At 71.3% G+C, this 115,343-nt stretch carries 91 protein-coding genes, 1 tRNA gene and 4 pseudogenes (1 of these 96 cut by a window edge); 66 read left to right on the top strand and 30 right to left on the bottom strand.

The features are described from left to right. From AMK21_RS15845 to AMK21_RS15820, 6 genes are all read left to right on the top strand, one after another. Positions 1 to 46, top strand: partial view of a Ku protein gene (locus AMK21_RS15845; protein WP_073878371.1) — the end only. It extends 1,040 nt beyond the left edge of the window; 46 of the gene's 1,086 nt are visible here — the last part of the coding sequence; the start codon falls outside the window, past its left edge; the stop codon is at positions 44 to 46. A gap of 65 nt (positions 47 to 111) precedes the next feature. Beyond that, positions 112 to 1,923: a serine/threonine-protein kinase gene (locus AMK21_RS15840; RefSeq protein WP_234421951.1), complete on the top strand. Its 1,812-nt coding sequence runs from the start codon at positions 112 to 114 to the stop codon at positions 1,921 to 1,923. 315 nt (positions 1,924 to 2,238) lie between these two features. After that, entirely contained in the window at positions 2,239 to 4,866 is a 2,628-nt protein-coding gene (locus tag AMK21_RS15835) for a GmrSD restriction endonuclease domain-containing protein (protein WP_073878367.1), read from the top strand. A gap of 75 nt (positions 4,867 to 4,941) precedes the next feature. After that, a complete protein-coding gene (locus AMK21_RS15830) occupies positions 4,942 to 6,156 on the top strand; it encodes a serine/threonine-protein kinase (RefSeq protein WP_073878365.1) in 1,215 nt (404 codons plus the stop codon). 147 nt (positions 6,157 to 6,303) lie between these two features. Further along, positions 6,304 to 9,333, top strand: a complete 3,030-nt coding sequence (locus tag AMK21_RS15825) for an SNF2-related protein (RefSeq protein WP_073878363.1) — start codon at positions 6,304 to 6,306, stop codon at positions 9,331 to 9,333. Position 9,334: 1 nt separating this feature from the next. Continuing rightward, positions 9,335 to 14,905: a hypothetical protein gene (locus tag AMK21_RS15820; RefSeq protein WP_073878361.1), complete on the top strand. Its 5,571-nt coding sequence runs from the start codon at positions 9,335 to 9,337 to the stop codon at positions 14,903 to 14,905. Positions 14,906 to 14,957: 52 nt separating this feature from the next. Here the strand turns inward: AMK21_RS15820 and AMK21_RS15815 are convergent, their stop codons facing one another. Both AMK21_RS15815 and AMK21_RS15810 read right to left on the bottom strand, forming a co-directional pair. Then, complete coding sequence (locus tag AMK21_RS15815) at positions 14,958 to 15,143, bottom strand: DUF397 domain-containing protein (RefSeq protein WP_073878359.1); 186 nt, start codon at positions 15,141 to 15,143, stop codon at positions 14,958 to 14,960. Beyond that, the gene (locus AMK21_RS15810) at positions 15,140 to 16,003 is read right to left on the bottom strand and encodes a helix-turn-helix domain-containing protein (RefSeq protein ID WP_073878357.1); all 864 of its coding nucleotides are present in this window, start codon (positions 16,001 to 16,003) and stop codon (positions 15,140 to 15,142) included. Before AMK21_RS15810 ends, AMK21_RS15815 begins: the two co-directional genes overlap by 4 nt. Before the next feature lie 174 nt (positions 16,004 to 16,177). On the opposite strand from AMK21_RS15810, the gene AMK21_RS15805 reads away from it, so the two are divergent. From AMK21_RS15805 to AMK21_RS15780, 6 genes are all read left to right on the top strand, one after another. Beyond that, positions 16,178 to 16,642 carry an ATP-binding protein gene (locus AMK21_RS15805; RefSeq protein ID WP_073878355.1) on the top strand — a complete coding sequence of 155 codons (465 nt, stop codon included), beginning with the start codon at positions 16,178 to 16,180 and terminating at the stop codon, positions 16,640 to 16,642. Between the two features lie 123 nt (positions 16,643 to 16,765). Next, positions 16,766 to 18,061, top strand: a complete 1,296-nt coding sequence (locus AMK21_RS15800) for a DUF262 domain-containing protein (RefSeq protein WP_073878353.1) — start codon at positions 16,766 to 16,768, stop codon at positions 18,059 to 18,061. Continuing rightward, on the top strand, positions 18,058 to 19,254 hold the full coding sequence (locus AMK21_RS15795) for an AAA family ATPase (protein WP_073878351.1): 1,197 nt from the start codon (positions 18,058 to 18,060) through the stop codon (positions 19,252 to 19,254). Before AMK21_RS15800 ends, AMK21_RS15795 begins: the two co-directional genes overlap by 4 nt. A 56-nt stretch (positions 19,255 to 19,310) precedes the next feature. After that, positions 19,311 to 20,252: a hypothetical protein gene (locus AMK21_RS15790; protein WP_073878349.1), complete on the top strand. Its 942-nt coding sequence runs from the start codon at positions 19,311 to 19,313 to the stop codon at positions 20,250 to 20,252. Between the two features lie 100 nt (positions 20,253 to 20,352). Further along, the gene (locus AMK21_RS15785) at positions 20,353 to 27,165 is read left to right on the top strand and encodes a DEAD/DEAH box helicase (RefSeq protein ID WP_073878347.1); all 6,813 of its coding nucleotides are present in this window, start codon (positions 20,353 to 20,355) and stop codon (positions 27,163 to 27,165) included. After that, complete coding sequence (locus AMK21_RS15780; protein WP_073878345.1) at positions 27,162 to 29,456, top strand: UvrD-helicase domain-containing protein; 2,295 nt, start codon at positions 27,162 to 27,164, stop codon at positions 29,454 to 29,456. The genes AMK21_RS15785 and AMK21_RS15780 overlap by 4 nt, the downstream gene beginning before the upstream one ends. Positions 29,457 to 29,630: 174 nt before the next feature. Here AMK21_RS15780 and AMK21_RS15775 read toward each other — a convergent pair. Beyond that, positions 29,631 to 29,702: transfer RNA gene (locus AMK21_RS15775), tRNA-Arg, on the bottom strand. Positions 29,703 to 29,875: 173 nt separating this feature from the next. On the opposite strand from AMK21_RS15775, the gene AMK21_RS15770 reads away from it, so the two are divergent. The 26 genes from AMK21_RS15770 (at position 29,876) to AMK21_RS15645 (ending at position 56,821) form a co-directional block, all read left to right on the top strand. Then, positions 29,876 to 30,289: a response regulator gene (locus AMK21_RS15770; RefSeq protein ID WP_073878343.1), complete on the top strand. Its 414-nt coding sequence runs from the start codon at positions 29,876 to 29,878 to the stop codon at positions 30,287 to 30,289. A 55-nt stretch (positions 30,290 to 30,344) separates the two neighbouring features. Then, the gene (gene nrtL, locus AMK21_RS15765; protein ID WP_073878341.1) at positions 30,345 to 31,412 is read left to right on the top strand and encodes an ArgS-related anticodon-binding protein NrtL; all 1,068 of its coding nucleotides are present in this window, start codon (positions 30,345 to 30,347) and stop codon (positions 31,410 to 31,412) included. A gap of 29 nt (positions 31,413 to 31,441) precedes the next feature. After that, entirely contained in the window at positions 31,442 to 32,833 is a 1,392-nt protein-coding gene (gene lysA, locus AMK21_RS15760; protein WP_073878339.1) for a diaminopimelate decarboxylase, read from the top strand. Positions 32,834 to 32,929: 96 nt separating this feature from the next. Further along, on the top strand, positions 32,930 to 34,231 hold the full coding sequence (locus AMK21_RS15755; RefSeq protein WP_199863223.1) for a homoserine dehydrogenase: 1,302 nt from the start codon (positions 32,930 to 32,932) through the stop codon (positions 34,229 to 34,231). Between the two features lie 7 nt (positions 34,232 to 34,238). Beyond that, the gene (gene thrC, locus AMK21_RS15750) at positions 34,239 to 35,309 is read left to right on the top strand and encodes a threonine synthase (RefSeq protein WP_073878337.1); all 1,071 of its coding nucleotides are present in this window, start codon (positions 34,239 to 34,241) and stop codon (positions 35,307 to 35,309) included. 348 nt (positions 35,310 to 35,657) lie between these two features. Beyond that, positions 35,658 to 36,575, top strand: coding sequence for a homoserine kinase (gene thrB, locus AMK21_RS15745; RefSeq protein WP_073878335.1), 918 nt, complete (start codon positions 35,658 to 35,660; stop codon positions 36,573 to 36,575). A 389-nt stretch (positions 36,576 to 36,964) separates the two neighbouring features. Next, complete coding sequence (rho, locus tag AMK21_RS15740) at positions 36,965 to 39,004, top strand: transcription termination factor Rho (RefSeq protein WP_073878333.1); 2,040 nt, start codon at positions 36,965 to 36,967, stop codon at positions 39,002 to 39,004. 330 nt (positions 39,005 to 39,334) lie between these two features. Then, a complete protein-coding gene (locus tag AMK21_RS15735; protein ID WP_073878331.1) occupies positions 39,335 to 40,438 on the top strand; it encodes an LCP family protein in 1,104 nt (367 codons plus the stop codon). A 148-nt stretch (positions 40,439 to 40,586) separates the two neighbouring features. Next, positions 40,587 to 40,811 (top strand): 50S ribosomal protein L31, encoded by a 225-nt coding sequence (gene rpmE, locus AMK21_RS15730; RefSeq protein ID WP_015611364.1) that lies wholly within the window; start codon positions 40,587 to 40,589, stop codon positions 40,809 to 40,811. Positions 40,812 to 40,961: 150 nt separating this feature from the next. Beyond that, positions 40,962 to 42,038, top strand: coding sequence for a peptide chain release factor 1 (gene prfA, locus AMK21_RS15725; protein ID WP_073878329.1), 1,077 nt, complete (start codon positions 40,962 to 40,964; stop codon positions 42,036 to 42,038). A 46-nt stretch (positions 42,039 to 42,084) separates the two neighbouring features. Then, positions 42,085 to 42,930, top strand: coding sequence for a peptide chain release factor N(5)-glutamine methyltransferase (prmC, locus tag AMK21_RS15720; RefSeq protein WP_073878327.1), 846 nt, complete (start codon positions 42,085 to 42,087; stop codon positions 42,928 to 42,930). 52 nt (positions 42,931 to 42,982) lie between these two features. Then, entirely contained in the window at positions 42,983 to 43,630 is a 648-nt protein-coding gene (locus tag AMK21_RS15715; protein ID WP_073878325.1) for an L-threonylcarbamoyladenylate synthase, read from the top strand. Beyond that, the gene (locus tag AMK21_RS15710) at positions 43,627 to 44,268 is read left to right on the top strand and encodes a protein-tyrosine-phosphatase (RefSeq protein ID WP_073878323.1); all 642 of its coding nucleotides are present in this window, start codon (positions 43,627 to 43,629) and stop codon (positions 44,266 to 44,268) included. The genes AMK21_RS15715 and AMK21_RS15710 overlap by 4 nt, the downstream gene beginning before the upstream one ends. A gap of 219 nt (positions 44,269 to 44,487) precedes the next feature. Then, positions 44,488 to 45,780, top strand: a complete 1,293-nt coding sequence (gene glyA, locus AMK21_RS15705; RefSeq protein WP_073878322.1) for a serine hydroxymethyltransferase — start codon at positions 44,488 to 44,490, stop codon at positions 45,778 to 45,780. A gap of 132 nt (positions 45,781 to 45,912) precedes the next feature. Next, positions 45,913 to 47,310, top strand: a complete 1,398-nt coding sequence (locus AMK21_RS15700; protein ID WP_199863222.1) for an MraY family glycosyltransferase — start codon at positions 45,913 to 45,915, stop codon at positions 47,308 to 47,310. A gap of 413 nt (positions 47,311 to 47,723) precedes the next feature. Further along, on the top strand, positions 47,724 to 48,110 hold the full coding sequence (locus AMK21_RS15695; RefSeq protein WP_073878318.1) for a hypothetical protein: 387 nt from the start codon (positions 47,724 to 47,726) through the stop codon (positions 48,108 to 48,110). Between the two features lie 379 nt (positions 48,111 to 48,489). Next, on the top strand, positions 48,490 to 48,930 hold the full coding sequence (locus tag AMK21_RS15690; RefSeq protein ID WP_073878316.1) for a hypothetical protein: 441 nt from the start codon (positions 48,490 to 48,492) through the stop codon (positions 48,928 to 48,930). Positions 48,931 to 49,130: 200 nt separating this feature from the next. Next, positions 49,131 to 49,964: a F0F1 ATP synthase subunit A gene (gene atpB, locus AMK21_RS15685; protein ID WP_073878314.1), complete on the top strand. Its 834-nt coding sequence runs from the start codon at positions 49,131 to 49,133 to the stop codon at positions 49,962 to 49,964. A gap of 87 nt (positions 49,965 to 50,051) precedes the next feature. Beyond that, positions 50,052 to 50,282, top strand: a complete 231-nt coding sequence (gene atpE, locus AMK21_RS15680) for an ATP synthase F0 subunit C (protein WP_015611375.1) — start codon at positions 50,052 to 50,054, stop codon at positions 50,280 to 50,282. A gap of 41 nt (positions 50,283 to 50,323) precedes the next feature. Beyond that, complete coding sequence (locus AMK21_RS15675) at positions 50,324 to 50,860, top strand: F0F1 ATP synthase subunit B (protein ID WP_015611376.1); 537 nt, start codon at positions 50,324 to 50,326, stop codon at positions 50,858 to 50,860. Further along, the gene (locus AMK21_RS15670) at positions 50,857 to 51,672 is read left to right on the top strand and encodes a F0F1 ATP synthase subunit delta (RefSeq protein WP_073878312.1); all 816 of its coding nucleotides are present in this window, start codon (positions 50,857 to 50,859) and stop codon (positions 51,670 to 51,672) included. Before AMK21_RS15675 ends, AMK21_RS15670 begins: the two co-directional genes overlap by 4 nt. 131 nt (positions 51,673 to 51,803) lie before the next feature. Further along, entirely contained in the window at positions 51,804 to 53,375 is a 1,572-nt protein-coding gene (atpA, locus tag AMK21_RS15665; protein ID WP_073878310.1) for a F0F1 ATP synthase subunit alpha, read from the top strand. Positions 53,376 to 53,378: 3 nt separating this feature from the next. Further along, a complete protein-coding gene (locus AMK21_RS15660; RefSeq protein ID WP_073878308.1) occupies positions 53,379 to 54,296 on the top strand; it encodes a F0F1 ATP synthase subunit gamma in 918 nt (305 codons plus the stop codon). Next, positions 54,297 to 55,748: a F0F1 ATP synthase subunit beta gene (gene atpD / locus AMK21_RS15655; protein WP_073878307.1), complete on the top strand. Its 1,452-nt coding sequence runs from the start codon at positions 54,297 to 54,299 to the stop codon at positions 55,746 to 55,748. Positions 55,749 to 55,857: 109 nt separating this feature from the next. Then, complete coding sequence (locus AMK21_RS15650) at positions 55,858 to 56,232, top strand: F0F1 ATP synthase subunit epsilon (RefSeq protein ID WP_015611381.1); 375 nt, start codon at positions 55,858 to 55,860, stop codon at positions 56,230 to 56,232. A gap of 142 nt (positions 56,233 to 56,374) precedes the next feature. Beyond that, on the top strand, positions 56,375 to 56,821 hold the full coding sequence (locus tag AMK21_RS15645; protein ID WP_073879153.1) for a DUF2550 domain-containing protein: 447 nt from the start codon (positions 56,375 to 56,377) through the stop codon (positions 56,819 to 56,821). A gap of 162 nt (positions 56,822 to 56,983) precedes the next feature. Here the strand turns inward: AMK21_RS15645 and AMK21_RS15640 are convergent, their stop codons facing one another. The 3 genes from AMK21_RS15640 to AMK21_RS15630 form a co-directional block, all read right to left on the bottom strand. Further along, complete coding sequence (locus tag AMK21_RS15640) at positions 56,984 to 58,858, bottom strand: glycoside hydrolase family 18 chitinase (protein WP_073878305.1); 1,875 nt, start codon at positions 58,856 to 58,858, stop codon at positions 56,984 to 56,986. Positions 58,859 to 59,047: 189 nt separating this feature from the next. Continuing rightward, positions 59,048 to 59,698 carry a response regulator gene (locus AMK21_RS15635; RefSeq protein ID WP_073878303.1) on the bottom strand — a complete coding sequence of 217 codons (651 nt, stop codon included), beginning with the start codon at positions 59,696 to 59,698 and terminating at the stop codon, positions 59,048 to 59,050. Continuing rightward, positions 59,695 to 60,894 carry a sensor histidine kinase gene (locus tag AMK21_RS15630; RefSeq protein WP_073878301.1) on the bottom strand — a complete coding sequence of 400 codons (1,200 nt, stop codon included), beginning with the start codon at positions 60,892 to 60,894 and terminating at the stop codon, positions 59,695 to 59,697. The genes AMK21_RS15635 and AMK21_RS15630 overlap by 4 nt, the downstream gene beginning before the upstream one ends. A 151-nt stretch (positions 60,895 to 61,045) precedes the next feature. Between AMK21_RS15630 and AMK21_RS15625 the strand changes: the two genes are divergently transcribed. Then, positions 61,046 to 61,621 (top strand): hypothetical protein, encoded by a 576-nt coding sequence (locus tag AMK21_RS15625; protein WP_073878299.1) that lies wholly within the window; start codon positions 61,046 to 61,048, stop codon positions 61,619 to 61,621. Here the strand turns inward: AMK21_RS15625 and AMK21_RS15620 are convergent. Further along, positions 61,618 to 62,190 carry a cob(I)yrinic acid a,c-diamide adenosyltransferase gene (locus AMK21_RS15620; protein ID WP_073878297.1) on the bottom strand — a complete coding sequence of 191 codons (573 nt, stop codon included), beginning with the start codon at positions 62,188 to 62,190 and terminating at the stop codon, positions 61,618 to 61,620. The genes AMK21_RS15625 and AMK21_RS15620 overlap by 4 nt on opposite strands. A 207-nt stretch (positions 62,191 to 62,397) precedes the next feature. On the opposite strand from AMK21_RS15620, the gene AMK21_RS15615 reads away from it, so the two are divergent. The 3 genes from AMK21_RS15615 (at position 62,398) to AMK21_RS15605 (ending at position 66,553) form a co-directional block, all read left to right on the top strand. Further along, positions 62,398 to 63,246 carry a 3-hydroxyacyl-CoA dehydrogenase family protein gene (locus AMK21_RS15615; protein ID WP_073878295.1) on the top strand — a complete coding sequence of 283 codons (849 nt, stop codon included), beginning with the start codon at positions 62,398 to 62,400 and terminating at the stop codon, positions 63,244 to 63,246. A gap of 215 nt (positions 63,247 to 63,461) precedes the next feature. After that, positions 63,462 to 63,785, top strand: coding sequence for an STAS domain-containing protein (locus AMK21_RS15610; RefSeq protein ID WP_018492200.1), 324 nt, complete (start codon positions 63,462 to 63,464; stop codon positions 63,783 to 63,785). Between the two features lie 221 nt (positions 63,786 to 64,006). Beyond that, positions 64,007 to 66,553 carry an AAA family ATPase gene (locus tag AMK21_RS15605; protein ID WP_073878293.1) on the top strand — a complete coding sequence of 849 codons (2,547 nt, stop codon included), beginning with the start codon at positions 64,007 to 64,009 and terminating at the stop codon, positions 66,551 to 66,553. Between the two features lie 54 nt (positions 66,554 to 66,607). Here AMK21_RS15605 and nucS read toward each other — a convergent pair whose 3' ends face one another. Next, entirely contained in the window at positions 66,608 to 67,279 is a 672-nt protein-coding gene (gene nucS, locus AMK21_RS15600) for an endonuclease NucS (protein ID WP_073879152.1), read from the bottom strand. Between the two features lie 272 nt (positions 67,280 to 67,551). On the opposite strand from nucS, the gene AMK21_RS15595 reads away from it, so the two are divergent. Further along, on the top strand, positions 67,552 to 67,944 hold the full coding sequence (locus tag AMK21_RS15595; protein WP_073878291.1) for an SCO5389 family protein: 393 nt from the start codon (positions 67,552 to 67,554) through the stop codon (positions 67,942 to 67,944). A gap of 135 nt (positions 67,945 to 68,079) precedes the next feature. Here the strand turns inward: AMK21_RS15595 and AMK21_RS15590 are convergent, their stop codons facing one another. After that, positions 68,080 to 69,114, bottom strand: a complete 1,035-nt coding sequence (locus tag AMK21_RS15590) for an LLM class flavin-dependent oxidoreductase (protein WP_073878289.1) — start codon at positions 69,112 to 69,114, stop codon at positions 68,080 to 68,082. A gap of 213 nt (positions 69,115 to 69,327) precedes the next feature. Between AMK21_RS15590 and AMK21_RS15585 the strand changes: the two genes are divergently transcribed. Next, positions 69,328 to 69,657 (top strand): ATP/GTP-binding protein, encoded by a 330-nt coding sequence (locus AMK21_RS15585; RefSeq protein ID WP_073878287.1) that lies wholly within the window; start codon positions 69,328 to 69,330, stop codon positions 69,655 to 69,657. Between the two features lie 15 nt (positions 69,658 to 69,672). Here AMK21_RS15585 and AMK21_RS15580 read toward each other — a convergent pair whose 3' ends face one another. The 7 genes from AMK21_RS15580 to mce form a co-directional block, all read right to left on the bottom strand. Continuing rightward, positions 69,673 to 70,524: an ABC transporter permease gene (locus AMK21_RS15580; protein ID WP_073878285.1), complete on the bottom strand. Its 852-nt coding sequence runs from the start codon at positions 70,522 to 70,524 to the stop codon at positions 69,673 to 69,675. Next, on the bottom strand, positions 70,521 to 71,696 hold the full coding sequence (locus AMK21_RS15575; RefSeq protein ID WP_073878283.1) for an ABC transporter ATP-binding protein: 1,176 nt from the start codon (positions 71,694 to 71,696) through the stop codon (positions 70,521 to 70,523). Before AMK21_RS15575 ends, AMK21_RS15580 begins: the two co-directional genes overlap by 4 nt. Positions 71,697 to 71,858: 162 nt before the next feature. Then, positions 71,859 to 72,638, bottom strand: a complete 780-nt coding sequence (locus AMK21_RS15570) for an ABC transporter permease subunit (RefSeq protein WP_073879150.1) — start codon at positions 72,636 to 72,638, stop codon at positions 71,859 to 71,861. A 5-nt stretch (positions 72,639 to 72,643) separates the two neighbouring features. Further along, positions 72,644 to 73,654, bottom strand: a complete 1,011-nt coding sequence (locus tag AMK21_RS15565; protein ID WP_073878281.1) for an ABC transporter ATP-binding protein — start codon at positions 73,652 to 73,654, stop codon at positions 72,644 to 72,646. Positions 73,655 to 73,736: 82 nt separating this feature from the next. Further along, positions 73,737 to 74,675, bottom strand: a complete 939-nt coding sequence (locus AMK21_RS15560; RefSeq protein WP_073878279.1) for a cellulose-binding protein — start codon at positions 74,673 to 74,675, stop codon at positions 73,737 to 73,739. A 288-nt stretch (positions 74,676 to 74,963) separates the two neighbouring features. Then, positions 74,964 to 78,857 carry a polarized growth protein Scy gene (gene scy, locus AMK21_RS15555; protein ID WP_073878277.1) on the bottom strand — a complete coding sequence of 1,298 codons (3,894 nt, stop codon included), beginning with the start codon at positions 78,855 to 78,857 and terminating at the stop codon, positions 74,964 to 74,966. 242 nt (positions 78,858 to 79,099) lie between these two features. Continuing rightward, positions 79,100 to 79,528 carry a methylmalonyl-CoA epimerase gene (mce, locus tag AMK21_RS15550; protein ID WP_019762239.1) on the bottom strand — a complete coding sequence of 143 codons (429 nt, stop codon included), beginning with the start codon at positions 79,526 to 79,528 and terminating at the stop codon, positions 79,100 to 79,102. Between the two features lie 145 nt (positions 79,529 to 79,673). Between mce and AMK21_RS15545 the strand changes: the two genes are divergently transcribed. Beyond that, a complete protein-coding gene (locus AMK21_RS15545) occupies positions 79,674 to 80,879 on the top strand; it encodes an acetyl-CoA C-acetyltransferase (protein WP_073878275.1) in 1,206 nt (401 codons plus the stop codon). Positions 80,880 to 80,926: 47 nt separating this feature from the next. Further along, positions 80,927 to 81,895, top strand: coding sequence for a methylmalonyl Co-A mutase-associated GTPase MeaB (meaB, locus tag AMK21_RS15540; protein ID WP_199863206.1), 969 nt, complete (start codon positions 80,927 to 80,929; stop codon positions 81,893 to 81,895). 80 nt (positions 81,896 to 81,975) lie between these two features. On the opposite strand, the gene AMK21_RS15535 is transcribed toward meaB, so the two are convergent. After that, entirely contained in the window at positions 81,976 to 82,680 is a 705-nt protein-coding gene (locus AMK21_RS15535) for a PepSY domain-containing protein (RefSeq protein ID WP_073878273.1), read from the bottom strand. A gap of 44 nt (positions 82,681 to 82,724) precedes the next feature. On the opposite strand from AMK21_RS15535, the pseudogene AMK21_RS15530 reads away from it, so the two are divergent. From AMK21_RS15530 to AMK21_RS15520, 3 genes and pseudogenes are all read left to right on the top strand, one after another. Continuing rightward, positions 82,725 to 83,018: pseudogene (locus tag AMK21_RS15530) on the top strand (helix-turn-helix domain-containing protein); the annotation flags it as partial. Between the two features lie 197 nt (positions 83,019 to 83,215). Continuing rightward, positions 83,216 to 83,878 carry a response regulator transcription factor gene (locus tag AMK21_RS15525; RefSeq protein WP_073878269.1) on the top strand — a complete coding sequence of 221 codons (663 nt, stop codon included), beginning with the start codon at positions 83,216 to 83,218 and terminating at the stop codon, positions 83,876 to 83,878. Next, positions 83,875 to 85,323 carry a sensor histidine kinase gene (locus tag AMK21_RS15520; RefSeq protein WP_073878267.1) on the top strand — a complete coding sequence of 483 codons (1,449 nt, stop codon included), beginning with the start codon at positions 83,875 to 83,877 and terminating at the stop codon, positions 85,321 to 85,323. The genes AMK21_RS15525 and AMK21_RS15520 overlap by 4 nt, the downstream gene beginning before the upstream one ends. A 45-nt stretch (positions 85,324 to 85,368) precedes the next feature. Here AMK21_RS15520 and AMK21_RS15515 read toward each other — a convergent pair whose 3' ends face one another. The 4 genes from AMK21_RS15515 to AMK21_RS15500 form a co-directional block, all read right to left on the bottom strand. Beyond that, on the bottom strand, positions 85,369 to 85,845 hold the full coding sequence (locus tag AMK21_RS15515; protein WP_073878265.1) for a MarR family winged helix-turn-helix transcriptional regulator: 477 nt from the start codon (positions 85,843 to 85,845) through the stop codon (positions 85,369 to 85,371). A 170-nt stretch (positions 85,846 to 86,015) separates the two neighbouring features. Continuing rightward, positions 86,016 to 86,768: an AIM24 family protein gene (locus AMK21_RS15510; protein WP_073878263.1), complete on the bottom strand. Its 753-nt coding sequence runs from the start codon at positions 86,766 to 86,768 to the stop codon at positions 86,016 to 86,018. Next, positions 86,765 to 87,415, bottom strand: a complete 651-nt coding sequence (locus tag AMK21_RS15505; protein ID WP_073878261.1) for an AIM24 family protein — start codon at positions 87,413 to 87,415, stop codon at positions 86,765 to 86,767. Before AMK21_RS15505 ends, AMK21_RS15510 begins: the two co-directional genes overlap by 4 nt. Continuing rightward, on the bottom strand, positions 87,415 to 88,047 hold the full coding sequence (locus AMK21_RS15500; protein WP_073878259.1) for an AIM24 family protein: 633 nt from the start codon (positions 88,045 to 88,047) through the stop codon (positions 87,415 to 87,417). Before AMK21_RS15500 ends, AMK21_RS15505 begins: the two co-directional genes overlap by 1 nt. Positions 88,048 to 88,282: 235 nt before the next feature. Between AMK21_RS15500 and AMK21_RS15495 the strand changes: the two genes are divergently transcribed. The 4 genes from AMK21_RS15495 to AMK21_RS15480 all read left to right on the top strand — a co-directional run bounded on the left by AMK21_RS15495 (position 88,283) and on the right by AMK21_RS15480 (position 92,903). Further along, complete coding sequence (locus AMK21_RS15495) at positions 88,283 to 88,633, top strand: DUF3817 domain-containing protein (protein ID WP_073878256.1); 351 nt, start codon at positions 88,283 to 88,285, stop codon at positions 88,631 to 88,633. Then, positions 88,630 to 88,923 (top strand): MTH1187 family thiamine-binding protein, encoded by a 294-nt coding sequence (locus AMK21_RS15490; RefSeq protein ID WP_018492224.1) that lies wholly within the window; start codon positions 88,630 to 88,632, stop codon positions 88,921 to 88,923. Before AMK21_RS15495 ends, AMK21_RS15490 begins: the two co-directional genes overlap by 4 nt. A gap of 173 nt (positions 88,924 to 89,096) precedes the next feature. After that, a complete protein-coding gene (locus tag AMK21_RS15485; protein ID WP_199863205.1) occupies positions 89,097 to 90,944 on the top strand; it encodes a glycosyltransferase family 2 protein in 1,848 nt (615 codons plus the stop codon). A 3-nt stretch (positions 90,945 to 90,947) separates the two neighbouring features. Beyond that, a complete protein-coding gene (locus tag AMK21_RS15480; protein WP_073878252.1) occupies positions 90,948 to 92,903 on the top strand; it encodes a galactose oxidase-like domain-containing protein in 1,956 nt (651 codons plus the stop codon). 63 nt (positions 92,904 to 92,966) lie between these two features. Here AMK21_RS15480 and AMK21_RS15475 read toward each other — a convergent pair whose 3' ends face one another. Together AMK21_RS15475 and AMK21_RS36070 are read right to left on the bottom strand one after the other, a co-directional pair. Then, positions 92,967 to 94,055: a glycoside hydrolase family 6 protein gene (locus AMK21_RS15475; RefSeq protein ID WP_079181171.1), complete on the bottom strand. Its 1,089-nt coding sequence runs from the start codon at positions 94,053 to 94,055 to the stop codon at positions 92,967 to 92,969. 195 nt (positions 94,056 to 94,250) lie between these two features. Continuing rightward, positions 94,251 to 94,527 (bottom strand): annotated as a pseudogene (locus AMK21_RS36070) (ArsR/SmtB family transcription factor); the annotation flags it as partial. Positions 94,528 to 94,529: 2 nt separating this feature from the next. On the opposite strand from AMK21_RS36070, the pseudogene AMK21_RS15465 reads away from it, so the two are divergent. The 5 genes and pseudogenes from AMK21_RS15465 to AMK21_RS34325 all read left to right on the top strand — a co-directional run. After that, positions 94,530 to 94,805: pseudogene (locus AMK21_RS15465) on the top strand (MFS transporter); the annotation flags it as partial. A gap of 10 nt (positions 94,806 to 94,815) precedes the next feature. Then, on the top strand, positions 94,816 to 95,325 hold the full coding sequence (locus tag AMK21_RS15460) for a MarR family winged helix-turn-helix transcriptional regulator (protein ID WP_073878248.1): 510 nt from the start codon (positions 94,816 to 94,818) through the stop codon (positions 95,323 to 95,325). A 56-nt stretch (positions 95,326 to 95,381) separates the two neighbouring features. After that, on the top strand, positions 95,382 to 95,708 hold the full coding sequence (locus AMK21_RS15455) for a DUF3817 domain-containing protein (protein WP_073878246.1): 327 nt from the start codon (positions 95,382 to 95,384) through the stop codon (positions 95,706 to 95,708). Between the two features lie 86 nt (positions 95,709 to 95,794). After that, complete coding sequence (locus AMK21_RS15450; RefSeq protein WP_073878244.1) at positions 95,795 to 97,495, top strand: acyl-CoA mutase large subunit family protein; 1,701 nt, start codon at positions 95,795 to 95,797, stop codon at positions 97,493 to 97,495. Next, positions 97,495 to 97,602: pseudogene (locus AMK21_RS34325) on the top strand (NAD-dependent dehydratase); the annotation flags it as partial. The gene AMK21_RS15450 and the pseudogene AMK21_RS34325, both read left to right, overlap by 1 nt. Before the next feature lie 2 nt (positions 97,603 to 97,604). Here AMK21_RS34325 and AMK21_RS15445 read toward each other — a convergent pair. Further along, the gene (locus tag AMK21_RS15445) at positions 97,605 to 98,252 is read right to left on the bottom strand and encodes a TetR/AcrR family transcriptional regulator (RefSeq protein ID WP_073878241.1); all 648 of its coding nucleotides are present in this window, start codon (positions 98,250 to 98,252) and stop codon (positions 97,605 to 97,607) included. Positions 98,253 to 98,664: 412 nt separating this feature from the next. On the opposite strand from AMK21_RS15445, the gene AMK21_RS15440 reads away from it, so the two are divergent. The 7 genes from AMK21_RS15440 (at position 98,665) to AMK21_RS15405 (ending at position 105,720) form a co-directional block, all read left to right on the top strand. Then, positions 98,665 to 99,633 carry a tetratricopeptide repeat protein gene (locus AMK21_RS15440; RefSeq protein WP_073878239.1) on the top strand — a complete coding sequence of 323 codons (969 nt, stop codon included), beginning with the start codon at positions 98,665 to 98,667 and terminating at the stop codon, positions 99,631 to 99,633. Between the two features lie 649 nt (positions 99,634 to 100,282). Further along, the gene (locus tag AMK21_RS15430) at positions 100,283 to 100,924 is read left to right on the top strand and encodes a DUF6230 family protein (protein ID WP_073878236.1); all 642 of its coding nucleotides are present in this window, start codon (positions 100,283 to 100,285) and stop codon (positions 100,922 to 100,924) included. Between the two features lie 96 nt (positions 100,925 to 101,020). Next, entirely contained in the window at positions 101,021 to 101,590 is a 570-nt protein-coding gene (locus AMK21_RS15425; RefSeq protein ID WP_073878234.1) for a DUF6114 domain-containing protein, read from the top strand. Continuing rightward, entirely contained in the window at positions 101,580 to 102,935 is a 1,356-nt protein-coding gene (locus AMK21_RS15420; RefSeq protein WP_073878232.1) for a hypothetical protein, read from the top strand. The genes AMK21_RS15425 and AMK21_RS15420 overlap by 11 nt, the downstream gene beginning before the upstream one ends. Positions 102,936 to 103,142: 207 nt before the next feature. Further along, positions 103,143 to 104,294 (top strand): right-handed parallel beta-helix repeat-containing protein, encoded by a 1,152-nt coding sequence (locus tag AMK21_RS15415; RefSeq protein ID WP_073878229.1) that lies wholly within the window; start codon positions 103,143 to 103,145, stop codon positions 104,292 to 104,294. Between the two features lie 44 nt (positions 104,295 to 104,338). Beyond that, positions 104,339 to 104,863 (top strand): SigE family RNA polymerase sigma factor, encoded by a 525-nt coding sequence (locus AMK21_RS15410; RefSeq protein ID WP_073878227.1) that lies wholly within the window; start codon positions 104,339 to 104,341, stop codon positions 104,861 to 104,863. Next, positions 104,860 to 105,720 carry a hypothetical protein gene (locus tag AMK21_RS15405; RefSeq protein WP_073878225.1) on the top strand — a complete coding sequence of 287 codons (861 nt, stop codon included), beginning with the start codon at positions 104,860 to 104,862 and terminating at the stop codon, positions 105,718 to 105,720. Before AMK21_RS15410 ends, AMK21_RS15405 begins: the two co-directional genes overlap by 4 nt. Positions 105,721 to 105,865: 145 nt before the next feature. Here the strand turns inward: AMK21_RS15405 and pyk are convergent, their stop codons facing one another. From pyk to pta, 3 genes are all read right to left on the bottom strand, one after another. After that, positions 105,866 to 107,293, bottom strand: coding sequence for a pyruvate kinase (pyk, locus tag AMK21_RS15400; protein ID WP_073878223.1), 1,428 nt, complete (start codon positions 107,291 to 107,293; stop codon positions 105,866 to 105,868). A 74-nt stretch (positions 107,294 to 107,367) separates the two neighbouring features. Continuing rightward, a complete protein-coding gene (locus AMK21_RS15395) occupies positions 107,368 to 108,609 on the bottom strand; it encodes an acetate kinase (protein WP_199863221.1) in 1,242 nt (413 codons plus the stop codon). A gap of 41 nt (positions 108,610 to 108,650) precedes the next feature. After that, positions 108,651 to 110,732, bottom strand: coding sequence for a phosphate acetyltransferase (gene pta, locus AMK21_RS15390; RefSeq protein ID WP_073878219.1), 2,082 nt, complete (start codon positions 110,730 to 110,732; stop codon positions 108,651 to 108,653). A 318-nt stretch (positions 110,733 to 111,050) separates the two neighbouring features. Between pta and AMK21_RS15385 the strand changes: the two genes are divergently transcribed. Then, on the top strand, positions 111,051 to 112,076 hold the full coding sequence (locus AMK21_RS15385; RefSeq protein ID WP_073878216.1) for an ATP-dependent 6-phosphofructokinase: 1,026 nt from the start codon (positions 111,051 to 111,053) through the stop codon (positions 112,074 to 112,076). A gap of 13 nt (positions 112,077 to 112,089) precedes the next feature. Here the strand turns inward: AMK21_RS15385 and AMK21_RS15380 are convergent, their stop codons facing one another. From AMK21_RS15380 to AMK21_RS15370, 3 genes are all read right to left on the bottom strand, one after another. Further along, entirely contained in the window at positions 112,090 to 112,713 is a 624-nt protein-coding gene (locus AMK21_RS15380; RefSeq protein WP_073879144.1) for a helix-turn-helix domain-containing protein, read from the bottom strand. Positions 112,714 to 112,977: 264 nt separating this feature from the next. Continuing rightward, complete coding sequence (locus AMK21_RS15375; protein WP_073878214.1) at positions 112,978 to 113,652, bottom strand: response regulator; 675 nt, start codon at positions 113,650 to 113,652, stop codon at positions 112,978 to 112,980. Next, positions 113,649 to 115,322, bottom strand: coding sequence for a sensor histidine kinase (locus AMK21_RS15370; RefSeq protein WP_073878211.1), 1,674 nt, complete (start codon positions 115,320 to 115,322; stop codon positions 113,649 to 113,651). Before AMK21_RS15370 ends, AMK21_RS15375 begins: the two co-directional genes overlap by 4 nt. Between the last annotated feature and the right edge of the window lie 21 nt (positions 115,323 to 115,343).

The following is a 115,343-nucleotide window of genomic DNA, read 5'->3' as shown; positions in this document are numbered from 1 at the left end:
CACGAAGAAGAAGACGGCCGCTCCCCGCAAACGCGCCTCCGCCTGACCGGCCCCGCATCGATCCCCGGCCCCGGCTCCCCCTTGTCGTACGGCACCCGTACGCTACGGCGCATGAGCGCTAAGGCCCCCTCGGGACGGGTGATCGACGGCCGCTTCACCCTGGTGGAGCGGCTCGGCAGCGGCGGCATGGGCATGGTGTGGCGGGCCCACGACGAGGCGCTCCATCGTGACGTCGCCCTCAAGGAGGTCCGGCCCCCGGACCCGGCACTGGCGGAGTACGACCCCGAGGGCGCCCGCACCCTGCGCGCCCGGGTCCTGCGCGAGGCCCGCGCCCTGGCCCGCCTGGACCACCCCAACGTGGTCACCGTCCACCACATCGTCGACCCGGGCGAGGACGGCTACCCCTGGATCGTGATGGAGCTGGTGGCCGGCTCCTCCCTCCACGACCGGCTGGCCGAAGGGCCCATGGACCCCGCCGAGGCCGCCGAGCTGGGGCGCGGCATCCTCTCCGCCCTGAACGCCGCCCACGCCTCCGGCATCCAGCACCGCGACGTCAAGCCGGCCAACGTGCTGCTGCGCACCGACGGCCGCCCGGTCCTCACGGACTTCGGCATCGCCGCGATCCGCGAGTCGACGAGCCTCACGATGACGGGTGCCCTGATCGGCTCGCCCGACTTCATAGCCCCCGAGCGCATCCGGGGCACCGAGGGCGACCCGTCCTCGGACCTCTGGTCGCTCGGCATGATGCTGTACGTCGCCGTCGAGGGCCACCACCCGCTGCGCAAGGCCACCACGCTCGCCACCCTGGCCGCCGTACTCGACGAGGAGGTGCCCCCGCCGGTACGGGCCGGGGCGCTGACCCCCGTACTGACGGCGCTCCTGACCCGGGACATCCCGGCCCGCCCGGATGCCGGAGCCCTGGACCGGATGCTGGCGGAGGCGGCGCGGCCCCAGCCGGCCCCCGACCCCAGGAGCGCCTACGGACCGGCCCCGGCCACCGCGTCGCCCACCCAGCCGGCCCACCCTCCGGCCTTCCCCACCCCCACCCCCGTCGGCCAGCCGCGCCCCCCGTACGCGAACAGCCCCTTCGCGCACACCCCGTACGCGAACAATCCGTACGCCGGCCCGGCAACCTTCCCGGCGACCACCCCTGCTACCGCCCCGACAGCCTCTCCGACGGTCCTGGGCGACGACGAGGAGCGCGGACACCGCGTCCGGCGCCGCACCCGGGTGATCGGCACGGCCTCCGCGGTCGTCTCGGCGGCGGTGCTGGCGGGCGTCTTCTACGTGATCGACCCGTCGTTCTTCCGCGGCGGAGGCGGCGACGACGGCTCGAAGGGGAGCAACCGCCCCGACACCACGGCGAGCGCCCCGGCGAACGGACGGAGCGCCGCCCCGCCCACCGCCGCCGGCCGACCGGTCGCGGACGACGACGGGTCCGGGGCGGACGACGACGGACCGGATGCCCCCACCGACCTGCTCACCCCGCAAGGGGCACGGCAGGCCATCGCCGCGCTGAAGCCGCTGATGGGCGGCACGAAGGTCACCGACTTCACCCTCTACGGTGAGCACGCCTCCGCCCAGGCGCCGCTGAAGTTCAACTCCCGCCTCTACGACCGGTTCAGCTACCGGGACGGGCAGGCGAAGAAGGACGACATGGGCGGCACCCTCATGTCCGGGGACAAGGCGGTCGACCTGGACTCCGTCGACTGGGACGCCCTGCCCGCCCTGCTGCGGACGGCCAGGACGAGCCTCGACATCCCGGAGCCGGAGAGCAGTTACGTGATCGTGGACCCGTCGTCGCCTTTCCACGACGACCGCCCGGTGCTGCGCGTCTACGTCTCCGACAAGTACGGCGGCGCCTACCTCACCGCCCACCTGGACGGTCGGGTCATCGAGAAGAGCCCGCGCGAGAAGGGCTGACGGGGGAGCGCGCCTGGGACGCGCCCGTCGATCCGCCCGCCGATCGCCGGGCCCACCTGCCGCGCGGACGCGGACTCGGGGAAACCGGGCCCGCGTCTCCCGCCCCGTGTCCCGCAGGACCCGTGGGCGCAGGCGGGAGTCGAAGGGACTGAGGGGCGAACGCGGTCTGTGACCACGTCGGCACGGAGGTCCGGCCCTGGTCGGCTGATTCCGCGCCGTGGTGGGCGGTACCGGTCCTGTCGTCGTCGATTCCGTCGGTCGCGGCATCCGGCACAATGACGGGTTGGCGAAGCGAGATACGGGGAGGAAGCCCGCGTGCACGCGCAGGAGACGACGTTCAGCAAGCTGGTCCACGGCGAGACACAGTTCCAGGTTCCGCTCTATCAACGCACCTACACCTGGCAGCGCGACGAACTGCGTCAGTTATGGGACGACGTGCTGGAACTCGTCGAGGACAAACGGGCGGGCAACGAGCCGGCGGCGCATTTCCTCGGGTCGGTCGTGCTCGCGCCGGAACGGGTCGCGGCCGGCGGGATGCAACGCTGGCTCGTCGTGGACGGTCAACAGCGGCTCACCACGCTGATGCTCGCCTTCACCGCGCTGCGGGACCGGCACCGGGCCCGGGGCCGGGAGAAGAAGGCCGCCCGCATCCACGACCTGATCCTGGTCAACAGCTACCAGGACGGGACCGACCACTACCGCCTGCTGCCGACGCAGGCCGACCGTGAGGCGTTCGTCGCCTGCGTGGACTCCCTGCCCACGGCCGGTGGCCCGGGCAACATCGGCGGCGCCTACCGGTTCTTCCTCGCCGTCCTGACCGAGGGCGAAGAGGGCGCCGGGGAGGAGGGCGCCGGCGACGAATGGGTCCGCGCGGTGGAGTCCGTCCTCCGGGACCTCCTCTCCATCGTGTCGATCACCGCCGCCGAAGGCGACAACGTCTACCGGATCTTCGAGTCCATCAACAACACCGGCGTCGGTCTCAGCCAGAGCGACCTGCTCCGCAACTACCTCTTCATGTGTCTGCCCAAGCGCGGCGAGACCGTCTACCGCAACCTGTGGCTTCCGATGCAGGAACTGCTGGGCCCGGCCAGACTGGAGCTTCTCGTCTGGCTCGACCTGGTCGTCGGCGGCGACACCCGTGCCAAACAGAGCGAGATCTACCGGGACCAGAAGAAGCGCCTCGAACCGCTGAGTTCGAACGAGGCGGCGCTGGAGGCGGAGGTCCTCCGGCTGCGGGTACGCGCGGGCCGCCTCATGCGGATCGTCGAGCCGTGGCGGGAGAGCGACCCGGATCTGCGCGACGTCCTGGAACGCCTCGCCCGCTGGAGCGGTCAGACGCACTACCCGCTGGCACTCCTCCTGCTCGACCGACTGGACGAGGGTCGCTGCGCGCCCGGGGAAGTGGCCACCGCGCTCTCCTACGCCGAGAGCTATCTGGTGCGGCGCCTGTTCGCCGGCAACTCCACCACGGGCAACAACCGCACCTTCATGGAACTGCCCAAGGAGGTCGAGCGGGAGCTGGAGCACGGGCGCCCGCTCGCCGACGCCGTACGGCACGCCCTGTCCATCAAGACGGGAACCCGGGTCTGGCCCTCCGACGCGACGACGCGGGAGTCGATCCGCGGCCGTCCCTTCTACAAGTCGGGCCGGTCGAACCAGCGGTTCGAGGTCCTGCGACGGTTCGAGGAGAGCTACGGCGCCCGCGAGCCGGTCGACTTCACCAAGGCGAAGCTCACCGTCGAGCACGTGCTGCCGCAGCAGCCCGCCCAGCAGTGGTTCGACCTCCTCGCCGAGGAGGCCGGGGAGAGCGGGAGCCCGGAGGAGCTGCACGCCCAACTGGTGCACACGCTCGGTAATCTGACCCTCTCCGGTGACAACGCCAGGCTCTCCAACCACCCCTTCCGCCGCAAGCAGCAGATCCTGGACTCCAGCGCGCTGCGGATGAACCAGAGCATCGCGGGCGTGGAGCGCTGGGGCAGGGCCGAGATCCTCGCCCGCGCCGACGAACTGGCCGATCGGGCGCTGCAGTTGTGGCCGGGCCCCCTCGACGGCGTGGTCCACGCCGATGCCGAGTGGGCCGGCTGGGGCGAGCTGCGCCAGGCGTTGCTGAGCATGCCGGCGGGCACCTGGACGACCTACGGCGACCTCGCCGCCCTTGTCGGTACCTCCGCCGTCGCGGTCGGCAACCACATCGGCACCAGGCCCGCCCTGCACGGCGCCCACCGGGTGCTGACGGCGGACGGAAAGGTCTCGTCCGGCTTCCGCTGGCCGGAGGGTCACACGGGTGCTTCCGGTCCGCGCGAGGTGCTGGAGCGCGAAGGCGTGCCGTTCGACGGACGGGGCCGCGCCCGCCGGTCCCACCGGCTGACGGCGTCCGACCTGGCCACACTGGCCGGCAAGGACGACTTCGAGAGCGAGGCACCCGCTCGGGACCCCGAGCGACCGGCGAGCGACGGGGAGCCCGCGGCCACCCGCTTCGAGAAGCTGCTGCACGACAACCAGACGCCGGAAACGGTCGCGGGAGTCCTCGCCTGCCTGCGGTTCTGGACGGGACGCGGCGGCACGCTCGACTACGGGAGGAGGAGCGAGACCAGCTGCTTCCCCACGCTGTCCCTGGGCGGCTCCCGGGCGCGTTCGCTGTGGCCCCTCGCCCTGTACCCGGTGACGGGCACCGCCGAAGTGGTCTTCCAGCACCTCAAGCGTCGACCGCCCTTCGACGACGAGCAGTTGAGGCGCGAGCTGATGGCCCGTCTGAACGCCGTGGAGGGCATCGACCTCGCGGCGGCCAAGCTGGACCTGCGTCCCGCGTTCCCGCTGGACGTGTTCGCCGAACACGGGGAGGAGCTTGGCGGCGTCCTGGAGTGGTTCGCGCACACGGTCGAGTCGCCCCAGGCCCGCCCGGGCGCAGAGAAGGCCGCACGGGGCGACGGAGGAGCTGCATAGACTGCTGCCCGGTCCCGCTGGGTCCACCGCGTCCAACCGCGGGGCGGCGGGCCGTGAGGGGGGAGGCGTGGCACCGTGGAACCGCTGAGGGACGACGACCCGAAGGAGATCGGAGGGTTCACCCTCGTGTGCCGGATCGGCTCCGGCGGCATGGGCCAGGTGTTCCTGGGCGAGTCCGCGGCCGGCCACCAGGCCGCGGTCAAGGTCATCAAGTCCTCCGTGCTCGACGAGGACACCCGGGCCCGCTTCCTGTCCGAGGTGGAGAGCCTGCGCACGGTCTACGGCCCCTTCGTCGCGGCCTTCGTCGGTGCCGACGCCGACGCCGACCGGCCGTGGCTCGCGGTCGAGTACGTCCCCGGACCCGACCTGCGGACCCTGGTCACCGGCCAGGGCCCCCTGCCCCTCGCCGAGACCGCCAGCCTCGGGGCCCTGCTCGCCGAGGGCCTCGGCACGGTCCACGAGGCGGGGCTGCTCCACCGCGACCTCAAGCCGCAGAACATCCTGCTCGCCCCCTACGGGCCCAAGGTGATCGACTTCGGTCTCGCCGTTCTGGCGGAACGCCGTACCGCCCTGACCGCCACCGGGTACGTCGTCGGCAGCGTCCTGTGCATGCCTCCGGAGCAGGCCCGGGGCGAGCAGCGGCTGGACCGCTCCGCCGACGTGTACGCGCTGGGCGCGGTGCTGCTCTTCACCGTGACCGGGCACTACCCGTACGAGGGACCGACCTGGCAGGCCGTCGCCCTGAAGATCGAGGACCCGGCGACCCCTCCCGACCTTGCGGGCGCCCCGCCCGAACTCGCACCGCTGATCACGGACATGCTGGCGTCGGACCCGGGCGCCCGCCCCTCCCTGACCGAGGTGATCGAGCGGCTGGTGCGCGTCATCCGCGAACAGGGCCTGACCGCCCTCCAGGCCAAGCGCCGCCTCACCGACCTGACGCCCGAGATCATCGTGCCGCAACTCCCCGCACCGGCCCCCGTACCCCTGGCGGAAGCCGGCGCCTACACGCCGGCGGCCGTCGACCAGGCGGCGGTCGAGGACGACGAACGAGCAGGTGCGCCCGCTTCCGCCGGAGCCGGGCAGCGGGCGGCGGACGGAGAGGACGACGCGTACGGGGGCCTCGACGAGGACGCCCCGGGGGCCGACGCCGCCGACCGCCCGGGGTCCACGCCCGCGCGGCCGGACACCCCTCGGCGCCCCCGCGGCCGGGTGACCGCGATCCGGCCCGCCGCACCCCTGAGGATCGCCGAGGGGATGCGCGCCGAGTACGCCCGCGAGGCACGTTTCTGAGCAGCCGCCGCCCCCTCCTCCGGCAGGCGCGGTGCACGGTCCGGGAGGTCGCGGTCCTCCCGCCCGATCCCGTACGACCCCCTCCTCCCCCGTGACAGACTTGCGGCGGCGAGAGCGTACGACGCGAGGCAGACGAAGGGACCGCGAGTGACCGACCAGGGGGCGACGCAGGAGGGGACCCGGTTCCCGCCGGGCGCGCAGATCCTCGTACGGGACGAGGAGTGGCTGGTCCGCAACACCATCACCACCGACCACGACGGGGAGCGGATCGAGGCCGTCGGCGTCTCCGAGTTCGTCCGGGACGAGGAAGCCGTCTTCTTCAGCGGCATCGACGCGGTGGAACTCCTGGACCCGGAGAAGACCCGCCTCGTGCCCGACACCTCCTCGTACTTCCGGCGCAGCCGCCTGTTCCTCGAAGCCGCCCTGCGCAAGACGCCGCTGCCCCAGTCGGAACGGGGCCTGGCGCTCGCCGACCGCTTCCTGCTGGACCCGCTCGTCTACCAGCAGCGTCCCGCGGAACTCGCCCTGTCGATGCGCAACCTCCGCCCCAGGGTCCTCATCGCCGACGTCGTCGGTCTCGGCAAGACCCTGGAGATCGGCCTCACCCTCGCGGAGCTCATCCGCCGGGGCAGGGGTGAACGCATCCTGGTCGTGACCCCGCAGAGCATCCTGGAGCAGTTCCAGCACGAGCTGTGGACCCGGTTCTCCATTCCCCTCGTACGGCTCGACTCCCTGGGCATCCAGCGTGTCCAGCGCGAACTGCCCGCCGGCCGGAACCCGTTCACGCACTACAAGCGCGTGATCATCTCCGTGGACACCCTCAAGAACATCGGCCGGTACCGGCACCACCTGGAGCGCATCCGCTGGGACGCCGTCGTGATCGACGAGTCCCACAACCTGATCAACCCGGGCAGCCAGCGCCGCGCCCTCGCCGAGATCCTCGCCCCGCGCACGGACGCCCTGCTGCTCGCCAGCGCCACTCCCCACAACGGCGACAAGCGGTCCTTCGCCGACCTGATCTCCCTGCTCGACCCGGCCGCCATCGCCGACCGCGACCACTACGACCCGGCCGAGGACCTCGGCCACCTCTACATCCGGCGCACCAAGATCAGCCCCGAGGTCCGGGACGAGATGGGCACCGAATGGCCGGACCGGGGCCCCACCGTCTCCCTCCACTGCGCCGCCACCGAGGCGGAGGAACGGGTCTTCGCCGAGCTGGCCGAGCACTGGATCCCCACCCCGCCGACTAGCACGGAGTTCGGTACGGCGGCCCAGGACCCCGTCTCGGTCGCCGTCGAGCCGGTCTTCGCCTACAACCTGCTCAAGACCTTCCTGTCCTCGCACATGGCCCTGGGCGAGACGGTCACCAACCGTGTCGCCTCACTCACGGACCGGGTCCGCAGGGCCGGGGAGAAGGGGCTGCGGCCCGACCCGGCCATCGCCACCGAGCAGACCGCGCTCGCCCGGCTCCAGAAGATCATCGCGGGCATGGGCGACGGCACCGCACCCGGCGACTCGGCCAAGCTCGACGCCCTCGTCGCCCAGCTCAAGGAGATCGGGGTCGGCCCCCGCTCCGCCACGCGGGCCGTGGTCTTCTCCGAACGCGTCCGCACGCTGACCTGGCTCGCCGACGTCGTCCCGGCCCGCCTGGGTCTCCCGGTGGGCGCCGACGGCACGTCGAAGGCGGTCGCCGTGATGCACGGCGGCCTCAGCGACGAGGAGCAGGCCAAGGTCCTGGAGTCGTTCGGCCTCGCCGACACCCCCGTCCGGCTGCTGTTCACCGGCGACGTCGCCTCCGAGGGCGTCAACCTGCACCGCCAGTGCCACCACCTCGTCCACTACGACATCCCGTGGTCCCTGATCCGCATCGAGCAGCGCAACGGCCGTATCGACCGGTACGGGCAGAAGCACGAGCCCCGGTTCCACGCGCTGATCCTCACCTCGGCCACCTCCGGCGCCAAGGACGACCGCACGGTCGCCGAGAAGCTGCTGCGCCGGGAGGAGGAGGCGCACAAGCTGGACGGCACGGCCGAGGCCGTGTCCGGGCTCTACCGGGCCGAGGAGGAGGAGCGCCGGCTCATCAAGGAGCTGGTGAGGGGCGGCACGGTCGAGGAGTTCCTGGACTCCGACCCCGCCGAGGACACCACACTGGCCGACCTGTTCGGCCAGGTGGACACCGTCACCGAGCACGAGCTGCCCGCCCGCGCCGAGCTGATCTCGCTCTTCGACGGCGACACGGCCGACTTCGTCGCCACCGCCCTCGACGAGGTGTACGAGGAGCGCGCCGGGGACCTGATCGGCCTGGCGTCGGGCACCGACGCCCAGGGCGGCGGCTACTTCTCCCTCTCCCCGGCCCTCGCGCCCGACCTGCTCCACCGCCTCAAGGCCCTGCCGCCCTCCTACCTCCGTGAGCAGCGCGTCGCCGACCGGATGCTGGTCACCTCCGACCGCGCCCTCGCGCAGCGCAAACTCGACGAGGCCAGGAACAGCAGCACCACCATGTGGCCCGACGTCTCCTTCCTCACCGACATCCACCCGGTGGTGGAGTGGCTGACGGACAAGGTCCTGGTCGAGTTCGGCCGGCAGGAGGCCCCGGTCATCACCACACCGCACGTCGACGGCCCGGTCTTCCTCGTCCAGGGCATCCACTCCAACGCCCTCGGCCGCCCGACCGTGGTCCGCTGGATGGCCGTGGCGGGCATCCGCCCCGACGGCACCGGGACGCCCGAGGTGCGCCCCATGGCCGACGCGCTGCGCGACGCGAAGGTCGGCCCGAGGCTCGCCCGCACCGGCGGCCCGCGGGACCCGGACCGGCTCCAGGCCCTCGTACCGGCCGCCGTCGCCGCCGCCCGGCGCCACCTGGACGCGGGCCGGGCCCAGTGGGAGGAGCGGATCAGCGGTCCCCTCGCCGCCTACCGCGCCCACGTCGCCCGCTGGCGCGCCGACTCCCTGCTGCCCGGCGTCACCGACCGGCGTGAGCGCCTCGTCGAGGAGACCGCCGACGAACTGGCCCGCCTGCTGGACCAGTTGCAGACCACCGGCCGCCCGCTGCTGCGGGTCCTCGCCGTCCTCGACCGCCCCGGCACCCCGGACGCCCCCGGAACCGGTCCGGCCACCGCGACCGGCTCCCCGGACCCGGCCCCCGCCCACCCGTCCGACGCGCAGGCGGAGAACTGACGTGACGTACGACTCCCTGGTCAACCACGGCGACTACCTCTCGCCGCACTACCTCGCCGAGGTCCTCCCCAAGGACCTCAAGGCGAAGGACGGCCTCCTCACCCGCTGGGCGGCCTTCGAGGAGACCGAACGCCGCCGCCACGCCGACGCGGTGGCCGAAGCCGCCCGCGAGGGCCTCGACCGCGACGCCGTGCCCCCGCGCGTCCGCACCCCCCGCGAGGGCCTGCGGGCCCTCCACGGCCCCTACTTCGCGGGCCGCGCCGCGCTCGCCCAGGACGCCGCCGCGCTCGCCGAACCCGAAGCGCCCGAACCCGAGGGCCGGCGCAAGCGGTACACCGAGAGTCACCTGGACACCCTGCGTGCCCTCGGCTACGCCGACGCCCACGAGCAGACCGTCACCGTCCACCGCGCCGACCGCGCCTACGACGTCCAGGTCCTCCACGCCGAACCCGGTCTGTACGCGGTCGCCTGCGGCTGGACCACCGAATCCGACGCGGCGCTCGACCCGGACGGGGCCGGCCGCCTGCTCCACCCGGTGGAGACGGAGACCTCGGCCCCCGACCTCCTGGACGCCAAGGCCCTCACCGACTTCCTCCTCACCTGTGACGCACCCCCGCGCCACGTGCTCCTGCTCGTCGGCGGGGTGGTCGTCCTCGCCGACCGCCTCGCCTGGCCCGAGGGCCGCTACCTCGCCGCCGACCTCGACGCCGCCCTGCACCGCCGCGACGACCGCCACGGCGGCGAACTCGACACCCTGGCCGCCCTGTTCGGCGCCGACTCGCTGCGCGTCCCCGCCGAGGGCGGCACCGCCCCGCTCGCCGCCTTCCTCGACCGCTCGGGCAAACACGCCGTCGGCGTCTCCACCGAACTCCGCGAGGGCCTGCGCCTGAGCGTGGAGTGGATCGCCAACGAGGTCCTGGACCGCCTGCGCGAACCCGGGAACGGCGTCGCCCCCGCCGACCTGGACGACCCGGCCCGGCTCGCCAAGGAACTCAGCCGCGAGTCGCTGCGCTACCTCTACCGCATCCTGTTCCTCCTGTACGCGGAGGCCAGCCCCGCCCTCGGTATCCTGCCCTCCGACTACCCGGAGTACGAGCAGGGGTACGGCCTCCAGCGCCTCGGCGACCTCGTCCTGCGCGACCTCGTCGGCGAGCGCTCCCGGCGCGGCTTCCACCTGTACGAGTCGCTCGACCTGCTCTTCGAGAAGGTCGAGAACGGCCACCGCCGCTACGGCACCGAGCCCGAGGACCTCGCGGCGGAGGCGGCGGCCCGCGAGGCGACGAAGGCCGAGAGCGAGGCGGCACAGTCGCTCGCCGCCGGCACGATCACCCAGGCCGAGTACACCGACCGGGTCCGCGAGGCCGACCGCACCCGCCGCGCCGCCGCCCGCTCCACCAGCGCGGGCCTGCGCTTCGAGGCGCTGCGCTCCGAACTGTTCACCAAGAAGGCCGTCCGCCTCATCTCGGACGACCAGATCGAGAACCCGGCGTACGAGGAGGGCGGGTCGGACGGCCGCCGCCCCTTCCTGGACACCCGGCTGCGCAACGAGACACTGCACAAGGTGCTGCGCCGCCTCATGCTCACCAAGGGCCGGGGCAGGGAGCGCGGCGGCTTCATCTCGTACGCCCAGCTCGGCATCAACCAACTCGGCGCGGTGTACGAGGGCCTGATGTCCTACACCGGCTTCATCGCCGAGGAGGAGCTGTACGAGGTCGCCAAGGGCGGCGACCCCTCCGGCGGCAGCTGGATGGTCCCCGCCTCCCGCGCCCAGGACTACGACGACGCCGTCTTCGTCAAGCGGACCGACGAGGAGACCGGCCGCCAGGAACGGGTGGCCCACCCCAGGGGCTCCTTCGTCTACCGGCTGGCCGGCCGCGACCGCCAGACCTCCGCCTCCTACTACACCCCGAAGTCCCTCACCGAGGTCACCGTCGAACTGGCCCTGAGGCACCGCCTGGACCAGGACGGCACCACCACCCCGGCCAGGGAGCTCCTGGAGTGGAAGATCTGCGAACCGGCCCTGGGCTCCGGCGCGTTCCTCAACGAGGCCATCGACCAGGTCGCCGCCGAGTACCTGCGCCGCCGCGAACGCGAGCTGGGCCGCAAGGTGGACCCCGAACTGCGGCAGATCGAGCTCCAGAAGACCAAGGCGTACGTCGCCCTGCACAACGCCTACGGCGTGGACCTCAACGCCACGGCCGTGGAGCTGGCCGAGGTCTCCCTCTGGCTCAACTCCATGCACCCCGGCATGCGGGCCCCCTGGTTCGGCCTCCACCTGCGTCGCGGCAACTCCCTCATCGGAGCGGGCCGCAAGGTCTACAAGGCCGACACCCTCACGGGCGGCGGCTGGCTGGCCAGGAAGAACACGCTCCCGCCGACGGACCTGCCGTTCCGGGAGGGCCCGCTGCCCGAGGGGGCAGTGCACCAGTTCCTGCTGCCCGCGATCGGTTGGGGCGCGGTCGCCGCCGAACCGGAGGCCAAGAAGCTCGCCGAGGAGGAGGCCAAGGCGCTCGGCCGGTGGCGCAAGGGCGTCCAGAAGGCCCCGAAGGGCCCGAAGCCGTTCCAGGAGCGCGGCGACGAGAGCGACGAGGCCCGGCGCAAGCGGTACGAGCGATGGCGCAAGGCGGCGGAGAAGACCGAGCTGGGCCGCCTCCAGGGCGTGGCCCGGCGCGCCGAGTTCCTGTGGTCACTGGTCGCGACCCGGCTGGAACTCTCCGAGCGGGCGGTCGCCCGCCGCGTCGACGTCTGGGGCGCGGACTGGCTGGACCAGCCCACGGAGGCAGAGGACAAGCAGAAGGTCCTGGACGACCTGACCCGCCACGGCACGCCGTACTGGCGGCTGAAGACGGTCATGGACGCGTGGTGCGCGCTGTGGTTCTGGCCGCTGGACCGGGTCGGCGAACTCGACGGCACCGAACCGGTGTACGACACGGGCGGTGCGCTCGTCGATGAGTCGTCGGTGCCGGGGCTGCTGGGCGGGACAGGGGAAGCCGCCGTGCCGGTGGAGCCAGTGGCTTCGGTCGAGCCTGCGTCCAGCTCCGCGCCAGGGGACCAGTTGTGGAGTACGGCCGGACTGTTCGACGACCCGGACGGGGAGCAGGACGAGCTGGGCGAGGCGCTGGCCTCTTCGGGCGGAGCCGTACGGAGAACCCCGGCGGCCAGGAGGCCGGTGCGAGCCCCCCGCCCGCCGGAGCGGCAGACCGTGCCGCTCCAGAGCTTCGGCGACTGGCTGGAGTTCCTGGAAGCCGTCCTCGGTACGTCCGACATGCCGGAGCAGTCGCTGCTCTCGGGCATCGAGAAGCTCAGCCCTGACGACGCGCTGGAGCTGCTGGGCGATGTGGAGGACCGCCTGGAGGGCTTCCTCGGGATGCGGTCGGCGGGGTTGCTGCCGTTCCGCTACCCGTGGCTGAACACGGTCGAGGACATCGCGGGCACGACGGAGAAGGACATAAGGGCGGAGGACGGCCACGGCTTCTTCCACTGGGAGCTGCACTTCGCGCACGTGTTCCGGGGGGCGGGGGGCGGGTTCGACCTCCAGGTGGGGAACCCGCCTTGGGTGAGGCCGGATTGGGACGAAGCTGCGGTGCTGGCGGAGGTCGAGCCGTGGTTCAAGCTGAGTGAGAAGCAGGCGGCTGGGGCTCGGAGGGAACGCAAGAGCGAGATTCTGGCGAACGCGGATCATCGCTGGGCCTACCTGCGAGACCTGACCGCGACTGCGGGGACGGCGGAGGTCCTCGGAAGCGCCGTGGTGTATCCGCTGATCTCGGGCACCCGGCCTGACCTGTACCGGGCGTTCATGTGCCGCACCTGGGCGCACCTGGCTGATGAGGGAACGGTGGGGCTTGTCCACCCCGACTCTCACTTCAGCGGCGACAAGGAAGGGCGCTTGCGGGAGGCCGCGTACATGCGGCTTCGCGTACACGGTGACTTCGTCAACGCGGGTAACCGGTTCTTCCCGCCGCCTGTCGGCCGGTCCAGCCACTTCGGTGTGCATGTCTACGGTCAGGCGGGCGAGATTGGCTTCGACCACCTGTCGTGGCTTTTCTCCGTAGACGCGCTGCGCCTGTCGGCGGACGACGATGGGAGGGCTCCCGATCCCGGGGTTCGCTACGGCGACAGCTGGGACGAACGCCCGCATCGCAAGCGGATCGTCCGCGTGGACGAGTTGATGCTCGCCGGGTGGCAAAAGCTCACCGGCGACCAGTCGCAGCCCGTACGCCAGGCTAGGCTGCTTTCGCCAGTAAGTACGGCGGAGGAACAGGCGATCAAGGCGCTGGCTGACTACCCGCTGCGCCTTGCTGCGCACGAGCCGCAAATCACGAGCGGTTACAACGAAAAGACAGCCAAGGACGACGATCTGATCGGGTACAACACGCCGGATGGCGCGAGCGTGGTCCGTCGGCCGGCCGACTGGTCCGAGGTAATTCTCAAGGGCCCGCAGATCGGCCTGGCCAACTCCATGTTCAAGCAGCCAAGCCAGGGGGGCGGCGAGGTCCTGGGACTCAACCCGATGACCCTCGCGGACGATGCCGTGCCCGAGTCCGAGTACGCGTACGTCGCGAAGCCCGAGGTGTACCAGGCCGCGCAGGACGTGTGGAGCGACGGCAGGACCCTGGAGCAGCTCAAGGCGTCCGAGCGTGAGGTGACGCGGGCGCGGAACGCGGCGGCTGGGCGTTTCAGGGTGGAGACGTCGGAGGTCACTGAGGAACAGGTGGAGGCGGAGCTGCTGCGTCGGCTGCGACGGCCGTATACGGAGTTCTACCGGGTGGCGTGGCGTCGCCAGATCGCGCCGGACACGGAACGGGCGCTGTACGCAGCACTTTTGCCCCCGGGTCCCGCTCATGTGGACCAGATCCAGAGCATGAGCCTCGCAGACCAAGCGCTTACGGCTCTTACGGGAGGCTTCTGGTCCGCTCTGCCCATCGACTACGTCCTCCGCACTACCAGACGGGGCGACCTCCGGGTGGCGGGTGCCAAGATCATGCCCGCGCCCTCTCCGGGCCATCCGCTGTCCTCGGCCCTGCTTCTCCGTACCCTCCGTCTCAATTGCCTCACCAACGCCTACGCGGACCTCTGGGAGGAGCTGTACGACACCACCTGGCCCGCCTACGAGCCGTGGGCCTGTGGCTGGCCCGAGCTGCAACCGCTGCACGCGGTGGGCCCGCTGTGGACCCGGAACACCCCTCTGCGCACCGAACGAGCGCGGCGAGCCGCACTAGTGGAGATCGACGCGCTCGTCGCCGTCTGGCTCGGCGTCAGCGCCGACGCACTCGTCGCCATGTACAAGGCCCGCTTCCCGATCATGCAGGACTTCGACTCCGTCACCTGGTTCGACGCGAACGAACGGAAGATCGCGGGCAACCGCTACACCTACGGCTTCGGCCAGACCAAAGAGCACTACGAACACTTCCTCGCCTACCAGAACAAGGAACGGCCTGAGCCCCCCGAGGGCTACACCGCCCCCTTCTACAAGGCCAACCGCGAGGAAGAGATGCGTGAGGCGCACGCTCACTTCTCCGCGCGCCTCCAGGCGGCCATCGACCAGGGGAAGTGGACGCCGCCCACCTCCTGAACGACCGTGCCCCCGCCCCGGACAACTCCGGTGCGGGGGCACGGCGTGAGGCTCAGCTCTGCGCGGCGTACGTGACGAAGTCGTCCCACGCGGAAGGGGAGAGGGCGAGCTCGGGGCTCCGCTGGTCCTTGGAGTCCCGGACGTGGATCGCCTGCGTACCCTGCGCCACCTCGACGCAGCTGTCCCCCTCAGAGCCGCTGTAACTGCTCTTGAACCAGGCCAGTTCGGACGTGCTCATAGCGCTCCTCGCATTCGCTTCAGCAGGCCCAGGGATTCCTCCGGGGACAAGGCCTGTGAGCGCAGTTTCGCATAGCGCTGCTGGAGCACGCTGATCTCCTTCAGGTCAGCGATCAGTCGACCGTTCTTCTGTCCCTCCGAGTAGCCGAACCAGCGGTGTTCGGGCGCCTCGGCCAGCTGCAAGGGCCCATCCAACCCCGCGTGGCTCACCCGCCGCGTAGGCATCACCTGCACCTCCACGTTCCAGTTCCGCTCCACCAACTCCACCAGGTGGTCCAGCAGTTCCCGCGTCACCTCCTCCCCGCCCGTGCACCGCTCCAGCACCGCCTGCTCTACGATGAAGCTGAACGCCGTCGGCGGCTTCCGTGTGACCGCCAGCAGCTGCTGGCGGGCCAGCCGCGCCGCGATCCGCTGTTCCAGCTCCTCCGGGTCCGGCATCGGCGGCACGTTCAGCGAGACGGCTCGCGCGTACGCCTCCGTCTGCAACAGGCCCGGCACCACCCGGCATTCGTACGTGTACAGGCTGATCGCCGCCGCCTCCAGCCGGGCCCACTGCCGGAACCAGCTCGCCAGGCCCGCCTTCCGCGACAGATGCGGTGCCGCCGCCCGCAGCGCGCCCGTGTTGCCGAGGTGCGGCTCCGCTCCCTCCACGAAGTCGGGGTCCGGCATCCGCCGGCCCTGTTCGACCGAGGCGACCGTGTGCTTCGAGAAGCCGACCAGCGTGCCGAACTCCTCCCGGCTCAGGCCCGCGTGTTCGCGTAAGGCCTGGACGACCGCGCCGAAGGTGCGCAGACTGTCCGACGCCTCGGGTTCCCCGCCGCCCGACGTTCCCGTACCGCAGTCCGTGCTCTCACCGGCCATCGCAGGACACCTCCCGTACCGCCCACCGCCGTACCGCCCACCGCCGTACCGCCTCCGATGCCCGTCATCGTCACGCACCGTGACACGTACTGTCCATCGAACAGCGCGTACGCTGATCCGGCGTACGCGCGGCGAATCTGGTGAACCCGCCTGTCACGGCGGAACCTTGGGCTCATGACAGCACCGTCCACGCCCACCGTGACCCACGCGGCGCCCGTTACCGTACGTGTGTTCACCCAGCGTTTCAGCTCCACCCCGCGCGGCGCCCGGCTCGCCCGGCGGCTCGCCCTGCACCAGCTGGACACCTGGGGTCTGCCGTACGGCGGCCCGGTGTCCGACACCGCGGCCCTTCTCGTCGCCGAACTCGCCGCCAACGCCGTCACGCACGGGCGGGTCCCCGGCCGGGACTTCGAGCTCGCCGTCAAGCTCCTCGGCGCGACCCTGCGCATCGAGGTCTCCGACACGCGTGGGGAGCGCCGCCCGCCCTCCCCGGGCCTGCCCCGGCCCACCCCCGGGCCCCTCGCCGAGGACGGCCGGGGCCTGCTCCTGGTCGAGGCGCTCGCGGACCGGTGGGACGTCCTCGACCGCCTGCCCGTCGGCAAGACCGTCGTGGCCGAGCTGGACCTGACCTCCGGATGATCGGGTCGGCCGCCGGACGCTTCGGGCAGGCGCCGGGCAGTCGCGCTGACAGTCCCCGGCCCCGTCGATAGGCTGGGCCGGGCACGGCAGGGCGGTGGCATGCTGAGGAGGGCTGCGAGCGGCATGACGGTGGACGAGGGCGGCGGGGATCACCGGGGTGCCGGGCGGAGCCGGTCGGCAGGCCGCACGGACTACGTCGTGGCCGAGGACGTCGACCAGCCGGACTCGCTCCTCCTGCCGCTCGGGCCACCCATCGAAATCGGGTCCGACGGCCGTCCGACCGGCGTCGAGCTGGAGCTCCCCGCCGACGAGGACGACGAGGAGCGGGGCGAGTACCGGGACGCTGACGGCATCTCCGCCCCGTTCCGGCCCGACAGCATCAAGATCCACACCGAGACCACCACCGTGGACCTGCTGCTGTCCCGGCTGCGGGAGGGCATGATCGACCTCGCGCCGGACTTCCAGCGCCGTTCCGGTATCTGGAGCGACCGCAGGCAGAGCCGCTTGATCGAGTCGCTGCTGCTGCGCATCCCGGTCTCCACCTTCCACATGGCCCAGGACGAGGACGACAAATGGGCTGTGGTGGACGGCGTCCAGAGGCTCACGGCCATCGCCCGGTTCATGGAGCCCGCGCTCACCGGGCTCGGGCCGCTCTCTCTGCGCGGTATGGACTACCTCTGGCAGCTGGACGGGAACACCTACCGGGATCTCGCCGGGCGGCTGAAGATCCGGCTGAGGGAGACGCAGCTCACCGTCCACATCATGCGGCAGGGAACCCCCGAGACGGTCCGGCACAACGTGTTCTCCCGGATCAACACCGGCGGGGTGCCGCTCTCGCCGCAGGAGCTCCGGCACGCTCTGGTCAGGGGGGCCGCCCGGGAGTTCCTCGCCGACCTGGCGGAGGACCCGGCGTTCGGGGAGGCCACCCGCTGGAGCGTCTCGGACGAGCGGATGGCCGACCGGGAAATGGTGCTGCGCTTTCTCGCCTTCCGCGAGTCCAACCCGGCGGCGCACACCGAGAGGGACTTCAACAAGTTCCTGACCGACGCCATGTACCGCCTCAACACGCTTTCAGACGAGCGGCGGGAGCAGTTGGTGCGGGAGTTCCGGACGGCTATGGAGTGCGCGGAGCAGTTGTTCGGTGAGCATGCCTTCCGTAAGTGGCGCGGGGGGAAGGGCAGTTCCTCCGTCATCAACAAAGCCCTGTTCGACGCGATCTCCGTGAATCTGGCGCTTCTCGACGATCACGAACGGGGCAGACTGGTAGCGTCGCGGGCGAAGGTGCACGCCCGGCTATTCGAGCTGATGGATGACTGGGACTTCCACCGGTCCATCTCGGGGAGCACGGGAGACCCGGCGAAGGTCCGCACCCGATTCGCCGAAGTAGCACGACTGTTCCGGGGGGTAGCCGCACAGTGATCGACCGTCTGACGCTGCACAACTACAAGGCGTTCCAGCACGCGGAGCTCTCCCTCGGTCCGCTCACCCTTCTCACCGGTCTCAACTCCTCCGGCAAGAGCAGCGTTCTGCAGGCCCTGGGACTCCTGCGCCAGTCCTACGAGTCCGGCGACCTGGTGCTCTCCGCGCTCACGGCCGAGGACCGCCAGGCCGGCCGACGCACCGACGTGGCCGGCCGGGGCTTCCTGCTCAACGGTGAGCTCGTCGGGCTCGGCACAGGCGAGGACGTCCTCCACGAGGACTTCGTCGAGGACACCGACAAGCCCTGGATGAGTCTCGCCGTGGACGAAGGGCCTTACCACTACGGGTGGACCGCCCTGGGCGATGCCGAGCAGAACCTCCTGCCCCTGCTGGAGGCGGACCTGCCCGACACGTCGGAAGGCGAGCGTGAACGCCCGGCGGGACCCGAGGCCGTGACGCCCGAGTTCCTCACCGCCCCCTTCCAGTACCTGCACGCCGACCGGATCTCCCCCGCCGAGCTCTACCCGCGCGACCACCAGGCGGCGATCGGCCGCGGCTTCCTCGGCGTACGCGGCGAGCACACCGTCAACTACCTCCGCCACCACCGCGAGGACCCGGTGCCCGAGGGGCCGCTGCGCCACCCGAAGGCCGCCTCCGACCTGCTGATCGACCAGACCGCCGCCTGGATGGGCGACCTCTGCCCCGGGGTGGACATCCAGGCCGCCGCCATCAAGGGCACCGACGCCGTGAGCCTGTCGTACGGCTTCCAGGGCACGCTCGGCGCCACCAGGCGCCGTCGCCCCGGCAACGTCGGCTTCGGCCTCACCTACGTCCTGCCCATCGTCGTCGCCTGCCTGAGCGCCCGCCACGGCTCCCTGATCCTCCTGGAGAACCCGGAGGCGCACCTGCACCCGCAGGGGCAGACGCAGATGGCCACACTGGCCGCGTCGGCCGCCGCGCAGGGCGCGCAGGTGATCATGGAGACGCACAGCGACCACGTCATCAACGGGGTGCGGCTCGCCGTCAAGCAGGGGCGGATCACCCCCGGGCAGGCGGTGTTCCACTACTTCCGGGGGGACGGCACGGGCGTGGACTTCGTCAGCCCGCGGGTGGACGAGGACGGCATGCTCGACCAGTGGCCCCCGGGCTTCTTCGACGAGCTGGAGAACACGCTCGACCAGCTCATCGGCTGACCCCCGCCAGGGAGGGCGGGGGCCAGGCGCACCGACATCGTCGCGGAGGGGGAGACGTGCCGCAGCTGTTCCTGAACGAGAGGTCCTGCGAGACGAAGGCCGACCCGGACCGGGTCAACCGTGCCATGACCGACATGGTCCGCGCGGTCCTGGCGGTGGCCAGGGAGGACCGGGCGGGGACCCTGCTCGTCTCCGCGGAACCGGTGACCGCGTTACAGCTCGCCCAGGGGCACGCGATCCAGAAGTGGATCGGGTCCCCGGGCACCAGGGACCTGTGGCAGCGGCTGGCCATCCTCCAGTCCAAGTGGCCCCACCGGGAGGCGTTCCCCGAGGGGGAGACCCACGCGGACGTCGAGTACCGGCACGACGGGGACGCCGTCGAAGGGCTCGGGGCCGCACACCTCACCGGGGGGCTCGGCATCTCGCTTCCGGTGGAGCCCCGCTGGGACACCGACCGGCTCACGCTCGTACGGGAGGAGCTGGTCGACGACGAGGACGGCGGCTCGGCGCTCACCGAGGCCGACGTGGTGCACGCCGCCCGGCGGGAGCACGTCGCCACCCACCTCCCGTGGATCCGGCGCGGGGCGAACACCGCCCGGCAGAAGGCCGTCGAGAGCCTGCGGTCCGGCACCGAGCTGTGGGCCCGCTGCCCGGAACTCTTCCCCCTCCTCCAGTTCACGCCCCTCGCCGAGCAGCACTTCGCCGAGCTGGCCGAGGTGTGGGTGCGGCCCGTGGGGGAACGGCTCGGGGAGCTCCAGGACGCGGTCAGCGACTGGGACCCCGTCCGGCAGCCCATCGCACCGCGGTGGCGGTCCTACGTCCGCACCGAGTTCGAGTCGCGCCGACGGCTGTGCTGGTTCCCCGACACCGACGGCGAGAACCGGCTCTTCGACTGGCACTGCGACTTCCTCCCGAAGCCGGGCCGGATGCACTTCCGGCTGGTCCACGAGGAGCGCACCCTGCGCATCGCGTACGCCGGGCGCAAGCTCGACGTGTGAGGCGGGACCGGGCCCGTACCGCCGCCCCGTTACCGTAGGCCGGAGGCCGGGCACCCCATCGGTCCGCCCGCCCCCCATCCACACCAAGGAGGAACCGCGCGTGCGTCCCACCCTCGCCGCCGACCAGGTACGGGCCAGCCTGAGCCAGTACCTCGCGACGACGTACGCGCTGGCCGACGAGTCCACCCGCCGCGCCCTGGAGGGGTTCCTCGGCGACGCCGAGGACGGCATCTTCCGCGGCCCCTACCTCCGCGTCCGTACCCCCTTCCGGAGCGCCGAGAACGACGACTGGCAGCGGCACCTGGACTGGTGGCCCCGGGACTTCACCCCGCACCGCCACCAGGAGCGGGCCTGGGAGCGGCTCTCCACCCTGCGCAGCCCCGCACAACCCACCCTCGTCACCACCGGCACCGGATCGGGCAAGACCGAGTCGTTCCTGATCCCCGTCCTCGACCACTGCCGCCGCGAACGCGAGGCCGGCCGGGAGGGCGTCAAGGCGATCCTGCTCTACCCCATGAACGCCCTCGCCACCGACCAGGCCCACCGCATCGGCGAACGACTCGGCGACCCGAAGGACACCCGGCTGCGCGAGGCGGGCGTGCGGGCCGGGCTCTACATCGGCGACCGGCCGTCCCAGGAGTTCAAGCAGGCCAATCCCGCGATCGCCGTCGACCGGGACGAGATCCGCCGCACCCGGCCCGACATCCTCATCACCAACTACAAGATGCTCGACCTGCTCCTCCAGCGGCCCGAGGACCAGCGGCTGTGGCAGGACTCCCCGCTCGCCTACGTCGTGCTCGACGAGTTCCACACCTACGACGGCGCGCAGGGCACCGACGTGGCCATGCTGCTGCGCCGCCTCGGCTCGGTCACCCGGCTCGCCGAACCCGGGCGGCCCCTGGGGCCCGTCTGCCCCGTCGCCACCTCGGCCACCCTCGGCGAGAGCGGCCCCGGCGACAGCGGCGTACGGGGCACCGGGCGGGGGGAGGCCGGGCGGCCCGGCATGCTGGAGGTCGCCGAACAGGTCTTCGGCGTACCGTTCACGGCCGACGCGGTCGTGGGCGAGGACCGGCGCTCGGCCAGGGACTTCACCGGCGAGAGCGACTTCACCCTGCCGTTCCCCTCGCCCGAGGAGGTCGACGCCCTCGGCGACCCCACCCGCGACCCGGCGGCCATGGACGACCTCGTCGCCGCCTTCACCGGCCTGGCCGGACCCACCCCCGAGGAACTCGGGGCCGTCCTGCGCCGCCACCGGCTCACCTCCGCCGTCCTGGAGATCCTCGACGGCACCCCCAGGACCCTCGCCGAGATCACCGAGATCCTGCCCCGCTACGCCTACCACTGGGGCGTCGCCGTGCAGCGGCGGCCGGGCCTCGCCGCCAGGGCGCTCGCCCGCTACCTCGCGCTCCTGTCGTACGCCCGCGACCCCGAACGCCCCGGACGGCCCCTGCTCTCCATCGAGATCCACCACTGGGTGCGCTCCGTCTCCCGGGTGCTGCGCGGCATCAGCGCGGCCCGCGCCGAGTTCCGCTGGGACGACGAACGGGTCACCTCCGGCGGTGCGCTGGCCCGCGCGGGCCGCACCTCGGGCGCCGGGCCGTCCCCGTACGACGGGGAGAAGCCCGCCGTACCGCGCGACGCCGCCGAGCAGGGGGCCGTCCCGGCCGACGACAGCGCACCGCCGCCCGCCGAGGTCTTCCTGCCCGCCGTCTTCTGCCGCGAGTGCGGACGCTCCGGCTGGGCCGCCTACTCACCCGAGGTCGACCCCGCCCACCTCGACCTGAACGCCACGAAGATCCGCCGGGCCTCCGTCGGCCGCGACAAGCGCCGGGTGCGCAACATGATCGCCGCGACCCCGCGCGAGGTGCACGAGGCCGCGTTCGGCGCCGGGGCGGACCGCAGGCGCGGCGGACCCGCCGTCATGGTCCTGGAAGGCACCGGGGGACGGCTGCGCCCCCTGTCGCCCGAGGCCGACTTCACCGCGCCCGCCGACGGCGAGGGAGCCCACCGGCCTGCGCCCCTGCACAACGCCGCCTTCGTCCACACCGACCTCGACGGCGACCGGGCGGCCGAACGCGACCAGTGCCCGGCCTGCCGGACCTTCAACTCCATCCGCTACCTCGGCACCGGCCTCGCCGCGCTCGCCGCCGCCGCCGTCACCCAGCTCTTCACCGGCGGCGAACTGGACAAGAACCTGGGAGAGGACAAGACGCTCCTCTTCAACGACTCCGTGCAGGACGCCGCCCACCGAGCCGGATACGTCGCCAGCCGCTCCTACACGTTCTCCCTGCGGGCGCTGCTCGCCAGCCGCATCAGCGAGGACGGACCGGTCGCCCTGAACGACCTCGCCGCCGACCTCATCGCGGACGTCGTCGACAGCAAGGCCGTCCAGGCCGCCGTCATCCCACCGGACCTCCACCTCGTCCGCGGCGTGGACACGCTGCTCTCCGGACGCAGCCGCGGCTCCCGGGCCACCTGGGAGCTGATCGCCCAGCGCCTGGCGTTCGCCACCGTCATGGAGTTCGGCCTCCGATCCCGGCAGGGCCGCACCCTGGAACTCACCCGCACCATCGCCGCCGACGTGCCCCTGGCGGACCCGGACGCCGTGGCGGAGCTCGTACGGGAGACCCTCCTCACCACCCCGGGAGACATCGCGCTGCCCGACGGCTCGGCACCCGGACCCGAGCGGTACACCGGCTTCGTCCGGGGCCTGCTGGAACGGATGCGCATCCGGGGCGCGGTCCGGCACGCCTGGCTGGACCCCTGGCTGGGCCAGGCCGGGGTGCGCCGATGGGCGATCTGGGGCGGGCGCGAGACCGGCATGCCGGCCTTCCCCCGAGGCGTCTCCGCCCCCGCCTTCCTGCTCGGCACCCCCAAGCAGGGCAGCGAGGACTTCGACGTCCTGACCGGCCGGCTCGGGTGGTACCAGGACTGGGCCGTACGTTCCCTGGGCCTGCGCCCCGAAGCGGCCGGCCTCTTCCTGACCCGGCTGCTGCCCGCGCTCGCCGACGCGGGCGTCGTCTCCGCACGGACCGCCCTCGACGGCACCACCCGCGTCTACGGACTCCAGCCCGGCCACATCCAGGTCCGGGCCCTCGCCGACGACACACTGCCCGACGCCACCGCGCACTGCCCCCGGTGCTTCTGGGAACAGACCATCCACCCCGACCTCGCCGACCATTGGCACGGGCAGCCCTGCCCCCGCTACCGGTGCGGCGGGACCCTCGGCACCGGACGCGACCTGGACAGCGGACTGCGGCAGCGGGACTTCTCCGACGACTTCTACCGCCGCATGTACCGCGAGGCCGGGGTCTTCACCATCAACACCGCCGAACACACCGGCACGCTCAGCCGCGCCAAGCGGGAAGCGGTGGAGAAGGCGTTCCGCGAGGGCACCCGCGTCCACTACGCCAACCCGCAGGTGCTGTCCTGCACCCCCACCCTCGAACTCGGCATCGACATCGGCGACCTGTCGGCCGTCGTCCTCGCGTCGCTGCCCAAGGGACCGGCCAACTACATCCAGCGCGTGGGCCGCGCCGGGCGCTCCACCGGCAACGCCTACCTGCTCACCATGGTCGACCGCGGCCCACGCGACCGCTACTACCTCGAAGACCCCCGGCTCATGATCGCCGGAGAGGTCCTGCCGCCCGGCTGCTACCTCTCCGCCGCCGAGATCCTGCGCCGCCAGTACCTGGCCCACCTCCTCGACCTCGCGGGCGCCGGACGGCTCGCCTCGCCCGACGGGACGCCCCTGCGGCCCCTTCCCGGACGCGCCACCGACCTCTTCGGGACCTCCGCCTGGCAGGCCGAGTTCGCCGAAGCGGCCCTCGCCGCCGGGCCCCGGCTCGTCCAGGGCTTCCTGGACCTCTTCCCGGCCTACGACGACAGCCGGGGCACCGGCGTCAGCCCGCAGGCCCGCGCCGCCCTCGTCACCTACGCCACCGACCCCGGTGAGGACGGACTCGGCGCCGCCCTCGACACGGCGTGCCGGCGCTGGGAGGACCGGCGCGCCGAACTCCAGCGCCGCACCGAGGCCATCGACCGGGCCCACGGACTGCTCGTCGCCGGCGACCCCGACCACGAGCGGCAGGGACGCGAACTGCGCGCCGAACGCCGGGACGTGGCACGCGTCTCCCGGGAGATCAGCCGCACCACCGCGCACGGCGCCCTGGTCGACCTCGGGCTGCTCCCGAACTACAGCCTGATCGACTCGACCACCGAGCTGGAGGCCACGCTCACCTGGACGGAGAAGGCCCCCGACGAGGCGCGTACCAACCACAGCAAGACCCTGCGCCACAGCCGCCCCGCCCGCCTCGCCCTCTCCGAGTTCGCCCCCGGCAACCACTACTACGTCCAGGGGTACAAGCACCGCGTCACCGGACTGGACATCGGCAGCCCCGGACGCCCCGCCTGGCTCTGGTGGCGCGTCTGCCCCGACTGCGGCCACGTCCGCACCCACCGCGCCGAACAGGACGCCGCTCCCTGCCCCCGCTGCCGGTCGGCCGCCATCGGGGACATCGGCTGCCTGCACAAGGTCCTCGTACCGCGCCGCGTCACCTCCCGCGACGAACGCGACGACGTCCGCGTCCGCGACGACACCGACGAGCGGGAGCGACGGCACTACACCGTCGTCCCGGCCGTCGACATCGACGCACACGACGTCGAAGAGGCCTGGAAGCACGAACACGCCACCTTCGGATGGGAGTTCACCCGCCAGGCGCGTATCCGCCACATCAACGTCGGAGCCACCCGGGTGGACGGCGGCACGGACGTGGACTTCGCCGGGAGGGAAGTGCGCCTCAACCCGTTCTGGGTCTGCGACGCGTGCGGCTTCGCCGACCCGGACGGCGGCCCCGCCGCCCACGACGGTAGCGACACCTCGGCGCACGCCAAGTACCACCGGCCCTGGTGCCCCCGGCGGCGAGCGGCGGCCGACGCCGCGCGGCGCGGCGAGCGGGTGCTGCTCGCCCACGAGCTGCGCACCGACGCGCTCCGCCTCCTCATCCCCGCCGTCACCGCCTACACCCAGGAGCGGCTCGCGTCCTTCAAGGCGCTGCTCTTGGCCGGGATCGCCCGCAGCTACGGAGGGGACCCCGACCACCTCGCGGTCGTCACCGACTCCATGCCCGAGGAAGGGGGCGAGATCCCGCTCCGCCGCCACTTCCTCGTCCTGTACGACACCCTGCCCGGCGGCACCGGGTACCTGCACCGCCTGGCCGGCCGGGACGGGCTGCGGGGCGTACTGGACCACGCACGCCAGGTGATCGAGAGCTGTGTGTGCGTGGGCCAGGGGCGGCCCGCCTGCCACCGGTGCCTGCTGCGGCACGTCACCGACGGCGAGTACGAGCTCGTGAGCCGCGAGCACGCCCTCGACATGCTCGGTGAGCTGTTCGGCCGCGGGGCGGACCGCTGGAGCACCGTGCCGGTGGCCACCACCCGCGACATCACCCTCGTGCACCAGGTGGAGAGCGAGCTGGAGGCCCTCTTCCGGCGCGGCCTGCTCGAATGGGCCGACCGCGTGGACGAGGTCAGCGTCCGCAGCGCGCTCACCGCCGACGGCACCCGGGACACCACCCTGCGCTTCACCGCACCCGACGGGACCGTCCGGGGCTGGCAGATGGAGACCCAGACGCCGCTCGGCTTCACCCGGCCCGACGTGGTCTTCCGCAGCACCGACGACGACCGCAGGGTCGCCGTCTACCTGGACGGCTACCGCTACCACGCGGGTCCGGGGCACCTCACCGCCGAGGCCGACGCGGTGAAGCGCACCCGGCTGCGCGCCGAGGGCTGGCAGGTCTTCCAGCTCTCCTGGGACGACGTACAGGCCTGGACGGGACGGACCGCTCCCGGGACCGACCCCGTGTGGAAGCCGTACCCGAACACAGCGCAGAAGACCGCCATGGACGTCCACCGGCGCATGCACGCGGGAGACACCCGCGACCTGACGCGCCTGGTGTGGGTCAACCCCGTCGAGACGCTCATCGGGTACCTCACCGATCCGGACCCGGACGCCTGGCGGCTGCGCGTCCAGAGCGCCCTCGCCGGCTTCGCGGCGGTCTCCTCCACCAGCAGGGCCCTGGCCGACGGCGCGGAGACCGGCCGCAGGATCCACGAAGCGCTGCACGGGCGGCGGCTGGCGGCGGGGAAGGGGGCCGTCCAGGTCATGGCGACCCGGGACGGCTCGGGGTGCCCGCTCACCATCGCGCTCGACCTGCGCCGGGGGCAGACCGGGGCGGCCTGGACCGCCCTGACCGTCCTCGACGACAGCCCCGCCACGGTCGACGCCGACGAGGCGGCCCACCGCAGACGCTGGCAGGCATGGCTCTACTGGAGCAACCTGCTCCCGTTCCTCGACGCGGGGGAGGGGGAGGGCATCCAGCTGACGACCGGCATGCTGCCCGGATTCGACCCGGCCGAGCTGGCGGTCACCGGCGGAGCCGGATGGCTCACCTCCCAGCGGCGCGCGCACGAGCCCGCGTCGGACGTGCCCGAGCCGACCCCGGACGCCCGCGAACCGTCGACGGGCCGGCAGGGGGTGCCGCCCCTCGCGCCCGTCCGTGACCCCGCATGGGACGAGGTCATCGAGCTGCTGGTCGAGGACCCCGGGCTGGACGCACTCGCCCACGCGCTCGCCGACGGGGGCGTGCCCGCACCCGAGGCGGGTCATGAGTTGGGAACGGCCGCCTGGCCCGCCGAACTCGCCTGGCCCGACCGGAAGGTGGGCGTCGTCCTCACCCACCGCCCGGACCCCGGGAGCGGACGGGACATCGACGCCGAACGGCGGGACGGGGCCTACCGCGACGCGGGCTGGCAGGTCCGTACCGCGACGGAATGGAACGCCGGCGAACTCGCCGCACTCGTGCGGGGCGACGCGGACGGGACCACGAACGACCACGGGGAGAACGAGCGATGACGGTCACCAGCACGCCCAGGACGGGCGTGACCCTGCGCCTGCTGGACAAAGCGGACAAGGAGATCGTCAAACTGGACCGCGCGGTCCTCGGGGCGTTCTACAGGTTCCAGCACGACTTCCGCCGCAACCCCCAGGCCGGCGGGTTCGACCTCAAGCAGCTGGAAGGCCACGACCGGCTCTGGTCGGCGCGCGTCAACCGGGAGTGGCGCGCACTGATGATCCGCCTCGGCGGTGACGACTGGCTCCTCGTCGCCGTCAAACACCGCGGGCACGTCCACAAGAACCTCGAACGCTTCAACTACGGCATCAACCACATCACCGGTGCCATCGAGTACGTCGATCTCCAGGTCGTCGAGGAGAGCGTGCTGCGCCGCGGCCCCACACCGCCCGCCGCTCCCGCACCGGCCTCCCCTCCCTCCGCCGCACCCGCGCCGCCGGAGCCGGCGGAGGAACCCCTCTTCGGCGCGTACACCGACCAGCAGCTCGTGGACCTCGGCGTCACCCAGCCCCTCCTCCCGATCGTCCGGAAACTCACGACGGACGACGAACTGCTCGGCCTCGCCGAGTACGCGCCCCGTCACACCGGGGAGGTCCTCCTCCGACTGCGGGACGGCGTTCCGTACGAAGAGGTCATGGAACAGGTGACCGCGCCGGTCGCCGTGGCCGAGCCGGAGCACAACCTCGACTCCGACGACTGGCAGGCGGCCGTCGACCGCTCCCAGACGGTGGTGATCACCGACGACGAATCCCTTCAGAGCATCCTGGAGGAAGGTGACTTCGGCCGCTGGAAGGTCTTCCTCCATCCCACCCAGGAGAAGCTGGTCCGCCGGCGGTACTCCGGCCCCGCCCGGGTCGGCGGCGGCCCGGGAACGGGCAAGACGATCGTCGCTCTCCACCGGGTGTGCCATCTGGTGCGGCAGCTCCCGCCGGGCCACACGACGCCCGTACTCCTCACCACCTTCAACCGGAACCTCGCCGCGGACCTGAGGGCCCGGCTGCTCTCCCTCGGTGGACCGGATGTCCTGGCCCGGGTCGACATCGCCCACGTCGACCAGCTCGCCACCCGCATCGTCAGCGAGGCCGACCCGGGCAACGCGAAGCGGCGGATCGACGACACGGCGGCCCTGCGCGAGTGGCGGGAACTCCTCGTGGAGACGGGGCAGGCGCGTTGGAGCGCCGAGTTCCTCAGCGACGAGTGGAACCAGGTCATCCTCGGCCAGGCCGTGTCCAACCGGAGCGACTACTTCACCGCACGCCGTGCGGGGCGGGGCCGCAGCGTCACCCGCTCCGAACGTGCCGGGATCTGGCAGCTGGCCGAACGCTTCGCCCAGCGGCTGGAGACCAAGGGCCTGGAGACCCACCGTCAGATCGCGGAGCGGGCCGCCCGCCTGGAGATGGCCCGCAGGACCCGCATCGACCGGCGGGCGCAGGCACGTGAGGAGCGGGGCGGTCTGGACAACCTCCACGCCGAGGCAGGCTCCGGCGCCTGGCTGCGCTACCGGTACCGCCACGTCGTGGTCGACGAGGCACAGGACCTCAGCGCCGCCCACTGGAAGATGCTGCGCGCCATGGTGCCGTCCGAACCCGACGACATCTTCCTCGTCGGCGACACCCACCAGCGGATCTACGACAACCAGGTCACCCTCGGCAGCCTCGGCGTGCACATCCGGGGCAGGTCCTCCCGGCTGACCCTCAGCTACCGCACGACCCGCGAGATCCTGCGCGACGCCATCCGGGTCCTGGGCGGCGCCGACTACGACGACCTGGACGGCGACGCCGACACGCTCGCCGGCTACCGCTCCGTCCTCCACGGTACGGAACCGTCGCTACGCGGAGCCCGGAGCTGGGACGAGGAGATGGACCTCGTCGTGGAGCAGTTGCGCGCCTGGCACGACGTGCCCCGGGAGTCCACGGCGATCTGCGTCCCCACCAACGACATGGTCACCCAGATCGCCGACCGCCTCGCACGCGCCGGCATCACCCCGTCCGAGATCACCCAGGACGGGCCGCGCGGCGACCAAGGCGTCCACATCGGCACCATGTACCGCTTCAAGGGACTGGAGTACCGCTGCCTGATCATCGCCGGAGCGTCGGAGGGGCTAGTGCCCCGGGCCTCCGTCGACGCGTGGGAACACACGGACCCGAGCCGCCACCAGCGGGAGCTGCACCGTGCCCGGTCGCTGCTCTTCGTCGCGGCGACCCGTGCCCGGGACGCACTCGCCATCACCTGGCACGGCGAACCCAGCCGGTTCCTCGTGCCGCTCCTCGGGCGGGACGCCGCCTCGGGCTGACTGCCCCGTGCGTCACCCAGATCAGGAACAGGAGCTGGACACCCAGGAAGACCCCCAGGAAGATCCTGCGCTTCCTGCGCGCGCTCGCCCGGCGGGCAGGCGTCCGCCGCCCGGGGACGTACGAAAGAGGGCCTGAGCAGCGCTTGCGCTGCTCAGGCCCTCTTTTCCGGAATGTGCCCCCGGCAGGATTCGAACCTGCGCACCCGGCTCCGGAGGCCGATGCTCTATCCCCTGAGCTACGGGGGCGTATCGCGGTGTTGCTCTGCGACGGGTGAAACACTACCAGCTCCCGACGGGTCTCCGTGAACAGGTATTCCGTCGCGTCAGCCCGTCCCCCGTCCGGGGCGGAAGTGGTCAAACGCCGGACGCGGTCACCGGGGGCGACCTACTCTCGAAGGGTGTCAGGGGCGTACGGTCGCGTGCTTGTTGTCGACGACAACAAGGTCATCCGGCAGCTGATCAGGGTCAATCTCGAGCTGGAGGGCTTCGAGGTCGTGACCGCGGCCGATGGTGTCGAGTGCCTGGACCTGGTCCACGGGATCCGTCCCGATGTGATCACCCTCGATGTCGTGATGCCCCGCCTCGGCGGCCTGGAGACCGCCTCCGGGCTGCGCTCGGACCCCCGCACCCGCCATGTGCCCATCGCCGTCATCAGCGCCTGCACGCCCTGCGAGGTGGACGCGGGCATGTCCGCCGGGGTCGACGCCTTCCTGGCGAAGCCGTTCGAGCCGAGCGAGCTCGTGCGGATGGTGCAGCGGCTGGCGACGGGGAAGGAGCGGCCGTCGGTCGACGGACGGAGCGGTGCCGGGCGGGCGGGGAGCACCACCGGCTGACCGCATGGCGAAACCGGGTCGCGGAGTGCCCCTCCTCCTCCCCTACGCTTGTCCCGTGACCCCCGCCGATCTCTCCCGGACCGTGCTGCACGCCGTGCACCGCGCGGTCGACGAGAATGCGCTGCACGCGCCCGTGCCCGCGTGCGTGCGGGTGGAGAGGACGCGGCCCGGAGGCAGCGGTGACTACGCCTGTGCGGTCGCGCTCCAGCTCGCCGGGGACGCCGGGCTGCCCGCCCTGGAGGTCGCGCGCATCCTGCGCGAGCGGGTCGCCGCCGAGCCCGGGATCGGGCGGGTCGAGATCACCGGGCCCGGGTTCCTGAGCTTCACCCTCGACGCCCCCGGCGACCGCGACCGGGCCGTGCTCGACGCCGTACGGGAGCAGGGGAGCGCGTACGGACACGGGGGCGCGCTCCGGGACGAGGTCCTCCAGTTCCACCACGCGCGCGAGGTGCGCGCCGCGGTCACCGCCGACACTGTGCGCCGGCTCGTCATCTCCCAGGGCGCCCGGGTCCGGATCAGCTGCGAGGAGGCGGGTGAGGCGGAGTGGAGCCTGCTCGGCGTCACCGTCGACGCGCACGGCACCCCGCCCGTCCCGCTCACCCCCGTACGCCCGGTGCCGGCCGGCGCAACCGCGGGGGAGCTGCTGGAGCGGCTAGGGGCGGACGCCACGCGCTGGGGGCTGCTGCGGCCGGCCTCGCACGACCGTGCCCCGCTCGGCGACGAGCTGCTCGTCCAGGGGGAGGCCAACCCGCTCTTCCGGGTCCGGTACGCCCACGCCAGGGCCCGCGCGCTCACCCGGGGCGCCGCCGCCCTCGGGTTCACGTCCGCTCCCGACGCGGCTGTGCACGAGGGTTCCGCCCGCCCCCTCCTCGATCTCCTCGCCGACCACCCCGGCGTCCTCCTCGCCGCAGCCCGTCACCGCGCGCCCGACCGGGTCGCCCGGCATGTGGAAGCCGTCGCCCACGCGTTCTTCGACTTCCACGACTCCTGTCCGCCGCTGCCCTCGGGCGACGAGAAACCCTCGGCCGCCCACCGCTCCCGGCTGGCCCTCGCCGAAGCCGCCGGGACGGTGCTGGCAGGCGGCCTGTCCCTGCTCGGTATCAGTGCGCCCGCACACCTCTGACGAATCCGAAGAATCCGAGAGACCTCACCATGAGCCGCTCCGCACACCCCGCCGGTCCCCGTCACGCCGACGTCCTGACCGAGGGGCACTACTCCGCCCCCGCCGCCGACCTCAACGTCCTGGACGAGAAGGTCTGGGCCCGTACCGTCACCCGCGACGCGGACGGCGCCCTCACCGTCGGCGGGATCGGTGTCGCCCGGCTCGCCGAGGAGTTCGGCACCCCCGCCTACTTCCTCGACGAGAGCGACTTCCGCGCCCGCTGCCGGGCCTGGTCCGACGCCTTCGGGCCGGACGCCGACGTCTTCTACGCCGGGAAGGCCTTCCTCTCCCGCGCCGTCGTGCGCTGGCTCCAGGAGGAGGGGCTGAACCTCGACGTCTGCTCCGGCGGGGAGCTGACCACCGCCCTCGACGCGGGTATGCCCGCCGAGCGCATCGCCTTCCACGGCAACAACAAGACCGTCGCCGAGATCGAGCGGGCCGTCGAGGCCGGTGTCGGGCGGATCGTGCTCGACTCCTTCCCGGAGATCGTCCGCGTCGCCCACATCGCCCGGAGCCACGGCGTCCGCCAGCGCGTCCAGATCCGGGTCACCGTCGGCGTCGAGGCGCACACCCACGAGTTCATCGCCACCGCGCACGAGGACCAGAAGTTCGGCATCGCGCTCGCCGACGGGCAGGCCGCCGAAGCCGTGCGCCGGGCGCTCGGGCTCGACAGCCTCGAACTCATCGGCATCCACTCGCACATCGGCTCGCAGATCTTCGACATGGCCGGCTTCGAGGTCTCCGCCCGGCGCGTGGTGCAGCTGCTCGCCGAGGTCCGCGACGAGCACGGCGTGGAGCTGCCCGAGATCGACCTCGGCGGCGGCCTCGGCATCGCGTACACCTCGGAGGACGACCCCCGCGAGCCGCACGAGATCGCCAAGGCTCTCAGCGGCATCGTCACCCGCGAGTGCGAGTCCGCGGGGCTGCGCACCCCCCGCATCTCCGTCGAGCCGGGGCGCGCCATCGTCGGCCCCACCGCGTTCACGCTGTACGAGGTCGGCACCATCAAGCCCCTCGAAGGGCTGCGGACGTATGTCAGCGTCGACGGCGGAATGTCGGACAATATTCGTACCGCGCTGTACGACGCCGAGTACAGCGTGGCGCTCGTCTCGCGCACCTCGGACGCCGAGCCGATGCTCGTCCGGGTCGTCGGCAAGCACTGCGAGAGTGGGGACATCGTGGTCAAGGACGCGTTCCTCCCCGCCGACCTCGCGCCCGGCGACCTGATCGCGGTCCCCGCCACCGGCGCGTACTGCCGCTCGATGGCGAGCAACTACAACCACGCCCTGCGCCCCCCGGTCGTCGCCGTCCGGGACGGAGAGGCACGCGTCATCGTCCGGCGGGAGACGGAGGAAGATCTCCTGCGTCTCGATGTCGGCTGATGAAATAGTCATCTCAGGATCCGGACGGGGGTCAGAAACGCCCGTCCGGTGAGTGAGACTGGTCCACACATGAGCATGTACGAGAAACGAGGTCGGATGATGCGTACGCGTCCGCTGAAGGTGGCGCTGCTGGGCTGCGGAGTGGTCGGCTCAGAGGTGGCGCGCATCATGACGACGCACGCCGACGACCTCGCGGCGCGCATCGGCGCGCCCGTGGAGCTCGTCGGCGTCGCCGTCCGCCGCCCCTCGAAGGTGCGTGAGGGCATCGACCCCGCACTGATCACCACCGACGCGACCGCGCTCGTGCAGCGCGGCGACATCGACGTGGTGATCGAGGTCATCGGGGGCATCGAGCCGGCCCGCACGCTCATCACCACCGCCTTCGAGAACGGCGCGAGCGTCGTCTCCGCCAACAAGGCACTGCTCGCCGAGGACGGCGCGGCCCTGCACGCCGCCGCCGAGAAGTACGGCCGCGATCTGTACTACGAGGCCGCCGTCGCGGGTGCCATCCCGCTGGTGCGGCCGCTGCGCGAGTCGCTCGCCGGTGACAAGGTCAACCGGGTGCTCGGCATCGTCAACGGCACGACCAACTTCATCCTCGACAAGATGGACACCAGCGGCGCCGGTTACTCCGAGGCGCTCGACGAGGCCACCGCCCTCGGGTACGCCGAGGCCGACCCGACCGCCGACGTCGAGGGCTTCGACGCCGCCGCCAAGGCCGCGATCCTCGCCGGCATCGCCTTCCACACCCGCGTGAGGATCGGCGACGTCCACCGCGAGGGCATCACCGAGGTCACCGCCGCCGACATCGCCTCCGCCCGCCGCATGGGCTGCACGGTCAAGCTCCTCGCCATCTGCGAGCGCGCCGCCGACGGGGCCTCCGTCACCGCCCGCGTCCACCCCGCGATGATCCCGCTCAGCCACCCGCTGGCCTCCGTCCGCGAGGCGTACAACGCGGTCTTCATCGAGGCGGACGCGGCCGGGCAGCTGATGTTCTACGGCCCCGGCGCCGGCGGCTCCCCGACGGCCTCCGCGGTCCTCGGCGACCTGGTCGCGGTCTGCCGCAACAAACTGGGCGAGGCCACCGGACCCGGTGAGTCCGCCTACACGCGCCTGCCGGTCAGCCCCATGGGCGAGGTCGTCACGCGCTACCACATCAGCCTCGACGTGGCCGACAAGCCGGGTGTACTCGCCCAGGTGGCAACGGTCTTCGCCGAGCAGGGCGTATCGATCGACACCGTCCGCCAGCAAGGACGTCCAGACGGAGGCGGCGAGGCATCCCTCGTCGTCGTCACCCACCGCGCGCCCGACGCCGCCCTCTCCGGGACCGTCGAAGCGCTGCGCAAGCTCGACACCGTGCGCGGTGTCGCCAGCATCATGCGTGTTGAAGGGGAGTAAAGGACCCATGACCAGCAAGGGCACCCACCAGTGGCGCGGCATCATCGAGGAGTACCGGGACCGGCTTCCGGTCACGGCCACGACGCCGGTCGTCACGCTTCGTGAGGGCGGTACGCCGCTCGTTCCGGCGCAGGTCCTCTCCGAGCGCACGGGCTGCGAGGTGCACCTCAAGGTCGAGGGCGCCAACCCCACCGGTTCGTTCAAGGACCGCGGCATGACCATGGCCATCACCCGGGCCAAGGAGGAGGGGGCGAAGGCCGTCATCTGCGCCTCCACCGGCAACACCTCGGCCTCCGCCGCGGCGTACGCGGTGCGCGCGGGCATGGTCTGCGCCGTCCTCGTACCGCAGGGCAAGATCGCGCTCGGCAAGATGGGCCAGGCGCTCGTGCACGGCGCCAAGATCCTCCAGGTCGACGGCAACTTCGACGACTGCCTCACCCTGGCCCGCTCGCTCTCGGACAACTACCCGGTGGCGCTGGTCAATTCGGTCAACCCGGTCCGTATCGAGGGCCAGAAGACCGCCGCGTTCGAGATCGTCGACGCGCTCGGCGACGCCCCCGACATCCACGTCCTGCCGGTCGGCAACGCGGGCAACATCACGGCGTACTGGAAGGGGTACACCGAGTACGCCCGTGACGGCGTCTCCACCCACACCCCGCGCATGTGGGGCTTCCAGGCCTCCGGCTCCGCGCCCATCGTGCGCGGCGAGGTCGTCAAGGACCCGTCCACCATCGCCACCGCGATCCGCATCGGCAACCCGGCCTCCTGGGACTACGCCCTGGCCGCCCGGGACGAATCGGGCGGTTTCATCGACGAGGTGACGGACCGGCAGATTCTGTCCGCCTACCGGCTGTTGGCCTCCCAGGAGGGCGTCTTCGTGGAGCCCGCGTCGGCCGCGTCGGTCGCCGGTCTGCTCAAGGCCGCCGAGGAGGGCAAGGTCGACCCCGGCCAGCGCATCGTCTGCACGGTCACCGGCAACGGCCTCAAGGACCCCGACTGGGCCGTCGCGGGCGCCCCGCAGCCGGTCACCGTACCGGTCGACGCGGCCACCGCGGCCCAGAAGCTCGGGCTCGTCTGACCCTCGGGGTCACCACGGGAAAACCCTTCGGGGGCAACACGGGACAACCCAGCTCAACCGCCCTCTTTTCGGGGCGGAGAGCGCATAGGAGGCGGGCGACACGCATCGTGCGCCTCCTGTGCGCCCTATGTCGCGACGGAACCTTCCTTCGATAAGCTGTACCCCATCCGCCCGGCATCCCCCGGACATCCGCCCGACGGGTGCCGCGGTGCGATCGCCGTCTTGACGGCGCTTACGGGCCGGGCCACCGGCCCCATCCCCACCCCCGCGAACACACACCGCAGGCCCCCACCGCCGCAGAGCCACCGCACCGCAATCCCCGCCGTCTTACAAGGAGTCGTCCAGCCGATGGCCGGTCCCGCGTTCCGAGCCGCCGCCGTCAGGGTGCGCGTCCCCGCAACCAGCGCCAATCTGGGCCCGGGTTTCGACGCCCTCGGCCTCTCGCTGGGGCTCTACGACGACGTCGTCGTCCGGGTCGCCGACTCCGGGCTCCACATCGACATCGCGGGTGAGGGCGGCGAGACGCTGCCCCGCGACGAGAGCCACCTGCTCGTCCGCTCCCTGCGCACCGCCTTCGACCTGCTCGGCGGCCAGCCCCGCGGCCTGGAGATCGTCTGCGCCAACCGCATCCCGCACGGCCGCGGCCTCGGCTCATCCTCCGCCGCCATCTGCGCCGGAATCGTCGCCGCCCGCGCCGTGACGACCGGCGGCGACGCCCGTCTCGACGACGAGGCCCTGCTGGAGCTCGCCACCGAGATCGAGGGGCACCCCGACAACGTCGCGGCCTGTCTGCTCGGCGGGTTCACCCTCGCGTGGATGGACGGCGGAGCGGCCCGGGCGATCCGGATGGACCCCGCGCCGTCCGTCGTTCCGGTGGTCTTCGTGCCCGGCCGGCCCGTGCTCACCGAGACGGCGCGCGGACTGCTCCCGCGCACCGTCCCGCACGTCGACGCCGCCCTCAACGCCGGTCGCGCGGCCCTGCTCGTCGAGGCGCTGACCAGGCGCCCCGAGCTGCTGCTCGCCGCCACCGAGGACCGGATCCACCAGGAGTACCGGGGTCCCGCGATGCCCGAGAGCGTCGAGCTGGTGCACCGCCTGCGCGCCGACGGCGTGCCCGCCGTCATCTCCGGCGCGGGCCCCACGGTGCTCGCGCTGGCGGAGGAGGGATCCGCCGACAAGGTCGCCCGGCTGGCGGGGGAGGGCTGGGCCGCGAACCGGCTGGCCCTCGACGCCGCGGGCGCCACCGTGCTGCCGCTGGCCGCGTGAGCGCATGTGATTACCGGTGGCCGAGAGGGGGAATGTTTGTTGGAGCCGGTAGTGTTAACCTCAAGTCTGCAACCGACGTCTTTGAGGCGCGTTGCTTCGTGTCCCCCTTCGGGACCGCCATTCTTCCGGGAGCCTCCCCAACTGCCTGAGCAGCCTGCCTGAGCAGTTTCGAGCACGCTCCGGAACCGGCACGACACCCCTCGCTCGTCCAGGAGTGGGCCGAGCAGGGGGATCTCGCGCCGGACCTCGCACGTTCATCTCTCCGCCGTACCCGGCGGACCACCGCCCCGGCAAGGTCCGCGATCCAGCAAGATCAACAGACCGCAGTCGGACAGCACAACCGGTCGCCGAGCCAGAAGGCCGACGTCCGCTCCAGGGAAGGACCCTTCGTGAGCGACACCACCGATCTGATGGGCGTCACTGCCGACAAGAACGTCGACAGCGCCGCGCCCGCCGAAGGTGCTGCCACTGGCACCACCGCACGGCGCCGCCGCTCCGGCACCGGCCTCGAGGGCATGGTCCTGGCCGAGCTGCAGCAGGTCGCGTCCGGCCTCGGCATCAGGGGTACTGCGCGGATGCGCAAGAGCCAGCTGATCGAGGTCATCAAGGAGGCGCAGGCGGGCGGCGGATCCGCCGCCCCCAAGGCCTCCTCCAAGGCCGCCGAGGCCCCCGCCGCCGAAGCGGCGGAGAGCAAGCCCAAGCGGCGTGCCACCTCCAAGGCGCGCACCGGGGACGAGGCCGCCGCCGCCGAGAAGGCGGCCCAGCAGCAGATCGACATCCCCGGCCAGCCGGCCAGCGAGGAGCAGCCCACGGGCGAGCGCCGTCGCCGCCGCGCCACCGCGCAGGCGGGCAGCCCCGAGACCAAGACCGAGGTCAAGGCGGAGCCCCAGGCCGAGCAGAAGACCGAGGACCGCGGCGAGCCCAAGGGCGACGCCAAGGCCGAGGCCGCCGCCGACACCGCCGAGGGCCGCCGTGGCGACCGTCAGGGCCGTGGTGACCGCGAGCGCGGTGACCGGGGCGAGCGCGGGGAGCGCCGCGAGCGCCAGCGCGACCGCCGGGGCAAGGGCGACGACCAGGGCCAGCAGGGCGGCGGCGGGCAGCGCCCGCAGCGCCAGGGCCAGGGTCAGAGCCAGGGCGGCCAGGGCCAGCAGAACCGTGACAACGGTCCGCAGGACGACTTCGACGACGAGGCGGGCGGCCGCCGCGGCCGTCGTGGCCGCTACCGCGACCGCCGCGGCCGTCGTGGCCGCGACGACTTCGCCAGCGATGTGCAGGTGGCCGACGACGACGTCCTGATCCCCGTCGCGGGCATCCTGGACATCCTCGACAACTACGCGTTCATCCGGACCTCCGGCTACCTGCCGGGTCCGAACGACGTGTACGTCTCGCTCGCCCAGGTCCGCAAGAACGGCCTGCGCAAGGGTGACCACGTCACCGGTGCGGTCCGCCAGCCCAAGGACGGCGAGCGGCGCGAGAAGTTCAACGCGCTGGTCCGCCTCGACTCGGTCAACGGCATGGCCCCCGAGTCCGGCCGCGGCCGTCCCGAGTTCCAGAAGCTGACCCCGCTGTACCCGCAGGACCGGCTCCGTCTGGAGACCGACTCCAACATCCTGACGACGCGGATCATCGACCTGGTGGCTCCGATCGGCAAGGGTCAGCGTGGCCTCATCGTGGCCCCGCCGAAGACCGGTAAGACCATGATCCTGCAGGCCATCGCCAACGCGATCACGGTCAACAGCCCCGAGTGCCACCTGATGGTCGTCCTGGTCGACGAGCGTCCGGAAGAGGTCACGGACATGCAGCGGTCGGTGAAGGGCGAGGTCATCTCCTCGACCTTCGACCGCCCCGCCGAGGACCACACCACCGTCGCCGAGCTGGCCATCGAGCGCGCCAAGCGTCTCGTGGAGCTGGGTCACGACGTGGTCGTCCTGCTCGACTCGATCACCCGTCTGGGCCGCGCGTACAACCTCGCGGCGCCCGCCTCCGGCCGCATCCTCTCCGGTGGTGTCGACTCGACCGCGCTGTACCCCCCGAAGCGCTTCTTCGGTGCCGCGCGCAACATCGAGGACGGCGGCTCGCTGACCATCCTGGCCACCGCGCTCGTCGAGACCGGCTCGCGCATGGACGAGGTGATCTTCGAGGAGTTCAAGGGCACCGGCAACATGGAGCTCAAGCTCGACCGGAAGCTCTCGGACAAGCGCATCTTCCCGGCGGTGGACGTCGACGCGTCCTCCACCCGTAAGGAAGAGATCCTGCTCGGCACCGACGAGCTGGCGGTCGTCTGGAAGCTGCGCCGGGTGCTGCACGCGCTCGACCAGCAGCAGGCGATCGAGCTCCTCCTGGACCGGATGAAGAAGACCCAGTCCAACGCGGAGTTCCTGCTCCAGATCCAGAAGACGACGCCGGGCAGCGGAAACGGCAACGACTGACGTCGCCACGGCAGTTGACGCCAAGGGCCCCCAGCACCACGGTGCCGGGGGTCCTTGGCGTTCCCGGCCCCGCCCCGAGACCTTTGCCACACGCCGGCCCTCCGGACGACGCCCCCGCCGGTGCCGGACCGGGGCAGGAAACCGCAGGTGAACGCCGGATCGCGAGCGGTCCGCCGGCTCGCGCGCCGCCCTCTGCCACCCATCGGGACCCACAGGGCCCTGTGCAACCCTTCTTGCTGCTTCGCCGTCTGATCAAGAGATGACAAACCCTCCCGGAACCGTCACGGCCGGGGGCGAGGAGCAGGTGGAGCGCCGTAACGAGGGAGACGCGTGAGCGAGCAGAAGAAGACCCCGGGGCGGATACGCGGCACCGGCAGCCGGCGGAGGAAGCCCACCCGCCGCCAGCGTGCGAAGGCCGTCACGGCCTGGACGGTGGCGGGCGTGGTGGTCGTCGGCGGGGCCGGGCTCGGATACGCGTACGTCACGCTCGACGGCAACCTCTCCAGCATCGACATCGACGCCGAGCTCGGCACCGACCGCCCCGACGACGTGGACGACGGCTCGCAGGACGTCCTGGTGCTGGGCTCCGACTCGCGCTCCGGCGACAACGGCAAGTACGGCGCCGACGAGGGCGCGGCCCGCTCCGACACGGCGATGGTCCTGCACGTCGACAAGGGCCACAAGTCGGCGAGCGTCGTCTCGATACCGCGCGACACCCTGATCGAACGCCCCTCCTGCGCGAGTGACACGACGGACGGGACGGTCCCCGCCGAGCACCGGGCCATGTTCAACACCGCCTACGAGGTCGGCGGACCGGCCTGCGCGGTGAAGACCGTCGAATCCATGTCGGGTATCCGCATGGACCACTACGTCGAGGTCGACTTCATCGGCTTCGAGAAGCTCATCGACGAGCTGGGCGGCGTCGAGATCACCACGAAGAGCGCGATCAACGACTCCAAGAGCCACCTCGACCTGGAGCCGGGCACCCACACCCTGGACGGGGAGGAGTCCCTCGGCCTCGTCCGTACCCGCAAGAGCGTCGGGGACGGCAGCGACCTCGGCCGTATCCAGCTCCAGCAGGCGTTCATCAAGGCGCTGATGGAGCAGGCGAAGAGCGTCGGGGTGCTCTCCAGCCCGACGAAGCTGTTCGGCCTCGCGGACGCCGCCACCAAGGCGCTCACCACCGACTCCGGCCTCGGCTCGGTCGAGAAGCTCACCGGGTTCGCGGGCGGCCTCAAGGGGCTCGGGGCGGACAACGTGCACATGGTGACCCTGCCGGTGGAGTACGACCCCGCCGACCCGAACCGGGTCCTCCCGCAGGAGGAGGCCGGACGGCAGGTGTGGGCGGCCCTCAAGAACGACCGGCCCATCCCCGCCTCCGCCACCGAGAAGTCCGCGGGGGACAAGGGAGACGCCGGAGACTTCGTCCGGTAGCCCGCTCGCACGGTCCCGGGGAATACCTGCGGCCCGCCCCCGGTTTTGGGAGATACGGCCGGTCCTGGCAGACTGGTACGTCGGCCCCGGTTCACGGCCGCGCAATCCGCGCGGACGACCCGGCGCCCTCCCGAAACTAGGAGACACCTTGAAGCGCGACATCCACCCCGAGTACGTCGAGACGCAGGTCAGCTGCACCTGCGGTGCGTCGTTCACCACCCGGAGCACCATCGACTCCGGCGCCATCCGCGCCGACGTCTGCTCCGAGTGCCACCCGTTCTACACGGGCAAGCAGAAGATCCTCGACACCGGCGGCCGCGTGGCCCGCTTCGAGGCCCGCTTCGGCAAGGCTGCCGGCTCCGCCAGCAAGTAGCGAGCCACTGCGCCGGTTCTCGGCGCCCTCTTCCCGGGGGCGTCGGAACCGGCGTTTTTCCGGTCGGGTGTGCGGGGGGAGCCTCCGGCGCCCCACCCGGCAGCACGCCCTCCAGCAGGCCCGTAGACGTAACCAACCAGGAGCCCCCGAATGTTCGAGGCGGTCGAGGAACTGATCGGTGAACACGCCGGTCTCGAAGAGCAGCTCGCCGACCCGTCGGTCCACGCCGACCAGGCCAACGCGCGCAAGCTGAACAAGCGCTACGCGGAGCTGACCCCGATCGTCTCCACGTACCGGGCCTGGAAGCAGACCGGCGAGGACATCGAGACCGCCCGCGAGTACGCGGCGGCCGACCCCGACTTCGCCGCCGAGGCCAAGAACCTGGAGAGGCAGCGCGAAGAGCTCACCGAGAAGCTCCGCCTCCTCCTCGTCCCGCGCGACCCCAGCGACGACAAGGACGTGCTCCTGGAGATCAAGGCGGGCGCCGGCGGCGACGAGTCCGCCCTGTTCGCCGGTGATCTGCTGCGCATGTACCTGCGGTACGCCGAGCGCGTCGGCTGGAAGACCGAGATCATCGACTCCACCGAGTCCGAGCTCGGCGGCTACAAGGACGTCCAGGTCGCCGTGAAGACCAAGGGCGGCAACGGCGCCACCGAGCCCGGCCAGGGCGTCTGGGCCCGGATGAAGTACGAGGGCGGCGTGCACCGTGTGCAGCGCGTCCCCTCCACCGAGTCCCAGGGCCGCATCCACACCTCCGCCGCGGGCGTGCTCGTCACCCCCGAGGCCGAGGAGGTCGACGTCGAGATCCACGCCAACGACCTGCGGATCGACGTCTACCGCTCCTCGGGCCCCGGCGGCCAGTCCGTCAACACGACCGACTCCGCCGTCCGCATCACGCACCTGCCGACCGGCGTCGTCGCCTCCTGCCAGAACGAGAAGAGCCAGCTCCAGAACAAGGAGCAGGCCATGCGCATCCTGCGCTCCCGGCTGCTGGCCGCCGCCCAGGAGGCCGCCGAACAGGAAGCCTCCGACGTGCGCCGCAGCCAGGTCCGTACGGTCGACCGCTCCGAGAAGATCCGGACGTACAACTTCCCGGAAAACCGCATCTCGGACCACCGCGTCGGCTTCAAGGCGTACAACTTGGACCAGGTGCTCGACGGAGAGCTCGACGCCGTCATCCAGGCGTGCGTCGACGCCGACTCCGCCGCCAAGCTCGCCAACGCGTAAGCGACCCGCCCGCCCCGCACACCCGTAACCCGTACGGAGAACCGCGATGAACCTGCTGCTCGCCGAGGTGGCCCAGGCCACCCAGCGGCTGGCCGACGCCGGTGTCCCCTCACCGCGATTCGACGCCGAGGAACTCGCGGCCTTCGTCCACGGGGTGAAGCGGGGCGCGCTGCACACGGTGCCCGACACCGACTTCGACGCCCGGTACTGGGAGACGATCGCCCGCCGCGAGGCCCGCGAACCCCTCCAGCACATCACCGGCCGCGCCTTCTTCCGCTACCTGGAGCTCCAGGTCGGCCCCGGTGTCTTCGTGCCCCGGCCCGAGACCGAGTCGGTCGTCGGCTGGGCGATAGACGCCGTGCGCGCGATGGACGTCGTCGAGCCCGTCGTCGTCGACCTGTGCACCGGATCGGGCGCCATCGCGCTCGCCATGGCCCAGGAGGTCCCGCGCTCGCGCGTACACGCCGTGGAGCTCTCCGAGGACGCCCTCAGATGGACCCGGAAGAACGCCGAGGGGTCCAGGGTCACCGTCCACAAGGGAGACGCCCTGAGCGCCCTTCCCGAGCTCGACGGCCAGGTCGACCTGGTGATCTCCAACCCGCCGTACATCCCGCTCACCGAATGGGAGTACGTCGCCCCCGAGGCCCGTGACCACGACCCGGAGATGGCCCTCTTCTCCGGCGAGGACGGCCTCGACACCATCCGCGGCATCGAGCGCACCGCCCACCGTCTGCTGCGCCCCGGCGGCCTCGTCGTCATCGAGCACGCCGACACCCAGGGCGGCCAGGTGCCGTGGATCTTCACCGAGGAGCGGGGCTGGGCCGACGCGGCCGACCACCCCGACCTGAACAAGCGGCCCCGGTTCGCCACCGCCCGTAAGGCCATGCCGTGACCGGCCCCCGGCGCCACACCCCGTACCCGTACACGCTCGAGGAGGCCGGCTGATGGCACGGCGATACGACTGCAACGACGCCACCGACCGGACCAGCGGGCTGCGCGAGGCCGCGTCCGCCGTCCGCCGCGGCGAACTGGTCGTGCTGCCCACCGACACCGTGTACGGGATCGGTGCGGACGCCTTCAGCTCCGAGGGCGTCGCCGACCTGCTGGACGCCAAGGGCCGCGGCCGCAACATGCCCACGCCCGTCCTCATCGGCTCCCCGAACACCCTGCACGGCCTGGTGACCGACTTCTCCGAGCAGGCATGGGAGCTGGTCGACGCGTTCTGGCCCGGCGCCCTCACCCTGGTCGCCAAGCACCAGCCCTCGCTCCAGTGGGACCTCGGCGACACCCGCGGCACCGTCGCCATCCGGATGCCGCTGCACCCCGTCGCCATCGAGCTGCTGACCGAGGTCGGCCCGATGGCCGTCTCCAGCGCCAACCTCACCGGACACCCCTCGCCCGAGGACTGCGACGCCGCCCAGGGCATGCTCGGCGACTCCGTCTCCGTCTACCTCGACGGCGGTCCGACGCCCGGCATCGTGCCGTCCTCGATCGTCGACGTCACCGGCGCCACTCCGGTCCTCCTGCGGGCCGGCGCGCTCTCCGTCGAGGAGCTGCGCAAGGTGGTCCCCGACCTCGAGGTGGCCAATTGACCGCGCCCGAGGGGCGTGGCATAGCGGGGCGGACCGACACCTTCCGCATCCTCCACGTCAGCACCGGCAACGTCTGCCGCTCACCGATCACCGAGCGGCTGACCCGCCATGCCCTGGTGGGCCGCCTCGGCGACCCGCTCAGCGGCGGCCTGATCGTGGAGAGCGCGGGCACCTGGGGCCATGAGGGTGCCCCCATGGAGGCCAACGCCGAGGTCGTCCTCGCCGACTTCGGCGCGGACGCCAGCGGCTTCGTCGGCCGCGAGCTCCTCGACGAGCACGTCATCCGTGCCGACCTGGTCCTCACCGCCACCCGCGACCACCGCGCCCAGGTCATCTCCATGGGCCACTCCGCGGGCCTGCGGACCTTCACGCTCAAGGAGTTCACCCGGCTGGTGCGGGCGATAGACCCCGCCACCCTGCCCGACCCGCTCGACGAGGGCGTCGTCGAGCGCGCCCGCGCCCTGGTCCGCGCCGCCGCAGCGCTGCGCGGCTGGCTGCTGGCCCCGACCGCCGAGGCGGACGAGGTCTACGACCCGTACGGCGCGCCCATCACCTTCTTCCGCTCCATCGGCGACGAGATCAACCAGGCGCTCGACCCGGTGGTCACGGCGCTCACGGGCGTACGCGCGCCGCACTGACGGACGTACGCGCCCGACACCGACCGGCGTACGCGCGCTGTACGGTGCGCCGACCTCCGTACGCGCTCCGTACCGAGCGCCGGTGCGACCGGTACGCCCGGTGCGCCGACCGGCGTACGGGGCGCCGCGACAGCGGGCACACCGCTCCGCCCCGGCCTACATTGGAGCTGACACCGGCCCCCTCGCCGGCACATCCTCCTCCAGGCCCGGAGCCGTCCCATGCCGGTCACCTCTCCCGCCGCTCCCGCTCCCGTACCCGCAGCCGCGCCGGCCGCGCCCGAGGCGCTGCCCCAGGACTTCGGCTCCCTGCTCCGCCAGGACCCGGAGATCGCCGGGGTCCTGCTCGCCGAGCGGAACCGGCAGGCCGCCACCCTCCAGCTGATCGCCGCCGAGAACTTCACCTCGCCCGCGGTCCTGGCCGCCCTCGGCTCCCCGCTCGCCAACAAGTACGCCGAGGGGTACCCGGGCGCCCGCCACCACGGCGGCTGCGAGCACGCCGACGCCGCCGAGCGCATCGCGGTGCGCCGGGCCACCGCCCTCTTCGGCGCCGACCACGCCAACGTCCAGCCGCACTCCGGCTCCTCCGCCGTGCTCGCCGCCTACGCCGCACTGCTGCGCCCGGGGGACACGGTGCTCGCGATGGGACTCCCGTACGGGGGACACCTCACCCACGGGGCGCCCGGCAACTTCTCCGGCCGCTGGTTCGACTTCGTCGGCTACGGGGTGGACCCCGCGAGCGGCCTCATCGACTACTCCCGGCTCCGCGCCCTGGCCCGCGCCCGCCGTCCCAAGGCGATCGTCTGTGGCTCGATCTCCTACCCCCGCCACCCGGACTACGAGCTGTTCCGGGAGATCGCCGACGAGGTGGGCGCGTACCTGATCGCCGACGCCGCCCACCCGATGGGGCTGATCGCCGGGGGAGCGGCGCCGAGCCCGGTCCCGTACGCCGACGTGGTCTGCGCCACCACGCACAAGGTGCTGCGCGGACCGCGCGGCGGCATGATCCTTTGCCGCGCGGAGCTGGCCGAGCGGATCGACCGAGCGGTGTTCCCGTTCACCCAGGGCGGCGCGCAGATGCACACGGTGGCGGCGAAGGCGGTCGCGTTCGGGGAGGCGGAGACCCCGGCGTACACGCTCTACGCCCATCAGGTGGTCGCTCACGCCCGGGTGCTGGCCGCCGGGCTGGAGGCCGAGGGGTTCGAGGTCACCACGGGCGGCACGGACACCCACATCATCGTCGCGGACCCGGCCCCACTGGGCGTCGACGGCCGCACCGCCCGCGAGCGGCTGTCGGCGGCCGGCATGGTGCTGGACACCTGTGCGCTGCCGTACGGGGAGGCCCGCGGCATCCGCCTGGGGACGGCCGCCGTGACCACGCAGGGCTTGGACGAGGGGGACATGGCGAGGATCGCGGCCCTGTTCGGTGCGGCGGTCCGGGAGCCGGGCGATGTGAGCCCGGTCGTGGCGGAGGTCCGCGAACTGGCCGCGCGCAATCCGCCGTACCCGGAGTAGTCGGCCGGACCGTTTCCGGAGTGGTGGACTCCGGCGTATCCGGGGCAGGCGAACCCTGTGCAACCATCACCCGTACCGTGGAGTCCTTGTTCCTGAGACTAGGGTGTGGGTTTTGGATGGCCGGCGAATTCTCTGGGGCAGCCCGTGCGTGATTACCTGCTGACGCTCTGTGTCACGGCTGCGGTGACCTATCTGCTGACCGGACCGGTGCGTAAGTTCGCCATCGCGGTCGGGGCGATGCCCGCGATCCGTGCGCGCGACGTCCACCGCGAGCCGACACCCCGGCTCGGTGGGATCGCCATGTTCGGCGGACTGTGCGCGGGGCTGATCGTCGCGGACCACCTCTTCAACCTGAAGGGCGTCTTCGAACTCTCCAACGAGCCACGGGCGTTGCTCTCCGGAGCCGCCCTGATCTGGCTGATCGGCGTCCTCGACGACAAGTTCGAGATCGACGCCCTGATCAAGCTCGGCGGCCAGATGATCGCCGCCGCCGTCATGGTCATCCAGGGCCTCACGATCCTGTGGCTGCCGATCCCCGGCATCGGCACGGTCGCCCTCACCCAGTGGCAGGGCACGCTCCTCACGGTGGCGCTGGTCGTCATCACGATCAACGCGGTCAACTTCGTCGACGGCCTGGACGGGCTCGCGGCGGGCATGGTGTGCATCGCCTCGACGGCGTTCTTCCTGTACGCCTACCGCCTCTGGATGGGGTACGGGATCGAGGCGGCGGCCCCCGCGACGCTGTTCGCGGCGATCCTGATGGGCATGTGCGTCGGCTTCCTGCCGCACAACATGCATCCGGCGCGGATCTTCATGGGCGACTCGGGCTCGATGCTGATCGGCCTGGTGCTGGCGGCGGGGGCGATCTCGATCACGGGCCAGGTCGACCCGGACAGCATGCGGATCTTCTTCCAGGGCAGCGAGCGCGGAGCCACCCACGCGATGCTCCCGGTCTTCATCCCGCTGGTGCTGCCGCTGACGATCATCGCGATCCCGGCCGCGGACCTGATCCTGGCCATCGTCCGGCGCACCTGGAACGGCCAGTCGCCGTTCGCCGCCGACCGCGGGCACCTGCACCACCGCCTGCTGGAGATCGGCCACTCGCACAGCCGGGCCGTGCTGATCATGTACTTCTGGTCGGCCCTGATCGCCTTCGGCGCCGTCGGCTACTCGGTGCACTCGGCCTCGATGTGGATCGTCTTCGTGATCATGACGGCGAGCGCGGTGGGCCTGGTCCTGCTGCTGATGCCGCGCTTCACCCCCCGCACCCCGCACTGGGCCAACCGCTTCGTGCCGCCGCGCTACCGTCGCCCCACCCCGGAGCAGGCCTCTTCCCCCTCGTCCTCCTACGGCGAGAAGCCGGAGCTCGTGGCCTCCGGGGCCCAACAGGGCCCGGCAGAAGCTCAGATGGGCGAGGAGGGCCCCGAACGGGCCCCTGTGGCAGTGGGGGTGTCCGGCGTCAACGGGGCGACCGCGATCGGCGCCCGTTCGCGTTTCTCCGAACGCCGGTCCATCGACTCGTCGCGCTGACTATTCGGGGCCCGTGGCGGGCTGGGGCCTTCGCTCCACGCATGACCGTCGCCTGGGAGGAAGCCGGCAGCGGCCGTCGGGCAGCCTCCGAGAAAGAGCTTCATTGGGTGGTCTCGCGATTGGCCGATTTCGTTACTGCAACTACTGACACCCTCGCGGTCACGTCCTTGACCAGCGCATATGTTGATCTCTTTTGCTCGAGTCCCTTGGTGGTGGCTCAGCGCAATTGAGGAATAAGACATTCCTCTGTCTGTGTCTGGAGTATCTGCCCAGAATCTTTTTGCGACGGCCCGACTGCGCCAACTAGCGTCCCTTCCTGTCGTGCCCGTGACCGGGGCATGGCTGTCAATGAGCAACCTATTGAGGGGGCAGTAGTGCGTAAATTCACGGGTATAGCGGCATCGGCTGTGATAGTGAGCGGTCTGCTCGGGGCGGGGGTCGCCCAGGCTGCGGAGTCGCCCGCTGCGCAGTCGATCGAGGCCAAGGCGACGAAGAAGTTCACTGTTGCCACCAGCCCGGTGGAAAAGAAGGAATCCCCCGAGAAGTTCAAGAAGGGGAAGACCGGCAAGGTCAAGTACACCATCACCAAGAAGACGTTCAACCACGCGATCGGCGTTCGTCTGATCACGTGCGGCAAGGACTGGAAGTCGCTGACGGGGTGGAAGGACTTCAAGAAGAAAGAGGGCGAGTACTACACCTTCGACAAGTCGGTGAAGAAGGGGACGTGCTTCCGGGTGCAGTCCGGGCGGAGCTCGGCCGGAGGGGCCTCCGGGATCGAGGGCAAGGTCAAGTACTCCTGATCTTCACCCAAGGCTGAACGTGGCGGGTTGATCGGCGGCTGCTTCGGCAGCCGCCGATCGTCGTGTCCGTGCAGAGTGAGTGCTGTGGCCGCTCACTCATGCCGGTGACGCTTCCCCGGTGGGAGAATCTGCGCACTAGCAGACAACTCGCCCACATTCGCGCTCAGGCGCGCGGACTAACTCTCACGTGTGACAGTTGGCACACTTTCCAGGTAAAGACCTCATCAAATAGTTTGTGATACCGTTCACGAGACCCGGTGGCGGAGCCGAAGGATCCTGGTGAGACGGTCCTCGTATCCGCAAAACCGCCTCGCGGACCGGGCCTAAGCTCGTCCATGACGACGCCCCATTCCTCCCTTAGACCAGTGGAGCTGCCGCCATGCAGTCCGACATGCGCGAAGTACTGCGCATCGCCACCCCCGTCGCCGCGGTGGGAGCCATCGCCACGCTTGTCGGCGGGCTCGTCGCCGGTGGCGAGGGGGCGATCGGTGCGGTGGTCGGCTGCCTGGTGGTCATTCTCTTCATGGCCCTCGGACAGCTGGCGTTGCAGTGGGTCGCCAAGTCGATGCCTCACCTTTTCCAGGGCATGGGGCTGCTGGTCTACTCGGTCCAGCTCGTCTTCCTGCTCGGCCTCATCATGGCGATCAGGAACACCACCCTCTTCGACCTCCAGGTCTTCGCTCTTTCGCTCGTCGCCTCGGTGATCACATGGATCATCACGCAGACCGTGCTGCACGCCAGGAGCAAGACCCTGTACGTCGATCCGGAGGCGGAGAGCCGGAACGCCCCGGGTGGAACCGAGGGGAAGCATGACCAGTAGGGCCGGGATAAAGCCCTGTTCGACATGCTGCTATCGTCCGGTCTCGGTTGCGGTACTGCGGGCGCGGACAACACGGCTGTCGCCTGATTCATCGCGAGGCTTCGGGCCCGGCCGCCGCCTCCCCACCGTAAGAACCAGTCCGGTGCCGACCTGCGGCTGCCAGCCGCTCCGATACAACGAGGTAGCCGTATCCATGCGCCATGCAGAAGGAGCTCCTGGTGACTGCTGACGCCCAGACGCTCGCCTTCGAGGTTGACTGCCACCTGTTCCAGGGCTCGTGCGGATTCCCAGCCCCGAGCGCGTGGTCGTTCATCTTCGACCCGATCTTCAGTGTCGGTCCGGTCGACTTCAATAAGCCGATGCTGCTGGCGATCATCGGAACGATCGTCATCGTGAGCCTGTTCTGGGCCGGCTTCTCCAAGCCCAAGGTCGTTCCCGGCAAGCTGCAGTCGGTCGCCGAGATCCTCTACGACTTCGTGCACCGAGGTATCGCCAAAGAGATCATCGGCAAGAAGGGCGAGCCCTTCGTCCCGCTGCTGGTGTCGCTGTTCTTCTTCATCTGGGTGATGAACCTCTGGGCGATCATCCCGCTCGCACAGTTCCCGGTGACCTCGCTCATCGCCTACCCGGTCGGACTGGCCCTGCTCGTCTGGGTCGTCTACATGTCGGTGACCTTCCGGAACAACGGCTTCGTCGGCGGTATCCGCAACCTGTGCGTGCCGAGCGGCCTGCCCAAGCCGATCTACGTGATCCTGACGCCGATCGAGTTCGTCTCGAACATCTTCGTGCGCCCCTTCACGCTGGCGGTCCGACTCTTCGCGAACATGTTCGCGGGTCACATCCTCATCCTGGTCTTCACGATCGCGACCTGGTACATGCTCGGCACCGTGCTCGGCACGGTGTACGCCACTGCCTCGTTCGCCGTGACGCTGGCCCTGACCGTCTTCGAGATGTTCATTCAGGCGCTCCAGGCTTACGTGTTCACCGTGCTGACCGCCACGTACTTGTCCCAGGCGCTCGAAGAAGCGCACTGAGGACATCCGGGCCACCACCCGGACACCCCCCAGACGTCCGGTGGATGCAATCTCCACCGGCCAATCAAGAGAAGGAATCACAGATCAATGTCTGAGACTCTCGCAGCCGTCACGGGCAACATCGGCACCATCGGCTACGGCCTCGCGGCGATCGGCCCCGGCGTCGGCATCGGCATCATCTTCGGTAACGGTGTGCAGGCCATCGCCCGCCAGCCCGAGGCGGCCGGCATCATCCGCCAGAACATGCTGCTCGGCTTCGCGGTCATCGAGGCCCTGGCTCTGATCGGCTTCGTCGCGCCCTTCATCTACCCGAAGTAGTCCAGGCGACCTGACGATACGTTTTCGACGAAAGGTCCACCATGTTGCATCTGGCAGCTGAGGAGCCGCAGTCACCGCTGTTTCCGGTCTGGCCCGAGATTGTCATCGGTCTGATCTGCTTCAGCATTGTCTTCTTCGTCTTCTACAAGAAGCTCCTCCCGGCCATCAACAAGGCCCTGGACGAGCGTCGCGAGGCGATCGAGGGTGGCATCGAGAAGGCCGAAGCGGCTCAGACCGAGGCGCAGAGCGTTCTTGAGCAGTACAAGGCTCAGCTCGCCGAGGCCCGCCACGAGGCCGCTCGTCTGCGCCAGGAGGCGCAGGAGCAGGGTGCCGTCATCATCCAGGAGATGAAGGCGGAAGGTCAGCGGCAGCGCGAAGAGATCATCGCCGCCGGCCACACCCAGATCGAGGCAGACCGCAAGGCTGCTGCCTCCGCGCTGCGCCAGGACGTGGGCAAGCTCGCCACCGACCTGGCCGGCAAGCTCGTCGGTGAGTCCCTCCAGGACCACGCCCGGCAGAGCGGCACCGTCGACCGTTTCCTCGACGAGCTCGAGGCGAAGGCCGAGGCTGCCCGATGAACGGCGCGAGCCGCGAGGCACTGGCCGCCGCACGCGAGCGGCTCGACGCGCTGACCGACAACACGTCGGTCGACGCGGCGGCCCTCGCCGAGGACCTGGCATCGGTCACCGCGCTGCTCCACCGCGAAGTATCCCTGCGCCGGGTCCTCACGGACCCGGCCCAGAGCGGCGAGAGCAAGGCCGAGCTGGCCGCGCGCCTGCTCAGCGGTCAGGTCAGCGGCGAAGCCGTCGACCTGGTCTCCGGGCTGGTCCGCTCCCGCTGGTCGCAGTCGCGTGACCTGGTGGACTCGGTCGAGGAGCTGGCGAACACCGCGGACCTCACCGCCGCCCAGCGCGCGGGCGGCCTCGACGACGTCGAGGACGAGCTGTTCCGGTTCGGCCGGATCGTCGGCTCCGACCAGGAGCTGCGTGCCGCACTCACCAGCCGTACGGCCACGGCCTCCGCCAAGGGCGAGCTGCTCCGCAGCCTGCTCGGCGGCAAGGCGCAGCCGGCCACCGAGCGGATCATCGTCCGTCTGGTGACCCAGCCGCGGGGACGTAGCCTGGAAGCGGGACTCGAATCCCTGTCCAAGCTCGCCGCGGACCGGCGTGACCGCATGGTCGCGATCGTCACCTCGGCGGTGCCGCTCAGCGACCGGCACAAGCAGCGCCTCGGCGCCGCCCTGGCGAAGCTGTACGGCCGCGAGATGCACCTGAACCTGGACGTGGACCCCGCGGTCCTCGGCGGGATCTCGGTGCGCGTCGGTGACGAGATCATCAACGGCACCGTCGCGGAGCGCCTCGAAGAGGCGACCCGTCGCATGGCCGGCTGACCCAAGCGCAAAAGAACAAGCAAGACCAGCGGCCCGGTTGGGCCGTGCAGAAATTGCAGAAGATTCCTGGGGGTCGGCCCCCAGACCCCCTTAAGAAACTTCGGGCCCAACAAGGAGAGCAGGGAACCCAGATGGCGGAGCTCACGATCCGGCCGGAGGAGATCCGGGACGCACTGGAGAACTTTGTCCAGTCGTACCAGCCGGACGCGGCCTCGCGCGAGGAGGTCGGAACGGTCAGCGTTGCCGGCGACGGCATCGCGAAGGTGGAGGGCCTGCCCTCCGCCATGGCGAACGAGCTGCTGAAGTTCGAGGACGGAACCCTCGGTCTCGCCCTCAACCTCGAGGAGCGCGAGATCGGTGCGATCGTTCTCGGCGAGTTCAGCGGAATCGAGGAGGGCCAGCCGGTGCAGCGCACCGGCGAGGTGCTCTCCGTCGGCGTCGGCGAGGGTTACCTCGGCCGCGTCGTCGACCCGCTCGGCAACCCGATCGACGGCCTCGGCGAGATCGAGACCGACAGCCGGCGCGCCCTCGAGCTGCAGGCCCCTGGCGTCATGGTCCGCAAGTCGGTGCACGAGCCGATGCAGACCGGCTACAAGGCCGTCGACGCCATGGTGCCGATCGGCCGCGGCCAGCGTCAGCTGATCATCGGCGACCGTCAGACGGGTAAGACCGCTCTGGCCGTCGACACGATCATCAACCAGCGCGACAACTGGCGCTCCGGCGACGTGAACAAGCAGGTGCGCTGCATCTACGTCGCCATCGGTCAGAAGGGCTCCACCATCGCCTCCGTGCGTGGTGCGCTCGAAGAGGCCGGCGCGCTGGAGTACACGACCATCGTCGCCGCCCCGGCGTCCGACCCGGCCGGCTTCAAGTACCTGGCGCCGTACACCGGTTCGGCCATCGGCCAGCACTGGATGTACCAGGGCAAGCACGTCCTGATCATCTTCGACGACCTCTCGAAGCAGGCCGACGCCTACCGCGCCGTGTCCCTGCTGCTGCGCCGCCCGCCGGGCCGTGAGGCCTACCCGGGTGACGTCTTCTACCTGCACTCGCGTCTGCTGGAGCGCTGCGCCAAGCTCTCCGACGAGATGGGTGCCGGTTCGATGACTGGCCTCCCGATCGTCGAGACCAAGGCGAACGACGTGTCGGCGTTCATCCCGACCAACGTCATCTCCATCACCGACGGCCAGTGCTTCCTGGAGTCCGACCTGTTCAACGCGGGTCAGCGGCCGGCGCTCAACGTCGGTATCTCGGTCTCCCGAGTCGGTGGCTCCGCCCAGCACAAGGCCATGAAGCAGGTCTCCGGCCGGCTCCGCGTGGACCTCGCCCAGTACCGCGAGCTGGAGGCGTTCGCCGCCTTCGGTTCCGACCTGGACGCGGCCTCGAAGGCCTCGCTGGAGCGCGGTAAGCGCATGGTGGAGCTGCTGAAGCAGCCGCAGTACGCCCCGTTCCCGATGGAGGAGCAGGTCGTCTCCGTCTGGGCCGGCACCACGGGCAAGATGGACGATGTCCCGGTCGAGGACATCCGTCGCTTCGAGGGTGAGCTGCTGGAGTACCTGCGCCGCGAGCGCAAGGACCTCCTGACCAGCATCGCCGAGGGCGGCAAGATGTCCGACGACACGCTGCAGTCGATCGCCGACGCGATCGCCGCCTTCAAGCAGCAGTTCGAGACCTCGGACGGCAAGCTCCTGGGCGAGGGCTGATCGATGGGCGCTCAGCTTCGCGTTTACAAGCGCCGCATCCAAGCCGTCACCGCGACCAAGAAGATCACCAAGGCGATGGAGATGATCGCCGCCTCGCGCATCGTCAAGGCGCAGCGCAAGGTGGCGGCGTCGATGCCGTACGCGACCGAGCTCACCCGTGCGGTGACCGCGGTGGCGACCGGCTCCAACGCCAAGCACCCGCTCACCACCGAAGCCGAAGCGCCGACCCGCGCCGCGGTCCTGCTCGTCACGAGCGACCGCGGTCTGGCCGGCGGCTACTCCTCCAACGCCATCAAGGCTGCGGAGCGGCTGCGGGAGCGCCTTGCCGGCGAGGGCAAGGAGGTCGACACGTACATCGTCGGCCGCAAGGGTGTCGCGTACTACGGCTTCCGCGAGCGCAAGGTCGAGGAATTCTGGACCGGCTTCACCGACAACCCGGCGTACTCCGATGCCAAGAGCATCGCCGCCCCGTTGATCGCGGCCATCCAGAAGGAGACGGCCGAGGGCGGCGTCGACGAGCTGCACATCGTCTTCACGGAATTCGTGTCGATGATGACGCAGAACGCGGTCGACGACCGGATGCTGCCGCTTTCGCTCGACGAGGTGGCGGAGGAGAGCACCCGCAAGGGCGAGATCCTCCCGCTGTTCGAGTTCGAGCCGTCGGCCGAGGACGTCCTCGACGCCCTTCTGCCGCGCTACGTCGAGAGCCGTATCTACAACGCACTGCTGCAGGCCGCCGCTTCCGAGCACGCTGCCCGCCGTCGCGCGATGAAGTCGGCCACCGACAACGCCGGGGACCTCATCAAGAGCCTGTCCCGGCTTGCCAACGCGGCCCGCCAGGCCGAAATCACCCAGGAAATCAGCGAGATCGTCGGCGGTGCCAGTGCTCTGGCCGACGCGACCGCGGGGAGTGACAAGTAAATGACGACGACTATTGACAGCGCCGTGACGGCCGCTGCCACGGGCCGCGTCGCCCGGGTCATCGGCCCGGTCGTCGACGTGGAGTTCCCCGTCGACGCGATGCCGGAGATCTACAACGCCCTTCACGTCGACGTGGACGACCCGGCCGAGGCCGGCGCCCGCAAGACGCTGACCCTCGAAGTCGCCCAGCACCTGGGTGACGGCGTGGTCCGGGCGATCTCGATGCAGCCCACCGACGGCCTGGTCCGCCAGGCCCCGGTGACCGACACGGGCAAGGGCATCATGGTCCCCGTCGGTGACATCACCAAGGGCAAGGTGTTCAACACCCTCGGTCAGATCCTGAACGAGCCGGAGGCCGAGGCGCAGATCACCGAGCGCTGGCCGATCCACCGCAAGGCCCCGGCCTTCGACCAGCTCGAGTCCAAGACCGAGATGTTCGAGACCGGCCTGAAGGTCGTCGACCTGCTGACCCCGTACGTCAAGGGCGGCAAGATCGGTCTGTTCGGTGGTGCGGGCGTCGGCAAGACGGTCCTCATCCAGGAAATGATCATGCGTGTGGCGAAGCTGCACGACGGTGTGTCGGTGTTCGCCGGTGTCGGCGAGCGCACCCGTGAGGGCAACGACCTCATCGACGAGATGACCGAGTCGGGCGTCCTGGAGAAGACCGCGCTCGTCTTCGGCCAGATGGACGAGCCGCCGGGGACGCGTCTGCGCGTGGCCCTGTCCGCCCTGACCATGGCGGAGTACTTCCGCGATGTGCAGAAGCAGGACGTGCTGCTCTTCATCGACAACATCTTCCGCTTCACGCAGGCCGGTTCCGAGGTCTCCACGCTGCTCGGCCGCATGCCCTCCGCGGTGGGTTACCAGCCGACCCTGGCCGACGAGATGGGTGTGCTCCAGGAGCGCATCACCTCGACGCGTGGTCACTCGATCACCTCGATGCAGGCGATCTACGTCCCCGCGGACGACCTGACCGACCCGGCCCCGGCCACCACGTTCGCCCACCTCGACGCGACGACGGTTCTCTCCCGTCCGATCTCCGAGAAGGGCATCTACCCGGCCGTGGACCCGCTGGACTCCACGTCCCGCATCCTGGACCCGCGCTACATCTCGCAGGAGCACTACGCCGCGGCCAGCCGCGTCAAGGGGATCCTGCAGAAGTACAAGGACCTCCAGGACATCATCGCGATCCTCGGTATCGACGAGCTGGGCGAGGAGGACAAGCTCGTTGTCCACCGTGCCCGTCGCGTCGAGCGCTTCCTGTCGCAGAACACCCACGCCGCCAAGCAGTTCACCGGCCTGGACGGTTCGGACGTCCCGCTCGACGAGTCGATCGCCGCGTTCAACGCGATCTGCGACGGGGACTACGACCACTTCCCCGAGCAGGCGTTCTTCATGTGCGGTGGCCTGGACGACCTCAAGGCGAAGGCCAAGGAGCTCGGCGTCTCCTGAGCCTCCGGCTCACCGAGGGGGGTGGGGCTGGTCCCGCCCCCCTCACCACGCCCCGTAGAATTGAACCGACACCCGGCCGCACGGCCGGGTGGTGACCCGAGGAGTCTCCTTGGCTGCTGAGCTGCATGTGGAGCTGGTCGCCGCGGACCGCAGTGTCTGGTCCGGCGAGGCCACCCTGGTCGTCGCGCGTACCACGTCCGGCGACATCGGCATCATGCCCGGTCACCAGCCGCTTCTCGGTGTGCTGGAATCGGGCCCGGTGACGATCCGCACGAGCGAGGGCGGTACCGTCATCGCCGCCGTGCACGGTGGTTTCATCTCGTTCGCGGACAACAAGCTGTCGCTGCTGGCCGAGATCGTCGAGCTGGCGGACGAGATCGATGTCCAGCGCGCCGAGCGTGCGCTGGAGCGCGCGAAGTCGGACGCGGACGCCGCTGCTGAGCGGCGCGCCGAGATCCGTCTGCGCGCGGTGGCGGTGCACTAGTACCCCCACGGACAGATGTTCTTACTCAGCCGCGGCCCGAGCTGGAGAAATCCAGCCGTGTCGCGGCTGAGGCGATGCAGGTGCAATCCAGTTCGAATCGGTTCGTTACCCGTTACTCGACGATGCGAGGAGGTCGGTGGAGATGGTCCTCGCGTTGTGGGTGGGCGTGTCCGTCGTCGTCACGGTCCTGGTGGGACTGTTCGTCTTCGGCCTGCGCCGGCGGCTGATCCAGCGGTCCGGAGGCACCTTCGACTGCAGCCTCCGCTGGGACGTCTCCGAGGAGCCGGACCCCTCCGGCAAAGGCTGGGTCTACGGGGTCGCCCGCTACAGCGGCGACCGTGTCGACTGGTTCCGTGTCTTCTCCTACGCTCCTCGCCCCCGCCGGGGCCTGGAGCGTTCTGCGATCGAGGTGATCGCCCGCCGGCTTCCGGAGGGCGAGGAGGAGCTCGCGCTCCTGTCCGACTCCGTCGTGCTCGGCTGTCTCCACCGGGAGACGCGCCTGGAGCTGGCGATGAGCGAGGACGCGCTGACCGGCTTCCTCGCCTGGCTGGAGGCGGCACCGCCCGGCCAGCGGGTCAATGTGGCTTGAGAGGCAGTCCCGCTGGAAGGGGGTCCCCCCGGACGAAGTCTGGGGGCGGATCGACGTGGCGTAGGCCGAAGGCCCGTACACAGCGAAAAACCGGGGAGACGGGGGGCGGACCCGTCTCCCCGGCGCTTTTCCGGGGTCGTGCTCGCGGTTACGGCGTGGGGATTACTTGAGACCGTTGTTGATCGCGGTCACCAGTTCGCCGTTGGTGGTGTCACCGGAGAACTCCCAGAAGAACGCGCCACCCAGGCCCTGGCTCTTCGCCCAGGTCATCTTGGAGCCGATGGTGGCGGGGGTGTCGTAGCTCCACCAGTTGGTGCCGCAGTGAGCGTAGGCCGTGCCGGCGATGGTGCCGGTGGCCGGGCAGGTGCTCTTGAGGACCTTGTAGTCCTCGATGCCCGCCTCGTACGTGCCCGGGGCCGCGCCGGTCGCCGCGCCGCCGGGGGCGGACTGGGTGACGCCGGTCCAGCCGCGGCCGTAGAAGCCGATGCCGAGGAGCAGCTTCTTGGCCGGGACGCCCTTGGCCTTCAGCTTGGCGATGGCGTCGGCGGAGGTGAAGCCCTCCTGCGGGATACCGGTGTACGGGTTCAGCGGCGAGTGCGGGGCCGTCGGGCCCTTGTTCGCCCAGGCGCCGAAGAAGTCGTACGTCATCACGTTGTACCAGTCGAAGGACTGGGCGGCGCCCGCGTAGTCGGCGGCGTCGATCTTGCCACCGGCCGAGCCGTCCGCGGTGATGGCGGCGGTGACCAGGTTGCCCGCGCCGAACTTCGTCTTCACGGCGGAGGCGAGGTTCTTGAGCGCGGCGGGGCCGCTGGTGTCACAGGTCAGACCACAGGCGTTGGGGTACTCCCAGTCGAGGTCGATGCCGTCGAAGACATCGGCCCAGCGGGGGTCCTCGACCAGGTCGTAGCAGGACTGCGCGAAGGCGGCGGGGTTCTGCGCGGCCTGGGGGAAGCCGCCGGACCAGGTCCAGCCGCCGAACGACCAGAGGATCTTGATGTGCGGGTACTTGGCCTTCAGCTTGCGCAGCTGGTTGAAGTTGCCGCGCAGCGGCTGGTCCCAGGTGTCGGCGACACCGTCGACGGACTGGTCGGCGGTGTACGCCTTGTCGTAGTCGGCGTAGGAGTCACCGATGGTGCAACGGCCGTTCTGCACGTTGCCGAAGGCGTAGTTGATGTGCGTGATCTTCGCCGCGGAGCCGGACGTCACCAGGTTCTTGACGTGGTAGTTGCGCCCGTAGACGCCCCAGTTGGTGAAGTAGCCCAGGTTGATCTTGTCACCGGGCGGGGGCTCCTCGCCGCCGCCACCGGTGGTGCGCACCGAGACGGAGGCGGAGACGGGGCCGAGCTGGTCGATGGTGTCGCGGGCCTGGACGGCGTACGTGTAGTCGGTGCCGGCGGTCAGTCCGGTGTTGGTGTACGTGGTGCCGGTGACCGTGGCGATCTTGGCGCCGTTGCGCAGGACGTCGTAGTTCTTGACGCCCTTGTCGTCGGTGGCCGCGCTCCAGCTGAGCTTCACCGAGGTGTTGGTGACGTCGCTCGTCGTGGGGGTGCCGGGAGCGGAGGGCGGGTTGTCGCCGGGGACGGTGGAGCCGTCACAGGAGGCGCCGTTGAGCTTGCAGCCGGTGGGGGAGCCGGGGCCGGAGCCGTTGAAGCCGAAGCTGACGCTGGCTCCGGGGGCCACGGTTCCGTTCCAGCTGAGGTTCTTGGCGGTCCAGCGGGTGCCGGAGTTGGTGACGGTGGCGTCCCAGGCGGAGTTGACCCGGGTCCCGGTGGGGTAGTCCCATTCGATGGTCCAGGAGGAGAGCGCTGTGGTGCCGGTGTTCTTCACCGTCCACTGGCCCTCGAAGCCGCTGCCCCAGTCGGACTTCTTGGTGTAGGTGGCGGTGGCCGAGGTGGCTGCCGCGGCCGGGGTCGCGAGACCCACCATCGCGGCGAACGGGACGGCCAGTGCGGTGAGACCGGCGATGACCTTGGATCTGCCGCTCCGCAGGGGGATCCATCTGAATCTGGAACGGCGTCGGGGGGTGTCAGTGCTCAACGGTGCTCCTCGGGTGAGGTCCAGCAAACGGGGGTGATTCGTGGACTGCAAACCCTGCGCCGCCCTGAGTACGGGTGCTCTCGTACTCACCGCAGTGTGTGATGGGTGACACTAGGAAGGTCTGGACCAATCGTCAAGAGGTCTGGACCAAAGACCGAGTACCGGGGCCGGGCCGGAAACGGACCGGGATCAGACCCCCAACTCCTGTGCCAGCACGGCCGCCTGGACCCGGCTGCGCAGCCCCAGCTTGGCCAGCAATCTGCTGACGTGCGTCTTCACCGTCGCCTCCGCCATCGAGAGCCGCAGCGCGATCTCCGCGTTCGACAGCCCCTCGCCGAGACACCCCAGCACCTCCCGCTCACGCCGGGTCAGCGCCTCCAGCACCGCCGGATCGGCTGCTCCCGCCGCCCGTACGGTCCGTGTCCCCGCGAACTCCGCGATCAGCCGGCGGGTCACGGCCGGCGCGATCAGCCCCTCGCCGCGCGCCACGGTCCGCACCGCCTCCAGCAGATCGCGGGCGTCGGTGTTCTTCAGCAGGAAGCCCGAGGCCCCCGCCCGCAGCGCCCCGAAGACGTACTCGTCCAGGTCGAACGTGGTCAGGACCAGGACGTCCGCCAGCTCCTCCGCCACCACCTGCCGGGTCGCCGCCACCCCGTCCAGCCGCGGCATCTGCACATCCATCAGGACGAGATCCGGCCGGAGTTCACGCGCCAGGCACACCGCCGCCTCGCCGTCCCCAGCCTCCCCGACGACCTCGATGTCCGGCGCGCTGGAGAGGATCAGCACCAGCCCCGCCCGTACGGCTGCCTGGTCCTCGGCGACCAGAACCCGGATCGTCATTCCCGCATCTCCCTCTCCCGTACGGGCAGTTCGGCCCGCACCCGCCAGATCTTCGTGCCGTCGCCGTCCGGTTCGGCCCCCGCTCGGAACGTCCCGCCGAGCAGCGCCACCCGCTCCCGCATCCCCACCAGGCCGGCCCCCGACCCCGGCGCGGTGGGCCCGGACCGGCTGCCGAACACACTGGTCACCTCGACCGCCAGTACGGCGCCCGTGAGGTCGAGCCGCACGGTCACCGGCCCCGGCGCCGCGTGCTTGAGGGCGTTGGTGAGGGACTCCTGCACGATCCGGTACGCGGCCAGCTCGACGGGGGTCGGCAGCGCCGCGGACCCCGCCTCCCGGGTGTCCTCAAGCGTGCAGGCCAGCCCGCTCGGGGCGCCGTTGGTGTTCGCCTGCTCGATCAGGGCGTCCAGGCTCGCGAGCGTCGGCGCCGCGGCCGGGGCACCGTCCTCACCGCCCTCGCGCAGCAGTCCGATCAGCCGGCGCATCTCCGCGAGCCCTTCCACGCTGTTCTCCCGGATCACCTTCAGCGCGTTCCGCGAGGTGTCCGGGTCGTCGATGGACAGGGCCGCCGTGGAGTGGATCGCCACGGCGGACAGATGGTTGGCCACCAGGTCGTGCAGCTCCCGGGCCATCCGGGCCCGCTCGGCGATCACCGCCTGCACCCGGTCCATCTCGGCCAGCCGCGCGGTCTGCGCGGCGGCCAGCCGGGCGGCCTCGGCGGCGGTGCGGTGGTTGCGCACGCTGACCCCGGTGATCGCGGGGATGAAGGAGACCAGCCCGATGACGACGCCGATCAGCAGCGCCTCGGGCTTGCGGAACCAGGCCAGGACCCCGATCGTGGACGCGACGGTGATCAGGAGCGTGGCCACCGGGAGACGGCGGGCCGCGGCCGGGGTCCCGTACAGGACAGCCGCGTACATGACGTCCGTGAACATCAGGACGGTGGCCAGACTGCCCCGGGTGAACTGGTCGGCGACCAGCGCGAGCGTGGCGACGGTCAGCGCCGTCCGCGGGGCGCTCCGGCGCAGCAGCTCCATCGCGGCGATCACGGTCAGCGGTACGAGGGTGACCCAGGGCGCGGAGAAGGGGCGGCCGCCCTGGGTGTGCAGGCCGAGCAGCCACAGGAGCAGCCCCCCGAGCAGCCCGGAGACGGCGAGGGCCACGTCGTCGCGGTGGGGGCGGATCGAGGTGAACACCCTTCCATCCAACACGCACCACCGTCACCGGGCCTCCCTTCGCAGACCGATGCGCGACTACATCGAAGGATGCAGTCCCGCTTCGTCACCGCCGACGACGTGTCCCCGCCCGGCGGACGGGAGGCTGGAGGGGAACGGGAGGAGAGAAGCTGTGATCGCTCTACTGGTCGTGGCCTGCGAGGTCGCTTTCTGGGTGCTGCTGGCCGCCGGGCTCGCGCTGCGGTACGTCGCGAGGAAGCCGAGGCTCGGCGCCGCCGTACTGCTCTGCGAGCCGCTGCTGGAGGTCGTCCTGCTGGTGGTGACGGCGATCGACCTGAGGAACGGCGCCGAACCCGACTGGAAGCACGGCCTGGCCGCCGTCTACATCGGCTTCACCGTGGGCCTCGGCCATCACACCATCAGGTGGGTGGACGCCCGGGTCGCCCACCGCTGGTTCGGCGGCCCGCCGCCGGTGAAGCCGCCGAAGTACGGCATGGCACGCGCCGTCCACGAGTGGCGCACCGCCGCCCGCTGGATCCTCGCCGCGGTGGTCGCGCTGGGCCTGCTCCAGGCGGCGGTCTGGTACGTCGGTCCGGGCGGAGCCATCAGCTCGCTCCAGAGCTGGCAGCAGAAGATGCTCCTGGTGATCGGCATCAACGTGATCATCGCCGTCGGCTACACGCTCTTCCCGAAGCAGGCCCCGAAGAACACGGACGCGGTCGAACGCGAGCCGGCCGACGAGCTCTAGCGCTCGCCGCCCGGCACCCACAGCACGTCCCCGACCTCCTTGTTGGCGCTGCGCGCCAGGATGAACAGGAGGTCGGAGAGGCGGTTGAGATAGGTGGCGGCCAGGGTGTTCATCACGTCACCGTGCACCTCCAGCGCCGCCCAGGTCGACCGCTCGGCGCGCCGGACCACCGTGCACGCCTGGTGGAGCAGGGCGGCCCCCGGCGTACCCCCCGGAAGGATGAAGCTGCGGAGCTTCTCCAGCTCCTCCAGGAAGCGGTCGCAGTCCGCCTCCAGCTTGTCGACGTAGGACTGCTCGACCCGCAGCGGCGGGTACTTGGGGTCCTCCAGGACCGGCGTGGACAGGTCGGCACCCACGTCGAAGAGGTCGTTCTGGACCCGTACGAGGACCTTCACCACGTCCTCGGAGAGCTGCCCCAGCGCGATGGCGGTCCCGATCGCCGCGTTGGCCTCGTTGGCGTCCGCGTAGGCCGCGATCCGCAGATCGGTCTTGGCGGTGCGGCTCATGTCGCCGAGGGCCGTGGTGCCCTGGTCGCCGGTCCGGGTGTAGATGCGCGTCAGATTGACCATGGGGCCAGCGTAGTGAGGCCCGCACCCTCAACTGCGCGTGGCGCGGGCCCGAATGACGCGTCCCGGTGTGATGTCCGTCATTCGAGACGTGACGCGCATCTCTTCACCGCCACAGCGCCCCCGACGGGTACTAATCTCCGCCGGAGAGCAATGTGAACCGCCGTGAACAGACGCCGCAGAGGCGGACAGAGAACAAGGGGTGCGAACGTGGCCAGGAAGCTCGCCGTCATCGGGGCCGGACTCATGGGATCCGGGATCGCGCAGGTCTCGGCCCAGGCGGGCTGGGACGTCGTGCTGCGGGATGTCACCGACGCGGCGCTGACCCGCGGCCTGGACGGCATCAAGGCCTCGTACGACCGGTTCGTCTCCAAGGGCAAGCTGGAGGCGTCCGACGCCGAGGCGGCCCTCGCCCGCATCACCACGAGCACCGACCTGGACGCCGTCGCGGACGTGGACGTCGTGGTGGAGGCCGTCTTCGAGAAGCTCGAGGTCAAGCACGAGATCTTCCGCGCCCTGGACAAGGTCGTCGGGGAGAACACCGTGCTCGCCTCGAACACCTCCGCCATCCCGATCACGAAGATCGCGGCCGTGACGGAGCGTCCGGAGCGCGTCGTCGGCGTGCACTTCTTCTCGCCGGTCCCGATGATGCAGCTCTGCGAGCTGGTACGTGGCTACAAGACCAGTGACGAAACCCTCGCCACCGCCCGGGAGTTCGCCGAGTCGGTCGGCAAGACCTGCATCGTCGTCAACCGCGACGTGGCGGGCTTCGTCACCACCCGGCTGATCTCGGCCCTCGTCGTCGAGGCCGCGAAGCTGTACGAGTCGGGCGTCGCCACGGCCGAGGACATCGACACCGCCTGCAAGCTGGGGTTCGGCCACGCCATGGGCCCGCTCGCCACGGCCGACCTGACCGGCGTGGACATCCTGCTCCACGCCACCGGCAACATCTACACCGAGTCGCAGGACGAGAAGTTCGCCGCTCCCGAGCTGATGCGCCGGATGGTCGACGCAGGTGACATCGGGCGCAAGAGCGGGCAGGGCTTCTACACGTACTGACCGCAGCCGCACCCCTGCCCCCTCGGCCCGCCGCCGTCGGGGCGGGGAGTGTACCCGGCACTGTCCCGTCTCCGGCGAACCGACTTCACTCCACCGAGTGAATTCGGTATCGGTTCGCTTACAGACGGCAACTTCCCTGTCGCTGCGGCAGTCAGTTGTGGAAGAGAAGAACAGACAGACGGACCTCGCCACGGAGCAACAGCAGGGGAGCACATATGCATATCAGGGGCGACCACGCCGAGCTGGTCGTCGGGGGCCGCCTCGACGTCCGAAGCGCGGCGGACGCCCGTACGGTCCTCCACTCGGCCGTCGACGACGGAGCCGGCGACCTGGTGCTGGACCTGACCGAGCTGAATTCCTGGGACGCCACCGGACTCGGCGTCATCATGGGGGCCCACCGCAGAGCCGGCCGGGCCGGGCGCCGTCTCGTGCTGCGCGGCGTCCCGCCGCAGATGCAGCGCCTCCTGGTGGCCACCCGGCTGCACCGCATCCTGGCGATCGAGGGCGGGATCGCCGCCGATTCGCTGCCGCGCGTCTGAGTACGTAGGGACGGTCGGGGCAGAAGAGGCGCAATCCTCACCGGAATGTGACGTCCCGGACGGCATGGCACCCCGCCCGTGCGTGGATACTGTGCGAAGGTCTAGGGTTCGGCCGTCTGCCCCAAGACACCCACCCGAGGCAGACACCGGACCGGAAGCGACAGCGGGGCGTGTGAGGCCGGAGGGGCAAACCGAGCGCGACGCGTCTGGGGGACTTGTTGATGGACCCGACACACCAGGGGCCGGAAGAGTACGGGCAGAACGCCAACGACTCCGACCGCTCCGACGGCCGTCGCCGGCCGTCCCGGGAGTCCAACGCCGCCGACTTCGGCCAGCCGACACCGCAGCAGGTCCGCGTCGTCCAGGTCACGGTCGGGGACCTCCTGCTCACGGTCAACCCCGTCGACGGCAGCGAGGTCGAGGCCTGCCCGCCCGGCTCGGAGCCCGACGCACCCGTCCGCCGCACCCCCGCCGAACGCACCGACCACGAGCGCGCGGGCGCACCGCCCGTACCGGCGGGACCGCCCGCTCCACAGCTCCCGCTGCTGGAACGCCAGGAGGAGCGCGAGCGCCTGGCGGGCCTGCTGGCCCGCGGCCGCAGCGTCCGCCTCACCGGCCAGGCCGGATCCGGCCGCACCGCGCTGCTCGACGCCGTCGCCGCCGACTGCACGGACCTGGCCCCCGACGGCGTCGTCCGCCTCAGCGGCCACCGGCGCACCGCCGCCGACCTGCTGTACGGCGTCTTCGACGCGATCTACCGGGCCCCGCTGCACCGCCCCGGCCCCGAGGAGCTGCTCGCCCTCGTCCGCTCCATCGGCGCCGTCGTCGTCATCGACGACCTTGAGATCGGCGGGGCCGCCCTCGACGGACTTCTGGAGGCCACCCCCGAGTGCGCCTTCCTGTTCGGTACCGCGCCCGACCTCACCGCCCCCGGCGTCGATGCCCACCTGGAGGAGGTCCTCCTCGCCGGCCTCGGCCGCTCCGCCTCGCTGGAGCTGCTGGAGAAGGTCGTCGAGCGCCCCCTCACCGAGGACGAGCGGAACTGGGCGGGCGACCTCTGGTTCGAGTCCGAGGGGCTGCCGCTCCGCTTCGTCCAGGCCGGATCACTGCTGCGCCAGCGCGACCGGCTCAACACGGACCCCGCGGCCTTCGACGAGTACGAGTACTTCGAGCCGCGCCCGGACGACGCGCCGCCGGTCCCCGAAGCGCCCACCGCCGAGACCCTGGACGTGCCGCTGCCGAGCCTCGGCGAAGGGGCGGCGCCCGCCGTCCTGCTCGCCTCCCGGCTCAGCGAGGCGGCCCGCGAGACCTTGCGCTTCACCGTCGCGCTCGGCGGCGAGGTGCCCCACCAGGCCCACCTGCCGGCCCTCGTGGGCGACACCCACGCGGACGCCGCCCTCGGTGAACTCGCGGGCTGCGGACTGCTCTCCCCGGCGGGCCCCCGCTACCGGCTCGCCGCCGGTGTCCTCGCCCAGCTGGAGGCCGGCGGGTACGCGGAGAGCGCCGCCGCCCACGCCCGTACGGCCGCCCAGCACTACGCCTGGTGGGTCTCCCATCCCTCGGTCACCCCGCAGCGCGCCGTCGCCGAGGCCGACGCGATCGTCGCCGCGATGAGCCGTCTCGTCCCCGACGGCGAGGCGGGCCAGGCCAGCGCCGCCGTCCTGCTGGCCCGCAGCGCCGCTCCCGCGCTGGCCGCGGGGATGAGCTGGGGCGCTTGGGAGAAGGCGCTCAGGGTCGGCCAGGAGGCCGCCAGGATCGCCGGTGAGGTCGCCGAAGAGGCTTACTTCCACCATGAGTTGGGCGTCCTCGCCCTCTGTTCCGGCAACCTGGACCGGGCCCGTACGGAGCTGGAGACCTCGATCTCCATGCGCGGCGCGCTCGCCGACAAGTCCGGGGCGGTGGCCGGCCGCCGCGCCCTCGCCCTGGTGGCGGACCGCTCCGGCGGCTTCGCGCCCCCGGTCCGGTCCCAGACGGGCGAGGAGGTGCCCGCCGTACGCCACGACCTTCTCGCCGGCACGCCGCCGGTCGGCTCCCCGGCCCCGCCGCCCTTCGCCCGGCAGACGGTCGAGGAGGACCCCACCCTCATCTCCTCGCTGCCCCCGGGGCCCCGGGCCACCGCGCCGAAGCCGGGTGGCGGCCGCGTGCTCCTGGGCGGCGCCCGGCGCAACCTGGCCGCCGCCGGGGCGGGCGCGCTGCTGGTCGCCGTGCTCGGCACCGTCGTGACCCTCGGCCTCACCGCGGGCGACCCCGAGGAGCCGGGCAGCCGCAACGTCACCACCGAGCAGTCGTCCCCCGAGGGCACCCCCGAGGACGCGTCCCCCGCCGACGAGCCGGACGAGGGTCCCGCACCCGACGACGGGGCGCCCGGCGAGGAGGCACCCGCCACGCCGGGCACCTCGGCATCCGCCACGCCCAGCACCTCCGGCTCGCCCTCCCCGGCCCCGTCGTCGCCGGACGGGAGCTCGCCGGGTACGGGTGAGCCGTCGAGCACGCTGCCCACCGAGGACCCGACCTCCGACGGGCCGTCCCCGAGCGGGAAGCCGACCACGCCGACGAAGCCGCCGACGACCCCGCCGACCACACCGCCGACCACGCCGCCCACCGAGACGCCGACGACCCCGCCGACCGAGACGCCGACCGAGGAGCCCCCGCCCCCGCCGGACACCACGTCCTCCGCCAGCGGCCCCGCCGAGTCGGCCGGTCCCAGCGCCAGTTCCACCGCGGACGCCCCGGCGCAGAGCGAAGACCCCACCGAGGCAGCGGCCTGACACACGGAAGCCGGGTGCCCCCCCGTGGGGGACACCCGGCGGTGGGCGGGCCGGTCAGAACAGGCGCAGCTTGTCGTCCTCGATGCCGCGCATCGCGTCGTAGTCGAGGACCAGGCAGCCGATGCCCCGGTCGGTCGCGAGCACGCGCGCCTGGGGCTTGATCTCCTGGGCCGCGAAGACGCCCCTGACCGGGGCGAGATGCGGGTCGCGGTTGAGCAGCTCCAGATAGCGGGTCAGCTGCTCCACACCGTCGATGTCGCCGCGCCGCTTCAGCTCCACGGCCACCGTCCGCCCGTCCGCGTCGCGGCAGAGGATGTCCACCGGGCCGATGGCGGTGGGGTACTCACGGCGGATCAGGGTGTGGCCCTCGCCGAGGATCTCGATCCGGTCGGCGAGCAGCTCCTGGAGGTGCGCCTCCACACCGTCCTTGATGAGCCCCGGGTCGACGCCCAGCTCGTAGGAGGAGTCGTGGAGGATTTCCTCCATCGTGATGATCAGTTTTTCGCCCGCCTTGTTCACCACGGTCCAGACACCTGCCTCATCGCCGGTGCCCTCCTTCAGGGTGCACGGCGGGGACATCCAGTTGAGCGGTTTGTACGCCCGGTCGTCGGCGTGGACCGAGACGCTGCCGTCCGCCTTCACCAGGATCAGACGAGGGGCGGAGGGCAGGTGGGCTGTGAGCCGGCCCGCGTAGTCGACGGAGCAACGGGCGATGACGAGACGCATGGTCGGCAACGCTACTCGACGACGGGGGCCCGGCGCGATTTCCCCATCCGTCGACCCCTGTCACTGGCTCCCCAGCAGGGAGCGGCGAAGTGGGCTTGCCCCTCTTTGCGCCTCTTCGTTGGTGGCCGGTTGTGTTCCCAATCTCCTGGTGCGGCCCCCACCGCACGCTTAACGTGGATGCAGGAGGTCGTCGCCCGTGCACGCTGCGTCGTCGCCCTTCTTCCCTGCCCGTAAGGCCCCGGTCACCGTCCGGGGTCGCGAGAGGAGAACCCATGTCGCTCGACGTCTCACCGGCGCTGTTGGAACAGGCCGAGCGAGGCGAGGTCGACGAAGCCGACTTCGTCGACTGCGTCCGGACCTCCCTGCCTTTCGCGTGGGAGATGATCAGCTCGCTGGTGGCTCAGCTGAAGGTGGACGGCGGCCAGTTCGCCGACAACCAGACGCCGCCGCCCAACGAGCAGGCACGTGGTCAGCTGCTGCGTGCACTCGCGAGTGATGCGATACGCGGCGCGCTCCAGCGGCACTTCGGAGTGCGTATCGCCTTCCAGAACTGCCACCGCGTCGCGGTGTTCCCGCTGGACGCCTCGGTCGACGACCGGCTGGCCAAGTTCACTTCGGTGAGGGGCCAGTTGCTCAACCAGTCGCCCGAACTACGGGACTGCTGAACGCTCCTGCTGCCGCTTCGGGCCGCGGGAGGTGCAACTGGCTCCGGGGCGGCAGCTCCCGTACCACCGCACCACGTTCCGCCGCATGACGCGTCACGTTCCACCGCGAGGTCGTTCCGCATGCACAGGCGCCGGTCAGGTGAGCAGCGGCAGCACGTCCGCGCCGAGGCGCCGCACGTTCTCCTCGGTCGCCCCGAGGTCGCCCGACCCCTCCACCAGGAGGGCGAAGCGGGTGATGCCGGTCCGCTCGGCCGTGGCCGCGAGCCGGTCGGCGGCCAGCTTCGGCGGGCCCACCGGGTGCAGCCCGCACAGCAGTTCCGTGTACGCGACGGGGTCCCGCATCACGCGGTGCCGGTCGTCCACCGTGACATGGGCGCCCAGCCCCTGGCGCAGCCACCCGGGCATCGTCTTCACCAGCGTCTCCGTGGCGTCCTCGGGCCCGTCCGCGATCTGGGCCACCCCCGCGGACACATGTGCGGCTCCCTCGACCACCTCCGGCGGATGGCCGGCCTCCCGGGCCGCCGTACGCCACAGGGCGACCATCTCCGCCTTCTCCTCGTCCCCGCAGTGCATGCCCAGCAGCATCGGCAGTGCCCGGCTCGCGGCCAGCCGCACGGTCTTCGGCGAGGTGCACGCCACGATCACCTCGGGCCCCTCGGCCGAGCCGTCCGTCAGCAGCTCGTCCGCGCGCGGCACCACCGCCACCTCGCGGAAGCCGAACCGCGCCCCGCGCCCCGCGACCCGGGGCTCCCGCAGCCAGTCGAGCAGCAGGTCCAGCGCCTCGGGGAAGCCGTTCTCGTACGCGTCGAGACCGCCGCCGAAGACCTCCAGGTCCACCCAGGGACCACCCCGGCCCACCCCGAGCGAGAACCGTCCTCCGCTGGTCAGATGCAGCAGCGCGGCCTGCTCGCCGAGGGCGACCGGGTGGTGGTTGGGCAGCACGCTGACGGCGGTGCCGACCCGGATCCGCCGGGTCCGGCCGAGCAGCAGCGCGGCCAGCGTGGTGGCGGACGGGCAGACCCCGTACGGCACGAAGTGGTGCTCGGCCAGCCAGACCGAGTCGAGCCCGGACTCCTCCGCCGCCTCGGCGGACCGGACGGCCCGGTGCAGGGCCTCGCCCGGCCCCTGGCCCGGGAACCGAGCTGCCAGAACGAACGTTCCGATGCGCATCGCGTGTTGCCTCCTTGCGGCCGACGCGTGTCTCCCCCACTGGCAACAACGTCTGACACGTGCCAAAGGCACGGTCCGGGGTGAAGTTGTTGCGATTTTCCGCTAACTCACTCCCGTGCCCGATCGTGCCGCCCGCCCACCCGGCACCTGCCCCCGGTGCCGGCCTCTAGGCTTGGAGTGAACCGTGCCCGACCCGCCCCCGTGAGGTGTCCTGTGTCCCCGCGCCGCAACCGCCCCCGTGGCGGCGAGAGTCCCGACGAACCCCCCGGTACGGCGCTGGGACGGTACGGCGGGGGAGGGGCCACCGAGAGCTGGCAGGGCGAGGAGTGGTCGGTGCGCCCGGTGAACGGCGCGAGCGCCCAGGGCAGGCGGTACCGATGCCCCGGCTGCGACCAGGAGATCCCCTCCGGCGTCCCGCATCTCGTCGCCTGGCCCGAGTTCGGCGGCATCGAGGACCGCAGGCACTGGCACAAGGCCTGCTGGAACGCGAAGGACCGCCGCACCACGCGGGTGCAGCGGTCCAGGAACGCGCCGCGCTACTGAGTGGCCCGCGCCACCTCAGACGTCGCGCCGGTCCAGCGCCAGGTAGGCGCCGCCCAGGGCCACGGCCGCGACGCCCAGCATCAGCAGCAGCGGCTCCCAGCCGGACGGGCCGGTCTCGGTGACCGTCGAGCCGTAGAGCGCGCCGAGCTGGTTGGGGATCGAGTACTCGAAGAGGAAGCGCTGCAGTCCGCGCAGGCTGTCGGTGAACATGAACAGCGCGAGGACCAGCGGCAGCAGCACCACGGCGATCATCACCGTGATGGCGCCCGCCGAATGCCGGATGATCGCGCCGACCGCCAGCGACACCAGGCCGAGGGCCGCGATGTAGAGCCCGACCCCGACGGTGGCGCGCAGCCACACGGAGCCGGAGTCGACCCTGGCGCCCAGGATCGCCGTCTGCAACACCGCGACGACCGTGGCGGTCACCGTGGTGATGGTGAACGCGAGCAGGAAGAAGACGATCGCCTTCGCCGTGAGCACCCGGGCCCGGCTCGGACAGGCCGTCAGCGTCGTACGGATCATGCCGGTGCTGTACTCGGAGCCGATGGTCAGCACGCCGAGGGTGATCACACAGATCGAGCCCAGGAGCACCCCGAAGAAGCCGAGGGCCACGACCGGCTCGCCGTCCATGTCGGTGTCGGCGGCGGCGATCAGCAGCGCGGACACCAACCCGATCGCGACCATCAGCACGATCATCACGCCCAGGGTCCACAGCGTGGAGCGGACGGAGCGGATCTTCGTCCACTCCGAGGCGATCGCGTCGCCGAGCGTGGCGCGGCGGATCGGGATGGGCGACTCGTAGGACCCCAGCAGGCCGTGCGGCGGCTGCGGCTGCTCGTGGGCCTGCGGGGCGGCCGGCGTCGTCATCGGGGGTCCTCGCTGGTCTTCGTCCCGGCCGCGTCGGCGGGGGAGGGTTCGGGGGCGGCCGGGCTCGGCGCGGCGGCCGGGCCGGGGGTGGCGTACGGGTTCTGTCCGGGCGGGGGCGGGGCGTACCAGCTCTGCTGGGGCACCTCCGCCGACTGGGGCTGCCCGTAGCCCGGCCCGGCCCCGTAACCGCCCTGAACGTCCCCGTAGGACCCGTACGGCCCCTGCGGGGGCTCCAGGAGCCCGGCCTTGGCGTCGTCCGTCGAGCGGTAGTCCACGACGCCCTGCGTCATCCGCATGTACGCCTCCTCCAGCGAGGCCCGGTGCGGCGACAGTTCCCAGAGCCGTACGTCGGCCCCGTGGGCCAGGTCGCTGATCCTCGGGAGCGGGAGGCCGGTGACGCGCAGGGCGCCGTCCGGCTCGGACATCACGCTGCCGCCCGCCTCGATGAGCGAGGACGTCAGCTTCTCCCGCTCCTGGGGGGCGTTCTCGGGGACCCGGACCCGGGCGAAGTCGGCGGAGTTCGCCGAGATGAAGTCGGTGACGCTCATGTCGGAGAGCAGCCGGCCGCGCCCGATCACGATCAGATGGTCGGCGGTGAGGGCCATCTCGCTCATGAGGTGGGACGAGACGAAGACCGTGCGGCCCTCGGCCGCCAGCGTCTTCATCAGATTGCGGACCCAGTGGATGCCTTCGGGGTCGAGACCGTTGACCGGCTCGTCGAAGAGCAGCACCTGCGGGTCGCCGAGCAGGGCCGCGGCGATCCCGAGCCGCTGCCCCATGCCGAGCGAGAAGCCGCTGGAGCGGCGCTTGGCCACGTCCTGGAGCCCGACGACGCCCAGCACCTCGTCCACCCGCCGGGCCGGGATCCCGGCCAGCTGCGCCAGCGACAGCAGGTGGGTGCGGGCGGTCCGCCCGCCGTGCACCGCCTTGGCGTCCAGCAGCGCGCCCACCTGGCGCGGTGCGTTCGGCAGGCTCCGGTAGGGGTGCCCGCCGATCGTGACGTATCCCGCCGTCGGCCGGTCCAGACCGAGGATCATCCGCATGGTCGTGGACTTGCCCGACCCGTTCGGACCGAGGAAGCCGGTGACGGCCCCCGGCCGCACCTGGAAGGAAAGGTCGTCCACGGCCGTCTTCGCGCCGTAGCGCTTGGTCAGGCCGACTGCCTCGATCATTCTCCAGCCCCATCGACTCACTCTGTCGTTCGGGGCTCGGGCCACCTGGCCGCACACCCCCGTAAGAGTTAGGAGGATAACCAGGCCTTGACGGTTCCGGCCAAGTTCCGCACAGCCTGCGAGCGGGCCGTCACGCGGACCGGGGGCCGCTTCCCGGCGCCGCTACGCGTCCCGCTTCTTCAGGACCAGGTAGCCGCCGAGCACCGCCGCCACCACCCAGGCGACCATGATCCCCAGACCGGCCCACGGCCCGTACGGCGACGGATCGCTGCCCATCGCCTCCGGAACGACCTGCATGATCTTCGACCCGGCCTGGTCGGGGAAGTACCGGGCGACGTCCTTGGCGTACGGCACCGCGATCAGGATCTGCGAGATCAGGAAGAAGAACGGCACCAGGATGCCCAGCGACAGCATGGAGCTGCGCAGCATCGCGGTGACGCCCATGGAGAAGATCGCGATCAGCCCCATGTAGAGACCGGCGCCGACGACCGCGCGGAGCACGTTGTCCGCGCCGAGGTCGGTGCCCCGGTCGCCCAGCAGGGCCTGGCCGAGGAAGAACGAGACGAAGCTCGTCAGCAGGCCGACCACGAGGGCCAGCACCCCGGCCACGGTGATCTTGCTGAAGAGGAGCGTCCCGCGCTGCGGCACGGCCGCCAGCGAGGTGCGGATCATGCCGGAGCTGTACTCCGTACCGACCACGAGCACCCCGAACACGACCATGGCGAGCTGGCCCAGGACCGTACCGGAGAAGCTGACGAGGGTCGGGTCGAAGGTGACCTGCTCGGCCTCGGAGAGGTCGTCGAACGTCGCGTTCAGCAGGGCGCACAGGGCCGCGCTCATGGCGACCGTGACGGCGAACGCGCAGATGAGCGTCCAGGTGGTGGAGGAGACCGTGCGGATCTTGGTCCACTCGGAGTTGAGGACCGCGGGTACCGAAGCCATCGTCGTCACGCCCCCTTGTTCTCGGTGCCGTCGATGGAGCCGGGTGCGGTGGTGCCGCCCGGCTGCTGCCAGCCCGCCCCCACCGTCGGCGGAGGTTCGGCGCCGCCCGGTCCGGAGTGGGCGTGGTACTCCACGGAGCCGGCGGTCATCTGCATGAACGCCTCCTCCAGGGAGGCCCGCTGCGAGCTCAGCTCGTGCAGCACGACCTGGTGGCGGGCCGCCAGCTCACCGAGCTCCTCGGTCGTGGCGCCGTCGATCTCCAGGGTGCCGCCGTCCGCCTCGACTGCGGTGAAGCCCTCCTGGTGCAGCACGTCCCGCAGCCGCTCCTGCTGCGGCGAGCGCAGCCGTACGTAACTGCGGGAGTTCTCGTGGATGAAGTCCGCCATCGAGGTGTCGGCGAGCAGCTTGCCCTGGCCGATCACGATCAAATGGTCGGCGGTCAGCGCCATTTCACTCATCAGGTGGGACGAGACGAAGATGGTCCGGCCCTCGGCGGCGAGCGCCTTCATCAGGTTGCGGATCCAGTGGATCCCCTCGGGGTCCAGGCCGTTGACCGGTTCGTCGAACATCAGGATCTCGGGGTCGCCCAGCAGCGCGGAGGCGATCCCGAGGCGCTGGCCCATGCCGAGGGAGAAGCCCTTGGACTTCTTCTTCGCCACCGCGCTCAGACCGACGGTGTCGAGCACCTCGTCGACCCGGCTGCTCGGGATGCGGTTGCTCTGCGCCAGACAGAGCAGGTTGTTGTACGCGCTGCGGCCGCCGTGCATCGACTTGGCGTCGAGCAACGCCCCGATGTACTTCAGCGGTTCCTGCAGTTCGTGGTAGTGCTTGCCGTCGATGCGCACCGTACCGCTGGTCGGGTTGTCCAGATCGAGCATCATGCGCATGGTGGTGGATTTGCCCGCCCCGTTGGGGCCCAGAAAACCGGTCACCATGCCCGGTCTGACCTGGCACGTCAGATGGTCGACGGCAACCTTGCTGCCGAATCGTTTGGTCAGTCCTTCGAGCTCGATCATGCGCACACGCTAGAACGGCCGCGCGCCCGGCGCCACCACAAAGGCGGAACCGGGCGTGCGGAAGGAGCCGTTCCGGGGTAGGTCAGCGGGTCTGCTGGGCCGGAACGCCGCGCTGGGCGGGCTCGTCGTCCACCGGGGAGCCGGCGGCGGCCACCGCGGCGCCGGTCAGCGTGGCCAGCATCTCGCGGACGTTGGTCAGCTGCGCGTTGATCGAGTCGCGGCGGTTGGTGAGCGCCGCCAGCTCGCGCTCCGACTCGCTGCGGATGCGGTCGGCCTTGGCGTTGGCGTCGGCCACGATGTCCTCGGCCTGGCGCTGCGCGGTCTCCACCGTCTGACGGGCCCGGCGCTCGGCGTCCGTGCGGAGCTTCTCGGCCTCCAGGCGGAGCTGCTCGGCGCGGTGCTCGATCTCGGCGAGACGCTTCTCGGCCTTGGCCTGACGGGACGCGAGGTCGCGCTCCGACTGCTCGCGCCGCTTGGCGAGGTTCGTCTCGAAGTCGGCGGCGGCCTGCGCGGCCTTGGCACGGGTCTCCTCGAAGAGGGCGTCCGCCTCCTCGCGCTTCTGCTGCGCGTCCTTCTGGGCGTCGGTGCGGAGCGTGTTCGCCTCGCCCTGGGCCTTCTCGACGATGCGGACGCCCTCGTCCTCGGCCTTCGACTTGCGCTCGGCCGCGAAGGACTCCGCGTCGTTGCGCACCTGCTGGGCGGCCGACTCGGCCAGCTCGCGGTGCTGCTCGGCGGCGCGGCGGGCCTCCTCACGCAGGTCCTTGGCCTCCTCCTCGGCGAGGCGGAGGATCTTCTCGACACGTGCACCGAGCCCGGCGTACGACGGCTCGGCGTCGTTCACCTGGGCCTGGGCGTTCTGCGTTTCGAGGTGCAGCTCCTCGATGCGCTTTTCCAGGGACGTGATGCGCGCCAGGGCACTGTCACGGTCGGCGACGAGCTTGGAAATGCGGTCGTCCACCTGACCGCGGTCGTAACCACGTCGCACGAGCTCGAAGCCGAAGGGGGAGGAAGGGTCACTCATGGGGTTCCTGTCGAATGAGACCGGTGAGGTGATAGGGGAATCCTAGGGGCCATAGCGGCGTGTCAGCGTGCAGATGCCGGTTTGATCTGGAGAATGACACCCCTTTTGAGTGGCTGACCCCCGGAGTGCTTGCCACTCGAAGGGTTGAATGTCCATGACGAAGCACGCGCCCCCGTACGCCTGCTGTCCCGGACATCCTGCTCTGTTCTCTCCCGTACGTCTGCTGCTCCCCCGTACACCTTCCGCGATCCCCCGTACGTTTTCCGCCGCGCCGCCCCCGTACGACCGCTACCTCTCCGAGGACTTGCCCCCCGAGCGCGTGCCCGCCGCAGCGGGAGCCTTGCCGCCTCCCGACGGACCGGGCACCGGTTTCGCGCCACCGCCCGGAGTCTCGAAAGACTCCAACGCCTCCAGCACGTCCTGGACACGGGAGATCTCCGTATTGATGTCCTTGCGCCTGCGCACCAGGACATCCAGCTCCCGCTTGCCCTCGGCGACCGTCTTCTCCGCCTCGGCCGCCGCGTCGGCCCGCAGCTTCTCCGCCTCGCGGATCAGCCCGGCCTTCTTGGTCTCGGCCTCCTTCAGCAGCGACTCGGCCCGCTTCACCGCGGCGATCCGGACCTTGCTCGCCTCCGAATTGGCCTCCGCCAGCAGCTCCTTGGCCTTCGCCTCGGCCTCGTCGCGCTGCTCGGTCGCCGCCTTCATCAGGTTGTCGACGCGCTCACCGGCGGTCTTCATCTGCTCGGACGTCTCCCGGCGGGCCCGCTCGTGGAGCTCCTCGATCTCGCTCTCCAGCCGGGCCCGCAGCTCCTCGGCCCGCTCCCGGATCTGGGTCGCGTCGCGCCGGGCGCCGACCAGCAGCTCGTCGGCGTCGGTACGGGAGCGCTCCACGAGGGTGTTGCCCTCGACCGTGGCCTCGGAGGTGATCCGCTGGGCCTCCTTGCGGGCCGCGCCGACCATCGTGTCGGCCTGCGTCTCGGCCTCGGTGGCCGTACGCAGCGCCTCCTCGCGGGCCTTGTTGATGAGCTGGTCCGCCTGCTCCGCCGCGTCCGCCCGGCGCTTGGCCGCGGCCTCGCGCGCCTCGTCCAGCACCCGGTCCGCCTCGCTGCGAGCCTCCGAGCGCAGCTCCTCCGCCGCCGACTCCGCGTCCGCGCGCAGCCGTTCGGCCTCCTCGCGGGTGCGGGCGGCGTGCTCCTGCGCGGAGCCGAGCCGCTCGGCCGCCTCGGTACGCAGCCGCTCGGCCTCCTCGCCCGCCTCGGCCAGCAGCCGGTCGGCCTGCTCGGTGGCCTCCTTGCGGCGCCGGTTGGCCTCCGTGGTCGCCTCGACGACGAGCTGCTCGGACGCCTGGGCGGCCTCGTTGCGGATGCGCTCGCTCTCGGTCGTCGACTCACCGATGAGCCGGTCCGACTGGGCCGCAGCCTCCGAACGGATCCGGTTGGCGTCCTGCCGGGCCTCGGCCCGGGCCTTCGACGCGTCCTGCTCGGCCGACGCGAGGGCGTCGGACGCCTCCGTACGCACCCGCTGGCTGTACTCCGAGGTGTCCGCGCGCAGCCGCTCGGACTCGGCGATCGCGTCGGAGACCGTACGCTCGGCCAGCGCCTTGGCGCCCTCGGTCTCGTCGTGGGCCTCCCGCCGGAGGCGGGACGCCTCCTCGTTGGCCTCCTGGCGCAGGCGTACGGCGTCCTCGGAGGCCCGCTCCCGCTCGGCGTGCGCGTCGGCGCGGACTCGGTCCGCCTCCTCCTGCGCCTCGGTACGGGTGCGCTCCGCGACATGCTCCGCGGTCGAGCGCAGCCGGGCGATCTCCTCCTCGGCCTGCTCCTGGAGCCCGGCGACGGAGTCCCGCACCTGCTGGGCGGTCTGCTCGGCCGCCGAGACCAGCTCGGTCGCCCTGGCGTCCGCCTCCTCGACCAGCCGCTGCGCCTCGGCCTGCGCCTCCTCCACCCGCTTACGGGCGGAGGCCAGCAGCTCCTCGCTCTGCTCGCGGGCCCGCTCGCGCTCCTGGCCGGCCTCGCTACGGGCCGCGCCGAGGATCTTTTCGGCCTCCCGGCGACGGCGCGTGGCCTCCTCCTGGGCGGCGTCCAGCGCCTCGGCCGCCTCGGCGCCGACCCGCTCGGCGGCCGCGGCCGCCTCCGCGCGCACCCGGTCGGCGGTCTCCTGCGCCTCCGTCTTGAGCCGCTCGGCCTCGGCGGCTGCCTCGCTCCGCAGCCTTACGGCGATGTTCTCGCCCTCGGCACGGGACTGCGAGGCGTCCGCCGCGGCCTCGCCGCGCAGCCGCTCCGCCTCCGCCTCGGCCTGCTCGGTGAGGGCGCGCAGCCGCTCGGCGGCCTCGGCGCGCTGCCGCTCCGCCTCCTCGTTCGTCTCGCGGCGGATCCGCTCCGCCTCCGTACGGGCCTCGCCCAGCGCCTCCTCGGCGGCGGCGAGCCGACTCTCGGCCTCCGTGTGCAGCCGGTTCAGCTCGCCGGCGACCTCGGCCTGCCGGGCGGCGACCGCGCGCTCGGTCTCCTCGCGCAGCTCGGCGGCGGCCCGCTCGGCCTCGGCGGTGGTGGCCTGTGCCTGCTCCTCGGCCTCGGCCCGCAGCTTGTCGGCCTCGGCACGGGTGCGCTCCAGCGTCTCCTCGGCCTGCTTGCGCAGAGTGGCCGCGCGCTCGGCGGCCTCGGCGCGGATGCGCTCGCTCTCGCCGCTCGCCTTGGTGCGCAGCTCGTCCGCGTCGGAACGCGCCTTGGTCAGCAGCTCCTCTGCCGTACGGGCGCCCTCCTCCAGCTGCTGGACCGCCTCGCGGCGGGCCTCGCCCCGGATGCGCTCGCCCTCGGCGACCGCCTCGGAGCGCAGCTGCTCGGCCTCGCCGCGCAGCCGGCGGGCCTCCTCCTGGAGCTCGACCGTCTTGGCCCGGTACTCCTTCGTGTCGTCCTTGGCCGCGCCCTTGAGCTCGTCGGCCTGCTCGGCGGCCTCGCCGCGCAGCCGGTCGGCCTCGGCCTCCGCCTCGCGGCGGATCCGCTCGGCCTCCTCGCTCGCTGCCTTCGTCGTCGACCGCGCGTCCTCGGCGGCCTTGGTGAGGACCTCCTCGGCGCTGCGGGCGGCCTTGGCGAGCTGGGCCGCGGCGTCCTCGGCGGCCGCCGTACGGGCCTTCTCGGCCGCCTCGGCGACCAGCCGGTCGGCCTCGGCCCGGGCGTCGACGAGGGCCTGCTCGGCCTCCTCCTTGAGCGTCTCGGCGCTCTTGGTGGCCTCGCCGACCAGCCGGGCGATCTCCGACTTCGCCGTACGGGTGCGCTGCTCGTTCTGCGACTCGGATGCGGCCAGCTTCTTGGCGGCCGCGTCCTTCGCCTCGGCGAGGACCCTCTCCGCCTCCAGCCGGGATTCGCGCAGCCGGGTCTCGGCCTCCTGGATCCGCTGCTCGGCGGCCCGGTTCAGCTCGGCCGTCTGCTGGCGGGCCTGCGAGGTCTCCGCGGTGGTGCTGGAGCGCAGCTGCTCCGCGTGGCTGGTGGCCTCCTGGGCCTGCGCGGAGGCGGCGCCCAGCATCCGCTCGGCGTCCTTGCGGGCGCGCAGCAGGATCGCTTCGGCTTCGGCCCTGGCGCTCTCGGCCTCCGAGCCGACGCGCTGCCGGGTCTCCTCGGCCACCCGGGCGGCCTCGGCCCGTGCGGCGGCCAGCGCCTGCTCGGCCTCGGCGCGGGACTCGTCGAGCAGGCGGCGGGCCTGCGACTCGGTGCGGGCCCGCAGCTGTTCGGCCCAGGCGACGTTCTCGTTGACGTGCGACTCGACGGTCTGCCGGCGCTCGGCCAGCTCCTGGTCGAGCTGCTGCCTGCGCTGGACGGCCTCGTTGTGCAACTCCGCCTGGAGGCGCGCCTGGTGCTCGGCGTGCTCCTGGAGGATGCGCTGTGTCTGGGCCCGGGCCTCGCGCAGCTCGCGCTCGGCGTCGCTGCGCAGCTGCTCGGCCTGGATCTGCGCGTTCCGCAGCATCTGCTCGGCCTGGTAGCCCATGTCCGCGCTGTCGTAGGCGGGACGGGTCGCCAGACTGCGCCGCGCCTCGTGCAGCTTGGCGCGCAAGACCTCGACCTGGTAGCCGAGGTCCTCGGCGTGCTGGACGGCCTTCTCCCGGTCGGTCTTCAGCCGGTCCATCTTGGCTTCGAACCGCGAGAGATGGTCGTCTTCAGCTCGGTGGCTCTCCTGGCTTTCGTAGCCCCGCACTGCGCGGTCCCATCCTTCCCCGAGCTCTCAACTCTTTCCCCAAGCTCTCAATTTCGTTCGAGCAGGGGATGCCCCACTGAGCAGGGAAGGCCCCAGCCCTGGTCGCGACTCTGCACACGAGGACCGCTCGCCGACGAGCCGTCCTCGGGGAATGGTGACAGACAAACGACGAGGACGCGGTACGGCCCCGACCCGGCCCCGGCCCGGAACCGCCCACTCTACCGGGCCGGGTATGCGCCGGGTCAGTGCTCCGGGTTGCTCGTGACCAGTTCGGTGAGGACGCCGTGGCAGTCCTTGGGGTGCAGGAACGTGATCCGGGACCCCATCGAACCCGTCCTGGGCTCGTCGTACAGCACGCGGACGCCCTTCTCACGGATGTCCGCGGCGTCCCCGTCCACGTCCGCCGTACCGAAGGCGATGTGGTGGACGCCCTCCCCGTTCTTCGCCAGCCACTTGCCGACGGCCGAGTCCTCCCGGGTCGGCTCCAGCAGCTGGAGGTACGAAGCCCCGCCGTCCGAGGTCTCGTTGATCTTGAGCATGGCCTCCCGGACGCCCTGCTCCTCGTTGATCTCGCTGTGGAACACCTCGAATCCGTACGTGGCACGGTAGAACTCCACCGTCTTGTCCAGGTCGAAACAGGCGATCCCGATGTGGTCGATACGCGTCAGCATGGATTCAGCATGGCTTCGCGCCACCGCTCCCGCCACGGTTACGCAACGTGCGCGCCGTCACACCGGCTGCCGGATGACGGGCGCGGTACCGCTCAGTACATTCGAGTAAACCCTCGTTCACATCCGATCCCAAGGGGCCGAGCCCATGTCAGCAACGACCGGTACCACCACCTCAGTGATCGTCGCGGGCGCCCGGACGCCCATGGGCCGTCTCCTCGGCTCCCTGAAGAGCTTCTCCGCGGCCGACCTCGGCGGCTTCGCGATCAAGGCGGCCCTGGACCGGGCCGGCATCGGCGGCGACCAGGTCCAGTACGTGATCATGGGCCAGGTGCTCCAGGCCGGCGCGGGCCAGATCCCCGCCCGCCAGGCCGCCGTCAAGGCCGGCATCCCGATGAACGTCCCCGCGCTCACCATCAACAAGGTGTGCCTCTCCGGGCTCGACGCCATCGCCCTGGCCGACCAGCTCATCCGTGCCGGCGAGTTCGACGTCGTGGTCGCGGGCGGCCAGGAGTCCATGACCAACGCCCCGCACCTGCTCCCCAAGTCCCGCGAGGGCTACAAGTACGGCGCGATCGAGATGCTCGACTCGATGGCGTACGACGGTCTCACCGACGCGTACGAGAACATCCCCATGGGCGAGTCCACCGAGAAGCACAACAGCCGCCTCGGCCTCGACCGCACCGCCCAGGACGAGATCGGCGCCCTCTCCCACCAGCGGGCCGCCGCCGCCCAGAAGAACGGGATCTTCGAGGCCGAGATCACCCCGGTCGAGATCCCGCAGCGCAAGGGCGAGCCCGTCGTCTTCGCGAAGGACGAGGGCATCCGCCCCGAGACGACCGTCGAGACCCTCGGCAAGCTGCGCCCCGCCTTCACCAAGGACGGCACGATCACCGCGGGCACCTCCTCGCAGATCTCCGACGGGGCCGCCGCGGTCGTCGTCATGAGCAAGGCCAAGGCGCAGGAGCTGGGCCTGGACTGGATCGCCGAGATCGGGGCCCACGGAAACGTCGCGGGCCCCGACAACTCCCTCCAGTCGCAGCCCTCGGGCGCCATCCGGCACGCCCTGAAGAAGGACGGCCTGGCCGTCGAGGACCTCGACCTGATCGAGATCAACGAGGCGTTCGCCGCCGTCGTCGTCCAGTCCGTGAAGGACCTCGGCATCACCCCGGACAAGGTCAACGTCAACGGCGGCGCCATCGCGCTCGGCCACCCGATCGGCATGTCCGGCGCCCGGGTCGTGCTGCACCTGGCCCTGGAGCTGAAGCGGCGCGGCGGCGGCACGGGCGCCGCGGCGCTGTGCGGTGGCGGCGGTCAGGGCGACGCGTTGATCATCCGCGTCCCGGGCAAGTAACACCGTACGGATACGGATTCCAGGGCTAGGGCAAGGCGAACGGAGCGGTGAACGTGGACGTGGACGTCCCCACGCTGGTCGAGCAGGCGCGAGCAGGCAGGCCGCGTGCGGTGGCCCGGCTGATCTCGCTGGTGGAGGGGGCGTCCCCGCAGCTGCGCGAGGTGATGGCCGCGCTGGCACCGCTGGCCGGCCACGCCTACGTCGTCGGGCTGACCGGCTCGCCGGGCGTCGGCAAGTCCACCTCCACCTCCGCCCTCGTCTCCGCCTACCGCCGGGCGGGCAAGCGGGTCGGCGTCCTGGCCGTCGACCCGTCCTCGCCGTTCTCGGGCGGCGCGCTGCTGGGCGACCGGGTCCGGATGTCGGACCACGCCTCCGACCCGGGCGTCTACATCCGTTCCATGGCCACCCGGGGCCACCTGGGCGGCCTCGCCTGGTCGGCGCCGCAGGCGATCCGGGTACTGGACGCGGCGGGCTGCGACGTGGTCCTCGTCGAGACGGTCGGCGTCGGCCAGTCCGAGGTGGAGATCGCCTCCCAGGCCGACACCTCCGTGGTGCTGCTCGCCCCCGGCATGGGCGACGGCATCCAGGCCGCCAAGGCCGGAATCCTGGAGATCGGCGACGTCTACGTGGTCAACAAGGCCGACCGCGACGGCGCCGACGCCACGGCCCGCGAGCTGAACCACATGCTGGGCCTGGGGGAGTCCCGCGGCCCCGGCGACTGGCGCCCGCCGATCGTGAAGACGGTCGCGGCCCGGGGCGAGGGCATCGACGAGGTCGTGGAGGCCCTGGAGAAGCACCGCGCCTGGATGGAGGAGCACGGCGTCCTGGCCGAGCGCCGAGCGGCCCGCGCGTCCCACGAGGTCGAGACGATCGCGGTCACCGCGCTCCGCGAGAAGATCGCGGACCTGCGCGGCGACCGCCGCCTGCACGCCCTGGCCGAACGCATCGTGGCGGGGGACCTGGACCCGTACGCGGCGGCCGACGAGCTGGTGGCGGGGCTGACGGGGAGCTCCTGAGCATGCGGTGATGCCGAGCGGCCCCGAATCGCAGCTGCGATACGGGGCCGTGGTGGTGCGGAGGTTCGAGCGCTGGGCTGTCAGCCGTCGTCGCCGTCGCGGTCGTCGTTCCGGTCGTCGCGGTCGTCCGCGCTGTCGTCCCGGTCGTCGCCGTCCCGGTCCACCGTGACCTTGCCGGTCTTCGCGTCGACCCGCAGCTCGTGCTGCCTGCCGTCCTTGCCGGCGACGTCGACGTCCCAGCGCATGACGTTGCCCCGGCTGCCCTTGTCGTCGTCATCGTCATCGTCGTCCAGGTCGATCGACGTGATGCTGCCCGGCGCGGTCTTCAGGGCCGCGTCCGCCGCCTGCTTCAGGGTGACCGCGGACGAGCGGGGCGCGTCGCGGTCGCGGTCGTCGTCGCCGTTGTCGTCGCGGGTCTTCAGGACCTTGCCGTTGGTGGCGTCCACCGTCACGTCGTGCCAGGTCTTGTCGGAGCCGTAAACGTCCAGCTCCCAGACCGTGCGGCCGTCGTTGTCGTCGTCATCGTCCAGTTCGGCCTCGGTGACCGTGCCCGGGACGTTCTTCAAGGCGGCGGCGACGGCCTGGTCGAGGGTGATCCGGGTGCTCTTCGTGCCGTCGTCCGTCCGGGCGGTCTCCGCGTCGGCGTAGGACCGGGTGTCGGCGCGTTCGGCGCTCGTGCTCCTGGCCGGAGTACGGTCGCCGTCGCCGCCGCCCGCGAAGGCGACGGCGGTGCCGCCGATGAGAACGGCGGCGGTGACGGCTGCGATGGTGACGTTGCGCTTCATCTTTTCCTCCTGTGTGGATACCCCGCGCTTTGGCTCGGGGAGGGATGCACGGCTCCTGCGGAGCAGGGCATCGGGCGTTCAGGTACCGCTTCTGTCCGACCGATGCGCAGGCAGCCGAGCTGTCGCGCACGTTCGGGTGCGTTCGGGTGCGTCCGGAAGGTCTACAACCTGGCGCTCGCAGCACGGTCCGAGGCGTGGATGACATCGTGTGGTCCAGGGCGCTGCCCGAAGGTGCGACGCCGTCCATCGTGACCGTGTCGCAGGACCCGGCCGGGCGATGGCTCGTCTCGATGCTGTGCGACGACGTTCCCGCACCGATGCCCGGCGGGCAGTCGGCGACGAAGCAGAAGACCCCACGGCGCGAGCCGTAGGAATTCCCCTCCTTCAGGAGGGGGAAGATGTCAAGAGGTTCCTCCCCGGGAGAGAGCTGAGAGCTGCTGTGCTGTTCGACGGGTTCCACACTGCCGACCTGATGCTGAACGCAGCCTGAAGCCACCTGAAGGCGTCTTCAGGTGGGGTTTGCGAGGCTGTGCGTATGCGCCTGTTGATCGTGGAGGACGAGAAGCGTCTCGCGGTGTCCCTCGCCCGGGGACTCACCGCCGAGGGCTTCGCCGTGGATGTCGTGCACGACGGGCTGGAGGGGCTCCACCGTGCGAGCGAGGGCGGCTACGACCTGCTGATCCTCGACATCATGCTGCCCGGCATGAACGGCTACCGGGTCTGCGGTGCCCTGCGCGCCGCCGGGCACGAGGTGCCGATCCTCATGCTGACCGCCAAGGACGGCGAGTACGACGAGGCCGAGGGGCTCGACACCGGCGCGGACGACTACCTGACCAAGCCCTTCAGCTACGTCGTCCTCGTCGCCCGGGTGCGGGCTCTCCTGCGCCGGCGCGGGGCCGGCACCGCCGCCCCCGTGCTGACCGTCAATACCCTCCGCATCGACACCGCCGCCCGCCGCGTCCACCGGGGCGAGGACGAATACGCCCTCACCGCGAAGGAGTTCGCGGTGCTGGAGCAACTCGCCCTGCGCGCCGGGCAGGTGGTCAGCAAGGCGGAGATCCTGGAGCACGTCTGGGACTTCGCCTACGACGGCGACCCGAACATCGTGGAGGTCTACATCTCCACCCTGCGCCGCAAGTTGGGCGCCGCCTCCATCCGTACGGTGCGCGGCGCCGGCTACCGGCTGGAGGCGGGATGAGGTCGGTACGGGCCAGGGCCGCCATCGGGGCCACCCTGGTCGTCGCCGTCGCCCTGGTCGCGGCCGGGCTCGCCGTGCTCTCCGTCCTGCGGACCAACCTGATCGACCAGGCGGATCTCCAGGCGGAGGTCGCCGCACGCGAGGTGGCCGGGCAGCTCGCCCTGGACACTCCGTACGCGGAGCTGGATCTGGACGACGAGGAGGACCACCCGGTCCAGGTGACCGACGAGCAGGGGCGGGTGGTGTTCGTGTCCAAGGGGCTGCGCGCCGTCTCCGGGACCGCCTCGACGGGCGTCAGCCCCGTACCGTCCGCCTCGGTCGGCGCCACCCCCTCGCCCGGGGACGACGACGATGACGATGACGACGACGGCGGCGACAGCGCGCGGCCCGCACGCGGCGAGGTCTCCTCCGACGACCCGGACTTCTCCGACGGCACCGCCACCGTGGGCAGCGAGCAGGCCGACTACCGGTTCGCCGCCGTCGAGGCGACCACCCCCGCCGGACTCACCCTGAGCGTCCACGCGGGCGCCCCGCTCGCCGCCGAGCAGGAGGCCGTCGACACCGTGCGCGGGGCCATGCTGACCGGGCTGCCGCTCCTGCTGGCCGTCGTCGCCGGGGTGACCTGGCTGGTGACCCGGCGCGCGCTGCGGCCCGTGGAGGGGATCCGCCGCGAGATGGCCGCGATCACCGCCTCCGAGGACCTGGCCCGCCGCGTCCCGGAGCCCGATTCGCGCGACGAGATCGCCCGCCTGGCCCGTACGACCAACGAGACGCTCACCGTCCTGGAGGCGTCCGTGGAGCGGCAGCGGCGGTTCGTCGCGGACGCCTCGCACGAGCTGCGCTCCCCGATCGCCTCGCTCCGCACCCAGCTGGAGGTGGCCGAGGCCCACCCGGGGCTGCTGGACCTCCCGGGCGCGGTCGCCGACACCGTACGCCTCCAGGTGCTGGCGGCGGACCTGCTGCTGCTGGCCCGGCTGGACGCGGGGGAGAAGCCGGGGGCCGCCCGGCTTGAGGTGGGGGCGCTGGTGCGCGAGGAGGTGTCCCAGCGGACCGGGGACCGGATCCCGGTGACGGTGGAGGTGGCAAGGGGTGCGGCGTACGAGGTGAACGGGTCGCGCGGGCAGCTGGTCCGGGTCGTCGGCAACCTGCTGGACAACGCCCAGCGCCACACCGAGGGGCTCGTCGCGGTGTCGGTGACGGCCGACGGGAGCGGGGTGCGCGTGGAGGTGCGCGACGACGGGGCGGGCGTCCCGGAGGACGAGCGGGAGCGGATCTTCGAACGGTTCGTCCGGCTGGACGACGCCCGCAGCCGCGACGACGGCGGCGCCGGTCTCGGCCTCGCCATCGCGCGGGACGTGGTCACGCGCCACGGTGGAACGCTCACGGTCCACCGGGCCCCGGAGGGCGGCGCGGCGTTCCGGCTGTGGCTGCCCCGCGCGGTGTGACACCGCCTGACCGACGCCCCGACGGCACCGGTCAGGCGGCGTACGTCACGGCTTTCCGCGCCGCCCCCGCAGGTGCTCCGCGATCGGCGTCAGCGCCGCGTGCAGCTCCGCCAGGGCCTCCGGTGAGAGCAGGTCCATGAAGTGGTTGCGCACCGATTCGACGTGGTGCGGGGCGACCTTGCGCATGGTCTCCGCACCCTGCTCGGTGAGGACCGCGTACAGCCCGCGCCGGTCCGACTCGCAGTGTGTACGGCGGACCAGGCCCGCCGTCTCCATCCGGGTGATCTGGTGTGAGAGCCGGCTCTTGGACTGCAGGGTGGCGGCGGCGAGGTCGCTCATCCGCATCCGCTGTTCCTCGGACTCGGAGAGGTTGACCAGGATCTCGTAGTCGTTCATGGTCAGGCCGAACGGCTGGAGGTCCTTCTCCAGCTGGTGCGTCAGCAGCCTGCTGACGTCCAGGTGGGTGCGCCAGGCGCACTGCTCCGTGTCGCTCAGCCAGCGGGTGGCCGTCTCGGTCTCCATATATCGATTCTACCTAAGATGTTGAAAGCCGGACGAAATTGAGGGGTGTGACGGCGGGCACCCCAGGGCGACGGGAGTGCCGACAGGCGGTGTCGGAGCGCCGGCGGGCCTGTTGGCAAGGACCGACGGCTGGGCGCAGACGTTCGACGTCACACTCCGCAGCCTACCGCTCACAAGCCGAAGCGACGCTGGAGGTCCCCCAGCTGGCCGGGCATACGCGGTGCCGATCCGCCACCCGGAATGCCCGGTTCGCTCGGCACCGCACCCGTCGCCTGCTCGGCCATCAGGGCCTCGCTGGACTGGAGCAACACCGTGCCCGCCCCCACGAACTCGAACTGGTGCTCCTCGCCCGAGGCCCCGCCGATGCCCGTCATTGACCGGATTCCGCCCATCACACCCGTCATGTACCCGTGGTCGTAGTGGTGGCACGGCGAGGGGCAGTCGGCCCACCCCACCAGCGCCTGCGGGTCGACCCGCAGCGGCGGCTCCATGAAGACCACCGGGCCGTTCGACGCGGCCACGAACTTCCCCGTACCGATCAGGGTCACGAATCCGGGCACGATCGACTGCTTCAGCGCGAGCGACGGGTCGAACGCCAGCAGGTTCCCCGAGCGGATCGTCAGGTTCCCCTCATCCAGGTCGAAGGAGTTCACATCGAAGGCCCGGTCCGCTAGCAGCATCTTCCCGCTGCCCTCGGCCACCACCCAGTCGCTCGCGTGCAGCGGCGAGTGGAAGCTGGAGCGCACCAGCCGGTCGAACCGGCCGTGTCCGATGCCGTCGAAGTTGATCTGCCCGTAGTAGGCGATCATCTTCCCCTTCTGCAGGAACCAGCGGCTCCCCTTGAGCTCCACGCAGAAGGTGTAGGAGTTGACGTTGTCGTCCGACGGCAGCGTCATCGGATCGAAGACCACAGGCGTGCTCACAGCTTCTCCTCGGATGCCTGGACGTACACCGCGCCGTTCCCGCTCAGCTCCAGCTGGAACGCCTCGCCGGAGCCGCGCCCCACCATGTCCCGCCAGCCGACGGCCGTGGAGAGCTTGTTGCGGACCTCGCCGTGGTGGGCGACGTACGCCTGAGGGTCGACGTGGATGTCCCGACCCGGGCTGATCGGCAGCTCGATCACCCCGCCGTGCGCCATCACCGCGACCGCGCCGTGCCCCTTGAGCGTGGTGGTGAACAGGCCCTGGCCGGTCACCTGGCCGCGCACCATGCCCATCACCCCGCCCTGCGAGCCCATGAACATCGTGCCCTGCTGGAGGGAGCCGTCGAAGGCGAGGAGGCGGTCGGCCTCCACGTACAGGGTGTCGCCGGCCAGGTTGATCACCTGGATGTGGTGGCCGCCGTGGCCGAACATCACCGTGCCCGAGCCCTCGACCGTCATCAGCGGTGTCGCCTCGCCCGCCACCCGGCGGCCGATCATCGAGGCGAAGCCCCCCTGGCCGCCCTGGATGTTCGGGGTGAAGGAGACCTCGCCCCGGTAGGCCAGCATCGCGCCGCGCTGGCTGAACAGCTTCTGGCCCGGGACCACCGTGGCCTCGATCACCTTGGAGTTGATCTCCCGGAACGGCATCAGACATCGCCCCCGACGGTGTTGCGCTCGCTCGGCTGTACGTAGACCAGGCCGTCGCCCTCGAAGCGGATCTGGAACGCCTCGCCCGAGCCCTCGCCCATCAGCGTCCGGAAGTTGACCCCGGACTGGAGGTTCTGCTGGAGGTGGCCCTGGTGGGCGATGTACGCGCCGGGGTCGACCGTCAGCGGATACTGCGGGGTCACCCGCAGCACCACCGCCTCCCCGTCCGACATGATCGCCGCCTGCCCGGTGCCCTCCACCGTGGTGGTGAACAGGCCGTTGCCGCTCGCCCCGCCGCGCAGCCCGGTGAACGTCGTCCCCGTGCGCAGGCCGGAGTCGGCGGCCAGCAGGTTGCTCGCCTCCACGTACAGCTTGTCGCCGTGCAGGGAGACCAGGCTGATCTCGCTCGCCCGGTCGGCGAAGTAGCAGGTGCCCTGCCCGGACACCTCCATCACCGTCATCTGTTCGCCGATCAGCCGGCGGGTCACCATCCCGCGGAGGCCCTCACCGCCGCCGGACAGCTTCTTGAAGCCCATCCGGCCGTCGTACGCGACCATCGAGCCGTTCTTCGCCTTGACCGCGTCGCCCGTCAGATCGACGGCGAGCGTCTTGCTGCCTTGGAGTCGGAACATCGCCACGCGATGAAGGTAGCCGCCCGCCCCGCGCTCCGGCCAGGCCCTACGGAACCGTTACGCCCCTGATGCTCCCCTGATGCGTACCCGGACCGGCCCTGATATGCGGCGATACGCGCGCCCGCGGACGCGCGGGCCCCCGGCGCCGGGGACGGGGCGGCGCGATGCCACAATGGGGGAGGCTTGTGCGCGCGTTCACAAGCCCACGCGACCCCCTCCCACCGAAGGTGCCCCTGTGGACATCAAGACCGCTTCCGCCCTGCACCGGCTGCGCCTCATCTCGCTCCCCGAGGCGCTCTCCTTCCCCGCCCTGCTCATTTTCGGCTCGCTGCTCATGCGGGTCTCGGACATCGACTTCCTCATGCCGCCCCTCGGCATGATCCACGGCATCCTCTTCACGATCTACGTCGTGTTCCTGCTGGACGTGTGGGTCAAGGCCAAGTGGCCCCTCAAGCGCGTCGCGCTGTTCTTCCTCCTCGCCGTCATCCCCTTCGGCGGCCTCTACGGCGACAAGCTCCTCAAGCAGTACGAGGCCGACGGCGTGATCGCCGCCCGCGCCCGCCGCGAAGGCACGGTCAGCGCATGATCGTCGCCTTCTCGGTCTCCCCGCTCGGTGTCGGTGAGGACGTGGGCGAGTACGTCGCCGACGCCGTGCGGGTCGTACGGGAGTCGGGGCTGCCCAACAGGACCGACGCCATGTTCACCTCCGTCGAGGGGGAGTGGGACGAGGTCATGGACGTAGTGAAGCGCGCCGTCGCCGCCGTCGAAGCCCGCGCGGGACGCGTCTCGCTGGTACTGAAGGCCGACATCCGGCCCGGTGTCACCGACGGCCTGACCTCGAAGGTCGAGACGGTGGAGCGGTACCTCGCCCCCTGACGTCCCGTCGGCCTTCCGTCGCCCCGCGTTCACCCGATAGGCCCCCGGCACCACACGGCCGGGGGCTTTTCCGGTCCCGGATCGAAAACCCCTCACTCGGACCTGCCAAGTCGACACGCCGTTGTCCGTCCCCTTCTGTGGTGATATCAACCCGTTCGACAGTGGGAGGCACGGTGCGGTCGGAGGGCTACGACTACGACACCTACAGCCGGCTCGCGGGTCCGCTCACCGAGCCGGGACCCGAGGGATACCGAGTCCGGTACCGATCCCTGCTCTCGACGGAGAAGCACCGAATAAGGGCCGTCCTGCTGATGACGCTCGCCCCGGTGCTCACGGCCACCCTGATGCTCTACCTGGTCTGGCCCACGCACTGGACCGAGCGGGAGAACGGGGAACGGTGGCTGGTCGTCGCCGACACGGTGATGCTCGTCTCGATCGGCCTGATCGGGCTCTTCATGCTCGTCAACGTGGTCTCCATCGCGCACGCGACGATGGTCGCCCGGGACCCCGTACCCGTGACGCCCGAGCCGGGCACCCGGGTCGCCTTCCTCACCACGTACGTCCCCGGCAAGGAACCGCTCTCCATGGTGCGCGCCACCCTGAAGGGCGCGGTGCGCCTCACGCACCCCGGGCCGCTGGACATCTGGCTCCTCGACGAGGGCGACGACCCGGCCGCCCGGATGCTCTGCGCGGAGCTGGGCGTGCACCACTTCACCCGGCGCGGGGTGCCCGAGTGGAACCGTGGGAAGGGCGTCCACAAGGCGAAGACGAAGCACGGCAACTACAACGCCTGGATCGCCCTGCACGGCGACGCCTACGACTTCTTCGCCTCCGTCGACACCGACCATGTGCCGATGCCCAACTTCCTGGAGCGGATGCTGGGCTACTTCCGGGACCCGGACGTCGCCTTCGTCGTCGGACCGCAGGTCTACGGGAACTACGACTCGGCCGTGACCAAGGCCGCCGAATCGCAGCAGTTCCTCTTTCACGCGCTGATCCAGCGCGCGGGCAACCGCTACGGCGCCCCGATGTTCGTCGGCACCAACAACGTCGTCCGCGTCGCCGCCGTACGCCAGGTCGGCGGCCTCTACGACTCGATCACCGAGGACATGGCGACCGGCTTCGAGATCCACCGCCGCCGCAACCCCCTCACCGGACGCTACTGGCGCTCCGTCTACACCCCCGACGTGCTGGCCGTCGGTGAGGGGCCCGCCTCCTGGACGGACTTCTTCACCCAGCAGCTGCGCTGGTCGCGGGGCACGTACGAGACGCTGTTCAAGCAGTACGGCAAGGCGCTGTTCCGGGTGCCGCCCGGCCGGCTCCTCAGCTACACGCTGATGCTCGTCTACTACCCGATGACGGCCGTCAACTGGCTGCTCGGTGTGCTGAGCTGTGTGCTCTTCCTCTGGTTCGGGGCGTCCGGCACCCAGGTCGCCGCCTCCATCTGGCTGATGCTCTACAGCGACGCGGCGGCCCTCCAGATCGGGCTCTACCTCTGGAACCGGCGCCACAACGTCTCCCCGCACGAGCCCGAGGGTTCCGGCGGCCTCGCCGGGATGGCCATGTCCGCGCTCTCCGCGCCGATCTACCTCAAGTCGCTCGGCTCGGCGGTGCTGCGCACGGAGGGCCGGTTCGTCGTGACGCCCAAGGGCGGCCAGGCCTCCCCGGACCGGCTGCTCACCTTCCGTATCCATCTCGCCTGGGCCGCGGTCCTGTTCTCCTCGCTCGCCGCCTCCGTCCATCTGAACCACACCCATGTCGCGATGCGGACCTGGGCGACGCTCGGCCTGGCGATATCCCTGTCCCCGGTCGTGGTGTGGGCCTGGACCGAATGGCAGGACCGGCGTACCCGGGCCCGCAACGCCGTCCCCGCACCCGCGCCGGCTCCCGATTCCGCCCCCGTACAGCAGGCGTTGCCCGAGCCGACGTATCTGACCACCACGACGACCACCACCAGCGCCCCGGCGACCAGCAGCGCGAGTGCCGGTACCACCGCCACCACGACCGCAGGAGGGAACTGACCCATGGCCTACCGGCCTTCGAAGAAGATGCGGAAGACGCTCCTGGGCGGCGGCGCCGTGGTCGTGCTGGCGGGGCTCAACGCCCCGGCGGCGCTCTCCTTCGCGGAGGACCAGTACCACGCGTACAAGATCGCCCAGCCGAAGTACAAGGCGGAGTACGGCTCCTGGGAGCGGGTCGACATCCCGAAGGAGTACCGCACCAACGCCATCCACGCCGCGCTCCTGCACACCGGGAAGGTGCTGATCGTCGCGGGCTCCGGCAACGACGAGAAGAACTTCGACGCGGGCACCTTCGACACCGTGCTGTGGGACCCTGCCGAGAACGTCTTCCAGAGGATTCCCACCCCCGAGGACTTCTTCTGCGGCGGCCACGCCCAGCTCCCGGACGGGCGCCTGCTGATCGCCGGCGGCACCGCCCGCTACGAGGTCCTGGACGACAAGGTGAAGCGGGCCGGCGGCGGGATGCGGGTCAAGAACGAGAACCCGGACAAGCCGCTGAAGCTGAAGAGGGGCACGGTGTTCCGCTCGCCCTCGGGTGTCGAGTACGTCGCCAAGTTCGACGTCACCGTGCCCAAGGCGAAGCGCGAGTTCGAGGTCACGTACTTCGAGAGCGGCCAGATGAAGCCGTGGAAGACGAAGGTGACGGCGGCCGAGCAGCGGGTCTTCGTGGAGGCGGTGAACGACGGCGTCGAGGCGGTGGCGGCCGAGGCCGCCCAGTACGAGATCGTCGGGCTGAAGGGCAAGGAGGCCGACAACTCCTACGGGCTCGCCGAGAAGATCACCATGGACAAGCAGGACTTCCAGGGGATCAGGGCCGCCTACGAGTTCGACCCGACGGCGGAGAAGTACATCAAGGTCGACCCGATGAAGGAAGCCCGCTGGTATCCGACGCTCGTCGGCCTGGAGGACGGCAGGGTGCTCGCCGTCTCCGGTCTCGACGACGTCGGCGCGATCCTCCCGGGCGACAACGAGATCTACGACCCGAAGACGAAGAAGTGGGCCAAGGGGCCCTTCCACTACTTCCCGACCTACCCGGCGCTCTTCCTCACCAAGGGCGGCAGGCTCTTCTACCCGGGTGCCAACGCCGGTTACGGACCGGCCGACAAGGGCCGCGACCCCGGGATCTGGGACATCAAGAAGAACACCTTCACCAAGGTCCCCGGGCTGACCGACACCGAGGAGCTGGAGACGGCGGCCTCGCTGCTGCTGCCGCCCGTGCAGGACCAGAAGGTGATGGTCCTCGGCGGGGGCGGGGTCGGCGAGTCCAAGAAGTCCACCGCCCGCACGGCCGTCATCGACCTCAAGGAGGCCAGCCCGGCCTTCAAACCCGGACCCGACCTGCCGCAGGGCACGCGCTACCTGAACAGCGTGATCATGCCGGACGACACGGTCTTCACCAGCGGCGGCTCCGAGGACTACCGGGGGCGCGGCAACAGCAACATCCTCAAGGCGCAGTCCTACGACCCGAGGACCAACACCTTCAAGGAGGCGGCCGAGCCGACGGTCGGCCGCAACTACCACTCCGAGGCGCTGCTGCTGCCCGACGGCCGGGTCGCCACCTTCGGCTCCGACTCGCTCTACGGCGACAAGGACAACACCAAACTCGGTAAGTTCGAGCAGCGCATGGAGGTCTACACCCCGCCCGCCCTGCACCGGGGCAAGGACAAGCGGCCGGTGATCGGGGACGGCCCCGAGGCGGTCGAGCGCGGGAAGACGGTCACGTACAAGAGCGCCGACGCGGACCGGATCGCGACGGCCCGGCTGATGCGGCCGAGCGCGGTCACCCACACCACGGATGTGGAGCAGCGCTCCATCGAACTGGGCCTGAAGAAGGGGAAGGGCGAGGTGACCGTGAGCGTGCCGGACGACCCCACACTGGTGCCGCCCGGCTGGTACATGCTCTTCGTCACCGACACCGACGGCATCCCGTCCGAGGCGAAGTGGGTCAAGGCCGGCTGAACCAGGAGGCGTAGCGGCGGGCACCCGCACGCGTCCGTACGGCCAGGGAGGGGCGCGAGGGCCTCAGGACTTCGCGCGCTGGGCCAGCCCCAGGGCGTACTCCGGCCACCAGGTGCCCGCCTCGGGGCCGCCCCGGCAGGTGCCGTCCGACTCGCCGGGCCGCTTGATCCACAGGTAGGCGTCGAGCCGGTCGTCGCGGGTGTCGGTGGTCGGGGGAGTGCCGAGCGCGCGGCCCGGCGGGTTGCACCAGGCCTCGGCGCGGCCCCCGGTCAGGGGGCCGCCGCCGTTGCGGCTGGTGTCGATCACGTAGTGCGCGCCGCCGACGGCGTCGGAGAGGAGGGCTCCGTACTTCTTCACGTCGGCGTTCCGCTGGAAGTTGGAGACGTTCAGCGAGAAGCCGTCGGCCCGGTCGATCCCGGCCCGGCGCAGCCCGTCGGCGATCTTGGACGGCTGCTCGATCCAGTCCGGGTTGCCCGCGTCCACGTAGACCTTGGTGCGCGGCTTCGCCTTGAGGGTGTCCACGGCCCCGGAGAGCAGTTCGTAGCGCTCGGCGTGGTACTGGGGCGGGGTGCAGCCGTCGGCGATGAGGGCCAGCGCGTCGGGCTCCAGGATCACGGTCGCCGGGGCGTCGCCGATGGCGTCGGCGAACTCCCCGAGCCAGGACCGGTAGGTGGCCGCGTCGCGCGCGCCGCCCGCCGAATAGGCCCCGCAGTCACGGTGCGGGATGTTGTAGGCGACGAGAAGGACGCTCTTCCCCGTCCGGGCCGCCGCCTTCACCGCGGCCCGGATCTCCGGCGCCGGGTCGTCCCAGGCGGGCCAGAGCGCCGCCGGGTGGTCGGCGATCCGCCGCAGGGCCTTCGCGTCCTCCGCCCGCCCCTGCCGGTCCCAGGCGCGCGCCTGGTGGGCGGCGTCGCTGTCCGGGTCCACCCAGTACGGGGACGCCGCGCTCGGCGCGGGTTCGCCCCGTACGGGGTCGGCCGAGGCGGTGGCCGTGGGGTTCGGGCCGCCCGGCGACGAGCAGCCCACCGCGAGGGCGGTCGCCAGGGCGACGGCGCTCAGGACGGGGAGAACGCTGAAGACTCCGGAGAGTCTGGAGACTCCAGAGACCCTGGAGAGTCCGGAGACTCCGGAAATGATTCTGCGGCCGGGCATTCAGCCCCCTCGGACGACGGTGGCTCACGGGTTACGGGAGCATATGAGCTGATGGCATCGGGCGGCACAGCGGCACGGCTGAGCACGGAGAGACAGTCGCAATCGTGACATATCGGTCACCGGGAATGGCGCTGCGACACCACCGGCGACCGCCGAGCGCCCGGTCCGGCCGCGACCGGGACGCCGGCCCCCTGCTCAGCCCGAGACCGCCGGCGCGATCCCCGGCGGCGTCCGCTCGTACAGCATCTGGTGCCCGTACCGCCGCGACGTCAGCAGCCCCGCCCCCCGCAGCACCGACAGATGGGCCGATACGGAGGGGGGCGAGCCCGAGCCGGTGGGCCGGGGAGCTCGTGCCGGCCGGTTCGTCCAGCGCGCACAGCACGTCCGCCCGCGCCCGGCCCAGCAGCCGGGCCAGGGCGTCCGGTGTCCGCTCGCCGGCCGCGCTCCGCAGTCCGCCGATCCCGCGCGCCGGGTCCGGCCGCGCTCGGGCTGCTGCTCTGCGCGATGGCCTTCGGGCACGTGGGCGCCGAGCCCTTCGTGGGGTCCGCGCTCCGGCCCCGTACCCGCTCCCGCATCGTGCTGCCGGTCGCCGCCGAGTTCTTCCCGGTGCACCACGTGGTCGCCGGAGCCGGAATCATCGGTACCGTCGCCTCACTCCTCGTCGTCGCCGAGGTCCGCCGCACGGCCCCCGGACAGGCGTCCGATACCGAAAGGCGAGACGGGGCTGACCGGCATATGACCAGTCGGTAAGGTCGGTGCCGTGCCGAAGCCGCTCAGTCTTCCCTTCGATCCCATCGCCCGCGCCGAGGAACTCTGGCATCAGCGCTGGGGGCCCGTGCCCTCCATGGGGGCGATCACCTCGATCATGCGGGCCCAGCAGATCCTGCTCGCCGAGGTCGACGCCGTCGTCAAGCCGTACGGACTGACCTTCGCGCGGTACGAGGCGCTGGTGCTGCTCACCTTCTCCAAGGCGGGTGAGCTGCCGATGTCCAAGATCGGCGAGCGGCTGATGGTGCACCCCACCTCGGTCACCAACACGGTGGACCGGCTGGTGAAGTCCGGCCTGGTCGGCAAGCGCCCCAACCCCAACGACGGGCGCGGCACGCTCGCCTCCATCACCGACAAGGGGCGCGAGGTCGTCGAGTCGGCCACCGAGGACCTGGTCGCGATGGACTTCGGGCTCGGGGTGTACGACGCCGAGGAGTGCGCGGAGATCTTCGCGATGCTCCGGCCGCTGCGGATGGCGGCGCAGGACTTCGACGAGGGGTGAGCGAGGTCCGGGGGGTGCGCGAAGATCGCCCCGGCCGCCCGGTTACGCTCGTGTCCATGAAACAGAACGTGCTCACCCGCTACCGGGTGATGGCTTACGTCACCGCCGTCTGGCTGCTCGTCTTCACGGCGGCGATCATCGCGAAGTACGGGTTCGAGACCGGCGACACCATGCTGATCTCCCAGGTCCACGGCGTGCTGTTCATCGTCTACGTCATCTTCGCCTTCGACCTCGGCTCCAAGGCGAAGTGGCCGTTCGGCAAGCTCCTGTGGGTGCTGGCGGCCGGCTGCATCCCCTTCGCCTCCTTCTTCGTGGAGCCGAAGGTCAGCCGTGAGGCCCAGGCGCTGGTCACCGAGCCCGCCGCGGAGCCCGCCAAGGCCTGAACGGCAAGGCACCCCCACCGCCCCGCGCAAAGCGCCGGGCGGTTTGCCATCGACATTTACTAGGACGTCCTAGTAAATTCATGGGTATGGACGCTGACGCGATCGAGGAAGGCCGCCTCCGCTGGCAGGCCCGTTACGACAAGGCCCGCAAGCGTGACGCGGACTTCACCACGCTCTCCGGGGACCCGGTGGAGCCGGTCTACGGGCCGCGCCCGGGCGACACGTACGCGGGGTTCGAGCGGATCGGCTGGCCGGGGGAGTACCCCTTCACCCGCGGGCTGCACCCGACCGGCTACCGGGGCCGCACCTGGACCATCCGCCAGTTCGCCGGCTTCGGCAACGCCGAGCAGACCAACGAGCGCTACAAGATGATCCTCGCGGCGGGCGGCGGCGGCCTCAGCGTCGCCTTCGACATGCCGACCCTGATGGGCCGGGACTCCGACGAACCGCGCTCGCTCGGCGAGGTCGGCCACTGCGGGGTCGCCATCGACTCCGCCGCCGACATGGAGGTCCTCTTCAAGGACATCCCCCTCGGTGACGTCACGACCTCCATGACGATCAGCGGCCCCGCCGTCCCGGTCTTCTGCATGTACCTGGTCGCCGCCGAGCGCCAGGGCGTCGATCCGGGGGTGCTCAACGGCACGCTCCAGACCGACATCTTCAAGGAGTACATCGCGCAGAAGGAGTGGCTCTTCCAGCCCGAGCCCCACCTGCGCCTCATCGGCGACCTGATGGAGCACTGCGCGCGCGACATCCCCGCCTACAAGCCGCTCTCCGTCTCCGGCTACCACATCCGCGAGGCCGGGGCGACGGCAGCGCAGGAGCTGGCGTACACCCTCGCCGACGGCTTCGGATACGTGGAGCTCGGCCTCTCCCGGGGCCTGGACGTCGACACCTTCGCCTCCGGGCTCTCCTTCTTCTTCGACGCCCACCTCGACTTCTTCGAGGAGATCGCCAAGTTCCGCGCCGCCCGCCGCATCTGGGCCCGCTGGATGAAGGAGACGTACGGCGCCAGGACCGACAAGGCGCAGTGGCTCCGCTTCCACACCCAGACCGCCGGGGTCTCCCTCACCGCGCAGCAGCCGTACAACAACGTCGTACGCACGGCCGTCGAGGCCCTCTCCGCCGTACTCGGCGGCACCAACTCCCTCCACACCAACGCCCTGGACGAGACCCTCGCCCTCCCCTCCGAGCAGGCCGCCGAGATCGCGCTGCGCACCCAGCAGGTGCTGATGGAGGAGACCGGCGTCGCCAACGTGGCCGACCCGCTGGGCGGCTCCTGGTACGTGGAGCAGCTCACCGACCGGATCGAGGCCGAGGCCGAGAAGATCTTCGACCAGATCAGGGAGCGCGGGACCCGGGCCCACCCCGACGGGCAGCACCCCATCGGGCCCATGACCTCCGGCATCCTGCGCGGCATCGAGGACGGCTGGTTCACCGGCGAGATCGCCGAGTCCGCCTTCCAGTACCAGCGGTCCCTGGAGAAGGGCGACAAGCGGGTCGTCGGCGTCAACGTCCACCACGGCTCGGTCACCGGCGACCTGGAGATCCTCCGGGTCAGCCACGAGGTCGAGCGCGACCAGGTCAGCCAGCTCGCCGCGCGCAAGGCCGCACGGGACGACGCGAAGGTGAGCGCCGCGCTGGACGCGATGCTGGCCGCCGCCCGCGACGGCTCGAACATGATCGCGCCGATGCTGGACGCGGTACGGGCCGAGGCCACGCTCGGCGAGATCTGCGAGGCGCTGCGCGAGGAGTGGGGCACGTACACGGAGCCGCCGGGGTTCTGAGCCGCGACTTCACCTACGTCACCGACACCGCCGCCGGATTCCTGGCGCTGGCCGACTGCGACCGGGCCCTGGGGGAGAGCGTCAACCTCGGTACCGGTCGGGAGATCCGTTACCAGGTCTGAGGACCCGCCTGATCCGTCTGCGCGCCGGCCAGTCCGAGCAGCAGCAGGGTCGTGAACCCGCCTGCCCACGCGTCGTCCACCGGCTCGGCGCTCACCAGCGTGCGGTGCACCACGGCTCCGGCGATCACGTCGAAGATCAGGTCCGCATTGCGGGCGGCGGCCGAGGCGTCGTCCTCGTACCGCAGCTCGCCGCGGGCCTGGGCGCGTTCCCGGCCCAGGAGCACCAGCCGCTTCTGCCGGTCCACGATGGCCGAGCGGATCCGGCGGCGCAGCGAGTCGTCCCGGGTGGACTCGGCGACCACCGCCATCAGGGCCGTCCGGGTCTCCGGCCGCTCCAACAGGGCGGCGAACTGGAGCACCACGCCCTGCACATCGGCGGCCAGACTGCCCCGGTCGGGGAGCTCCAGCTCGTCGAAGAGGACGGCCACCGCGTCCACCACCAGCTCGTTCTTCCCCGCCCACCGCCGGTAGAGGGTCGTCTTGGCGACTCCGGCCCGGGCCGCCACATCGCCCATGGTCAGCTTCGACCAGCCGAGGTCGACCAGGGAGGCGCGCGTCGCCTCCAGGATCGCGGCATCGGCGGCGGTGGAGCGCGGACGTCCTGTTCGGGCGGTTCGGGGGTCGGTGCGGCTCATGATGCGGCGACCATACCGGCCGGTAGGGAGGGCCGGTCCGCCCCGGGTTCCGTGAGACAGATCACCGGGACGGCCTGTTCCGGCGGGCCGATCGGCAGTTACGCTACGGGTCGTAGCGTAAGGAAGCCGCCAGGCCCGACCCGTACGCCACGGAACGAACGAGCGACAGCCACAAGGCGCCGGGTGGGGACCCGGAGCCGCACGGACCGGCCGGATGGGGATCCGGAAGGTCCACCGGGTCTTCCAGGGGCCCGTCTCTGTTCCACCGGGGTCTTTTCGGAGCCCCGCCGGGGTCCTTCGGGGCCCTGGGGACCGTCTCTGTCCGCCCGCCCGGCACACCGGTCGGCGCTGCGGACCGGCCGGTTCCCGCATCGCTTTCCGGAATGGTGTGCTCAGGGGGGAGGATGTACGTATGCAGCCTAGGAACATGTCCATGAGCGGCGTCGTCGACCTCGCCGCTGTCAAGGCGGCCGGCGAGGCCAAGGCCAAGGCGGAGCAGGCCCGTGCGCAGGCCGCCCGCACAGGGGACGCCGGTGCCGTGGCGCCCGCCGCCCTGGTGATCGACGTCGATGAAGCAGGCTTCGAGCGCGACGTCCTCCAGCGCTCCGCCGAAGTACCCGTCGTCATCGACTTCTGGGCCGAGTGGTGCGAGCCGTGCAAGCAGCTGGGCCCCCTGCTGGAGCGCCTGGCCGTCGAGTACAACGGCCGCTTCCTGCTGGCGAAGGTCGATGTCGACGCCAACCAGATGCTGATGCAGCAGTTCGGCATCCAGGGCATCCCGGCGGTCTTCGCCGTCGTCGCCGGCCAGGCCCTCCCGCTCTTCCAGGGCGCGGCCCCCGAGGCCCAGATCCGCGAGACGCTGGACCAGCTGATCCAGGTCGGCGAGGAGCGGTTCGGCCTCACCGGGATCGCCATCGACCCGAACGCGTCGCCGGACGCCGCCCCGGCCGAGGTGCCGGCCGGCCCGTACGACCACCTGCTGGAGGCCGCGGCCTCCGCTCTCGACGCCAACGACTTCGGCGGCGCCGTGCAGGCGTACAAGAACGTGCTCACCGACGACCCGGCCAACCCGGAGGCCAAGCTCGGCCTGGCCCAGGCGGAGCTGCTCGCCCGCGTCCAGAGCATGGACCCGAACGCGGTCCGCAAGGACGCGGCGGACAACCCGGGCGATGTGACCGCCCAGCTCGCCGCCGCGGACCTGGATCTGGTCGGCGGCCACGTCGAGGACGCCTTCGGCCGGCTCGTCGAGGCGGTCCGCCGCAACGCCGGCGAAGACCGGAACGCCGCCCGGCTGCGCCTGTTGGAGCTCTTCGAGGTGATCGGCCCGGACGACCCCCGGGTCACCGCCGCCCGCACCGCGCTGGCGCGCGTGCTGTTCTGATCACTCAGCGTGACGGTGGACTGATCGCGAGCTGATTGTTCCGATGTGACAAGGCGGTCGTGATACCCCTCGGGTATCGCGGCCGTTTTGCCGTCCGCACGTTAGGAGACACCTCCGCTTTACCAAAACTTGACAATGAGACGTGCTGTTACTGGCAGTAAGTCGACTGGGTCGCTCTGTCCCGTTTCCGTCGAATTTCCCGCTATTTCGATGTCCCTTTCGTGCCACCCTGTGTGGCCGCATGATGTCGTCCGGTCGCGCCACGGTTATCAGGTCCTTACTGGCAAGTAATGAACCCCCTTGTGCGGCGGCGCCGAATGCACCACGATCGGCCACGCTCGGTCCCATACCTCCAGCCCGGTCTCCAGCCGGTGTCGAGAGGCCTGTTGGGTCCCCACCGAGTGGGCCGGCGGCAGTGGCGCGCCGGCCGTGGACAGGGGGGTTCCCGCCGACAGGCGGGGCCTGTCCGACCGGCTGCACACACCGTGCAGCCAGTGGTTTGTCGCTCGGGGGTGAACGCCGGTGCGGCGGGTGCGGTACATGCCTCCGCCTGCGGGCGCTCTCCTTCCCGAGGACGTAGCACTTCTCCCATCCCAGGACGGGTTTCACGCCCGCCCGGAGATGTACGTCCGAGAAGAAGGAGCAAGTTATGAGTTCCCAGGTTCGCGGTGGGACGAGATGGAAGCGTTTCGCCCTGGTCATGGTGCCGAGCGTCGTCGCGACCGCAGCGGTGGGCGTCGGGCTCGCGCAGGGTGCGCTGGCCGCGTCCTTCGCCGTGTCCGGCCAGAGCTTCAAGGTCCGGACCGACAAGCTGGTGGGCGAGGACTTCGTCCAGTACGGCAGCGTCGCGGTCGGCACCGACCTCAAGGGCAAGGAAGCCGCGCACCCGGTCGCGGTCTCGGGCTTCAGCAAGGCCACGATCAACAACATGTGCCAGTCGGTGGTCACGCCGGAGGTGCCTTTCGGTATCGGCAGCGTCAGCCTGCAGCTGAGGGCCGGCACGAACCCGGAGAACCCGGTCGTGGCGACCAACCTCTACCTGGACGTCGCACAGCTCGACACCGACGCCTACTTCGAGAACATCGACATCGGTGTCGCGGCCGGTTCCGTCGGTGCGCCCGGCATCCAGCCCGGGACCGAGAAGGGGGTCAACCCCAACGGTTTCGCGCAGCGGGCCAAGAAGGCCACCCTGACCGACGTGAAGCAGACGGCGTGGGCGACCACCGCCGGCACCTTCAAGCTCAGCAACCTGAGCCTGAAGCTGCACAAGGGCGTCAAGGAGTGCTTCTAAGCACTCGCCCGGGTGGCCGGGGCGCCCCGGCGGGGCTTTCCGGCCGCCCACCCTTTCTCCTCTCACAGCAGTACCGGTTCCAGGGAGCTGTTTTCCATGAGCCCCGAGTCCACAGGGCAGAACGAGCACAACCTCACCGTCTACCGGCGGGGATTCCGTACCTGGCGGGGTAACCGGCCGTTCTGGGCGGGTCTGTTCACCATGCTGGGCGGTGCTCCCATCGCCTACTTCCCGTACGCCGATCTCCACCTCGGCAACATGACGCTGGCGATGTCCACCACCGCCGGCGCCGGATCCCTCATCATCGGGGTCCTGCTGATCACGCTGGGCCTGACGATGTGGTTCCACAGCATCGTCCGGGTCTTCGCCGGGGTCGCGGCCATTCTGCTCGCGCTGATCTCCATACCCGTCGCCAACATCGGCGGCTTCGTCATCGGATTCCTCCTCGCGCTCATCGGCGGAGCCCTGTCCATCTCCTGGGCGCCGGGCGAGCCGCAGGCGGACGAAGCGGACCCGCGGGACGCCCCGTTGTCCCTGGACAAGCAGCAGCCGGAGAGCGGGTACGCCCCCAGGGGCGCCCTGCACGGCGCGGCCGTTCCGCGGCAGCCGGCGGGCGACCACGACACGCCCTCCGGCTACGACGGGGGGACACACCGTGCGGGGTGACGAGCAACAGCAGGCGAACGCGTATGCCGAGGACGGCCTGCGCGAGCGCAAGGGCCCCCGCCACGCGGCCCCCAAGAAGTCGCTGCTGACCAAGCTGCACATGCCGAACGGCAAGAAGGCCTTCGCGCTCGCCGCGATGCCGACCGCCGTCTTCGTCGGCATGGGCCTCACGCCCAAGCTCGCCATGGCCGACGGCAACCCCGACATCCCCTTCGCCCCGGGCCCCTGCGTCTCCCGGTCCGACGAGCCCGACCCGTCCGCGTCCGAATCCCCGAAGGCCACCCCGACCCCGTCGGCGACGCCCACGGACGAGCCGGACAAGGGCGAGCGGCCGGGCCAGGACGACGGCGCCACCCCGAAGCCCACGGAGAGCGGCACGGCCACCGAGGACCCGGCGGCCGACGAGAAGCCCGACGCGGGGCGGAAGCCCGGCACGGCCGACGAGAAGCCCGCCGAGGAGCCGAGCCCCACCCCGACGCCCACGGAGTCGAAGAACCCGCTCGACCCGCTGGGCCTGGGCGACGCCCTCAAGGACCTCTTCGACCCGGACAAGGGCACGGACGGCGCCGAGGAGAAGCCCGAGGAGACGGCGAGCCCGTCCCCGAGCCCCACGGCCGACTCCCCGAAGCCGGCCGACGAGCCGAAGGCTCCGGAGAAGGGCACGGAGAAGGACGAGGCGAACGACCCCGCCAACGACGCCTCCGACCAGGCGAAGCAAGAAGCCGACCGGACGGCCGACGCGATCCGCGAGGCCGCCGAGAAGGCGGGCAAGGACGTCAAGGAGCTCGACGACGACGTCAAGGGACTCGACCCCAGGAAGGACGAGGACATCCCCGACGGCGCCAAGCCGCGCTTCCCCTGCCCCGAACCCGACCCGGAAGCCCTCGCCGCCGCGTCCCTGGAGCCCGGCATCCCGCTGCTCCCGGCCGACCCGTGGATCCTGGAGTCCTCGCTGCTCACGCTCAACGGCCTGGACTACAAGGGCATCGTCGAGGTGAAGAAGGCGGACGGCAGCATCAAGAAGGTGCTGAAGTTCACCGCGAGCTCCATCGACATCAAGGACCTGCACCAGCTCACCACCGGCCCGGCGGGCACGACAGGCCACGTGAAGTCGCGTCCGGGCTCCACGTCGACCATCCGCAACGGCACGGTGACGATGTACACGGAGGAGCTGAAGGGCAACCTCTTCGGCCTCATCCCGATCACCTTCAACCCGCAGACCCCGCCGCCCCTGAACGTGCCCTTCGCCTTCTTCACCAAGGTCAAGGTCGTCCAGGCCGGCCAGTTCGGCGGCTCGCTCAGGGTCCCGGGCCTGCAGAACTACCTGGAGGGCGGCAGGAACTAGCCGCCGCCACCTGATCCCGTCCGGGAGCCGCACAGCCGATGGCCCGCCTCCTTGAACCGAGGGGGCGGGCCATCGGCATCGTGCGGCTGTTCTGTTTTTTCTGTCATGCCCCGGCAACCTTTTCGCGAGCGGCGGCGACTGGGTGGCGTGGGTGGGGCACCGCCCCGCCGACCCAAGCCGACCCGACCGAGCGAAGGACCACCCCACGTGAACACCAGCAGAGGACGCCACCGCAGGACCCGTACGCTCTCGGCCGCCGTGGCCGTCGCCGTGGCCGCGGGGGGCGCGGGCGTCTGGGCGGCCACGGCCCCCGATGACGCCAGTGCCGCCGAGACCGTCGTCGTCTCCTCCACGGCCCAGCTGGAGAAGGCGTTCGCCGCCGCCGTCCCCGGCACCACCATCCAGCTGCGGGGTGGTACGTACCACCCCGCCAAGAGCCTCAAGAGCCAGGTGAACGGGACCGCGCAGCGCCGGATCACCGTCACCGCCCACGGGACGGAGAAGGCGGTCGTCGACGGGTCCAAGCTACCGAAGGGGGAGTGGCTGGTCGCGATAGGCGGCGACCACTGGACCCTGTCCGGCCTGACGTTCCGCAACTCCCACGCCCATGGGGTCGTCGTGACCTCGTCCACCGGCGGGATCTTCCGCAACCTCACCACCCACGGCCACGGCGACTCCGGCTTCACGCTGCGCGGTGAGGGCACGACGGACAACCTGATCGAGAACCTGGACTCGTACGGCAACTACGACGCCAAGAACCACGGCCAGAACGCCGACGGGCTCGCCATCAAGTTCGGCTCCGGCACCGGCAACAAGGTCATCGGCGCGCGCCTCTACAACAACGCCGACGACGGCATCGACCTCTGGCAGTGGGCCAGCCCCGTCCGGATCGAGCGCAGTTGGGCGTACGGGAACGGGGTCAACCGCTGGAACGACTCCGCCTTCGAGGGCAACGGGAACGGCTTCAAGCTGGGCGGCGGCGGGGCCAGCGCCGCACACGTCGTCACCGGCAACGCCGCCTGGGACAACAGCAAGCACGGCTTCACGGAGAACAGCAACCCCGGCGCCCTGCGGCTCCACCGCAACACCGCCTACGCCAACGACGCCTCCGGCTACTACTTCGCCTCCTCGCCCGCCCGCCTCTCCCGTAACCTCGCGGTGGACAATGCGACCGGCGCGGCGAAGCTCGGCAAGCGCGTCGTCTCGGCCGCCAACACCTGGGACGCCGGGCAGGCGCTCCCCGCGGGCCTGCCCACCGATCCCACCACCGCGTACGGGCCCCGCCGGGCCGACGGCTCCCTCCCGGCGACCACCTTCCTGGTCACCGGCACCCCGGACGTCGGCGCGGGGATGAAGTAGGCGAAATAGGCAGCGATCCGCACGTACGAGGGAGGGTTTCGGGCATGGCTGACGAAGCGTCCGCGGAGTTCCATGACTTCTTCGACCGCCACTACGCCGAACTCGCCCGCCTCGCCCACCTGCTGACGGGCGACGCGGCCGCCGCCGACGACCTCGCGGCGGACGCGCTGGTGGCGCTCTGGGACCGCTGGGACCGGGTCCGTGCGGCCGAGCACCCCGTCGCGTACGCCCGCGGGGTCGTCGCCAACATGGCCCGCAGCCGCATCCGCGCGGCCGTACGCGAACGCCACCGCGTGGCGCTCTTCTGGTCCCGGCGCGGCGACCCGACGGAGGGTCCGGACGTGGCGGCTGTCCTGGACGTGCGGCAGGCGCTGGGGGGACTGCCCTTCCGCAAGCGGGCGTGTGTCGTGCTGCGGCACGCGTTCGACCTGTCGGAGAAGGACACCGCCCTGGCCCTCGGGATATCCGTCGGCACGGTCAAGAGCCAGACCTCCAAGGGGATGGCTGAGCTCGAACGGCTGCTGGGCGGCCGGACCTCGCTCGAACTCGCGGGAAGGGGAGAACGATGAGCGACCTGCCCAGGGAGCTGCGGGAGGCGGCCCGGTCGCACGAGCCGGACCGGGCCCGGATGCTCGCCCGCATCGAGCGGGCGAGGCCGGATACCCGGGGCGCCCCCGCCCGCCGGACCCGTTTCGCCTGGCCGAGGGTGGCCCTCGTCGGGTTCGCCGCCGCCGGGGCGTGCGTGGTCGGCGGCTTCGCCGTGGCCTCGGTGGTCCAGGGGCCCGACGACGCACCGGGTTCGTCCGTCGTACAGGAGGAACCACCCGAGGAGCGGGCCACGCCCGCGCCCCGGCCCTCCGCCCCCGCCCCGTCACCCCCGGCCCCGACCGGCAGCCCCGACACGACGGCTCCCACGCCCTCCAAGGCACCGGAGCCGCCTGCCGGGCCGCCCACCCCGACGGTCGGCGGCACCCCGTCCCGGACCGACGAGGACCGCCCGCCCGCACCCGGCGGCGGGGGCCTCTCCACCACCGACGGGCCCCTCTGGGCGGACGGCTCCGTCGCCCCCGAGGACAACCCGGACTGGGCCCAGAGCGAGGTCACGCTCAAGTCCCAGGAGCCGCTCACCGCGCTCACCGTGGAACTCCTCGTGCCGCAGACCGGCCAGGTCCGCTCCACCGGCACCTGGCAGACCCGGCCGGACGGGGACTTCGACCTCTCCGTACGCGAGCGGGACGGCGTCCTCGTCCACCGCTGGACGCTCAAGGCAGGCCGCACCATCCCCGCCGGGACACATGTCTTCGCCGGGCAGTACGACCACGCCCCGGGCGGCCGCGACGCCGCGCCGGACACCTACCGGGCCACGGCCAGGACCGCCGACGGGACGACGTACGAGGTCGGCGGCGACTTCGCCCGTACGACCTGAGCGGCACAGCGCGAACACCGAGGGGCGGTGCTCCGGATCGTTCCGGAACACCGCCCCTTTGAGGTTGATCAGCTTGCGGGACCAGGGCCTCTCGTTTGGCTCGTGCCGGGCTCGCGGGGTCCGGCCTGATCCAAACCGAAAGACCCTAGCCCTGCTCGCCGCCCAGGTGGTGCACCCGGACCATGTTCGTGGTGCCGGGGATGCCGGGGGGCGAACCGGCCGTGATGATCATCGTGTCGCCGTTGTTGTAGCGGTTGAGCTTGAGCAGCTCCGCGTCGACCAGGTCGACCATCGCGTCGGTGGTGTCCGCGTGCGGGACCACGTGCGACTCGACGCCCCAGCTCAGGGCCAGCTGGTTGCGGGTGCCCTCGTCCGTGGTGAAGGCCAGGATCGGCTGGGCCACACGGTAGCGGGAGAGGCGGCGGGCGGTGTCGCCGGACTGGGTGAAGGCGACCAGGGCCTTGCCGTCCAGGAAGTCCGCGATCTCGCAGGCCGCGCGGGCCACCGAGCCGCCCTGCGTACGGGGCTTCTTGCCCGGGACCAGCGGCTGGAGGCCCTTGGAGAGCAGCTCCTCCTCGGCGGCGCAGACGATCTTCGACATCGTCTTGACCGTCTCGATCGGGTACGCGCCCACCGACGACTCGGCGGACAGCATGACCGCGTCCGCGCCGTCCAGGATCGCGTTCGCGACGTCGGACGCCTCGGCGCGGGTCGGCCGCGAGTTGGTGATCATCGACTCCATCATCTGGGTCGCCACGATCACCGGCTTGGCGTTGCGGCGGCACAGCTCGATGAGGCGCTTCTGCACCATCGGGACCTTCTCCAGCGGGTACTCCACCGCCAGGTCACCGCGGGCCACCATCACACCGTCGAACGCCATGACGACGCCCTCCATGTGCTCGACCGCCTGCGGCTTCTCCACCTTGGCGATGACGGGGACCCGGCGGCCCTCCTCGTCCATCACCTTGTGGACGTCCTTGACGTCTTCGGCGTCCCGGACGAAGGAGAGGGCGACCAGGTCGCAGCCCATCCTCAGCGCGAAGCGCAGGTCCTCGATGTCCTTCTCGGAGAGGGCCGGCACGTTCACCGCCGCGCCGGGCAGGTTGATGCCCTTGTGGTCGGAGATGACACCGCCCTCGATGACGATGGTCTTGACCCGGGGGCCGACGACCTCGATGACCTTCAGCTCGACGTTGCCGTCGTTGATCAGGATCGGGTCGCCCTTGGTGACGTCGCCGGGCAGACCCTTGTAGGTCGTGCCGCAGATCGACTTGTCGCCGGGGACGTCCTCGGAGGTGATGGTGAACTCGTCCCCGCGGACCAGCTCGACCGGGCCCTCGGCGAACTTCGCCAGCCGGATCTTCGGGCCCTGGAGGTCGGCGAGCACGCCCACCGCGCGGCCGGTCTCGGCGGCCGCCTCGCGGACACGGTCGTACCGGCCCTGGTGTTCCTCGTGGGTTCCGTGACTGAAGTTGAAACGGGCCACGCTCATGCCGGCCTCGATCAGAGCGACGAGCTGCTCGTGGGAGTCGACGGCGGGACCGAGGGTGCAGACGATTTTGGAACGGCGCATGGGGTGGATCCTATCGGTTTGTTTCGCTGCGGAATATTCCGTCTGGTGGAAGATACAAAGGGGCGCGGGGGTGCTCAGTTGTCGACCTCTCCGAGGTCCGGGGACTGGGCACTCCCGACGAGCGCGAACGTCTGGCCGGCGATCTCCAGCTCCTCGTCCGTCGGCACCACGGCGACCGCGACCCGTGCGTACCCCGGAGAGATCAGCCGCGGCTCACCGGACCGTACGGCGTTGAGGCCGGCGTCCACCGCGAGACCGAACTCCTCCAGACCCGCGATGGCAGCCTCCCGCACCGGGGCCGAGTTCTCCCCGACCCCCGCCGTGAACGCCACCGCGTCCACCCGGCCGAGCACCGCCGCGTACGCGCCGATGTACTTCTTCAACCGGTGGATGTAGATGTCGAAGGCGAGCGCGGCCTGCGCGTCGCCCTCCTCGATCCGGCGGCGGATCTCCCGCATGTCGTTGTCTCCGCAGAGCCCGACCAGCCCGCTCCGCTTGTTCAGCAGGACGTCGACCTCGTCCGTCGACATGCCCGCCACCCGCTTCAGGTGGAAGACGACCGCCGGATCGATGTCCCCGGAGCGCGTACCCATCACGAGCCCTTCCAGAGGGGTCAGCCCCATGGACGTCTCCACACACCGCCCGCCCGCGACCGCCGAGGCGGAGGCCCCGTTGCCCAGGTGCAGCACGATGACGTTGACGTCCTCGGGCGCCTTGCCGAGCAGCTCGGCCGTCTTCCGGGAGACGTACGCGTGCGAGGTGCCGTGGAAGCCGTAGCGGCGGATGCGGTGCGCGTCGGCGGTCTCCACGTCGATCGCGTACCGGGCCGCCGACTCCGGCATCGTCGTGTGGAACGCCGTGTCGAAGACGGCGACCTGCGGCAGGTCCGGGCGCAGCGCCTGCGCCGTACGGATGCCGGTGATGTTGGCCGGGTTGTGCAGCGGGGCGACCGGGACGAGGCGCTCGATCTCCTTGAGCACCTCGCCGGTGATCACGGTCGGCGCGCTGAACTTCAGCCCGCCGTGCACCACCCGGTGCCCGATCGCCGCGAGTTCGGGGGAGTCCAGGCCGAGCCCGTCCGCCGCCAGCTCCTCGGCCGCCGCCTTGAGCGCCGCGTCGTGGTCCGCGATCCGGCCCGTACGCTCCCGGGGCTCGGCACCGCCGCCGGCCAGCGGGGTGTGCACCAGGCGCGAGGTCTCCTCGCCGATCCGCTCGACCAGACCGGAGGCGAGCCGCGAGCGGTCGCGCATGTCCAGGAGCTGGTACTTCACCGAGGAGGAGCCGGAGTTGAGGACGAGGACGCGGTGCGGTTCCACAGGGGGTGCCGTGCTTTCGTGGTCGGGAACGGGGGAAGTCGTCATGCGGGGCGCTCCTCGCCCTGCGCCTGGATCGCCGTGATCGCCACCGTGTTGACGATGTCCTGGACCAGCGCGCCCCGGGAGAGGTCGTTGACCGGCTTGCGCAGACCCTGGAGCACCGGGCCGACCGCCACCGCGCCCGCCGAACGCTGCACGGCCTTGTAGGTGTTGTTGCCGGTGTTCAGGTCCGGGAAGATCAGCACGGTGGCCTGCCCGGCCACCTCCGACTCCGGCAGCTTCGTCGCCGCGACGGACGGCTCGACCGCCGCGTCGTACTGGATCGGCCCCTCCACCCTCAGCTCGGGCCGCTCGGCCCGCACCCGCGCGGTCGCCTCGCGCACCTTGTCGACGTCCGCGCCGGAGCCGGAGGTCCCGGTGGAGTACGAGAGCATCGCGATCCGGGGCTCGACGCCGAAGCGGGCCGCAGTCACCGCCGACTGCACCGCGATGTCCGCGAGCTGTTCGGCGTTCGGGTCCGGGTTGACCGCGCAGTCGCCGTAGACGAGCACCTTGTCGGCCAGGCACATGAAGAAGACCGAGGAGACGATCGAGGCGTCCGGCTTGGTCTTGATGATCTCGAAGGCCGGGCGGATGGTGGCCGCCGTGGAGTGCACCGACCCGGAGACCATCCCGTCGGCCAGCCCCTCCTGCACCATCAGGGTGCCGAAGTAGTTCACGTCCGCCACCACGTCGTACGCCAGCTCCACCGTCACCCCGCGGTGCGCGCGCAGCTGCGCGTACCGCTCGGCGAACGCCTGGCGCAGCTCGGAGGTGTGAGGGTCGATGATCTGGGTCTCGGCGAGGTCGATGCCGAGGTCGGCGGCCTTCTTGCGGATCGTGTCCACATCGCCCAGGAGGGTGAGGTCGCAGACGTCGCGCCGCAGCAGGACGTCCGCCGCGCGCAGCACCCGCTCCTCGCCGCCCTCGGGCAGGACCACGCGCTTGCGGTCGGAGCGGGCCTGCTCCAGCAGTTCGTGCTCGAACATCATCGGCGTGACCCGGCCGCTGCGGGCCACCGAGATCCGCTCCAGCAGGGCGCCGGTGTCGACATGGCGCTCGAAGAGGCCGAGCGCGGTCTCCGCCTTGCGGGGCGTCGCCGCGTTCAACTTCCCTTCGAGGGTGAAGAGTTCCGCCGCCGTGGGGAAGGAGCCGCCGGCCACCGAGACGACCGGGGTCCCCGGCGCGAGCCGGGCGGCCAGGGTGAGTATCTCCTCGCCGGGGCGCTCGTTCAGGGTCAGCAGGATGCCTGCGATGGGCGGGGTCCCGGCGCTGTGCGCGGCCAGCGAACCCACCACCAGGTCGGACCGGTCCCCGGGCGTCACCACCATGCAGCCGGGCGTCAGCGCGTTCAGAAGGTTCGGCAGCATCGCCCCGCCGAAGACGAAGTCCAGCGCGTCCCGCGCGAGGCCCGCGTCGTCGCCGAGCAGCACCGTGCCGTCCAGGGCCGCGGTGATCTGGGCGACCGTGGGGGCGGAGAGCGCCGGGTCGTCCGGCAGTACGGAGACGGGCACCGGCAGCCGGGCCGTCAGCCGCTCCGCCATCACCGTCCGGTCCTCGGGAGCGACCCGGTTCACCACCATCGCCAGCACGTCGCAGCCGAGGCCGGCGTAGGCGCGGTAGGCGTTACGGGTCTCGGCGCGGACGGACTCCGCGGTCTGCCCCTTGCCGCCGACGACCGCGATCACCGAGGCGCCGAACTCGTTGGCGAGGCGCGCGTTGAGCGCCAGCTCGTCGGGGAGCTGGGTGGCGGCGAAGTCGCTGCCGAGGACGAGGACCACCTCGTACTCCCGGGCCACCTGGTGGAAGCGCTCGACCAGCCGTGAGACCAGCTCGTCGGTCCCCTTCTCCGCCTGCACGGTGGAGGCCTCGTGGTAGTCCAGCCCGTAGACGGACGAGGGGCTCTGGGAGAGCCGGTAGCGGGCCCGCAGCAGCTCGTAGAGCCGGTCGGGCCCGTCGTGGACCAGCGGACGGAAGACGCCGACCCGGTCCACCTGACGCGTCAGTAGTTCCATGACTCCCAGCTCGACGACCTGCCGGCCGTCCCCCCGGTCGATCCCGGTCACGTACACGCTGCGCGCCACGCGTGCTCTCCCGTCGTTGTGCGGTGCCGCGGCCCGCGGTCCGTCCAGGACGTGGGGGATCCTCCCCGCGCTGTCCCCGGCGCTCCGAGGGGTGCGGCCATTGGCCTGCATTGCCTCTTGACGATACCTGCGCGGGCCGCTATACCGCCCGCCGGAGGTTCCGGCCCCCGGATCCCTCCTACCCACTGGTGCGCTCCGCCCGGCCACAACGCGGTGCGCGCGCCCGGCGTGGGACAATCGACATGGTTCAGGGCACACGGGGGCCGCCTCAGCCGGACCCCGGGAAGCGCGGCACTAACGAGCAGGAGACACACCTCGATGCGCATCGGAATTCTCACCGCGGGCGGCGACTGCCCCGGCCTGAACGCAGTGATCCGGTCGGTCGTCCACCGGGCCGTCGTGGGCCACGGCGACGAGGTCATCGGCTTCGAGGACGGCTTCAAAGGGCTGCTCGACGGCCACGTCCGCCCCCTCGACCTCAACGCGGTCAGCGGCATCCTCGCCCGCGGCGGCACCATCCTCGGCTCGGCCCGCCTGGAGCGCGACCGCCTGCGCGAGGCCGCCGAGAACTGCGAGGAGCTGGCCCGCCGTTACGACCTGGACGCGCTCATCCCGATCGGCGGCGAGGGCACGCTCACCGCGGCCCGGATGCTCTCCGACGCGGGCATGCCGGTCGTCGGCGTCCCGAAGACCATCGACAACGACATCTCCGCCACCGACCGGACCTTCGGTTTCGACACGGCCGTCGGCGTCGCGACCGAGGCCATAGACCGTCTCAAGACGACCGCCGAGTCCCACCAGCGGGTGATGGTCGTCGAGGTCATGGGCCGCCACGCGGGCTGGATCGCGCTGGAGTCCGGGATGGCCGGCGGCGCCCACGGCATCTGTCTGCCCGAGCGCCCCTTCCAGGTCGACGACCTGGTCAAGATGGTCGAGGAGCGGTTCGCCCGTGGCAAGAAGTTCGCCGTCATCTGCGTCGCCGAGGGCGCGCACCCGGCCGAGGGCTCCATGCCGTACGCCAAGGGCGCCATCGACCAGTACGGCCACGAGCGCTTCCAGGGCATCGGCAACCGCCTCGCCGTCGAGCTGGAGACCCGGCTCGGCAAGGAGGCCCGGCCGGTCATTCTCGGCCACGTCCAGCGCGGCGGCACGCCCACCGCGTACGACCGGGTCCTCGCCACCCGCTTCGGCTGGAACGCGGTGGAGGCCGTCCACCGCGGCGACTTCGGCCGGATGACCGCCCTGCGCGGCAACGACATCGCCATGGTGCCGCTCGCGGACGCGGTCACGCGGCTGAAGACGGTCCCGGTGGACCGGATGTACGAGGCGGAGTCGGTGTTCTAGAGCGGTACGGGGTTCACACCCCGGCCGTCCGCCAGAACTGGTCCACCACCCGGGCCAGGAACGCCCGTCCCGCGTCGCCCGTAGTCGCGGACCGTTCCTGGCCCGTGCTGCTCCAGCTCAGGGTGGAGACCATCAGGGCCTGGTAGTCGGCGTGCAGCTGTTCCAGGACGTCCTGGATCCGGGCCCGGTCCAGCGGGACGATCTTCGCCACCGGACGGACGTACGCCTGCCAGCGCGTCGTGACCGCACTCGTCAGCAGCTCGGCCAGCTCCTCGTCGCGGCCCGTCGCCGTGAGGAACTGGGCCGGTGAAAGGCCGAGCGCCCGGCTCAGCGCGGCGGACTGCCGCTCGTTCCCCTTCCAGCGCCCCGCCTCCTCCATCCGCAGGTACGAGGCCCCGGTCATCCCGAGCTGCCGCGCCAGGTCGTCCACCGAGAGCTCCCGGCTCATCCGGTGCTCGCGCAGGGTGGAGGCGGCGGCCAGCAGCTCGCCCGGGGCGCACCAGAGGACACCGGCCAGGGCGGTCAGCTCACGTTCGCCGGGGGTCGCGAGACCGCGTTCCCAGGCGACGACGGTCTCGGCGGGTATCCGGAGCCCGTACTGGGCGGCGAGGCCGTAGGCGACATGGCCGGGAGCCATCCCCAGTGCCTCACGGAGTCGGCGCGCGGCGGGGGCGTTGAAGGGCGGGGTGGGGTGCACGGCCCCACCGTAGAAGCCCGTGTCGCAGTTGGCTACGGTCTGTCCCGCACAGAACACGCTTCGTACGAACCTCCTAGCGCGAACCGGGCGGGCGGTACGCAGTCAAGCGTCCTACCAGCGCTTTCCCTACCGCCGGTAGCGCCACCCGGGCACCTCCGTGCGCCCATGCGGCAAGCGCTTGCCGCATGCGTCGGCGGCCGGGGCTCAGCGGCCTCCGGCCAGCCAGCGGTAGTGGAGCTCCGGTCGGCCGACCTGCCCATAATGTGGACGCCGCGCCGCGCTCCCCACGGTCACCAGATGCTCCAGATAGCGGCGCGCGGTGATCCGCGAGATCCCGAGACGCTCCCCGGCGGCCGCCGCCGTCACCCCCTCCGCGGACTCCCGCAGGACCCGGGTCACCGCCTCCAGGGTCGGCCCGCTGAGCCCCTTCGGCAGAGCGGCCGGCTGGGCGACCCGCAGCGCGCCCAGCGCCCGGTCCACCTCCTCCTGCCCGCTGGCCTCACCCGCGGCACCCCGGAACTCCGCGTACCGCACCAGCCGGTCCCGCAGTGTGGGGTAGGTGAACGGCTTCAGGACGTACTGGACGACCCCCAGCGACACCCCCTCCCGCACCACCGCGAGGTCCCGCGCCGAGGTCACCGCGATCACGTCCGCCCCGTGCCCGGCGGCCCGCAGCGACCGCAGCAGCCCGAGCCCGTGCCCGTCGGGGAGGTAGAGGTCGAGCAGCAGCAGGTCCACCGGGGTGCGCTCCAGCACCCGCACGGCCTCCGCCCGGGTGTGGGCCACCGCGGCCACGGTGAAGCCGGCGACCCGCCCCACGTACATCCGGTGCGCGTCGGCGGCCACCGGATCGTCCTCCACCACCAGGACCCGGATCACGCGGTCACCTCCTTCGCGCGAGCGGCAGTCGTACGGTCCCCGAGCGGCAACCGCACCGTGAACCGCGCCCCGCCCTCCGGCGCCCGGTCCAGCTCCACCGACCCGCCGTTGCGGTGCGCCGCCTGGCGCACCAGCGCGAGGCCGAGCCCGCGCCCCGCCCCATGCGTGGACCAGCCGCGCCGGAACACCTCGTCCGCCTCCTCGGGGCCGATGCCCGCCCCGGTGTCGGAGACCCGCAGCAGCAGCTCCCGGTCGTCGGCGAGGGCGGTCACGGTGACCCGGGCCCGCCCGCCTCCCTGCGAAGCCGTACGCTGCGCCGGGACCGCCCCCACGGATTCGCCCTCCGAGGCCGCGTCCACCGCGTTGTCGATCAGATTGCCGAGGATCGTCACCAGATCGCGGTGGGCCAGCGAGGGAGGCAGCGCCCCGTCGTCGATCAGACTGTCCTCGGCGAGATCCAGCTCCACCCCGCGCTCGTTCGCCTGGGCCGCCTTGCCCAGCAGCAGCGCGGCCAGCACCGGCTCCTCGACCGCGCCCACCACCCGGTCGGTCAGCACCTGGGCCAGCTCCAGCTCCGCCGTCGCGAAGTCCACCGCCTCCTCCACCCGGCCCAGCTCGATCAGCGACACCACCGTGTGCAGCCGGTTCGCGGCCTCGTGGGCCTGCGAGCGCAGCGCCTGGGTGAAGCCGCGCTCGGAGTCCAGCTCACCGGTGAGCGCCTGGAGCTCGGTGTGGTCCCGCAGGGTCACCACCGTGCCGCGCCGTTCTCCGCCCACCACCGGACGGGTGTTGACGACGACCACCCGCTCCGCCGTCAGGTGCAGCTCGTCCACCCGCGCCTCCGAGGCCAGCAGCGCCCCGGTCAACGGCGCGGGCAGGGCCAGCTCGTCCACGGTCCGGCCGAGCGCCTCCGCCTCCGGGGCGATGCCCAGCAGCTCCCGCCCGGCGTCGTTGACCAGCGCGATCCTGCGCTGCCCGTCCAGCATCAGCAGCCCCTCGCGCACCGCGTGCAGGGTGGCCTGGTGGTAGTCGTGCAGCCGGCTCAGCTCGGCCGCGTTCATCCCGTGGGTGTGGCGCCGCAGCCGGGCGTTGATGACGTACGTGCCGATCCCGCCGAGCGCCAGCGCCCCGCCCGCCGCCAGCGCGAGGGCGCCGAGCTGTTCGCGTACCTGCGAGGAGACCCGGTCCACCGTGATGCCCGCGCTGACCAGTCCGATGATCTCCTCGCCGTCGCGGACCGGGGTCACCACCCGTATCGAGGGGCCGAGCGTGCCGGTGTACGTCTCGGTGAAGGTGGCCCCGGCGAGCGCCTCCTCGGTGTGGCCGAGGAAGGTCTCGCCGATCAGCGACGCGTCGGGGTGCGTCCACCGCCGCCGCTCGGTGTCCATGATCGTGACGAAGGCGATCTGGGTGTCCCGGCGCACCTGCTCCGCGTACGGCTGGAGTGCGGCGGAGGGGTCCGGGGTACGGATGGCCTCCCGTACGGAGGGGGAATCGGCCACCGCGACGGCCGCCGCCCGCACCTGCCGGGTCGCCGTCTGCTCCGCCTGCGCGGAGCCGGAGACGTACGCGAAGACCGCGCACCCGGCCACCACCGCGGCGATGAGCACGACCTGCATGGCGAAGAGCTGCCCGGCCAGGGTCCGGGGGCGGGTACGGGGGAGGCGCATGGCCCTCAGTCTGCCTCGCCG

The sequence above is a fragment of the Streptomyces sp. CB00316 genome, from assembly GCF_001905595.1.
GTDB lineage: Bacteria > Actinomycetota > Actinomycetes > Streptomycetales > Streptomycetaceae > Streptomyces.
The sequence above is the reverse complement of the archived record's forward strand: the minus strand, read 5'-3'. Positions and strand labels throughout refer to the sequence as shown.

Excerpts from the sequence above, each read along its gene's own strand:
- AMK21_RS15385 (WP_073878216.1), top strand. The coding sequence starts at position 111,051 with ATGCGCATCGGAATTCTCACCGCGGGCGGCGACTGCCCCGGCCTGAAC.
- AMK21_RS15595 (WP_073878291.1), top strand. The coding sequence starts at position 67,552 with ATGTCGCTCGACGTCTCACCGGCGCTGTTGGAACAGGCCGAGCGAGGC.
- prfA (WP_073878329.1), top strand. The coding sequence starts at position 40,962 with ATGTTCGAGGCGGTCGAGGAACTGATCGGTGAACACGCCGGTCTCGAA.
- AMK21_RS15490 (WP_018492224.1), top strand. The coding sequence starts at position 88,630 with ATGATCGTCGCCTTCTCGGTCTCCCCGCTCGGTGTCGGTGAGGACGTG.
- thrC (WP_073878337.1), top strand. The coding sequence starts at position 34,239 with ATGACCAGCAAGGGCACCCACCAGTGGCGCGGCATCATCGAGGAGTAC.
- AMK21_RS15645 (WP_073879153.1), top strand. The coding sequence starts at position 56,375 with ATGGTCCTCGCGTTGTGGGTGGGCGTGTCCGTCGTCGTCACGGTCCTG.
- AMK21_RS15500 (WP_073878259.1), bottom strand. The coding sequence starts at position 88,047 with ATGTTCCGACTCCAAGGCAGCAAGACGCTCGCCGTCGATCTGACGGGC.
- AMK21_RS15370 (WP_073878211.1), bottom strand. The coding sequence starts at position 115,322 with ATGCGCCTCCCCCGTACCCGCCCCCGGACCCTGGCCGGGCAGCTCTTC.
- atpE (WP_015611375.1), top strand. The coding sequence starts at position 50,052 with ATGTCTGAGACTCTCGCAGCCGTCACGGGCAACATCGGCACCATCGGC.
- AMK21_RS15800 (WP_073878353.1), top strand. The coding sequence starts at position 16,766 with ATGACGGTGGACGAGGGCGGCGGGGATCACCGGGGTGCCGGGCGGAGC.
- AMK21_RS15840 (WP_234421951.1), top strand. The coding sequence starts at position 112 with ATGAGCGCTAAGGCCCCCTCGGGACGGGTGATCGACGGCCGCTTCACC.
- AMK21_RS15425 (WP_073878234.1), top strand. The coding sequence starts at position 101,021 with ATGAGCCCCGAGTCCACAGGGCAGAACGAGCACAACCTCACCGTCTAC.
- AMK21_RS15810 (WP_073878357.1), bottom strand. The coding sequence starts at position 16,003 with ATGGCCGGTGAGAGCACGGACTGCGGTACGGGAACGTCGGGCGGCGGG.
- AMK21_RS15755 (WP_199863223.1), top strand. The coding sequence starts at position 32,930 with ATGATGCGTACGCGTCCGCTGAAGGTGGCGCTGCTGGGCTGCGGAGTG.
- AMK21_RS15670 (WP_073878312.1), top strand. The coding sequence starts at position 50,857 with ATGAACGGCGCGAGCCGCGAGGCACTGGCCGCCGCACGCGAGCGGCTC.
- AMK21_RS15610 (WP_018492200.1), top strand. The coding sequence starts at position 63,462 with ATGCATATCAGGGGCGACCACGCCGAGCTGGTCGTCGGGGGCCGCCTC.
- AMK21_RS15715 (WP_073878325.1), top strand. The coding sequence starts at position 42,983 with ATGGCACGGCGATACGACTGCAACGACGCCACCGACCGGACCAGCGGG.
- AMK21_RS15815 (WP_073878359.1), bottom strand. The coding sequence starts at position 15,143 with ATGAGCACGTCCGAACTGGCCTGGTTCAAGAGCAGTTACAGCGGCTCT.
- AMK21_RS15635 (WP_073878303.1), bottom strand. The coding sequence starts at position 59,698 with ATGACGATCCGGGTTCTGGTCGCCGAGGACCAGGCAGCCGTACGGGCG.
- AMK21_RS15525 (WP_073878269.1), top strand. The coding sequence starts at position 83,216 with ATGCGCCTGTTGATCGTGGAGGACGAGAAGCGTCTCGCGGTGTCCCTC.
- AMK21_RS15520 (WP_073878267.1), top strand. The coding sequence starts at position 83,875 with ATGAGGTCGGTACGGGCCAGGGCCGCCATCGGGGCCACCCTGGTCGTC.
- AMK21_RS15560 (WP_073878279.1), bottom strand. The coding sequence starts at position 74,675 with ATGAGTGACCCTTCCTCCCCCTTCGGCTTCGAGCTCGTGCGACGTGGT.
- AMK21_RS15805 (WP_073878355.1), top strand. The coding sequence starts at position 16,178 with ATGACAGCACCGTCCACGCCCACCGTGACCCACGCGGCGCCCGTTACC.
- AMK21_RS15480 (WP_073878252.1), top strand. The coding sequence starts at position 90,948 with ATGGCCTACCGGCCTTCGAAGAAGATGCGGAAGACGCTCCTGGGCGGC.
- mce (WP_019762239.1), bottom strand. The coding sequence starts at position 79,528 with ATGCTGACGCGTATCGACCACATCGGGATCGCCTGTTTCGACCTGGAC.
- AMK21_RS15455 (WP_073878246.1), top strand. The coding sequence starts at position 95,382 with ATGAAACAGAACGTGCTCACCCGCTACCGGGTGATGGCTTACGTCACC.
- AMK21_RS15430 (WP_073878236.1), top strand. The coding sequence starts at position 100,283 with ATGAGTTCCCAGGTTCGCGGTGGGACGAGATGGAAGCGTTTCGCCCTG.
- AMK21_RS15660 (WP_073878308.1), top strand. The coding sequence starts at position 53,379 with ATGGGCGCTCAGCTTCGCGTTTACAAGCGCCGCATCCAAGCCGTCACC.
- AMK21_RS15590 (WP_073878289.1), bottom strand. The coding sequence starts at position 69,114 with ATGCGCATCGGAACGTTCGTTCTGGCAGCTCGGTTCCCGGGCCAGGGG.
- AMK21_RS15620 (WP_073878297.1), bottom strand. The coding sequence starts at position 62,190 with ATGGTCAATCTGACGCGCATCTACACCCGGACCGGCGACCAGGGCACC.
- AMK21_RS15405 (WP_073878225.1), top strand. The coding sequence starts at position 104,860 with ATGAGCGACCTGCCCAGGGAGCTGCGGGAGGCGGCCCGGTCGCACGAG.
- AMK21_RS15675 (WP_015611376.1), top strand. The coding sequence starts at position 50,324 with ATGTTGCATCTGGCAGCTGAGGAGCCGCAGTCACCGCTGTTTCCGGTC.
- AMK21_RS15690 (WP_073878316.1), top strand. The coding sequence starts at position 48,490 with ATGCAGTCCGACATGCGCGAAGTACTGCGCATCGCCACCCCCGTCGCC.
- prmC (WP_073878327.1), top strand. The coding sequence starts at position 42,085 with ATGAACCTGCTGCTCGCCGAGGTGGCCCAGGCCACCCAGCGGCTGGCC.
- AMK21_RS15505 (WP_073878261.1), bottom strand. The coding sequence starts at position 87,415 with ATGCCGTTCCGGGAGATCAACTCCAAGGTGATCGAGGCCACGGTGGTC.
- AMK21_RS15780 (WP_073878345.1), top strand. The coding sequence starts at position 27,162 with ATGACGGTCACCAGCACGCCCAGGACGGGCGTGACCCTGCGCCTGCTG.
- AMK21_RS15440 (WP_073878239.1), top strand. The coding sequence starts at position 98,665 with ATGCAGCCTAGGAACATGTCCATGAGCGGCGTCGTCGACCTCGCCGCT.
- AMK21_RS15445 (WP_073878241.1), bottom strand. The coding sequence starts at position 98,252 with ATGAGCCGCACCGACCCCCGAACCGCCCGAACAGGACGTCCGCGCTCC.
- thrB (WP_073878335.1), top strand. The coding sequence starts at position 35,658 with ATGGCCGGTCCCGCGTTCCGAGCCGCCGCCGTCAGGGTGCGCGTCCCC.
- AMK21_RS15380 (WP_073879144.1), bottom strand. The coding sequence starts at position 112,713 with ATGGCTCCCGGCCATGTCGCCTACGGCCTCGCCGCCCAGTACGGGCTC.
- AMK21_RS15515 (WP_073878265.1), bottom strand. The coding sequence starts at position 85,845 with ATGGAGACCGAGACGGCCACCCGCTGGCTGAGCGACACGGAGCAGTGC.
- atpB (WP_073878314.1), top strand. The coding sequence starts at position 49,131 with ATGCAGAAGGAGCTCCTGGTGACTGCTGACGCCCAGACGCTCGCCTTC.
- AMK21_RS15605 (WP_073878293.1), top strand. The coding sequence starts at position 64,007 with ATGGACCCGACACACCAGGGGCCGGAAGAGTACGGGCAGAACGCCAAC.
- nucS (WP_073879152.1), bottom strand. The coding sequence starts at position 67,279 with ATGCGTCTCGTCATCGCCCGTTGCTCCGTCGACTACGCGGGCCGGCTC.
- lysA (WP_073878339.1), top strand. The coding sequence starts at position 31,442 with ATGAGCCGCTCCGCACACCCCGCCGGTCCCCGTCACGCCGACGTCCTG.
- atpA (WP_073878310.1), top strand. The coding sequence starts at position 51,804 with ATGGCGGAGCTCACGATCCGGCCGGAGGAGATCCGGGACGCACTGGAG.
- AMK21_RS15570 (WP_073879150.1), bottom strand. The coding sequence starts at position 72,638 with ATGGCTTCGGTACCCGCGGTCCTCAACTCCGAGTGGACCAAGATCCGC.
- AMK21_RS15565 (WP_073878281.1), bottom strand. The coding sequence starts at position 73,654 with ATGATCGAGCTCGAAGGACTGACCAAACGATTCGGCAGCAAGGTTGCC.
- AMK21_RS15450 (WP_073878244.1), top strand. The coding sequence starts at position 95,795 with ATGGACGCTGACGCGATCGAGGAAGGCCGCCTCCGCTGGCAGGCCCGT.
- AMK21_RS15575 (WP_073878283.1), bottom strand. The coding sequence starts at position 71,696 with ATGATCGAGGCAGTCGGCCTGACCAAGCGCTACGGCGCGAAGACGGCC.
- AMK21_RS15410 (WP_073878227.1), top strand. The coding sequence starts at position 104,339 with ATGGCTGACGAAGCGTCCGCGGAGTTCCATGACTTCTTCGACCGCCAC.
- glyA (WP_073878322.1), top strand. The coding sequence starts at position 44,488 with ATGCCGGTCACCTCTCCCGCCGCTCCCGCTCCCGTACCCGCAGCCGCG.
- atpD (WP_073878307.1), top strand. The coding sequence starts at position 54,297 with ATGACGACGACTATTGACAGCGCCGTGACGGCCGCTGCCACGGGCCGC.
- AMK21_RS15545 (WP_073878275.1), top strand. The coding sequence starts at position 79,674 with ATGTCAGCAACGACCGGTACCACCACCTCAGTGATCGTCGCGGGCGCC.
- pyk (WP_073878223.1), bottom strand. The coding sequence starts at position 107,293 with ATGCGCCGTTCCAAAATCGTCTGCACCCTCGGTCCCGCCGTCGACTCC.
- AMK21_RS15475 (WP_079181171.1), bottom strand. The coding sequence starts at position 94,055 with ATGCCCGGCCGCAGAATCATTTCCGGAGTCTCCGGACTCTCCAGGGTC.
- AMK21_RS15580 (WP_073878285.1), bottom strand. The coding sequence starts at position 70,524 with ATGACGACGCCGGCCGCCCCGCAGGCCCACGAGCAGCCGCAGCCGCCG.
- AMK21_RS15535 (WP_073878273.1), bottom strand. The coding sequence starts at position 82,680 with ATGAAGCGCAACGTCACCATCGCAGCCGTCACCGCCGCCGTTCTCATC.